This window comes from Chryseolinea lacunae (genome assembly GCF_016735595.1).
Lineage (GTDB): Bacteria > Bacteroidota > Bacteroidia > Cytophagales > Cyclobacteriaceae > Chryseolinea > Chryseolinea lacunae.
Genome location: NZ_JAERRB010000002.1, coordinates 230686 through 322898, shown reverse-complemented (window position 1 = coordinate 322898; position 92213 = coordinate 230686). Strand labels below are relative to the sequence as shown.

Annotated in this window: 68 protein-coding genes (1 of these 68 running past the window's edge); 26 read left to right on the top strand and 42 right to left on the bottom strand. The window is 52.5% G+C overall.

The features are described from left to right. Positions 1-415: 415 nt before the first annotated feature. Together JI741_RS07105 and JI741_RS07100 are read left to right on the top strand one after the other, a co-directional pair. On the top strand, positions 416-2002 hold the full coding sequence (locus JI741_RS07105; RefSeq protein WP_202008350.1) for a hypothetical protein: 1587 nt from the start codon (positions 416-418) through the stop codon (positions 2000-2002). Then, a complete protein-coding gene (locus tag JI741_RS07100; protein ID WP_202008349.1) occupies positions 1999-2466 on the top strand; it encodes a hypothetical protein in 468 nt (155 codons plus the stop codon). Before JI741_RS07105 ends, JI741_RS07100 begins: the two co-directional genes overlap by 4 nt. Positions 2467-2496: 30 nt before the next feature. Here JI741_RS07100 and JI741_RS07095 read toward each other — a convergent pair whose 3' ends face one another. The 8 genes from JI741_RS07095 to JI741_RS07060 form a co-directional block, all read right to left on the bottom strand. Next, on the bottom strand, positions 2497-3822 hold the full coding sequence (locus tag JI741_RS07095; protein ID WP_202008348.1) for an MFS transporter: 1326 nt from the start codon (positions 3820-3822) through the stop codon (positions 2497-2499). Between the two features lie 30 nt (positions 3823-3852). After that, complete coding sequence (locus tag JI741_RS07090; RefSeq protein ID WP_202008347.1) at positions 3853-4809, bottom strand: pectinesterase family protein; 957 nt, start codon at positions 4807-4809, stop codon at positions 3853-3855. Then, a complete protein-coding gene (locus JI741_RS07085) occupies positions 4806-6170 on the bottom strand; it encodes a pectate lyase family protein (RefSeq protein ID WP_236675936.1) in 1365 nt (454 codons plus the stop codon). Before JI741_RS07085 ends, JI741_RS07090 begins: the two co-directional genes overlap by 4 nt. 10 nt (positions 6171-6180) lie before the next feature. Next, on the bottom strand, positions 6181-7443 hold the full coding sequence (locus tag JI741_RS07080; protein ID WP_202008346.1) for a DUF4861 domain-containing protein: 1263 nt from the start codon (positions 7441-7443) through the stop codon (positions 6181-6183). A gap of 17 nt (positions 7444-7460) precedes the next feature. Then, complete coding sequence (locus JI741_RS07075) at positions 7461-8681, bottom strand: glycoside hydrolase family 88/105 protein (protein WP_202008345.1); 1221 nt, start codon at positions 8679-8681, stop codon at positions 7461-7463. Positions 8682-8686: 5 nt separating this feature from the next. After that, a complete protein-coding gene (locus JI741_RS07070) occupies positions 8687-11011 on the bottom strand; it encodes a glycosyl hydrolase family 28 protein (RefSeq protein ID WP_202008344.1) in 2325 nt (774 codons plus the stop codon). 77 nt (positions 11012-11088) lie between these two features. Further along, positions 11089-12750, bottom strand: coding sequence for a RagB/SusD family nutrient uptake outer membrane protein (locus JI741_RS07065; protein WP_236675935.1), 1662 nt, complete (start codon positions 12748-12750; stop codon positions 11089-11091). Positions 12751-12762: 12 nt separating this feature from the next. Beyond that, positions 12763-15735 carry a SusC/RagA family TonB-linked outer membrane protein gene (locus JI741_RS07060; RefSeq protein ID WP_202008343.1) on the bottom strand — a complete coding sequence of 991 codons (2973 nt, stop codon included), beginning with the start codon at positions 15733-15735 and terminating at the stop codon, positions 12763-12765. A gap of 528 nt (positions 15736-16263) precedes the next feature. On the opposite strand from JI741_RS07060, the gene JI741_RS07055 reads away from it, so the two are divergent. Beyond that, positions 16264-17289, top strand: coding sequence for a LacI family DNA-binding transcriptional regulator (locus JI741_RS07055; RefSeq protein WP_202008342.1), 1026 nt, complete (start codon positions 16264-16266; stop codon positions 17287-17289). A 20-nt stretch (positions 17290-17309) separates the two neighbouring features. Here JI741_RS07055 and JI741_RS07050 read toward each other — a convergent pair whose 3' ends face one another. From JI741_RS07050 to JI741_RS07010, 9 genes are all read right to left on the bottom strand, one after another. Next, positions 17310-17762 (bottom strand): GNAT family N-acetyltransferase, encoded by a 453-nt coding sequence (locus JI741_RS07050; protein WP_202008341.1) that lies wholly within the window; start codon positions 17760-17762, stop codon positions 17310-17312. 60 nt (positions 17763-17822) lie between these two features. Next, on the bottom strand, positions 17823-19025 hold the full coding sequence (locus JI741_RS07045; protein WP_202008340.1) for a winged helix-turn-helix domain-containing protein: 1203 nt from the start codon (positions 19023-19025) through the stop codon (positions 17823-17825). 86 nt (positions 19026-19111) lie between these two features. Further along, entirely contained in the window at positions 19112-20542 is a 1431-nt protein-coding gene (locus tag JI741_RS07040) for an arabinose isomerase (RefSeq protein WP_202008339.1), read from the bottom strand. A gap of 130 nt (positions 20543-20672) precedes the next feature. Then, positions 20673-21641, bottom strand: coding sequence for a helix-turn-helix transcriptional regulator (locus JI741_RS07035; protein ID WP_202008338.1), 969 nt, complete (start codon positions 21639-21641; stop codon positions 20673-20675). A 50-nt stretch (positions 21642-21691) separates the two neighbouring features. Next, positions 21692-22663, bottom strand: a complete 972-nt coding sequence (locus tag JI741_RS07030; RefSeq protein ID WP_202008337.1) for a c-type cytochrome — start codon at positions 22661-22663, stop codon at positions 21692-21694. A gap of 195 nt (positions 22664-22858) precedes the next feature. Continuing rightward, complete coding sequence (locus JI741_RS07025; RefSeq protein ID WP_202008336.1) at positions 22859-23986, bottom strand: Gfo/Idh/MocA family oxidoreductase; 1128 nt, start codon at positions 23984-23986, stop codon at positions 22859-22861. Between the two features lie 4 nt (positions 23987-23990). Then, positions 23991-24851: a sugar phosphate isomerase/epimerase family protein gene (locus tag JI741_RS07020; protein ID WP_202008335.1), complete on the bottom strand. Its 861-nt coding sequence runs from the start codon at positions 24849-24851 to the stop codon at positions 23991-23993. A gap of 9 nt (positions 24852-24860) precedes the next feature. After that, a complete protein-coding gene (locus tag JI741_RS07015; RefSeq protein ID WP_202008334.1) occupies positions 24861-26402 on the bottom strand; it encodes an MFS transporter in 1542 nt (513 codons plus the stop codon). 47 nt (positions 26403-26449) lie between these two features. Then, the gene (locus JI741_RS07010) at positions 26450-29947 is read right to left on the bottom strand and encodes a PVC-type heme-binding CxxCH protein (protein ID WP_202008333.1); all 3498 of its coding nucleotides are present in this window, start codon (positions 29945-29947) and stop codon (positions 26450-26452) included. Positions 29948-30111: 164 nt separating this feature from the next. Here JI741_RS07010 and JI741_RS07005 point away from each other — a divergent pair, with 164 nt between their 5' ends. From JI741_RS07005 to JI741_RS06970, 8 genes are all read left to right on the top strand, one after another. Further along, a complete protein-coding gene (locus JI741_RS07005) occupies positions 30112-30990 on the top strand; it encodes an AraC family transcriptional regulator (protein WP_202008332.1) in 879 nt (292 codons plus the stop codon). 67 nt (positions 30991-31057) lie between these two features. Beyond that, positions 31058-32752: a GH39 family glycosyl hydrolase gene (locus JI741_RS07000; protein ID WP_202008331.1), complete on the top strand. Its 1695-nt coding sequence runs from the start codon at positions 31058-31060 to the stop codon at positions 32750-32752. 72 nt (positions 32753-32824) lie between these two features. Further along, complete coding sequence (locus JI741_RS06995) at positions 32825-33454, top strand: Crp/Fnr family transcriptional regulator (protein ID WP_202008330.1); 630 nt, start codon at positions 32825-32827, stop codon at positions 33452-33454. A 143-nt stretch (positions 33455-33597) separates the two neighbouring features. After that, on the top strand, positions 33598-35013 hold the full coding sequence (locus JI741_RS06990) for an MBL fold metallo-hydrolase (protein WP_202008329.1): 1416 nt from the start codon (positions 33598-33600) through the stop codon (positions 35011-35013). A 7-nt stretch (positions 35014-35020) separates the two neighbouring features. After that, the gene (locus JI741_RS06985; RefSeq protein WP_202008328.1) at positions 35021-35212 is read left to right on the top strand and encodes a DUF6132 family protein; all 192 of its coding nucleotides are present in this window, start codon (positions 35021-35023) and stop codon (positions 35210-35212) included. An 86-nt stretch (positions 35213-35298) separates the two neighbouring features. Then, on the top strand, positions 35299-35511 hold the full coding sequence (locus JI741_RS06980) for a YgaP family membrane protein (protein WP_202008327.1): 213 nt from the start codon (positions 35299-35301) through the stop codon (positions 35509-35511). A 33-nt stretch (positions 35512-35544) separates the two neighbouring features. After that, on the top strand, positions 35545-35859 hold the full coding sequence (locus JI741_RS06975) for a rhodanese-like domain-containing protein (protein WP_202008326.1): 315 nt from the start codon (positions 35545-35547) through the stop codon (positions 35857-35859). A gap of 106 nt (positions 35860-35965) precedes the next feature. Further along, positions 35966-37018: an alpha/beta hydrolase gene (locus JI741_RS06970; protein WP_202008325.1), complete on the top strand. Its 1053-nt coding sequence runs from the start codon at positions 35966-35968 to the stop codon at positions 37016-37018. Positions 37019-37068: 50 nt separating this feature from the next. On the opposite strand, the gene JI741_RS06965 is transcribed toward JI741_RS06970, so the two are convergent. The 4 genes from JI741_RS06965 to JI741_RS06950 all read right to left on the bottom strand — a co-directional run bounded on the left by JI741_RS06965 (position 37069) and on the right by JI741_RS06950 (position 44819). Next, the gene (locus JI741_RS06965; RefSeq protein WP_202008324.1) at positions 37069-39450 is read right to left on the bottom strand and encodes an ABC transporter permease; all 2382 of its coding nucleotides are present in this window, start codon (positions 39448-39450) and stop codon (positions 37069-37071) included. A 120-nt stretch (positions 39451-39570) separates the two neighbouring features. Then, entirely contained in the window at positions 39571-41181 is a 1611-nt protein-coding gene (locus tag JI741_RS06960; RefSeq protein ID WP_202008323.1) for a L,D-transpeptidase family protein, read from the bottom strand. A gap of 184 nt (positions 41182-41365) precedes the next feature. After that, complete coding sequence (locus tag JI741_RS06955) at positions 41366-43246, bottom strand: cytochrome c peroxidase (RefSeq protein ID WP_202008322.1); 1881 nt, start codon at positions 43244-43246, stop codon at positions 41366-41368. Between the two features lie 79 nt (positions 43247-43325). Continuing rightward, positions 43326-44819: a PhoX family protein gene (locus JI741_RS06950; protein WP_202008321.1), complete on the bottom strand. Its 1494-nt coding sequence runs from the start codon at positions 44817-44819 to the stop codon at positions 43326-43328. Positions 44820-45185: 366 nt separating this feature from the next. Here JI741_RS06950 and JI741_RS06945 point away from each other — a divergent pair, with 366 nt between their 5' ends. The 6 genes from JI741_RS06945 to JI741_RS06920 all read left to right on the top strand — a co-directional run bounded on the left by JI741_RS06945 (position 45186) and on the right by JI741_RS06920 (position 55973). Continuing rightward, a complete protein-coding gene (locus JI741_RS06945) occupies positions 45186-51851 on the top strand; it encodes an alpha-2-macroglobulin family protein (protein ID WP_202008320.1) in 6666 nt (2221 codons plus the stop codon). Between the two features lie 73 nt (positions 51852-51924). Next, positions 51925-52536 carry a YdeI/OmpD-associated family protein gene (locus JI741_RS06940; protein ID WP_202008319.1) on the top strand — a complete coding sequence of 204 codons (612 nt, stop codon included), beginning with the start codon at positions 51925-51927 and terminating at the stop codon, positions 52534-52536. Positions 52537-52741: 205 nt separating this feature from the next. Further along, positions 52742-53332 carry a TetR/AcrR family transcriptional regulator gene (locus JI741_RS06935; protein ID WP_202008318.1) on the top strand — a complete coding sequence of 197 codons (591 nt, stop codon included), beginning with the start codon at positions 52742-52744 and terminating at the stop codon, positions 53330-53332. A gap of 51 nt (positions 53333-53383) precedes the next feature. After that, positions 53384-54250 carry an alpha/beta hydrolase gene (locus tag JI741_RS06930; RefSeq protein ID WP_202008317.1) on the top strand — a complete coding sequence of 289 codons (867 nt, stop codon included), beginning with the start codon at positions 53384-53386 and terminating at the stop codon, positions 54248-54250. A 179-nt stretch (positions 54251-54429) separates the two neighbouring features. Continuing rightward, the gene (locus JI741_RS06925) at positions 54430-54855 is read left to right on the top strand and encodes a response regulator (RefSeq protein ID WP_236675934.1); all 426 of its coding nucleotides are present in this window, start codon (positions 54430-54432) and stop codon (positions 54853-54855) included. Next, positions 54822-55973, top strand: a complete 1152-nt coding sequence (locus JI741_RS06920; protein WP_369411729.1) for an NAD(P)H-dependent flavin oxidoreductase — start codon at positions 54822-54824, stop codon at positions 55971-55973. The genes JI741_RS06925 and JI741_RS06920 overlap by 34 nt, the downstream gene beginning before the upstream one ends. A gap of 48 nt (positions 55974-56021) precedes the next feature. On the opposite strand, the gene JI741_RS06915 is transcribed toward JI741_RS06920, so the two are convergent. The 7 genes from JI741_RS06915 to JI741_RS06885 all read right to left on the bottom strand — a co-directional run bounded on the left by JI741_RS06915 (position 56022) and on the right by JI741_RS06885 (position 65804). After that, positions 56022-57380 carry an alginate export family protein gene (locus tag JI741_RS06915; RefSeq protein WP_236675933.1) on the bottom strand — a complete coding sequence of 453 codons (1359 nt, stop codon included), beginning with the start codon at positions 57378-57380 and terminating at the stop codon, positions 56022-56024. 89 nt (positions 57381-57469) lie between these two features. Next, complete coding sequence (locus tag JI741_RS06910; RefSeq protein ID WP_202008315.1) at positions 57470-59245, bottom strand: amidohydrolase; 1776 nt, start codon at positions 59243-59245, stop codon at positions 57470-57472. Between the two features lie 308 nt (positions 59246-59553). Beyond that, complete coding sequence (locus JI741_RS06905; RefSeq protein WP_202008314.1) at positions 59554-60507, bottom strand: VOC family protein; 954 nt, start codon at positions 60505-60507, stop codon at positions 59554-59556. Between the two features lie 11 nt (positions 60508-60518). Beyond that, a complete protein-coding gene (locus JI741_RS06900) occupies positions 60519-61217 on the bottom strand; it encodes a YoaK family protein (RefSeq protein ID WP_202008313.1) in 699 nt (232 codons plus the stop codon). Between the two features lie 180 nt (positions 61218-61397). After that, positions 61398-62606 (bottom strand): acetyltransferase domain-containing protein, encoded by a 1209-nt coding sequence (locus tag JI741_RS06895; protein WP_202008312.1) that lies wholly within the window; start codon positions 62604-62606, stop codon positions 61398-61400. A gap of 227 nt (positions 62607-62833) precedes the next feature. After that, positions 62834-63106, bottom strand: coding sequence for a DUF4242 domain-containing protein (locus JI741_RS06890; protein ID WP_202008311.1), 273 nt, complete (start codon positions 63104-63106; stop codon positions 62834-62836). A 94-nt stretch (positions 63107-63200) separates the two neighbouring features. Further along, positions 63201-65804, bottom strand: a complete 2604-nt coding sequence (locus tag JI741_RS06885) for a helix-turn-helix transcriptional regulator (RefSeq protein ID WP_202008310.1) — start codon at positions 65802-65804, stop codon at positions 63201-63203. Between the two features lie 125 nt (positions 65805-65929). On the opposite strand from JI741_RS06885, the gene JI741_RS06880 reads away from it, so the two are divergent. Beyond that, a complete protein-coding gene (locus JI741_RS06880) occupies positions 65930-66547 on the top strand; it encodes a DUF4242 domain-containing protein (RefSeq protein WP_202008309.1) in 618 nt (205 codons plus the stop codon). 184 nt (positions 66548-66731) lie between these two features. Here JI741_RS06880 and JI741_RS06875 read toward each other — a convergent pair whose 3' ends face one another. From JI741_RS06875 to JI741_RS06865, 3 genes are all read right to left on the bottom strand, one after another. After that, positions 66732-67499 (bottom strand): DUF4382 domain-containing protein, encoded by a 768-nt coding sequence (locus tag JI741_RS06875; protein ID WP_236675932.1) that lies wholly within the window; start codon positions 67497-67499, stop codon positions 66732-66734. Between the two features lie 158 nt (positions 67500-67657). Continuing rightward, positions 67658-67849, bottom strand: coding sequence for a quinol oxidase subunit 4 (locus JI741_RS06870; protein WP_202008308.1), 192 nt, complete (start codon positions 67847-67849; stop codon positions 67658-67660). 145 nt (positions 67850-67994) lie between these two features. After that, a complete protein-coding gene (locus JI741_RS06865; RefSeq protein WP_202008307.1) occupies positions 67995-69272 on the bottom strand; it encodes an amidohydrolase family protein in 1278 nt (425 codons plus the stop codon). A 260-nt stretch (positions 69273-69532) separates the two neighbouring features. On the opposite strand from JI741_RS06865, the gene JI741_RS06860 reads away from it, so the two are divergent. Beyond that, entirely contained in the window at positions 69533-70447 is a 915-nt protein-coding gene (locus JI741_RS06860; protein ID WP_202008306.1) for a VOC family protein, read from the top strand. Between the two features lie 101 nt (positions 70448-70548). Here the strand turns inward: JI741_RS06860 and JI741_RS06855 are convergent, their stop codons facing one another. Continuing rightward, positions 70549-72537 carry a tetratricopeptide repeat-containing sensor histidine kinase gene (locus JI741_RS06855; RefSeq protein ID WP_202008305.1) on the bottom strand — a complete coding sequence of 663 codons (1989 nt, stop codon included), beginning with the start codon at positions 72535-72537 and terminating at the stop codon, positions 70549-70551. A 200-nt stretch (positions 72538-72737) separates the two neighbouring features. Here JI741_RS06855 and JI741_RS06850 point away from each other — a divergent pair, with 200 nt between their 5' ends. Then, positions 72738-74195: a hypothetical protein gene (locus tag JI741_RS06850; RefSeq protein ID WP_202008304.1), complete on the top strand. Its 1458-nt coding sequence runs from the start codon at positions 72738-72740 to the stop codon at positions 74193-74195. A 78-nt stretch (positions 74196-74273) separates the two neighbouring features. Here JI741_RS06850 and JI741_RS06845 read toward each other — a convergent pair whose 3' ends face one another. After that, positions 74274-74840, bottom strand: a complete 567-nt coding sequence (locus JI741_RS06845) for a Crp/Fnr family transcriptional regulator (RefSeq protein WP_202008303.1) — start codon at positions 74838-74840, stop codon at positions 74274-74276. Positions 74841-74953: 113 nt separating this feature from the next. Between JI741_RS06845 and JI741_RS06840 the strand changes: the two genes are divergently transcribed. Beyond that, a complete protein-coding gene (locus JI741_RS06840) occupies positions 74954-75757 on the top strand; it encodes a type 1 glutamine amidotransferase domain-containing protein (protein WP_202008302.1) in 804 nt (267 codons plus the stop codon). Between the two features lie 267 nt (positions 75758-76024). Next, on the top strand, positions 76025-76924 hold the full coding sequence (locus JI741_RS06835) for a PfkB family carbohydrate kinase (RefSeq protein WP_202008301.1): 900 nt from the start codon (positions 76025-76027) through the stop codon (positions 76922-76924). Positions 76925-76933: 9 nt separating this feature from the next. Here JI741_RS06835 and JI741_RS06830 read toward each other — a convergent pair whose 3' ends face one another. Together JI741_RS06830 and JI741_RS06825 are read right to left on the bottom strand one after the other, a co-directional pair. Next, positions 76934-77356 (bottom strand): response regulator, encoded by a 423-nt coding sequence (locus tag JI741_RS06830; RefSeq protein ID WP_202008300.1) that lies wholly within the window; start codon positions 77354-77356, stop codon positions 76934-76936. After that, positions 77349-78839, bottom strand: a complete 1491-nt coding sequence (locus JI741_RS06825) for a sensor histidine kinase (protein WP_202008299.1) — start codon at positions 78837-78839, stop codon at positions 77349-77351. Before JI741_RS06825 ends, JI741_RS06830 begins: the two co-directional genes overlap by 8 nt. A 361-nt stretch (positions 78840-79200) precedes the next feature. On the opposite strand from JI741_RS06825, the gene JI741_RS06820 reads away from it, so the two are divergent. After that, a complete protein-coding gene (locus tag JI741_RS06820) occupies positions 79201-79665 on the top strand; it encodes a VOC family protein (RefSeq protein ID WP_202008298.1) in 465 nt (154 codons plus the stop codon). A gap of 145 nt (positions 79666-79810) precedes the next feature. Continuing rightward, positions 79811-80386 (top strand): alpha/beta fold hydrolase, encoded by a 576-nt coding sequence (locus tag JI741_RS06815; protein ID WP_202008297.1) that lies wholly within the window; start codon positions 79811-79813, stop codon positions 80384-80386. A 71-nt stretch (positions 80387-80457) separates the two neighbouring features. On the opposite strand, the gene JI741_RS06810 is transcribed toward JI741_RS06815, so the two are convergent. The 3 genes from JI741_RS06810 to JI741_RS06800 all read right to left on the bottom strand — a co-directional run bounded on the left by JI741_RS06810 (position 80458) and on the right by JI741_RS06800 (position 85994). Continuing rightward, the gene (locus JI741_RS06810; protein WP_236675931.1) at positions 80458-81705 is read right to left on the bottom strand and encodes an MFS transporter; all 1248 of its coding nucleotides are present in this window, start codon (positions 81703-81705) and stop codon (positions 80458-80460) included. A gap of 36 nt (positions 81706-81741) precedes the next feature. Continuing rightward, complete coding sequence (locus JI741_RS06805; RefSeq protein ID WP_202008296.1) at positions 81742-82761, bottom strand: bile acid:sodium symporter family protein; 1020 nt, start codon at positions 82759-82761, stop codon at positions 81742-81744. Between the two features lie 197 nt (positions 82762-82958). Continuing rightward, the gene (locus JI741_RS06800) at positions 82959-85994 is read right to left on the bottom strand and encodes a right-handed parallel beta-helix repeat-containing protein (RefSeq protein WP_202008295.1); all 3036 of its coding nucleotides are present in this window, start codon (positions 85992-85994) and stop codon (positions 82959-82961) included. Positions 85995-86424: 430 nt separating this feature from the next. On the opposite strand from JI741_RS06800, the gene JI741_RS06795 reads away from it, so the two are divergent. Together JI741_RS06795 and JI741_RS06790 are read left to right on the top strand one after the other, a co-directional pair. Beyond that, positions 86425-86664 carry a hypothetical protein gene (locus tag JI741_RS06795; RefSeq protein ID WP_202008294.1) on the top strand — a complete coding sequence of 80 codons (240 nt, stop codon included), beginning with the start codon at positions 86425-86427 and terminating at the stop codon, positions 86662-86664. A 551-nt stretch (positions 86665-87215) separates the two neighbouring features. After that, a complete protein-coding gene (locus tag JI741_RS06790; RefSeq protein WP_202008293.1) occupies positions 87216-88391 on the top strand; it encodes a glycosyltransferase family 39 protein in 1176 nt (391 codons plus the stop codon). A gap of 48 nt (positions 88392-88439) precedes the next feature. Here JI741_RS06790 and JI741_RS06785 read toward each other — a convergent pair whose 3' ends face one another. The 4 genes from JI741_RS06785 to JI741_RS06770 form a co-directional block, all read right to left on the bottom strand. Further along, positions 88440-89720 carry an acetyl-CoA C-acetyltransferase gene (locus JI741_RS06785; RefSeq protein ID WP_202008292.1) on the bottom strand — a complete coding sequence of 427 codons (1281 nt, stop codon included), beginning with the start codon at positions 89718-89720 and terminating at the stop codon, positions 88440-88442. 137 nt (positions 89721-89857) lie between these two features. Beyond that, positions 89858-90346 carry a PaaI family thioesterase gene (locus JI741_RS06780; RefSeq protein ID WP_202008291.1) on the bottom strand — a complete coding sequence of 163 codons (489 nt, stop codon included), beginning with the start codon at positions 90344-90346 and terminating at the stop codon, positions 89858-89860. Between the two features lie 42 nt (positions 90347-90388). Beyond that, positions 90389-90976 carry a TetR/AcrR family transcriptional regulator gene (locus JI741_RS06775; RefSeq protein WP_202008290.1) on the bottom strand — a complete coding sequence of 196 codons (588 nt, stop codon included), beginning with the start codon at positions 90974-90976 and terminating at the stop codon, positions 90389-90391. 64 nt (positions 90977-91040) lie between these two features. After that, positions 91041-92213, bottom strand: the 3' portion of a protein-coding gene (locus JI741_RS06770; protein WP_202008289.1) for a hypothetical protein. 84 nt of this gene lie beyond the right edge of the window; the window shows 1173 of its 1257 coding nt (coding positions 85-1257); the start codon falls outside the window, past its right edge — the gene reads right to left on this strand; it ends in the stop codon at positions 91041-91043.

The window sequence follows — 92213 nt, the reverse complement described above, 5'->3', positions numbered from 1 at the left end:
GGCCTGCAACGTTGCGTGTGTGCAGCGGGCCATTCGAAAGTTTTCCTTTTGGTCTACAAACAAAAATAAGCGATTGCCATTGTGTTCTCAACTTTGCACCGGCCGAAGTTCGGAGAAGTTTTTTTCAGAATTCGCGCCGTGAAAGAAATAGAGAGTTGCCGCGCCTCCTGTGAAATCCATGGAGCCCACTTCCGGGCGCGTGCTTGTGAGCATGTATGAAAACATAGTTTTTTCGGATCGTTTCAAAAAAGGCAATCGCCGTTGGCGTGGTGAAGAGCATTGATTTTGCTGCAGGCGGCACGTTGCGTGTTCTCAAAAGATGATGTAAGCAAATTTCGAACGCCATTTCAAACTGCAAAGCCATTGCAGTGTGGCGCCATAAGCTTGCGGGCAAGAACCTAAACCCCCAACGCTTATGGAGAAATTTGTTCGAAGCGCAGTGGCCCTCCTGCTCTTGGCCATGGCCTTCTCGTGCGAAGAGCCCTTGCAAGGTCCTCCTGCTGTTGTTGCAGACAACGGCGCCCGCTACACGCACATCAATCCAAAAAAAGACGCCAACCTGTTGTCGCTGCTCAAACTCTATGCGCCTGCACCTGTTGCCGACGGCCGCACTCAAAGCACCGTGTTCGATTCGCTCGTCTTCGACGAGGCCGTGAAAGTGACCAACCCACAACGGGGCATCAGCCGCTACACCCTGCTGCTGCCCCCAACCGACAACGGCTTCGAAAACGTGGTGCTCCGCGAAACCGACACCACCGTCTTTGCCTACCGCCTCCACTACCAACCCGACCCCGAGTGGCTCGCCCAACACCACGGCGTGTTCCACAACCAATCCTTCACCGGCATGCTCACCCTCATGGACATTGACGGCCACGAACAGATGCGCATCTTCTTTGTTGACGGCGCTGGCGTGAAAACCATCGCCACCACCCCACCCCGCACCGGCCGCGATTGCTCCGACGACGCCAAGCCCGGCATCGTGAAAAAACCAACCATCACCAACGGCCCGGGTGCCGGCGGCGGCAACACCACAGGCCCTCCCGGAAAATCGTCGCCCATCGGCACCGGTGGTGGCGGCACATCAGGCGGAGGTGGGAACGGAACTGGCGGCGGCGCGGGTGGCGGAGGTGGCGGTGGAGGTGGCACGGGTGGTGGCGGCAAAAGTGGATCGAATTGCAACTGGCACACATCCGAAACCACGGGCGGCCTCGTCATAGACTGTCCCGGCCGCGCCCTCATCTTCGTGCTCCGCGATGCCTGCGACGGCGGCGGCACATTCGACGACACCAACCCCGACAACAACGACGACGATCCCATCGGCGTGCTCCCCCCAGCCACATTGCCCCTCATGCGCATCAGGCTCGACACAAGTTTAACGAACAATAAAAAGGCCATGTGCATTTACACCGCGCTGGGTGGGCTCACCACGTTTAGAAATATTGTTAAGGATTTTAGTGGCGAAAACAGTGCATTGATATTAAACTATAAAGTCGAGGATATGGATTCTGTCTACGGCAAAACCACACCGTCCTCGAATTTTAAAACCGTGACAACAGCCATAAGCCGGAAGTTGATTAAGAACTCAAACAGCTTGCTGGTCGCGAAAACGTTTTTGCATGAGGCGATTCATGCGCAAATATTTGCAACGCTTAGTGAGATTGGTGGGTATAAAAATCTAAACAAAATGAATTTTCCGGAGTTGTTTGAGGCCTATGCTGAGGCAAAAACATCAAAACTTCCTGGACCGGGAAATTTTGCACATCACCAAGTAATGGCAAAAAAATATCTTGATTTGATTGTTGCTGGCTTGGTAGAATTTAATGCAAAATCAAACCCAAACTCCACCTTCACGCCAGATCAGTACAGGGCCTTAGCTTGGCAAGGCCTTACTAAGACATCGGTCTTTCTAAGCCTACCCGAGAACGAACAGAAAAAAAATCAAAAAGGATTTAGACGACTTGACCAACAAACTATCAAACTCAACTTGCGATTAATAAAATGAAAAAATGCAGCCAACTTTTTCTTCCATTGCTGTTTGCAGCGACATTATCGCATGCACAGCTTCAAAAAAATGACACAACGCTATGGCTCTGGTTTGATTCGCGCATCGATCATAAAGCCATCATCCCTGGTAAATACGCCAATGATCCTCCAAACCCTGATAGCGTCGTGCATTACGCAATCTCTTCTGTGCCACATCTCTATAATGGCTATCCGCTGGAATTCACATCAACAAAACCGATACCAAGCGACACAATACCCGCCGAAAGTCTGAAAGACAAAAACACGGTTACCCTCAGGCAACTCTCAGATTTCATTACACAAAACTACCCCAGAGACTACGTAGGATTCAAGGGCGCTGTCTATTTCAAAAAAATGAAGCATATCTACATTCTAGAGACAACTTCACGAAAAGACTATGTAATGGTCACAACGGTGAGGGTCAACGTGCACGAAGGGGATTGATATCATATTTATGAAAAAAACTTTAATCCATCACACCTCCACCCGCTGCATCTTCGGCACCAAAAAATGCATCACAAGCCACGCCAGCAAATAGGCTGAGCCGCAGATCATGAACATGATGTAGTAGGCCGTTTCTATTTGGTTGATGGCGCGGTAGTGCACAAACAAATCTTTTTGCACGAAGAGGGTGAACACGATGCCGCCGAGGCCGCCAAACATGCCGCCGATGCCGGTGATGGAGCCCACGGCTTTTTTGGGGAACATGTCGCTTACGGTGGTGAAGATGTTGGCGCTCCACGCCTGGTGGGCCGAGGTGGCAATGCCAATCACAATCACGGCCAGCCACATGTTGGTTTGCCCGGCAATTTGTGCAAACACTATGGGGATGACCAGGAAGGCATAGATGAGCATGGCTGTTTTGCGTGCTTTGAACACGGGCCATCCTTTGTTGATGAAGCTGAGCGGAAGCCATCCGCCCCAGATGCTGCCAAACGTGGAGATGACAAACACCACGGCCACGGGAAACGACAGGTCGGTGCCGGTGAGGCCATATTGACTGGTGAGAAAATCGGGGAGCCAGAAAAGATAGAACCACCAGATGGGGTCGGTCAGAAATTTGCCCAGCACAAACGCCCACGTCTGGCGAAAGCGCAGCAGCTTGAACCACGAAACTTTTTCGCCGGGCGATGCGGCGTTGTCTTCGGTGTCGCTGTGGATGTATTCAAATTCCTGTGGCGAAAGTTTTTTGTGTTTTGATGGCACCTGATAGACCACGAGCCACAACACCAGCCACACAAAACCAAGCGACCCCGTTATGACAAACGCCCACTGCCACCCCCACGCGGCAATGATGTAGGGCACGCTGAGGGGCGCGATGATAGCCCCCACGTTGGTGCCCGAGTTGAAGATGCCCGTGGCCAGCGCGCGTTCTCTTTTCGGAAACCACTCGGCCGTGGTTTTGATGGCGGCCGGAAAGTTTCCCGACTCGGTTGCACCCAGCGCGGCGCGGGCCACAATGAACCCCAGTGTGCTGGCGGCAAAGGCGTGGCCAATGGCGGCGAGGCTCCAGAACAGTGTGGCCAGAAAATAGCCAAGCTTTGTGCCGAGTTTGTCCATGAGCCTGCCCGCACCCAGCATGCCAAAGGCATACATGAGCTTGAAGGCAATTTCGGTGTTGGCATAGTCGCCGTCGTCCCAATGAAACTGTGCCGACAGTTCCGTTTTCATGAGGCTGATCACGGAGCGGTCGAGGTAGTTCACCGTGGTGGCGAAAAACACGAGGGCACAAATGGTCCACCGATAGTGGGGGACGGCGGTTTGCAGGCTTAGGGTGCTCGCGGTGGGTTGCTGGTTCATGGTGTGCGTGTTTTTTTGTGAAGGCCTGTGCTATTTCAGTTTCCAGTCGCCGAAGATGTTCTCCAGGGTATATTGTTTTGCGTCGTCGTCGGTGAGTTGGTGTGCCCACGCGGCGCGTGCCGTGGGGTTGGCACCGGGGCCGGTCGATTTATATTCGGCGTAGTAGGATGTTTTTTCTGCGTCGGGTTTGCTCCAGTTGTGCCAGCCTTCGGGTTTAATGTGGTTGCTGAGGGTGCAGTGGATAAAAACCGTTTTGGCAAACGGTCGCCACGGGCGGCCGAGGTAGAATGAATTGGGTTCGGCGTCGCCGGTGATTTTGCAGTTCAGAAATACAAAACCAAAACGTGCGCCTTCGGGTGTTGAGGCGGCGGTGACGTAGCCGCTTTTCTTGCAGTGGATGGTGCACGCTTCGAAGACGGCCGTTGACCATCCGAAAATAAAATCGACCGAACCTTCAATGTAGCATGTGTTGAAATAGATGCGGCTCTTTTCGCCAAAGGGATAGAGCGTGTCTTGCCATCCCAGAAAGCGACAGCGTGTAAACACCACGCGGTCGGCGTCGATGCGCACGGCCACGGCCTGGCCCACGGGGCCGGATGAATTTTCGAAGGTGATGTTTTCGGCCGTGAAGTCGTCGCCAAAAACATAGAAGCTTGTGGAGCCGGTGGTGCCCATCTCTTCGCCAAACTTGTTTTTCTTGCTGGCAAAGTCGTCGTAGGTGAGAATGGTTGTCAGAGCATCGGCGCCTGTCAGCGTCACGTTGCTTTTTGATTTTGGCAGCACCAGTTTTTCTTTGTACACACCGGGTTTCACAAAGATGGTGGTGCGGTTCTTTCTGAAATCGGGCACGGCGTTGATGGCCTCCTGCACCGTGGTGAAGTTGCCACTGCCATCGGCCGCCACCGTGAAGTCGGGCGCAGGCTGTGCCTGCAACGGCCACGCCACAACACTCCACAACAGCACGATAACAATCTTTGGGGCGTTCATGGCATACAGTTTTTCACGAGGTGGTTCAGGTATTGTTCAAGCGGTGTGTAGTGCATTTGTGTTGACAGCGCCGTGGCATCGGAAGCGTTGTGTGCATTCAAGTGTTGTGTTTGCTCCCACGCGTCGGGCAAGTGGTTGCCGTTGGCATCGGGTGGTGTTTTTGTTGACAGCAGCACGGGCCATCCGCCCACGTCGGCTTGCGAGTCGATGATGCCGTTGTTGTTTTTGCCAAACGGAAACTTTCCGCTGCGCACCGCTTCCACAATGCGGGTGTCGGCGGCGTCGCGGTGCAGGCTTGCTCCCGAAAATGTGAGCACGGCGGCAAAAGCATCTTCGGCACGTTGCGTCGCTATAGTCACGACGTGAAAAGGCTGCGTGGCCCTTACGGAGTCTGGATATTCTGTGTGCACGCCATCCCAGTTCTGCGCCGAACGGTGTGCATCGCCTTCAAACACGTTGCCGTCCACATAGAAAGAGCCGCAGGGCAAATAGGGATTCACAAACCAGTGTTTTTTTTGTGGTGTGGCCGGGCCGGGTTTGAAATAGTTGTTCACCATGTTGTAGTGTCCCTTCTCGCCGCCATACACATTGTTGTCGGCCCAGTTGCACACCACGTTGTTTCTGAAATCGACGCGCTCGTTTGGCGTGTTGGGTGTGGTGGCCGACCCGCTGAAGCGCGGCAACCGGCTGGTGTGCGACACCACCAGGTTGTGATGAAACGTGGCGCCTTCGCCACCCCAGATGCCCCCATAGCCGTGGTCGCCCTTGGCGTGCACCGAGTGATTGAGACTTTCGGAAATGATGCACCACTGCAGGGTGAAATTTTTGTTGCGATAGAACGACGCGCACTCGTCGGTGGCCCAGCTAATGGAACAGTGATCGATGATGATGTCGGCATTGCCATCGTTGCCTCCAAAGGCATCGGCTTCCAGCTTTGCCAGATCGCCCAGGCGAAAACGCATGAAGCGCACCACCACGTTGTCGGCATGAATGGTGACGGGAAAGTCTTGTATGCAAATGCCATCGCCCGGCGCCGACTGCCCTGCAATGGTCACGTTGCCGTGTTCGATGCGAAGAGGCGACTTCAGTTTGATGTTGCCCGACACGGCAAACAAAATAGTGCGCGCGCCCGATGCGGCCACGGCTTCACGAAAACTTCCTGCGCCGCTGTCGTTGAGGTTGCTCACGACATAGACTTTGCCGCCGCGACCACCGGTGGTGTGTTTGCCAAATCCTTCGGCGCCGGGAAATGCCAGCGCGGTGGTGTCGCGCGTGTTCATTTCCAAAACCAGGTGGTGTGCTTTTGCACCGGGCAGCGGCAACAACAAGAGGCTTGCGAAAAAGAGGATGGCGCAACGCATGGGCCGGGTGCTATTTCTTGTCGGCCGTCAACACCACCTTCACCGGATGTGCGAGTTCTTTGGCCACGCGGCTCACGTAGTCGAGAAATTGTTTCTCGTCGGCAATGCCACCGGGTTCGCCGATCCAGGCGGCGAGGTAGTAGTAGTCGAGTTTGCCTTGCGTCACCTTCAGTTGCGCGATGTGACTAAACTCGTCTTCGACAAATGCCGTGAGCGACAACGGTTTCACCAGCACGGCCAGGCCGAGCTCGTCCGAATTCAAACTTTGTTTGCCATAGGTGGCGAGGTAGGCCCATTGTTGTGCGCTTCCTTTGTCGGTGAACAGTTTTGCGTTGGTGTCTTTCACAATGCCCGTCACCAGTGTTTCGGCATTGTTGGTGAGCGTTAGTTGTTGGTGCGTGAGGCGTGTGCCTGCGTGGATGGAGATGCGCGACTGCACGTCGTGTTTTTTTGTGCCCACGAGCCAGCCCGAATAGTTGGTGAGGAGCGATGAATAGACGGCGCCGTTCTCGATGATGCGGCAACTCACGCTGTCGGTTTTTTCTACGCGAATGGTTTTGCCGTCAACCTGTGCGCCTATGGAACCGATGCCGAGCGACTTGCCCACTTTCATCACGTCCATGCCCCACGGTTGTGGGTTGTGGTAGGAGTCGAAGCCGTCGAGGCCCACGTTTTGCAAAACGGGTTCGGGTGTTTTTTTGCCAAACACATCGGCAGCGTTGCGTTGATCGAGATAGAAACGATAGCCCACTTTGTCTGACTCCCACCCCGGCCCTTCGTAGCGGATGAACCACGAGTGGTCTTTGTGTTCGGGCGGCACGCGCAGGTAGTCCACGTTCTGAAATGTTCCGCCTATGTATTCGCGTCCTTTCCATTCGCCACCCGTTTTGCGCGACAGTTCGGCCTGGGTTTGTTTGGCGTATGTGCGCGGGTTGCTGCCGCTGGGGTTGTAGCGCACCACGATGTTGCGCGATTCGGATGGAGCAAGCTTTTCGATCACGAAAACAATGCCGGCGTTGTCTTTATCGTGCGCGTTGTATTGACTGGGAATTTCTTTTCCGCCATCCGTCACCACAAACGCTTTTGCATTGAACTGACCCGCCACGTTGCGTATCTGTTCGGGCGAGAGCACCACGAGTGTGTTTTCGCGGGCGTCGGTTTGTGTGTTGGTGATTTTGACGCGGAAGGTTTTTGGGAAATCGGTGTCGAGCTGCTGTGCCAACAGGTTGCCGGTTGCAAACATCATCAACACCAGGAGTATCTTTTTCAACATGGCGATGCGTTGATTTTTTATTTGTGAATGATTTCCATTTCGATAGATGCCTGTATGAAAGGGCCAATGCCTTTCAGGTCGTCGGTGCGCAGCGGCTCTTTGATATAATAGTCAAAGGTGCCGTCGCGATAGGGCGTTCCTCCCAACCCTGCACCGCTGCAGGTTTTCATGAGGTGCACACGGCCTTGCGCATCGGTTTCGATAAATGTTTTCAGAATGCCGTCGTAGCCTTTCTTGGCTGCGGCGCGGAAGCTTTCGTCGAGGTAGCCCAGTCGCGCGCCTTTGGCCAGGGCATACACAATCATGCACGTGCCCGAGGCTTCGGCATAGTTTCCTTTCACGGTCTGCTTGTCGGTGACCTGAAACCACACACCGGCGGGGTCCTGATAATTTTTCAACGCCAGGGCCAGGCGCTTCAGAATGGCGATCAATTCTTTTCGTTTGGGATGTTCCTGCGGAAAATAATCCAGCACATCTACCAACGCCATGGCATACCATCCCATGGCGCGACTCCAGAATTCGGGCGACTGGCCTGTGGTGGGATTGGCCCAGCGTTGTTTTTTGCTTTCGTCCCAGCCGTGATAGAGCAACCCGGTCTTGGCATCGCGGGTGTGGTTTTCGGTCCAGATAAATTGGTTGGCAATGTCGTCGAAGTCTTTGGTGTTGCCGGTCAGTTTGGTGTATTCGGCATAGAAAGGTTCGGCCATGTAGAGGCCGTCGAGCCACATCTGGTAGGGGTAGCGGTGTTTGTGCCAGAAGCCGCCTTCTTTGGTGCGCGGTTGCCAGCGCAGTTGTTCGCGCAGTTCGCCTGCGGCTTTTTTATACTTCTCGTCTTTTGTTTCCTGGTAGAGCGAAAGCAGAACGCGGCCTGGGGTGATGTCGTCTATGTTGTAGTCCACCAGGTCGTAGGTGCGGATGGTGCCGTCGGGGTTCACAAAGATGTCGGTCATCTTTTTCATGTAGGCGAGATAACGTTTGTCGTGTGTCTGTTGCCAGAGGCGGTCAAAGCCTTTCAGCACCACGCCTTGTTCATAGTCCCACAATGCGGGGCGGCTGGATTTTGTTTCTTCGATGCGTTCTTCGGAGGCACCGTGTGTCACATACTTTTTCACCACAATCGAATCGGGATAGGTCAACATCACCGTCTCGGCCATCTTGATGGCTACAGACTGCTGTGCCTCGCATCCCAGGCCTGCAATGCCGACTAATAAAATACCAAAAGCAAATCCACGTTTCATGTTTTCTATTTTCGTTTAATGATCTTGTCCGAAAGGCCCGGACCAAGTTTGATTTCGTTTGTCGCCACCGTAGCGTTCAACAGGCGCACGTCTTTTGAGCGGCCGCCCTTCACCGACAGAAATGTTTTTCCGGGTTTGTAGTGCACATTGTCCAGCACAACGTTCTTGCTATCCTGAAGGTCGACAACAATTTCGTCATCGCAATAGAGCGTTGCGTTTTTCAGCGACACGGCATCGCCTTCGGTGCACACCAGTCCGTGTTTGCTTTCCACCACAATATCTTCCAGGGCAATGCGGGCAATGTTCATTTCGGGCAGGCCGCGCACAAAGATGGCCGTCTCCGCTCCCTTGCATGCCACCCCGCGAATGGTGATGTCGCGAAACTGCGGCGTGCCTTCGTTCACGGGTTGAAACTCGATAGACGGTTTGTCTTCGCCCGAAAACACGGCGAGCGGATCTTTTGCCATATAATACATATCAAACAAAATGGCCGCGCCGCCAATGTTGGTCATGCGGATGTTGTCGACATAAATCTTTTCCACGATGCCGCCCCGGCCGCGCGTGGTCTTGAAGCGAAGGCCCACGTCGGTGCCCAGAAAGTTGCAGTCCGACACAAAGATGTTTCGTGCGCCGCCGCTCATTTCGCTTCCCACCACAAAACCGCCATGGCCATGAAACACCGTGCAGTGTCGCACCACCACATCTTCGGTGGGCACGCCGCGCTTGCGGCCTTCTTCGTCGCGGCCCGATTTGATGCAGATGCCGTCGTCGCCCACATCGAACGTGCTGTTTTCTACCAACACATTTCGGCACGACTCAATGTCAACGCCATCGCCGTTCTGTGCATTCCAGGGATTTCGCACCGTGAGATTTCTCAACACCAGGTGTTGTGTGAGCAACGGATGCAGACACCACGCCGGTGAATTTTGAAACGTGACGCCCTCCAGCAACACACGCTTGCACCGCACAAGACTCACCATGTTGGGACGAAGAAATTCTTTGATGGCCGCAGCCTTCTCCAGGTCATAGCCTTCGGCAATCACGCCCGGGCGTTTTGCTTTTGAACCCAGCAGTGCGCGTTCGGTGGGATACCAGGTGTCTTTGTTGTCGTTCAGCACGCCGCCGCTGGCCACGCGTTGTTCCCATTCGGGTGGTGTGAGTTTGCTTTTCTTTACGGGTCTCCACACCTGGCCCGCGCCATCAAGGGTTCCGCCGCCGGTGATCGCGATGTTCACCGCGTCTTCGGCATAGATCGGCGACTGGGCGCGGATGGCCTCCACTCCCTCCCAGTTGGTTTTCAGCAGGGCATAGTCGTTGGTGTTGCTGCTGAATTGCAGCACGGCATCGGTGGCCACGTGCAGGTTCACGTGGCTGCGAAGGGTGAGCGGCCCGGTGAGCCAGAGGCCTGCCGGAATCACCACGGTGCCCCCACCCGCGCGATGGCACGAGTCGATGGCGCTCTGAATGTTTTTTGAATTGAGTGTGATGCCATCGGGTTTGGCGCCGAAGGCTGTGATGTTGAAGGTGTCTTTGCGGAACGAAACTTCGGCAATGTGCGGAAGCTCATACACATATTTTCCTACGGGCAGTGTTGTAAGATTACCGGCCAACTCCAGTTTAAGGTCGCGAATCTCTTCGGCCACGGCCTTTGCCATGAGCGCCGCGCCATAGGGTGTGAAGTGTGTGTTGTCGTCTTTGCCTTCGGCATGGCCCTTCCACACGTGCTTGTCGAGGTTCAGAAACAGTTGCTTCGAATCTTCCACGCCTTGTGCCACCAGAATGGTTTTGCTTTTTGCGTGCAAGTCTATCACGGGCACCTGCAGGCTCTTCGCCACTTCTTTCACCACGCGCGGGTAGTCGCCGTGCTGGTCTACAAAATTTCCTGAGGCATCAAACTTTCTTCGCATCACGGGTGTGATCAACACGGGCTTTGCTCCCTTGGCGCGAATTTCCTGCACATAGCGTGTCAGGTTCTTTCTGTAGTCGGTGTCGGCCGCGGCATAGCGCGACGTGTCTGATTCTTTGGAATCGTTGTGGCCAAATTGAATGAACACCCAGTCGCCGGGTTGCAGTTGTTCGGCCACGGTTTTCCAGTGGCCCAGCGTTCTGAAGCTTCGGGTGCTTCGCCCGTTCACGGCGTGGTTGCGCACCTCGAGGTTGATGTATGATTTGAAAACTGTTCCCCACCCGGTTTCGGGAGCGACCTCCGGTTTTTTGTCGGCCAGGGTTGAATCGCCCACCAGGAAAATGCGCGGCTTCGGTGCCAGGGTGGCAAACGAAAAGAGGCATAGTGTAAGAACCAGAACCAGCGTTGTTTTTGTGCGCTTCATAATCGCTTTGGGAAATTAAAAATCCCGCCCGGACCACGTGGCCCGGTGCGGGGATTTTCTGACTGAAACACTAAAAATCAATATCCAGGATTTTGCTCGATCTCGGCCTGGTTCAAATCCAACGCCCGTTGCGGAATGGGACGAAGAATTTTTTGCGCGCCACCCGATCCTGCAAAAGCATCGATGCCGTTGTTAAAATATTTGGTGCGCAGCGGTGTGTTGAAGAGTTGGTTGCGCTCCACCAGTTTGCCGGTGCGTTTCAAATCCATCCAGCGGTGATATTCGCCCACCAGCTCGCGTGCTCTTTCGTCGAGAATAAAATCGATGGTCACGTCTGCGGGATCTGTCAACACCAATGTGCCCGCCGTGCGTTCGGCGCGCTTGCGCACTTCGTTGATGCGGGCCATCGCCGTGGACGCGTCGCCTGCTTTGAGGTAGGCTTCTGCCGCGAGCAAATAGGTTTCGCCAAGGCGCGCCAGATAGATGTCGCGCGTGCTGTTGCCGTTCACGTTGGCGGTGTAGACCGACGTGGGGTCTTCAAACTTTTTCACTGTGGGTGTGGCGCGGTCGGCGCTGTTGGTGTTGGCTTCCCACGCCGCGGAATAAGGAACAAACTTCGCAGCATTGCGGCGTGCAGGGTCCACGGCCTTCCAGGTGGCTTCGTCGGTTTCCCACGACGGTGCAAAATAGATGGCGATGTTCAACGTTGCCAGCGATGCGTTTTTGTCAAAGTAGTCATAGTAGCGATCGTAGAACGTGAGCATGAACGTGTTTTCGAAACGAACATCGTTCTGATCAAACAGATCGAACAAATATTTGGTAGCGCAAAGCGTGTACTGTTTGTAGGGATATCCTTTTGCCGCGCCTTCGCCGCCCAGATACGAACCAAAGAACGCGTTCTGGTTGCTGCCGTCGCTTTGTGCGTTCAGGATGGATGCCTTGTCATACTGCACAGAGAAAAGCACTTCGGCGTTTTTGTCTTTGCCCGGCCAGAAAAGATCCTTGAAGCTGATGGACAGTGCCTGTCCGGCAATGGCCGCGTCAGCATAGGTTGCAGCTTTGCTAAAGTCGGTGCCGACGGCAAACGATGTGTAGCCGCGCGTGAGGTGAACCTTGGCAAGATAGTGTTGCACGGCGCGTTTGATGACGCGACCAAACTGCGTGTTGGTTTCGGGCACAGCCGCCAGGGCCTGTTCCATTTCGCTGATGATGAAAGCATATACTTCTTCGGGCGTGTTGCGCTGAAACTCCAGCACAGGCGCATCGAAGTTTTCCGTCACAATGGCCACGCCGCCAAATTGCTGCACGAGCAGAAAATAATAGAACGCGCGCAGAAATTGAATTTCACCTTTGCGCACCGGCAGCAAGTCGGTGGGTGCCGTGAGGTCGTTGTAATACAGCGCCGTGTTGCAGCGCTGAATGGCGCGATAGACGGACGCATAGAAGGTGGTCACGTTCACATCGGCGGGTGTCAGGTTTCTGTATTCACTCAACGACTCCGGCTGGTTGTCGCTGCGGCCCTGCACGTACATGTCGGTGCCCGCTTCAAAAACCCAGGGCAGATCATAGACTTCGCGCAAGGTAGAGTAGGTGCTGTTGACGAGACTTTCGTAGCCGTCTTTTGTTTTATAGAACGGATCGGCCTCGATGTTCGATTTGTTCTCTTCTTCAATGAAGTCGCTGCATCGCGAGAACGACGCCAGGAGCACTATGGTAAGGATTATGGATTTGATTTTCATACGCTTGATTTTTTAAAACTTCAGGTTCATACCAAACTGATAGGTGACAGACGCAATGCCGCCGTCGCTATATTCCGAATCGGCCCATTCGGGATCGAACCCTTCGTATTTGGTGAACACAAATGGATTCAACACGTTGCCATACACCCGCAGGCTGGTGATGTGCGACCGTTCGAGCAGCGCCGCGGGAATGGTGTAGCCCAGCGTGATGTTCTTGATCTTCACAAAGCTTGCATCTTTGTAGGCCGCCACACCGGCTTGTGTGCGCCAATAGGGCCCGAAGTTTTTGGGTTGTGGATATTCGTTCGATTCGCGCGTCTGTGTCACATTGTTGGGTTGCATATACCAATCCACGTTCAGCTTCTGCCGGCCGCGATCGTCCCAGTTGAGAAACTCTTCGTGAAAGGGACTGTAGACCTGCACGCCCTGCCGTGTGAAGAGCGATGCCGAGAAATCAAATCCTTTATAAGTAACCGTAGTCGACACACCGCCGGTCCAGGTGGGCATGGGTGTTCCAATCACGGTGCGGTCGCCAGCGTCGATCACGCCGTTGTCGTTGCGATCTTTCACGCGGGCCTGACCGGGAAGTTGTCCGTATTTTTTGGCCAGCTCGCGTTCGCTCTCCTGCCAGATCCCGGCAAACTCGTAGGTATAGTTCACGCGTATGGGTTGGCCGATAAACCATTTGTTGCCCACGATGTCTTCTTTTCCGTTGAGCAGTTCGGTGATTTCATTTTTGTTTTTGGTGAAGTTGAACGACGTAGACCAGGTGAGTTTGTCGGTGCGCACGTTCACGGTGTTCACCATCACTTCGATGCCGCGGTTGCGAATGGTGGCCACGTTGTCCCACACCCAGGCGTGTCCCATCTCCAGCGGAAGGTCGCGTTTGATGAGCAGGTCTTTCGACATTCTGTTGTAGAAATCTACCGACCCTGTGATGCGTGCTTCGAGCAAAGCAAAGTCGAGACCGGCGTTAAACTCGCTGGTGCGCTCCCAACCCAATTGCGAGTTGCCCAACACCGGCGCAAACCCGCCGGCATTGGTGCCCCCGAAGTCGTAGTAGGTCTGTCGGCTTGCCGTGATAGACGATGTGTAGGGATCGACCGCATTGTTGCCCGTGAGACCATAGCTGACGCGTGCGGCCAGGTGATTGATGGCGCGCACGTTTGTCAGGAATTTCTCTTCCGAAATTTTCCACGACACAGCGGCCGAGGGGAACGATGCCCACTTATAACCTTCGGCCAGCACCGACGCGCCATCCCACCGGTCTGACAGCGTGATGAAATATTTTTCTTTCCACGAATAGTTCAGGCGGATGGCATACGACCGCAGCGAATATTTTCCAAAGCCCGTGTCGGCGCGTTGGTCTGCTGTGGGCGCACTGCCCAGGTTGTTGTAGCCGGAGTTGAACGGCAGGTTGTTTGCCGACATGGTGGTGGTGTCGCCACGGAACAAGTTCATGGAATAGAGTGCCATCAAATCGAACGTGTGGTCTTTAACCGTTTTGCTCACCGACACCTGGTTGTCCCACACATACGAAAAACTTTCGGTGGTTTTGAGATCGGCCATGCCCAGCAATCCCACGCGTCCTTCGGAGTTCGGTCCGAAGTAGCGGCCTTGTTTGTTGTAGCGCATCGACGGTGCGAATGTGCTTTTCACCTTCAACCATTTGGCTGGTGAATATTGCAGGAACACATTTCCCAACACGTTGTAGGTGCGACGGTCGTTCTTTGCGTTTTCCATATCAACCAACGGGCTCACCGAGCTTGTCATGTCGATGTAGGCGCCGTCTTTGCCGGGTTGAATCAGAAGTTCGGTGGGACGATCGGTGGCATAGGGTTTCACCAGCGGTGTCATGCGGAATGCGTTCACCATGGCGTTGGGGCTTCCGCCTTCCTGGTCGGTGAGGGCCATGTTCAGATTGGCGCCAGCGCTCCACTGGTCGTTGAGCACATGGCTCACGTTGGCTTTGAAGTTATAGCGTTTGTATTTGTCGTGCACAATGTTGCCGGTTTCTTCCTGGTAGCCCACGCCCAGTGCATAACCAATCTTGTTGTCGCTCATGCCCGATGCAGAGATCCAATGGTTTTGCTGGTTGCCGGTCTGCATCAACAGTGCGGGCCAGTCGGTATAATCTTTCTGCGAGATTCTTCGGTTCAGTTCGTCTTTGTTGGCGGTGTTGTTGCCGGTGTTTGAATCGTAGGGGAGTTGGGGATTGGCCAGGAGGGCGGGTGTGATGAAGGAGTCTTGTCTGAAGTTCCACCAGGTGTCGCCATCCATAAAGTCGGGCAGGCGTGCAGCTTCTCTCACACCATAGTAGCCATCGTAGGAGATCACGGCCTTGTGTTTCACATTTGCACCTTGTCGCGTGGTCACGATCACCACACCGTAGGCACCTCTTGAGCCATAGATGGCGGTGGAAGAAGCGTCTTTCAAAATGTCGATGCGTTCAATGTCTTGTGGATTCAGGAAGTCGATGTTGTCGGTGATCACACCGTCTACAACATAGAGCGGGTTGCCGCCCTTGAGCGATTGTTGTCCGCGGATCTGCGCTTTGAAGCCAGCCCCCGGACGTCCCGAGGGATTGGAGATGTCTACGCCGGCCACCTGACCTTGTGTGCCTTCGAGTGCCGACACGGGTCCGCGTTTTGTGATTTGTTCCGGATCAACAGAAGCCACCGCGCCGGTGAGGTCTGTTTTTTTCACGGTGCCATAGCCCACTACTACAATTTCGGTAAGCTCTTTCACATCGGCCACAAGCCCAACGTCGAGTGTTGTTCTTGAACCCACCACAATTTCCTGTGGTGCATACCCAATGAAAGAGAAAATGAGTGTGGCGTCGGGACTTGCCTCGAGGGCATACTCGCCGTTTGCATCAGACGATGTTCCGCGGCCGGTGCCTTTCACCAGGATCGATACACCCGGAATGGCCGAGTTGTCTTCGGCCGAGGTCACCTTGCCACGTACGGTAACCGTTTGTGCCACGACGGGAATGTAAACACATGCGCTGACGAGGAACAACAGAAGCCATCTCTTCAGAAACAAAGACCGGAAATGATGGCGCCTTTCCGGGCGTTGGGAGCGTTGTAAATAATGCATCATAGAGAATATTGGTTAGGGGTTTAACAAAGGCAATCCCGGGGTACAACAATCGAGTGCATAGTGCAATCGATTGCATTTTAGCAGTCTTTTTTCGCTTAACCAAAAGAAATGTTGACTTTTTCTAAAAATCGCGCTAAAACACTCGCAAAGCGTGTTTTATGCCATACTTTGAATGGGTTTTTAAGCCATGGTTAGGAGATTCGATTTTGATTATTCCGGTTGGTCAGGATATCAATCGTTTGTTTTTAGTATATATTGCGCAATCGATAATCCTATGCTTTGGATAGCCCGGACCGGCATTTATTTCGTTCTCTTCATGACCTATATGGCGTTGTGCGGGCGGGAAAAGATGGAAAGCATGGCATCGTCGTTAAATAACTTGTAGCCCAGAGCGTAGCGGATTCAAATACCATGAAAACAGAAAAGACAACGATACACGACATTGCGCGTCACCTCAACATCACGGCCTCTACCGTGTCGCGCGCGTTGAAAGATCACCCGAAAATCAGCAGTGAAACAAAAAAGGCTGTTCACAAAACGGCACAGAAACTAAACTACCAGCCCAACCACATTGCCGCTGCGCTGCGCAATGGCAAAAGCAACATCATCGGCATCATTGTGCCCACGGTAGACCGGAGTTTCTTTTCGTCGGTGGTGCGGGGCATTGAAGAGATTGCCAACACGGCCAAATACAACGTGATGATCTGCCAGACCTACGACAACTTCGAAAAAGAAGTGTCGACGGTGGAAGCGTTGCTGAACGCGCGGGTGGACGGCATCATTGTGTCGCACGCCAAAGAGACCTTGAACTTCGATCACTTCCTGAAAGTGAAAGAGCGCGGCATCCCACTCATCATGTTCGACCGCTACAACGACGAGCTGGAAGTGAGCAACGTAGTGATCGACGATTTTCTGGGAGCTTATAAAGTAACAGAACACCTCATCCAGCAAGGCTGCAAACGCATCGCCCACTTCACCAACACGCGCAAGATCAGCATCTTCAAAGACCGTCTCCGCGGCTACCGCGAAGCCCTCGCCGACAACGGCCTCCCCTATGCCGACGAACTGGTTGTAGAAAGCAATCTGCAACAGGAAGATGGCAAAGCGGGCATGCAACACCTGCTCACGCTAAAAGAAATTCCCGATGGTTTGTTTTCGGCCAGTGCCATGGGCGCACTGGGCGCGATGGAAGCCTTGAAGGAAAGAAACCTCCGCATCCCCGAAGATGTAGCCATCGTGACGTTTAGTAATGAAACCTTCACGTCGGTGACTGAGCCACCACTCACCACGGTGGATCAGCACAGCATGCGCATTGGTAATGCGGCGGCAGAGATCTTCCTGGAAGAGATCAATGCAAGAGAACGGAAGTTTATTCCGCAGAAGATTGTGTTGAAGCCTGAGTTGATTATCAGAAGGTCGTCGTTGAGAAAGAAGTAGACTGACGAGAGCGATAGAACTTATCGCAGCACTTTTTCGAAACACACGCTGTTTGCCACATGCTCATACGCACCATAGTTGGGAATGATGTTGTAGCCATTCTTTTCGTATAAGCGAAGTGCTTCGGGTTGGTTCTTGCCGGTTTCCAGAATGCATTTTGCAAAGCCCAGCTCACGACACCACTTTTCTAATTCGCCCAACACACTGGACGCAATGCCTTGCCCGCGTTTGTCGAGGGGCACGAACATTCGCTTCACCTCCATAGTATCTGCAGTGTAGAGTCGGATGGCTCCGCAACCCACAGCAACGTCCTGATCATAGGCCACGACAACGTGTTTGATGTGGTCCGTTTTGTTTAGCTGTGCATAGAACACATGTTCATCGCCATCGCGAATGGCCAGCTCTTGGTCTAACGCTTTCACAAGTTTCTGAAAAGTTGCGTCGGTGGAGTCGGTTCTTTTGATGACGATCATGGTTTGCAAAAGGTCTGTTTTGATGTGAATGTTTTATGCATAGCAATCAACCGTCGCTCGCTATTTTTCCGACACGGCTTTTCGGATAGTTTTCAGAACTGCGGCGTTGTTTGATTTCTTGACGACGATCGTGTCGCACTGATTGAACTTCGCGAACGTTTCGATGGCATCGGTGATTTTTTTTACCATCGGGTTGGTGAGCTTCACCGACTCGAAGTGCAGATTGTTAATGATGAACGTCCGGGTTTTCCGATCGGCTTTCGAATCCATGCGGGCCACAAAGGTGTCGCCGCTCAAAATGGGGAGGGAGAAATATCCGTACTTGCGTTTTGGCGCGGGCACAAAACATTCCACCTGGTAGTCGAAGTCAAAAAAGTTTCGGAGGCGATGGCGGAACACGTTCAACACATCGAACGGCGAAAGAATGAAGACCTCGTTTGACACAGCGATCTTTTTGCCTTTATAGGACGACAACATATAGAGTGCCGCGCCCTGAAGACCTTCCACCTCCACTTCACACACTTCGCCCGAGGCCACAAGCTTTTCCAATTCCTTTTTCAACGCAGTCTTCACAAAGCGGGTGCTATAGGCAATCTCCTTGAAGTAGGCCACACCCAATGCCTTCAGCGAGCGCCGTATCACATGTTGTGCATAGTCTTCGTCGGTGGGCTTCGCCAGGTCAACATCGCCGGGCAGTATGTTCTCGGGAAGGTCGTATACTTTCTGAAAGTCTTTCTTGCGAATGGTCATCAGGCTTCCGTCGAGGTGCAGCCGTTCGAGGGCGAGCTTTGACGGACGCCAGTCCCACCACCCCGTGCTTTTGACGACCCGATCGTTTTCAAAATCGCGGGCCCTCAGTGGACCTTCGCGGCCAATGCGGTCGAGCACTTTTTTCATGAGGTTCACTTCGGTTTGCGAGACGGCCTTTCGTCGCGCCGAAAAGCTTTCCTTCACCGGAAGCGAGAAGCGAAAATCGTTCATGGGGATGTAGCCCGTGGCGTAGGTCCAGAATTCGAAAATTCTTCCGTCGGCCTGAAGCTGTTCAAGCCACTCGGGTTTGTAGTCGGGCACGCGCGCCACAATGGCGTGGTGATGGGCGCGCTCCACCACATAGATGGTGTCGATCTGAACAAAGCCCAGGTGCTCGATAAATTTATAGACCGCCTCCTTGCCCTTGCCAAACTGCGCCCGCTTAGACAAGCCAGCCGCGTGAAGAATAATTTTTCGAGCCTGTAATTTTGTGAGGGTATTTTTTTTCTTCATGAGAGAACTAAACGTGCGGAAGGTAAGACTGGTTCAGAGAATTTTACTTTGGGGAATACAGGCGTTGGCAACTGCGCGCATAGGCGTCAACATACTTGCGCTACTTCCATGTTCAACAGATGTCCCAGTTTGCTGATTTTTGAAAAGATGTGCCCCACGCCCACCGCACAGTGGTGGGCCGGGCCGTGAGCATTCCACTGGTTCACAAACGCGCGGGCGCCGATCGGAAATTTGTAGCGGCTGTTTGTGTTGCCAATCTGAAGAATCGGTCCCGCCACAGACTCGGCTTCGGCCACCAGCAGCATCAACCGGCCATCCGTTTTCTCCACCACCGACAGCAACGTGACCGGCCCATTCTTCACCGACATTTCTACGGAAAGACCTTTGCCAACTTTTCCATGATAGACACCAAGCGGCCGCACTTTTGTTTTGCCTTCGGCGATGGCAATGTGTCCCGGGCCATCGTGGCCCATCAACACCACATCGTCTTTAAAATCCAGGGCATAATATTCCGTGAACGAGCCGCCTGCACCAAACGTGTCCATGATCTTCATGGCTTGCGCGTTTTTAATTTCATACTCGCCCGCCACGGGAATGTGGTTTGCCGTGAGCCACGAGTTGCCAAGAATGATGGAGCTGATGGCTTCTTCGTTGTCCGGATTGCCCGTGCCTTTGTAGTAGTAGGCCATGGAACCGAGGTTGTATTTCTTCACCAATTTGTCGAGCGCAACAGAAGTGATGGCTGCTTTTTCCAGTTCTTCTTTTGTACAATCGGGTTGCACATCAAACGCCTCGGCAAACAATAACATTCTGTTCGAGGCTTCGGCCTTGCTCACTTCTTTTCGCAACGCGGCCAGCTCTTCCACTTCTATCAATTCGATGTGCCCGCCGAAATGAGCATACTGCGCAGTGAGATCAGAATAGATGTCGAGCATGCCGCTGTAGTAGTGGCCCATGCACCCCAGGCGGTTGTAGAACATTACGTTCGCCACCTTTGCTGCCTCCACCCATTCTTTGATTTCGTTCCAGCATTCAGGATCGTCGTGCAACATGCCCGTGACCTGGTGAAACTGAATGCCGGTGCGTTTGAAGACGTTGGCAATCTCCGGCACCGGGCATGCTGAACAAAACGCCAGCCACTCGCCCGTCATTTTTGTGCGGTCGGTCATGCTGTTGAAACTGGCATAGTCGATGGCAGCTTCCGGAGAGAGGTTGAGAATGATGACGGGAACTTTGGCGCGCTGCACCACCGGCAACACAGTTGATGACAAGGCATAGGTTGAGACGTATAGAAAGATTACATCGACATCTTCTTTTCTGAAAAGGCTTCCGGCTTCGAAAGCTTTGTCGGTGGTGTCGACCATGCCGGCGTTGACGATGTGTGGGTGGACTGCTGTGAGTTTGGTTTCAACAATGGTCAGGTATCCTTCCAGCCTTTCTTTCAGTCCGGAGAACTGTGGCCAGTAGGTGTCGAGGCCGATGGCGAAGAGACCGATTTTCAGATTGGGTGAAGTCATGATAACCTTTGAGATTTATACCTTCATGACTTTAAAGCTAAGCAGGGCTGAGATTAAAAACTAAGGTAGACACCTATTTCAATATCCCTTCAAACTTTTGCATTTGTCCGTCAATACCTGACGTTAAGCCTTAGCCCTTCAACACTTTGGGCGATATCCCAAACTTTTCTTTGAACGCCGTCGAGAAATGATTGGCATTCTTATACCCAACCTTCGATGCCACTTCATTAACCGTGAAGCCGCCATCTTGCAGCAACGTTTTGCTATGGTTCAAACGCTTGTCGATGAGATAGCCAAACACGGTTGTTCCAAACAGCTCGCGGAATCCTTTTTTGAGTTTGAATTCGTTCACACCAAACTCCGTGGCGAGGGCTTTGAGGGAATGGTTTTCGTTGAGGGTGTTGTCGAGGTAGTCTTTCAGGTCATGAAAGGTGGACACGTCGTTTTTCCGAAGGGCGGTGGGTGTTTCTGTCACTTTAAATCCGTGGCTCAGTTGCAGTGCCACAATCTCGAGCACCTTCGATTCCACATAGAGGTTTCTGATCGGGCCGGTTAGCGGCATATGAAAGAGCTCTGCAAAAATATTGCGCATGGCCACGCTGGCCGGCAGTTCTGCGCTGTTGAAATGGGTGCGACTCGAGAAACGATTGAGCAGGTCGTCGGCTTCGATGTTGTAGGCATGCAAGAGGTCGGCATAGTAGCGGTTGTTAAGCGCCATGTGCACCGAGTGAACCTTTGTGGGAAGGATCAGCTGATAGCGACTGTCGGGAATGTAGTTGAAATGATAGCGGGCCGGCGACAGGCGCGAACGTATTTTGTTAGTATCGAAACGCACTTCATAGCCAATTCCCGTCATGCACATGCAGATGTTGAAATTGTTATCCATGCGGGCGTCTTCAAAGTCCACCTTTAGGTTTTGGTTGAAGTCGCCCCGGATATCGCGGATCGCGTAGTTGTCTGACTTGATAATTTTCTCCCGGTACACACCCTGCACAGACTTCTGTGCCATCACAAATTCAAATTCGTTTTCGGCGGCGACGTCCACCCGTTTGGCGAACGACATCACGTCGGCGTTGGAAACTGCGTAGAGGTTGTGCATGCGGGGCTAGGGTAAAAAGGGAAGCCGGCTAGCGCCGGCATGAACCTCTTTTACGGGCCCGGGCTGAACTTGGTTACAGGATGGTTGATGGGTTTCAAGGTTTTCAGGTATTCATAGATAGCCCCCAGGTCCTGGTCGGTCATGCCGGCATACATGGTCCAGGGCATGATGGTGTTGAATTGCTGGTCTGGGTTGGGCGCCGTCTTCACACTGTCGCGGTGCATGGCAAAGCGTTGCAGGAAGGCTTCTTTTGTCCAGCTTCCAATGCCGGTGGCATCGCTGGTGATGTTGGCCGAACGCAACGTGCCGCCCGGCATGGGGAACACGCGTCCGCCCGCAAAGGCAAAGTTGTTGTCGTAGGCGCCCTTGTCGAAGGGTGTGTGGCAGTCGTAGCAGGCGCCCGCGTTCACCAGATAGCCGCCGTAGGCCACCAGGTCCGTTGTGTCGGGGCGTTTTGTGAACGCTGGCTTTTCGGGTATGGTGTGGATGATGATGTTCATGGGAAAATCGGAGTGCGACGCCGGCACTTTGTTTTCGATCGGCTCGAGTGTGCGCACATAGGCAATCACGTCTTTGATGTCCGACTCGTCCATTTTGCCATAGTGCGTGTGGGGCATCACGGGAAAGATGACACTGCCATCGCGCTTCACGCCTGTGGTGATGGCTCTGAAAAGTTCGCCATCGGTATAGTCGGCAATGCCGGCCGGGGTGATGTTGGCTGCATAATAAACGCCGGGGAAGCCCATTTTCTGATCAAACACATCGCCGCCCTTGCCCAGGGTGCCGGCGGTGACGGGGCCTGAAAACTCTTTCCAGTTCCGGGTGCTGTGACAATCCACACACACCATCACGTGAGTGGCCAGGTATTTTCCGCGGGCCACATGTTCGGCTCCTTTGTCGACGGTGATGACGGGTGCGGGGCCCACATCGGGCAACGCGGTGGTGATGTAAACAATAGCGCCGACTACTGCCAGGCAAATAATACCAAGGACAAGGCCTGTGATCTTCAGCAGTCTTTTCATAGACAATTTCATAGTGGGGTTGAGGGAATTAAGGATGATGTAGCAATTTACGAAAGTAAAATATACAGGTTTAGGCCGGATATTCGCTATCCGGAATAATTAAATGTACGCCAGCCGGAGCCACGGTATTTTACTTTCGCACGCGATAACATCAACCACACAACGGACCATCACCTCATGTCCTACACTTCCCTGCTACGAAAGTGTGAACGCCGGCAAGGGCATGATCTTGCCCCCTTGCAGGGCCGACTCATGCGCTAGAATGCCAACGCACGTGATGTTTGCCGATTGAACAGCGTTGGGATAGGGCACCGTTTTGTTCACCAACGCATCCACAAACACATGCACCAGGTGTGGATGCGAGCCGCCATGGCCTGCGCCTTGTGTGAATGATAAATGCTGGTGTTCGTCGGCATCGTAAACCCCTTTGGTGGTGAAGCGCTGAATGGGTTCGGGCAGGCGCTTTGCAAAATCAGGGCTTTCCACTTCTTCGGGTATTTCGGCTTCGGGTCGTTTAGCGGTGTGCATCACCAGCGGCTTGCCCTCGATCAACGGCCACTCTACTGATTTTTTCGAACCGTATACTTCAAAGCTCTCGCGGTATTGACGCGCCACATCAAAAAGCGAACGATAGACGTGCGCGCTCAGATCTGAGTTTCTGAATTTGATATGGGCCGTCTCCACAGCGTAAGGAGAGTTGTAATGTTTTTGCAGGTCTTCACGAATGGTGCCCGAACCAAAACACGACACATACTCGGCTTCTCCCCTCACCAATCCCAACACGGGGCCCACACAATGTGTGGCGTAGTACATCGGCGGAAGTCCCGGCCAATAGTTGGGCCAGCCGTCCATGTCTTGTTGGTGACTGGCTTTGATGAACTGGATTTTGCCCAGTTCGCCCTTGTCATATAGTTCTTTCATGAAGAGAAACTCGCGCGCATACACCACGGTCTCCATCATCATGTAGGTGAGTCCTTTTTCTTTGGTGAGCTTCACAATCTCTTCGCACTCTTCCACGGTAGTGGCCATGGGCACCGTGCAGGCCACGTGCTTGCCGGCCTTCAATGCCTTGATGGATTGAATGCCGTGATCCGGAATGGGCGTGTTGATGTGCACGGCGTCAATGGACGGATCTTTCAACAATTCGTCATAGGACGTGAATCGTTTTTCGATGGCAAATGCATCGCCGATCTCCTGGAGCTTTTGTTCGTTGCGCTGACAGATGGCGATGAGGTTTGCGTTGGGATGCTTCTGATAGATGGGAATGAATTCGGCACCAAAGCCAAGGCCTATGATGGCTACGTTGATTTTTTTGTTGCTCATGACACTATGCGTTTAATAATTTTTTCAAAAACAAAATTCCGTCCGATGCAAAGGCGTCCTGGCTTTCGGCCAGATTTTTCCAGATGCACACGGCGCCTGCCAGTTCTTTCACTTCGGGTGTGAAGCTTTCGATGGACACGACTCCCTGGTAGTTTATTTTTTCCAGGCCCGCCTTGAACGAAGCCCACGGTGTTTGACCGGTGCCGGGTGTGCCCCGGTAGTTCTCCGCCACCTGCACGTGTATCAAATTGTTGCCTGCCTTCGTGATGGCCTGTTCCAGGTTTCGTTCTTCGATGGCCATGTGAAAACCGTCGAGTAATATTTTGGCCGAGGGATGGTTTATGTCGTTCACCAAACGCACCACGTCATCGGCGGTGTTGACAAGGTCAGACTCAAACCGGTTCAAGGGTTCCAGTGCAATGGCCAGGCCTTGTTGTTGCGCGCGGACGCACACGGTCCGGAGATTTTTCACGGCGCGTTCCCATTCTATTTTGCGTTGGTCGGGAGGAACCATGCGGGCTTTGCCTACGGCCGAATACATCGGGCCCGCCAGAAACGTCGCATCCCAGGTGTTGCACAGGTCGAAGCATTGATAGATGTAGTCGAAGCAATTTTTATGCACGGCCGCATCATCGTGCGTCAGGTCGCGCGAGGGCCCAAAGGCACCACACACGATGGCCTTCAGTCCGTGGCGATCGAGCGCTTCCTTCACTTTTTTGCCGTCGATCTTTTCGGGATACTCCACGGGGATCTCTACGGCGTCGAAGCCCATGGCTTTTATTTTGGGGAACAAGGCCACAGTGTCGGTGGTGAACGGCGACGTCCACAGCCAGGTGCTCACACCAAATTTCAGATTTGTGCTCATTGTTCTTTTTTATTTTAAAGAAGGAACCGGATCGTCGGCCGACAACATCACCACGCGATAGCCGCCCTGTTGTTTGAAATACCACATGAGGGCCAGGTAGCAAAGCAACATGCCCACGGGAAAGATGGCGATGGTCTTCAACGCATCCTTCTTGGCCTGTTCTTTCACACCCAGCACAATGCCTTGCGTGGCCGCATCGGCCGTTGAAAGTTTGGCGGCATCGACGGCGCGATAGCTACCAAAAATGCTTTGCTTCGGATCGGTCACATAGGTGCTGTGGAGTGCCGTTTGGTTTGCGGTGTCATAGACACGAAGTGTGGCGTCAATGTTTTTGTCCTGGATGAAGCCGAGGATCACGGCACCGATAACGCCGGCACCGATCATCCCAACCCCGCCGGTAATGTTAAGGGTCAATGCACCTCCTTTGGGAAAACGTTCGGCCACCACGCCCAGCATGGTGGGCCAGAAAAATGTTTTGCCCAGTGCGAAGACAGTAGCCGCCACCAGCACCATGATGCCGTTGGACGAAGACAGCAGGAACAAACCCACCGCGGCCACGGCCGAACACACGGCCAGCAATCCGAGGGGCGATATCTTATGAATGAAATTTCCGGCAAACAATCGCAGCGCCGCCATGATGGCCGAGGTGTAGACCAGAATCCATCCGGCCTGCAACCCGATGGCGGTCATCTCGGGTGCCATGAGGTCTGAAATCCAGCTGTCGGTTCCCAGTTCTGTTGTGGCCAGGGGCACCATAATCAACAGCATCACGATAAATAACGGCCGCCCTATGCTTCTCACAAAAAATCCAAACACGGCCACCACACCTGCAGTCACCGCCACGTTTGTGAGCGTGGACCAGCCAAACACCACGCCCAACTGGAACACGATGAGCGCAACAATGATCAACGCCCCTCCTACACCAACTTCTTTGAGCATGTCGAGATAAGACACACCGGCCTTCACTCGTTCGTTCACCGGGAAACGCAGGGGGAACATGAGGATGCCATAGCCAATGGCCGGCAGCAACACCAGTATGATTTTGAAACGCCAGTCCGCTTCAGGCCCCATCACCAGCGCCATGATTCCACCCAACACCAGCCCTGTGGGCCAGCCGGCGTGGAGCATGTTGAGCCACTTGGTTTTTTCTTTTGGAAACAGCGTGGCCACAGCGGGGTTCACCACCGCTTCCACCGTGCCGTTGCCCAGTGCCATGATGAACGTGGCCACATAGAGCGACGTGTATCCCGTTGCAAAAAACGTGAGTGCCGCAGACGCCACGTGACACACAAAGGCAAAGATCATGGAGTTCTTATAGCCTACTTTATCAACAATCAAACTGAAGAGCACAATGCTGATGGCAAAGGGCCACAGCCCCACGCCGGCAATCTCGCCGATCTGCGTGTTGGTGAGCTTAAATTCCGCGCCCCACTGCGACAGCGTGAGGGCGCGGAGAATAAAGCCAAAAGAGGTTGTGACCAGCGCCACAAAACACGCCAGAAACAATTTAATGTCCGGACGATCTTGTCTGGTGGAATTCGGTTGCGTCATGGCATGATGGGTTTAGGATTTGTCACGCAGTGCAGAATGTTATTTTATTATTTTGATTTCACCACGTTCATCGTGCCGTTCATGATAGACCAGTGGCCCGGGAATGTGCACACGTAAGGGTATGCGCCTGCTTCTTTCGGTGCCACAAAACTCAGGCGCACCGTCTGCTGTGGATTCACCAGCTTCGTGGAGAACAGCACTTCCGGAATGGCCGGCACATAATTCAACTCGGCGCCTTTTGGATCGGCGGCCAGCTTATCGGCTGCGGCGCCCACAACTTTCATGGTGCCTTGTTTGGCGATCACCAGGTTGTGCTGCATGAAGTCGGGATTTTCAAAAATCACTTCAACCGGTTTGCCAGCTACCACCGTGAAGTCTTTGAGATCATACTTCATCTGGTTCTTGATCACTTTGATGTGAATGACGGTTGCGTCTTTGGCAATGGGGCCAAGTTCCAAGGCGGCCGTTGCAGCGTCGGTGGCATAGTGTTTCATGAACACCTCGCCGATGGCAACTTCCTGAAAAATATTTTTCTTTGCCGCGCTGTACTCCGCTTCCACGTCATACTTCCAATCGCCGGCAAGGGTGATCTTCTCTTTCCCCACCGACAAAAAGAGCTCGTCGGCTTTTCCGTAGAGACCTCCGCCGCCACCTGTGTCTTCCACTTTTATGGCCAGTGAATTTTTTCCAGCCTTGAGTTTGCCCGCAGGGATTTCGTAGACTCTGGGTTTGTTCGGGGCTTTAAAAGTCTCCGCCACCTTCACGCCATTAAGCCACACCTCATCCGAATCGTCGATCGGGCCGAGGGAGAGCGATGCTTTCTTGCCGACCATGTTGTTGGGAACATCCACGGTGGTTCGAAACCAGATGAGGCCGTCAATTTCAAGACCTGCTTTTTCGATATACTGTGGAAGTTTCATCACATTCCACGCGGCGTCGTTGAAGTCTGCCGTCTCGCGTTTCAGCACCACAACTTCCGGTGTTTTGTAGTCGGCATGTTCGCGCAGGTAGGCTTTCCGGAAACCGTCGCGATGCTTCACGGCAGCGACATACACAGCTTTCGCCAGCCAGTCGTCTTTTGTGATTGCTTCTTCCTTGCTGATGGCATACAGCAGTGTTCCGATGGAATCGGATGGCGGCAACGTGGTGGTGGAAAGTATGGCCGCCATGCGCGTGTTCGGATCGGCATCGTTCAAAATGTTCGACGACTTCACAAACGCCTCTGTCCACTTCACACCCGAAAGAATTTGTATCGCCGCCTTGCGCACACTTGCCGACGGATGTTTTAGCGCGCGTGTGACCACCGAAAATGTTTCGTCACCTTCTTTGACGACACCCAGTCCCTGCAACGTCCACAGGGCATGGAGGGCGGCGGCATTGTTTCCGTCTTCGTCGGTCGTTTGGTTTTTCACCTGATCCAGCAACACCGGCACCACGCTCTTGTCGCCACGCTCCACCAGCAGCCGTTGCGCTGTGGTTCTCCAGAACAGATTGTCGTGGCCAAGCGTTGACACAAGTTCGTTGGGTTTGGCGTTGTTCAGTTGAATAGGAGTGTAGGGTTTTGCATCGCGATACACCACACGCCACACGCGCCCGTGCGATTTGTCGCGGAGCGGATTTTCATAGGCGTTTCCTTTTCCCGTGTCGGCTGTGTAGCCGCCGCGTTCGGGTGTAGGCGTAGGGTTGTGCTGGATTATAAAGTCATACCAATCCAACACCCACACGGCGCCGTCGGGACCAACCTTGGCTTCCACCGGCGACACCCATTCGTCGGCACCGGCAAACAGGTTCCAGCCATCTTTCTCCACGAAGCCCGCACCGTCTTTTTCGATACGCGCCATGTGCACCAGGTGTCCCGTGGGTTCACACACAAAGGCAACGCGATTCCAGAATGTTTTGGGATAGGCCCGTGCTGTATAAAAATTGTGACCCGCTGCTGCCGTGAATCCACCAAACACATCCACCTGCCGAACCTTCGCGGTGATGGGATGCATGGCATAGTGGCCGTCTAGTTTCTGCCCGTTTACCAGGATGCCTTCCACACCGTTTGCCTGCTCGCTCGAGATGCCCATAAAAACACTGTGCGTGTTGTTGGCGGTCGATCCGAAGATGTCGTTGGTTTCGGTAAGGCCAAGTCCCCATGTGTTGTTGCTGGTCTTGGTCATGAATTCGAAATCCGAAACCTGTGGGGTGAAGCGATAGAAGCCTTGTGAAAACTCGAAAGCCTTGCCGGCGATGTTGCCTTTGAAACCGGAATAACCAACCGTGCCCCAGATGTGATTGTCGATGCCGTATTTGAGATTGGATGGTCCGGCATGTGTATCGAAGGTTCCCCATCCGTCGATCAGAATTTTCCGGACGTCGGCTTTGTCGTCGCCGTTGGTGTCTTGCAGAAACAGGAAGTGTGGTGCCTGCGACACAATCACACCGCCGTTTGCAAACACCAGGCTGGTGGGGATGTTGAGGTTGTCGGCAAACACCGTGAACTTGTCAGCCTTGCCGTCGCCGTCGGTGTCTTCACAGATTTTGATGCGGTCGTCACCCACACCGTCGTCGTCGCGCACGGTGTTGGGATAGTCTACGGTTTCGATCACCCAAAGCCTGCCACGCTCATCCCAGTCCATGGCAATGGGATTGATGATGTCGGGTTCCGACACAAACAGTTCGAGGTCGAATCCCGCGGGCACCTGAATAAGTTTCTTTGATTCTTCGGCCGACAAAGGTTCCTGGTATTGAGGCGCCGGATTTCTTTTCTCATAGTTCGGAATGTTGGGCACGTCTTTGTAGACCAGCGTAGGCATGGTCTTTCTGTATTCCTCCCATTGCGTTTTCACGTTGTCGCCCACGGCCCAAACGATGCCTTGTTTCACCAGTTGATGAAACCCGGGGTTGTCCCACGTACGCTCGTCATGACCATAGGCGGTGTAGAACACGCGGCCTTTGCCTTGATCCCGCACCCACGTCCACGGTTCGTGATGATCGCCTTCCACACGTTCCATCAGCGTGGTCCGGTCGGCGGTGAGTTTGGAATGAACATAGGTTTCATCCCAGGTCGAAAATTCTTTAAGGGGCTTTGTGATGAAATGCTCCTTATTAATAATAGACGCTACGAACGTTCCCGTGTCGTGTTTCAAAAACTGACCGCCCACGAGGTTTACAAATTTTTCCGAGTTGCGAAAACAAAAGCTTGCACAGTGAATGGGAATAAATCCTCTTCCCTCTTCCACAAATTCCAACAGCGCCGCTTCCTGTGTAGCCGTGATGGAGTCGTGGTTGGCATATAACACCAGTCCGTCGTAGGCCGACAAGGTTTCGGGGTTTAGGTCGGACGGTTTATCGGTATATGTGAGGTTGATGCCTTCGGGGGCAAGTGCTGCCGCCAGCAGGGGCATATACTGCGCCGAATTATGATGCTCGCTGTCGTGTCCCAGAAACAGGATCTCAATCTTTCGTGGTCCGTCGGCCCGTTGTTTTTTGTTGGGTTGCTGACAGGCAAAAAGAAAAATGGTAAGGACTGTGGTGGTTAGGGCGACAAGCGTTCTCATGATGTTGGACGGTGTTAGGAGATTAAAGGTGACTATTAAATCCCGCAATCGATTCCTGTATTTTGCCCGTTTCTGACTGTTTTTTATCATCGAAGTTTGATGAAAGGTTAATTGAATGATAAATAAGTGTCTTCATCGGCCGATAATTCCTTAAACTTGTACATATGAAGGTCGCGCTCCAGAAATCGCCCATCTCTCCAAACCAGGCATTCGAGATCAAATTTCTCAGTGATCCACATTTTGATGCGAACTGGCATTTTCATCCCGAGTATCAATTGTTCGTGGTGTTGAAGGGCACGGGCACGCGTTTCATCGGCGATCATGTTGCACCGTTTCGCGAAGGCGATGTGGTGTTCACCGGCCCCGATCTCCCGCACCTGTGGCGAAGCGATCCGGAATATTTTGAGGGCAACGCTGCGTTGGGAACGGAAGGTGTTGTCATTTATTTTCATGAAGATTTTCTCGGCAGTCAACTCCTTGAAAAAAATGAGCTGTACTGGATTCGTCAATTGTTTGGCAAAGCAAGACAAGGCATGGAGCTTGTGGGCAACGCCGGTGAGCACATAAAAAAACAGATGCTCGATTTGTTGACGGCGAAAGATTTTGAAAGCATCCTGAAACTGCTGAACATTCTGCACTTTATGGCCCACACGTCCGACTATCATTTGCTTTCGAGCGAAGGCTACACCAACTCGCTGAAAGAGTCGGACACAGAGCGGATGAACCGCGTGCATGCCTATGTGATGAAAAACTTTCGCGAGCGCATCAGTCTTGAAGAAGTGGCCGCCATTGCCAACATGACGCCATCGTCGTTCAGTCGCTATTTCAAAACACACGCCAACAAAACTTTTTCGGAGTTCCTCACCGAAATCAGAATCGGATATTCGTGCAAGCTGCTCATCGAAAAGAAACTAAACATTTCGCAGGCCTGCTACGAAAGCGGCTTTCACACGCTTTCGAATTTCAACCGCCAGTTCAAAGCGGTGACGCAACACAGTCCGCTGGAGTATAAAAATAAATATAACGAGGTGCAGCGGAACTGATTCCTGCTTCACTGCTCTATATACTAAATATAAACCAACGATACCACATTAACAGCCTCACAACGCCATGACAAAATACGCCCTGCTTCTTCCTGGTCTGCTCTGCATCGCCATCCTGTTGTGCGATGTCAACACACAAGCACAGTCCAAGGCCACTACCATTGTGAACGTAGACCTGGACAAAGAGCAAGGGCCAATGACGCCGCTGTGGGCATGGTTTGGCTACGACGAACCGAACTATACATACATGAAGGATGGGCAAAAGCTGCTTTCCGAAATTTCGGCGCTGAGTCCGGTGCCGGTGTATGTGCGGGCGCATAGTTTGCTGTGCACGGGCGACGGCACGCCAGCGCTCAAATGGGGCTCTACAAACGCTTATACCGAAGATGCAAATGGAAACCCTATCTATAACTGGGTGCTCGTCGACAGCATTTTCGACACCTATGTGAAACGCGGCATGAAGCCACTCGCGCAAATCGGTTTCATGCCCGAAGCGCTGTCGACACACCCTACACCTTATCAACACCATTGGAAACCCGGCGATCCCTATGGCGAAATCTTCACGGGCTGGGCCTATCCTCCCAAAGACTATAACAAATGGCGTGAGCTGGTTTATCAATGGGTGAAACATTGTGTGGAACGTTATGGTAAAACGGAAGTGGAAAGCTGGTACTGGGAAGTGTGGAACGAACCCAACGGCTACTGGAAAGGAACGGAGGAAGAATTTTTCAAACTCTACGACTATGCTGCCGACGGGCTGAAGCATGCGCTGGCCACGGCCAGAATAGGCGGGCCAAACATTGCCGGCACGTCCAGTGCAGGAGCACAAAAGTTTATGAACAACTTCATCCGCCATTGTCTTTATGAAACCAACTTCGCTACGGGCAAAACCGGTTCGCCGCTGGAGGCCTTGCTCTTTCATGCCAAGGGCAACCCAACCCTGCGCAACGGTGTGGTGTGGATGAACATGTCGCCACAACTGCGCGACATTGAGGCCGGCATCAAAACGGCGCTTGCCTATCCGGAAACCAAAAACCTTCCGCTCATTGTGGGCGAGTCAGATCCCGAAGGATGCGCCGCGTGTGGCATGGCCACCAATCCACAAAACGCCTATCGCAACGGCACCATGTATTCCAGTTATACAGCCGCAACATTTGCGCGCAAATATGAACTGAAAGAAAAGTATGGTGCCAACCTGGTGGGCGCCGTGTCGTGGTCGTTCGAATTTGAAAATCAACCGTGGTTCTATGGTTTCCGCGATCTGGCCACCAACGGTGTTGACAAACCTGTGCTCAATGTTTTTCGCATGTTTGGCATGATGGAAGGCGCGCACGTGTTTGCCGGCAGCAACCGCATGTATCCGCTAAAAACGGTGTTGGACTCCAGCGTGCGCAAAAGCTCCGACATCGGCGCGCTGGCATCCAAAACACAACGCCACGCCACAGTGATGGTGTGGAATTATCACGACGAAGACAAGCCCGGCAAAGCAGAACCCATCGACGTTGTGATTGTGCATGTGCCTGCAGACAAAATAAAAGTGACCGAATACAGAATTGACGACGAACACAGCAACGCTTATGAAGCGTGGAAAAAGATGGGATCGCCACAGCAACCCACACCCGAGCAGGTGGCGCAGCTTGAAAAGGCAGGGCATCTGCAAACTGTTGGCGAGCGTCGCACTATGAAACCGAAAGGCGGCAAAGTGATTGTGCCGATTTTGTTGCCGCGGCAGGGTGTGTCGTTGGTGAAGGTGGAGTGGTGAGTTCGACGACCTGGGTTTACCACGATCAACGCGACATACAATTTTTGACTACCTTCCATTCAAAAAAATTCTATGCCCTCATCGCTTGCGCAAATCTTTCCGCAGTTTGATACCGACCTTATCGCACACCTGGAGAACATCGGGCAGGTTATGGAATTTGAAGAAGGTGCTGTGTTGATGCGCACCGGTCAATATTTCAAGCACTCCATGCTCGTGCTCGACGGTCGTGTGAAGCTCTATCGCGAAGGCGACGACGGTGAAGATTATTTTCTGTATTACCTCGAGAAAGGAAACGCCTGCGCCCTCTCCATGATCTGCGCCGCCAAAAATGAAGCGAGTGCACTCAAGGCAAAAGCGGTAACTCCCGTGAAGGCACTGGTCATCCCCATCCAGCACATGGACGGGTTGATGAAGGATTTTCGGCAGTGGTATTACTTTGTGCTGGAAACCTATCGCACCCGGTTTGGGGAGTTGCTGGAGGTGATCGATCAGGTGGCGTTTCATTCCATGGACCAGAAACTGGAATTTTATCTGAAGCGACAGTTCGATGCCGTGGGTGGCAAAAGCATCACCGTGACCCACCAGGAAATTGCCGACGACCTCAACTCTTCGCGCGAAGTGATTTCGCGTTTGCTCAAAAAGCTGGAATCGCAAAAGCGCATCGCCATTTCGCGAAACGAAATCACCCGCATCAGTCTATAATTCTCTTTCCACCAGCATGGCTACCTCCTTCCATATAAAAAATAAGGAATAAAAAACGTCCGGGGTGACTTTAGTCACATTACCGGAACGCGGAAGGAGCGAAATTTGTAGTAAGAAAAGAACAGACCATACTCCATACGAATATGAAAGTCGAACAAATCTATACCGGGTGTCTGGCGCAAGGCGCCTACTACATTCGTTCCGAAAACGAAGCGGTCATCATCGACCCGTTGCGCGAAGTGGACTCGTATATTGAAAAAGCAAAAGCCGACGGTGTCACCATCAAGTATGTTCTTGAGACACACTTTCACGCCGACTTTGTGTCGGGTCATCTCGATCTGGCCGCAAAGACAGGCGCCACCATCGTCTATGGCCCCACGGCAAAGCCTGCGTTCGCGGCACATATCGCCACCGACGGCGAACTGCTGACGGTGGGACGGATCACGCTAAAAGTTTTGCACACACCGGGCCACACGCTTGAATCGACAACTTATCTTCTCAAAGACGAAAACGAAAAAGACCACGCCATCTTTAGTGGCGACACCCTTTTTCTTGGCGACGTAGGCCGACCTGATCTTGCGCAAAAAGCAGCACACATGACAAAGGAAGATCTGGCGGGTTTGCTGTATGATTCGCTGCGCTCTAAAATCATGACGCTACCAAACGATGTGATCGTCTATCCCGCGCATGGTGCGGGCTCGGCCTGTGGCAAAAACATGTCGAAGGAAACGGTGGACACGCTGGGGCATCAAAAACAAACCAACTACGCGTTGCGTGCCAACATGACGCGCGAAGAATTTATTGAAGAGGTGACCGATGGCCTGCTGCCACCGCCGGCCTACTTCCCCGAAAATGTGCGCATGAACAAAGAGGGATACGAAAGCATTGACGCTGTTTTGAACAAGGGCATGCGCGCGCTGTCGGCCGAAGCCTTTGAACTACTCGCCAACGAAACAGGCGCGCTTGTGCTGGACACCCGCGACGCGCAGGTGTTTGCAAAAGGGTTCATCCCCAACGCCATCAACATCGGCATCGACGGCAGCTTTGCGCCGTGGGTCGGTGCGCTCATACCGGGCGTGACGCATCCGCTCCTGCTCATCACCGACGATGGCCGCGAAGAAGAAGTGGTGACGCGGCTTGCACGCGTGGGCTTCGACAACACTCTTGGTGTTTTGAAAGGGGGATTGAAAGCGTGGCTCCAGGCCGGCAAAGAAATAGACACGATCGATTCGGTTACCGCGCACGAATTTGCCACGCGCATGGCCAATCAAAAAGTGTGGGTCGTCGATGTTCGAAAACCTGTGGAATACACCGCCGAGCATGTGGCCGATGCCATCAACATTCCCCTCGACAACCTTAACGAACACCTGGCCCAAATTCCCAAAGAGGACGAAGTGTACCTCCACTGCGCCGGTGGCTACCGTTCTATGATTGCCGCCTCGATTCTGAAATCGCGTGGCTGGAACAACGTCATCGACATTGCCGGCGGTTTCAAAGCCCTTGCCGAAACGTCGGTGCCCCGCATAAAGCACGAAACCCAAACCACGACCCAACCGTGACCACGCCATGAAAATGAAATGGATGCTTTGGAGCGCGGCGCTTATGCTCGGCGCCGTGGCCGGTTATTTATACTGGTATTTTGTGGGGTGCACCAGCGGCACCTGCCCCATCACGTCGTCGCCCGTGAACAGCACCGCCTATGGTGCCCTGATGGGTGGCTTGCTGATGAATGTGTTTCGTACGTCGAAGAAAGATTAATCGTTTTCTTTTTTTTCTTGCTGTGTGACTTTCGTCACAGTCAACCTGAGTTCCCCTGCTCATCTTTACATAAAAAAAACACTGATATGAAAAAGAACATGGGAACTCTCGACCGCATTCTTCGCAGCGGCATCGCCGTTGTGTTGATTTTATTCTACGCCTTCGGCATCATTCACGGAACCGTGGGCCTTGTGCTGGTGGCACTTTCGTTCATCCTCATTCTCTCCAGCCTCGTGAGCGTCTGCCCGATGTACCTTCCATTTGGCCTGAGCACGATCCGGAAAAAAGCCGGGCACTGAAAAATGCTGTCGGTTTATTAAACACATGAATTCATGATTGAAACATTGAAGAAAATTTTCGGAATAGGTCCTTCGCCTGATTTTGCCACACTGGTGAAGCAGGGCGCCATCATACTCGATGTGCGCACCAAAGGCGAATATGCCGGTGGACACATCAGGGGTTCGCTGAATATTGCCGTGGACCAACTCGCGTCCAGTCTTGATCGGCTGCCCGACAAAACCAAACCCATCATCACGTGTTGTGCGTCGGGCATGCGCAGCGGCGTGGCCAAAAGTGTGTTGACCGCGAAGGGATATTCGAATGTATTCAATGGCGGAATCTGGGATCGTTTGCAGAATAAATTATGAGTGTGGTTGCGTGAATATTTTGAGGAAAAGAAGCATGTTTACAAAAAAGGCCTTAGGTCCCTTCTATTTTTTAAACAAGTGCTTCCACCACATTCACTTTCAATTCATGTCTCCATTCGCATCCCGTCTGTTCATCGCTCTCTTTGGTTTTGGTCTGCTTGCTGTTTCGTGTTCAAAAGATGATGACAACACGCCCGCTGTTGACGACGACCTTGCCGGCCCCATTTCAAGACCCGCTTCCGGCTATGGCGCCGACGGAACACATGACGTTGCCAAACTGAGTTTTGCCAGTCCGCGCTATGCCGGAAAGACAGTCGATATTTTTTATCCAAAGGATATCACCACACCGCGGCCAGTCATTTTCTATTCGCATCCCTATGGTGGCGAGGACAGCGACTACAACATCGGTTTGTTTGAGTTTATTGCGCGCAAAGGCTACGTGGTGGTGTTCGCACCCTACCCTACCACCGGCGTGAGCATCGACGAACGTTATGCCACGCTGTGGGAAAGTTTCAAACAGGCAGTCACCGACTACCCCAACCTTATCGACACAAAAAAAGTCGGCTTCATGGGACACTCCTTTGGAGGCGGTGCTTCGTTCGGTCTGGCCTACAAAGGATTCATCGATGAAGGCTGGGGCGAAGACGGACGTTTTCTGTTTGTGATGGCACAATGGTATTCCTTTCAGATCACCGACGATCAACTTCAAAAATTTCCAGCCAACACAAAACTCATCACGCAAGTCTACGACGACGATGTGACCAACGACCACCGCATGGCCATTGACCTGTTCAAGCACATCAACATTTCGAACGCGGAGAAGGATTTTATTCTTATTCGAAAAAGCGTTTTGCCAAACTACACCTATACCGCAGAACACAACCTGCCCAACACCCGCAGCGCCTACGACGCCTATGACTACTACGGCATCTATCGCCTGCTCGACGCGATGATCGACTACAGCTTCAACAACAACGCCGCCGCCAAAACCACGGCGCTGGGCAATGGCGCCGCCGAACAAATCACAATGCCATCCTACAACGGCCAGGCCTTGTCGCCGCTGGAAGTGACCGACAACCCAACGCCCCAGTATCCTCAAACCAAATATGACTTTAAATGCATCTCGGCCACGAACGAGCGCATCGCAAACTGTCAATAAGAATGTTGCGTGATGGTGAGCTGGTGTCTGCTTAATTTAAAAGCGAGCACTCACTCTGTCCGGATACATTTCACGGGATTTGTCAACGCGGCCTTGAAGGTCTGATAACTCACGGTGAGCAACGTGACGACCAGTGCCAACAGACCTGCGCCTGCAAAAATCAACCACGACATCTCCACGCGATAGTCGTATTGTTGCAGCCATTGGTTGGCAAAGTAGTAGGCCACGGGCATGCCCAACAACACCGACAACAACACCAGCCGCACAAAATCGCCGGAGAGCATGGCCCACACGTTGAGCACCGAAGCACCCAGCACTTTGCGGATTCCAATTTCTTTGGTGCGCTGGCTCGCAGCAAACGCTGCCAGGCCAAAGATGCCGATGCAGCTGATGAAGATGGCCAGCGTTGCAAATATTCCCGCCAGCGTGCCGATGCGTTCTTCGGCCACAAACATGTGTGCATAGTCGTCGTCCAGAAATTTATATTCGAACGGGGCCGCGCCATCAAACTTTTGGATGACCGCTTCCACTTTTTTTAATGCATCGCGAACCTGTGTTTGCGGATGCAGGCGAACCGTGACATAGGTCTTGAATGCGTAGTCGATATAATAGATATGGGGTGTTTGTTTCATGTAGGGCGTCCAGCGCACCTGGTCTTTGATGACGCCGATGATCTCGCGTTCGCGGCCATATCCGAAATTCATTTTCCTGCCAATCACATTTCCCGATATCAGCTTTGCGGCCATCTCGTTGATGATGACGCCCAGTGAATCGGAAGCACGCTCACGCGAAAAGTCACGGCCTTGCACAAACTGAAAACCATTTGTGGATGGAAAATCATGACTGCAACTGTTCATGGTAATTAACGGGCGCTCGGCCGGATCTTTTCCTTCCCAGGTGATGGATGCGTTGCCGCTCATGGCGCCGGTGATGGGAAAGTCGGAGGTGGCCATGTTGTTTACCACGCCCGTTGCCAGCAGCTCGCTACGAAGCGTGTTGTAGTCAGCCTTTGTGAGCGCGTCGGTTCGCAGGGCCACGTGGAAAATGCCTTCGCGGTCAAACCCCAACGGCCGCTCCTTTGCGTGGTTGATTTGCTGCAACACCACCAGCGTGCCGATGATGAGCACAATGGATGTTGTGAACTGAAAGATGACCATGGCCTTTCGCGGCAACGCGGCAAAACGACCAGCCTTGAACGCGCCTTTCAGAACAGAGACGGGTTTGAATGACGACAGATAAAACGCAGGATAACTTCCCGCCAGCATGCTCGTGAGAAAAATGAACACCAGACATGCCGTTGCAAAACCAAAATTCTTCCACGGAAGAACCATGCTTTTTCCGGCCAGCCCATTGAACCACGGCAACGACAGCACAACGATGATCAGGGCCAGCACAAAACCAACGGCCACAATGAGCCACGATTCGCTGAGGAATTGAAGCACCAACTGTTTGCGCAGCGACCCCATCACTTTGCGCACACCCACTTCTTTGGCGCGCTTCTCGCTCTGCGCCGTGCTCAGGTTCATAAAATTGATGCACGCCAGCAGCAACACAAAAATGCCGATGGTGCCAAACATCCAGACAAAACGAATGTTGCCGCCGGTGTCCATTCCACTCACAAAACCGGCGTAGAGATGCCACCTTTCCATGGGAAGCAAAAGGCCTTCGGGTTTCAGGGACTTGCCATCGTTGGAAGCGTGGTCGTAGAGCACGTTCTTTATCTTCGGGTCCAGGGTAGCAACCGATGCATTTTGTCTAAGCAATACAAAACATTGAAACGAATAGTCTTCCCAGTTACTCATCTGTTTTCGGTTCTGCTCGCTGGCTGCTGCGCGATAGGCCATTGGCACCAGGAACTTTATGGTGGCAAATTCTGAATTTGCGGGAAAGTCTTCGAACACGCCGCTCACCATCAACGGGTCGCGGTTGTCGAACATCAGGGTTTTGCCCACGGCATTTTCGCCGAACAAGGATGCCGCCAATGTCTTTGACAACAACATGGAGCGCACATCTTTCAACCCGGCGGCGCTGCCTTCCACCATGCGAATCGAAAACATGTCGGCAAACTGCGGCTCTACAAAAAGCCCGCTCTCCGACATTTTCTTCTCGTCCAGCGCAAGAACGTGTGGCCTGGGCCAGGAGGCAATGGTCACCTCTTCAAATTCGGCATAGGCGTTCTTCAAGGCCTCTCCCATTGGCGCGGGCACATCGTTGATGGTCATGTTCTGGTCGCCAAAGGTGACACGGTGATAGACCTGTGCGAGCCGGTCGTAGTTTTTGAACGAGTGGTTAAAACTCAGCTCGTCATAAACCCACAACAGAATGAGCATGGCAACGGCCATGCCCGCGGCAAGCCCGCTGATGTTGATGATGGAATAGCCTTTGTTCCTGACGAGGTTTCGCCAGGCGATGGTGAAGTAGTTTTTGAACATAGCGTGCTGTTAATTTCTTTACAAACACATTGACAACAATCCTGCAGGTAGAACCTGTTGAAATCAGGATGAAGACAACGGCCGAAAAGTTTCAAACACCGGTTTGGCGGCGAAGGCCTTCTATTGGAGCATCATTTTGGCCAGTCGTGCATCGAGGTTGTAGACGTCGTTGCGCACATTCAATCTGCCGTCGCGCCCCACAAAGGCCGTGAGGTAGGCCAGCAGCACAGGCACGGTTTTGTCGAGTGTCACATATTTTTCCTTGCCCGCGTTCATGGCCGCATCGATTTTTGCTTCTGTCCATTCGGGGTTGTTTCGGAGCAGGTACATCGCCAGCTTTTTGGGTTCGGCCAGGCGCACGCATCCGTGACTGAAGGCACGGTTGTCTTTGCCGAATAAACTTTTGGAAGGTGTGTCGTGCAGGTAGATGCTATAGCTGTTGGGGAAAAGAAATTTCACAAGGCCCAGCGAATTTCGCGGTCCCGGTTTTTGGCGCACGGTGTTCCCCACCTTTTCCATGTTGTGTTTGGCGAGGTAGTCGGGATCGGCTTCGATGCCTGGCATCACTTCGTTTTTCAGAATGCTGGCGGGCACGTTCCAGTAGGGACTGAAGACGATGTATTTGAGGTCGCCCGAAAAAATATTGGTTTGATGGATCGCCTGACCTGCCACCACGTTCATGTCCCACACCAACGAATCGGCATGATAGACATAGAGCTTGAACGACGGGATGTTCACCACCATATAGTCTCCATCCATGCTTTGCGGCACCCAGCGGCAACGCTCCATGTTGACCACAATTTTTTGAATGATCTCTGCCACGGGCACATTCAGGTCTTTCACCATGCCCGACCCTACAATACCATCGGGCGTGGCGCCGCGACTTTCCTGAAAAATTTTCACCGCGGCTTCGAGGTCGTCGGTGAAAAGCGTCGACGTGGTGTCGCCGGCATAATCGCCCGAAGCGAACAAGCGCTTCCGGAGTTCCACAACCACCATGGATGAGTCGCCCTTGTGATACGCTTTGCGGTCGAGCGTTATCGTCTTCCAACCACCCCGCGACTCGATGTCGTTATATTTCTTCAGGTACGATTTCAACAATGCATATTGACGGTAGACAGGCTCATGTGTCACAAAGGGTTTGGATGTTGGATTGAGCAACGAATCCATGAGTGCATCGAGGTCGAGTTTTTTTCTGGGGAGAAACCACTCCAGCTTCCGGGTTTCAGATTCGTCGATGCCATGCCACACGTGACGGGCAAAACTGAAGTATTGCGATGTGAGCATCAGCTCGGCTTCGGCGTTCATTGGTTCGCGACGCAGCAATGTGTCGCGATCGTCCATGAGGGCTTGAAAGTTTTGTGTGTAGGGCAGCGTTGCTTTGATGCCGTCCTGCTGGAGATTCTGAATCCGGTTGAATAGTGCGGAGGCCTGTTCAATCACACCGTTGCGATCATACCAGGCATAGGAATAGTTACGGGCGCGATAAAATTTTTCCAAGTCAGCCCCATACGACGCAAAGCCCGGATATTTTTTAACAAACGAACGAATGGCCGAACTGTCGAAGTGAACGGCCTTCTGGTCACTGAAATTGCCCGCCACAAGCTGGGCGTCCAGCATCTTTTTCTGACGGATAGAATCGGCACCGATCTGGTCCGAAACCTGCGCAGTCTGTCTACAGCCCCAGCAACACGCAACAAAAAAAAGCAACAAGAGGGGAAAGGTCTTCATGCGGAAAAATTACACAGAAAAAGCGCATGAATGATAACGTCCACGAAGAAACCAGGTTAAAAAACGACTGCAATCGATCACAGGGCGTCGTTGTCGCGGCTGTCGGCTGAATTGGCTAGGGCATTCACCGACCTGCCCTTCACATGTTGAGGCTCCTCACTCCCACCCTTACAAAACACCAACGTCAATACACCCCACCAATTTTTCGTGCATCGGTTTTTGGGTTGTTAAAGGGTGGCAATGCCGTTGGACGCGCGGTCAGCCCGGTGGTGTCGGTGAGTGTTTGGATGAAGGCCACCAATTGTTTTTTCTCCTTTTGGGTGAGTTGAAGCCTGTCGCGGGGAAGCGTTTGATTGCCGAGGTCAATGCCAAGGCCGGCACCGCCGCCGCGATTATAGAAGTCGATCACGTCTTCGAGTGTGACATACACCCCGTTGTGCATGTAGGGTGCGGTGAGCGCGGCGTTGCGAACGGTAGACGTTTTGAAAGCATGGGCGTGAAGGTCGCGGTTATAGGTGAGCTGCTTGCCGCGATCGCCATCCACAGTGGCGTGCATCGTGTCAGCCTTTGCGGGCACACCCAACACTTCCGATTCCGTTTCGAGATACAAGGGTGGCACCGTGCCGTTGAACAAGGGCATGAAATGACAGGTGCCGCACTTGGCTTTGCCCATGAACACATTGAAGCCGTCTACCTCCTGTTGAGAAAGCATGGACCGGTCTCCGCGCAGGTATTTGTCGAAGCGTGCATTGAGGCCCGTGAGTGAACGGATGTAGCTTGCCAATGCACTTTGAATCTGTGGCTTCGTGATGCTGTCCTGCCCGAACGCATTTTTGAACAAGGTCCGATAGGCTTCACTCTCCATCAGCTTCCGCGCCGACTCTTCCATGTGGCCGTGCATCTCGAGGGGATTCACAATCACATTGTTCACCTGATCTTCGATGAAGGTGACACGCTGATCCCAGAACTGTGACTTTTGAAAACCTGCGTTGATCAAGGTTGGCGCATTGCGGGCCACATCGCCTTTGAAATTGAACGCGACACTCTTTGCTTTGCCATCGGTGAATGCCTGCCCGGGGTTGTGACACGACGCGCATGCACGCGTGTTGCTCCCCGACAAAACCGGATCAAAGAAAAGCAACCGGCCCAACGCTGCCACGGCGGGTTTCAGGTCGCGGTTGTAGGTGGGCGCGAAGTGGTCGGTGTTGAATGCGCCCGGCTCAAAGAACGTTGACTTGTCGTGGTTCAGCGCCGTTAAAAAAGTATTGTTCGCTACCGACAAAGTCTGTTGGTAGGTGTGGAGCGCTTGCGACAACCGGTTCATGTGATCCAGAATAAACGCAGCACGGTTAAAGGCGTTGAAGTCGACGGGTTTGTCCAAGTAATCATAAGCCGACTGAAACGATCCGTGCCAATGGCTTTTGAGCGAATCATTTTTCAAACGATCGTCATACATCGAAACAATGGCCTCTACTCCTTCCAGCGACGACTTTGCTTCCGGTATGGAACGAAACGCCACCGGCGAATCGAAACCCGAAATGCCCATGGCCATGATGGTGAGCATCTCGATGCGCGCGGCTTCAAAAACATTGGCGTCGCTCAGGGTGTTCGCGCGAATGGTGTTCTGCAGATTGCGCACGATGACCTGGAGCACCCTGGCTTCATGCTGCACGGCAGCAGAGTTGAGCGAGTCGGCAAAAACTTTTTCTTCAAGCACCTGGAACCCGGTGGGCGCTATAATTTTGTCATCGTATTCTTCTGTGCGCAGCAAGGCCGGACCGTTGATGCGTGCATACTCTTCCGGAAAATAAAACAACGTGAGCGATTCGATGTGTTTGAAATGATGGCGGGCTGTGTAGAAACTTGCCTGCATGGTTTCGGCCGGGCTGTGACGTCCGGCTTTCGCCACAAGGCTGTCCAGCGCGCGTTGCAACGAATCGGTTTCACCAAGCCAATAGCGGTTCACGCGGGCCAACGGGTCGCCGGCGCCTTCGCGCGAAGTGGAAGTACAGGCCACGAAAATCAAAGCCATGGCGCTCAACACAAACGTAAATCGGATCTTCATCGGTATGCTAAATAAGAAACTGCCCGGAGCATGCCGGGCAGTCAGAAAAAAAATAAGGCAACTAAAAAACCGGAAGGAATTAGCGCGGCAGGCCGTGTAGCACAACGATCTGACTACCTTCCATAAAGTTCGCCGCCAAGGTTCCGCCGTCAGGATTTTTGAATTGGGGTGACTTCCACGAGTGAACCTGCACATTCAATGTGAACGTGTTGGGAATACCCAGGATGTCGGACACATCAAGCATGGCGCCGTATTCCCATCCGCCAACGTTGGCCACACCATAGATGGCTTCGGCGTTTGCATCGCCGCGGAAATGATTGAGCTCGAATACTTTTTTCAACGCGCCCGTCTTCAGGTTGTATTGATAGAGATAAGCATCATGATCGATGCCGCTATAGCCGTTGGGATCTTCCTGTATGTAGGCGTAGTTTTCGGTCACCAGAATGTTGTCGGGGTCCTGGAAGGCACCGGCTTTTCCTGCGCGGTCGTCGCCGTTCAGCACGAGGGTGAGTTTTCCTTTCAACGGGTCGGTGCCATCAAGCGCAAGCTTGTAGGTGCGACCGTATTTGGTGCGGTCGGCATTGCCATCCTGACCGGTCACGTTGAAATATACTTCACGCCCCACACCGTCTTTGCGATAGTCGATGTCTTCTACGCGGCCAAACGAAAGGGCCTTCAGGTCTGCACCGGCAATGTTGGTTTGTTCGCCCGTCAGTGCTTTGTGGTTTTCAACTTTCACAAACTCTACGTCAACACCGTTGTTTTCTGTCAAGTCCATTTCGCGGGGGTTCTTGTCAAGCGTGCGCATCACGTACACGCTACCGTTTTCCAGGTCGCCCACGGTCGAGGTCACATACATGGCGAGTTGTCCGCCATAGGTGCCCGAGTCGTCGTCGCCAATCAGGATCACCGTTTTGCCGGTGAAGGCAGTCTTAGGAAGGGGCACTGCGTTTTCGGCAGCCCACCGGCCCAGGCCGGGCAGAAACTTTGGTGTTGTTTTCACCTGGTCGGTCACCACCACAAACGGATCGAGTCCGTGAATTTGCGCGCTGGCGTTTTCGCTACAGGTTAGAAAAAGGGGACCAAAGCCGTGCTCTTCCTGCGTGGCCAGGGTGGCCGAGCACAGGCGTGCCACACCGCCGTCTGAATTCAAAATGTATTCGCCTTTCACCGGGCGGAATGTTTTGTCGAACGTGATTCTCGACACGGCAATGTTGTCTTCGTTGTTCACCACCATCACAAAACCATCGGCTGTCTTCAACACGCCAGCACCATCGGCCGCACCACCAAAAACAAACGCCGGTGATTCGGGAAGATAGTCGGCGCTGCCGATCAGTGAATAGGTTTCAACACTTTCGAACCCTGGAAATTTTTTGAGGAAGGTTGTGGTTGTGGAGTGATTGGCCAACACAACCTGGTTGGCATCTTCGCCATTGTTGCCCTGATCACCTTTATCTCCTTTGTCGCCCTTGGAGCCTTGCGGACCAAGATCGCCTTGAGGACCTTCGCAGGCAGTCATGGCCACAGACAACGCCAGCAACACACATGCTATTCGCGTACAGAATTTTTTCATCTTTTGGGGGTTAGATATCACCAAAATTAGGGCGCACCTTTTCCCTCGTCGCTAAATGAAAATTAAACGTCCGTTACGATTTGCGGGGGATTGTTATTGTGATGTTAACGGGTTAACATGGGTTGGCCGGGATCAAAAATCGCCCCCTGCATCAAATCACCTAGTCGATGTGCGCATATGAAGGATTATGTTGGCGGTTAGAATAGGATGGGCAAAATGTTCCTATTGAGCGTTGGTTGGGGGCCAACCTGGTGGTCACAGCAAAGGCGCCGCAAAATAAGGACATCGGTTAAAAAAATCTCCAATAAGCCTTATGGAATTGCATTTATACAGGCATCTTATGCTCGTATTTCCTAACCCGTTCCTATGAGACTAACGTTTTACCGACTTCTCTTTGTCCTCCTGGCAGTTTCCACCACAGCATCCGCTCAGGTCACGTCATACGACAACCTGTGGAGTGAGATTTACCGTGCCGAACTCAAAAGTCTTACCACCTCTGCACTATTGAAAGTGGACAGCCTTTACGCGAAAGCAAAACGCGAGAACAACATGACTCAAATCCCCCTCGCGTTGCTATACCAGTCCAAGTTCACGATGATACTGAAAGAAAATTCAGAGCTGGTCATTGTTGAGCGATTTGAAAAAGAAATCAGTAACAGCAAAGCCCCGCTCCGAAACATTCTGGAATCTTTTCTGGCCGAACTATACGAGAACTATTTCAACCAGCACCTGCACCACTATGTTTACGAAAAACGATCGCGGACTGCGGAAAACGTGAACCCCGCAGATTTCAGAACCTGGGATGAGGACGGCATGCATCGCGAAATTCGCCGTCACTACCAGAATTCGCTTCGCGATGCATCTGTTCTTCAAACCACGAAGCTCGAAAAAATAGAAGGCCTGCTCTTGCCTGCCGAAGACTCAAGACTCTACCGCCCTTTTCTCTATGACCTGCTCGCACACCGCGCGTTGGAGTATTACACAAAGCGAATAATTTCAACAAATTCTGACAACACCACACATCCCGCCAATCCGTTTGCGTGGGACGATCCAGCCCACTTCAGATTGTTCGCGATCCCATCGATTGCCGATACCGACAGTCTGTCCTTGCCAGCGCTGGCGATTAAAATCTATCACAATCTCCTTAACCTTCATCGGAATGCTTTCGACACGTCGGCGCTCGTGAATCTGGAGATGGAACGTTTGGATTTTCTGAAGAATGCATCCACGAACACCGACGTTCTCTATGAGAATCACAAAAATGCTTTACAAAAACTAAAAGACGCATTCATAACGCATCCCTCATCGGCGGCTGTTGCTTTCAAGATCGCCACAATGCTGAAGGACGAAACTGACAGACCCCGAGCTTTTCAAAATCTGTATTATGAATCACTCCGTCCCAAAAAACTGGCGGCGCTGGAACTTTGCCAATGGGCCATCGATCATTTTGCAGACAGCCCTGGAGGTAAAAACTGCGCCGAACTGAAAGAACACCTACTTGCCCAGAATCTGCAACTGAAGGCAGAAACGTTTATCCCTGCCGACACGTGGTCGAAGGTTTTTGTAGAATATGCCAACGTTGACCGGGTGTCGTTCTCTGTTGTGAGAATCTCAAAAGGTACGGAGCGTTCAATCTTCCAGCAGTCCGATTCTGTAGTCCGGTCTCTACTTGCAGGCATACCACCCGAGCACCGTTGGGTTAGCACACTGACGAATCCGCAAGACCTTCTTCTTCATAGTACAGAAGTGGTGATTCCGCGACTTGGCAAAGGAACGTATATGATCGTGGCCAAGGTCTATGATGCCACGGACTCTACTCTTGAATCTGTTCTTGCCTATAAGCGTATTTGTGTTACGAACTTAGTGCTTATACATTCCACATCGGAAAATGCCAATCGCTGCCAGGTTATTGACCGGATAAACGGGAAACCGATACGTGGCGCCACGGTTCGCTACACAAGACTGAAGGATGACCAACCACTGTACACTGCACAGCAAACAACAGACAAAGATGGCTTCATCGAACTAAAGGAGCGCAACGCCGGCCGTGTCAGATTCTCATTCACTGCATCCCTTAACGGAGACACGATTGTTGCAGAGAACTCGCGCTATTACCGCTATTTTGAAGATGAGGATGAGAGCGATAAAAAGGAAGAGGACGAGGACGAGGAAGTGACCGCAAACACCCAAATGTTTAGCGACCGTGCCATTTATCGTCCGGGGCAAAAAATTTATTTCAAAGGCATACTGCTTCAGCATAAGAACCAAAAGGCGTCAGTGATATCCGGGAAACATGTCCATGTGATTCTGGAAGATCCAAACGGTGTCGAGGTGAACGCCATTCGGTTGAAAACAAATTCGTTCGGATCGTTTAGCGGATCGTTTGTTCTTCCTTTGAGCGGCCTCACGGGCGCGTACAGCCTCTATGCAGATGAAGATGCCGAATCGGACTCCACATTTTTTGAAGATCTTGATAATTTCAACTACAATTCAGTGAGATTTTCGGTCGAGGAATACAAGCGTCCCACGTTTGAAGCGAAGTTTAATCCTGTGCGTGAAACCTTTGTCCTGAATGATTCCGTACACGTCAACGGCGTGGCAAAATCCTATAGCGGATCGGCACTGAAAGGCGCCGTAGTTAACTATCGTATCATACGGACCATAGCATTTTCGTATTGGTTATCGCTTGCGCGCCGATACCTTGAAGGCATGGACGCACAGGAAATTGCCTCCGGACAAATCACTACCGACGCCAAGGGAGAGTTTACGATTCCCTTTAAAGCCACTGCCGGCGACACGATTAACAAAGAAGGACGCCCTGTGTTTAGCTATTCCATCACCGCGGATGTGATCGACATCAACGGCGAGACCCGGAGCACCGAAACGACTGTAAACGTGGGCTATCATGTGCTGGACATGTCCGTAAAGATGGACCACACACTAGACCGGCGAGTTCCCAACGTCGTTCGCGTTGTCACCAAAAATTTGAACGAACAGTTCACCCCTGCCAAGGGCACGCTGGCCCTCTATAAACTTAAAACACCATCCCAACCCCAGCGTCATCGCCCATGGTCGGCGCCGGATCTGCCGATTCTCTCTGAAGAAGCTTTCGCTTCGTTTTTTCCCTACGAGAGTTATGATGAAAAAAACCGGACGCTTGTCGAGCAAAAAGGAGAACTTCTGGCGTTGCTGAACTTCGACACCCGAATTTCGAAGGATGTGATTGTGACCATGAACAAAACATGGCCGCTTGGCGAATATGTTGTGGAGCTAAAAGCCATTGACGCCGCCGGTTTGGAAGTGGTGACCCTACACCAATTTCAATTGCACGACCCCACAAGCAAGACCGTGCCCGACCAGAAGCCCCTGGTTTTGACATTCGACAAGAAGGCTTATGCTCCCGGCGAGGTCGCACACCTGAAGATCGGTTCGGCGTGTTCGGATCTGACGGTGACTGTTTTTATCGAGAAGCTGCAAAAAATTAACCGCATCACCATAGAACACCTCGCAGGCACGACGAAAGACATTGCCATTCCAATAACGGAAAACATGGGCAGGGAATTTTCGGTTACAGCCACCACATCCTATCAAAATTCGCTGCACACGTCAACGATCCACGCGTTGGTCGCGCTGCCGTCGCCCAACATAGAGATCGAAACGATCACGTTCAAAGACAAACTTCAGCCCGGCGCCAAAGAAACCTGGAGCTTTGAAGTGAAAGGCCCGAACGGAACACAGGTGGAAGCCGAAATGCTGGCCTCTATGTATGACGCGTCACTAGATCAATTTAACGTAAACCGGTGGTATTATGATTTTCTTCCGGACTACGCGCGCGATCACCGTAGCATTGACATTGATGGCGATGAAAGTTTCGACGTCGGCGATTTTAGTGTAACCACGGATGAACGGGACTACTATTCTAAACCGGCCGAACGCTATGATGACTTTTACTGGTTCGGTTTCAACTTCACCGGCATGCAGGACCAGAGTTCCTATCTGGACCGTATCTACCCGGTAGGGATGACGTTAAACAGCCCATCCATCATATCGCTGCAACGCGGGCAGTCGACACGAAAAGGATATGTGCAGGGAACGGTTGTGGACTCGAATGGACAACCCCTGCCCGGAGTGAACGTGACAATCAGCAACACGACCACGGGCGCCATCACCGATGCAAACGGACACTATGAAGTGAAAGGCGGTCGTGGTGATGTGATCCGTTTCACCTTTGTGGGCTATGCCCCAGCCGAAACCAAACTCGGACGCAAGACGACGGTGAATGTGACGCTGAAGGAAGCCTTGCTGGCCTTATCGGAAGTGGTTGTTACCGCGCGCGGCTCCTACGAGAAAAAAGCACTAACCCAATCCATCACCATGCTCTACCGTGCCGACTCCCGCGAATTGGAATTTTTTCTTGCAGGTGAAGCGGCAGGCGTTTCGATATCCTCATTCAACTTCACCCCCGGCGATTCGCCGTTGACACGCATGCGGGGTTCCCTCTATGTCGTTGACGGCGTCATTGTCGCGGCGCGCGAAATTGAAGGAGTTGCTATCGCAGACGTTCAGCTCCTGAAGGGAGAAGCCGCCACATCGCTATATGGCGCGCGGGCAGCAAATGGTGTAGTCGTTATCGTTACCCGTGCCGGACAGCAAAAGATAGACGAAGAGATGGCCAAGGTAAATGTCCGCAAGAATTTTGACGAAACCGCCTTCTTCTTTCCACACCTCACCACCGACGAGAACGGCAAAATTCGGTTTTCATTCACCACACCAGAAGCCCTCACACGATGGAAACTTCAGTTGCTGGCACACACGCGCAACCTGACGGCCACACTCCAAACCCTCCAGGTAGTCACCCAAAAAGAACTGATGATAACACCCAACTTTCCGCGTTTTCTACGAACCGGCGACGAGGTGGTGCTTTCAACAAAAATCGTGAACCTCACCAGTCAGGCGAAATCCGGGAAAGCAATCCTGCAACTCACCGATGCCGTTACCGGAAAATTGCTCGATGGTCCGTTCGGGAATGTGGTTCGCGCGTTGCCCTTCACGGTAGCTGCAAAAAGCACAACCGAGGTTTCGTGGCGATTGCATGTGCCCGGGCAAGTAGATGCTGTGCAATATAAAATCGTGGCCAAGGCCGGAAACTTCAGCGATGGCGAACAGAACATTCTACCCGTAATTCCCAACCGCATCCTGGTTACCGAATCATTGCCCATGCATGCGCAGTCGGGCGAAACAAAACATTTCGTCCTCGACAAACTCAGAAACACAACGTCATCCACACGTCAGCAACACCGGCTCACGCTTGAGGTGACATCAAACCCTGCGTGGTATGCTGTTCAAGCGTTGCCCTACCTCATGGAATTTCCGTATGAGTGTGCCGAGCAACTTTTCGCACGCTACTATGCCAATGCGCTGGCGAGTCACATCGCCAACAGCAATCCGAAAATAAAAGCTGTGTTTGAAAAGTGGTCTTCGTCGGGAGAGTTGGTGAGTGCGTTGGAGAAAAATCCAGAACTCAAGTCAATCGTTCTGGAGGAAACGCCTTGGGTTCGCAGCGCACAGAATGAAACCGAACAGAAAAAACGACTGGGCTCGTTGTTCGATCTCCATGCCTTAGGCGCCCGGCAAAGTGGTGTGCTGGACAAACTAAAAGATATGCAGTTGGCCAGTGGAGGCTTCCCGTGGTTCAATGGTGGCACACACGCAAACCGCTACATCACGCAACACATCGTTTCCGGCCTTGGCCATCTGAAACACCTCAACGTGCTCCCGCCAACAGGAACATCACAAGAAATACTGCAGGGTGCACTACGCTATCTCGACGCCGAAATGCTCGACGACTATCGACGTTTGTTGAAACGCGCACAAGCCAACAAATCGAAGGAAGCTGTTGCCATATTCATGGATCGTCAGCAGCCAGACGCATTGGCCATTCACTATTTGTACATGCGCAGTTTCTTTCCCGAGGTGAAGATGAACGATTCGCTTCAAGTCGCCACCGCCTATTACCGCGCTCAATCGGCCACCTATTGGTCAAGAACCAGTCTGCTTCTGAAGGGCATGACCGCCCTCATTCATTTCAGACAAGGAAACAAAACGCTGTCAAATGAAATCCTGGCGGCGCTTAAAGAGAACAGCCTGTCAAGCGATGCGCTGGGTATGTATTGGAAAGAAAATACCTCAAGCTGGTATTGGTATGAGTCGCCCATCGAAACACAGGCGCTCCTGATCGAAGCGTTTAGCGAAGTGCAGGGTGATGACGCTACACTCAACAACCTGCGCGTCTGGTTGATCAATCACAAGCAGGCACACCAGTGGGCCACCACCAAAGCCACAACGGAAGCCATATACGCGATTCTGCTGCAAGGTGCCGAGTGGCTTCCGGTCGAAGATCAACTTGAAACCACTGTGGGCACAAAAAAAATACAACCGGCCGCAAAGGAGCCAGAAGCCGGCACAGGCTATTTCTCCACTTCCTGGACGGGCGATGCTGTCGTCCCCGAACTTGGCGAAGTGACGCTCACGAAAAAAGGAAACGGCACCGCCTGGGCAAATTTGCACTGGCAGTATTGGGAAGATCTCGAAAAAATCATGTGGGCAGAATCGTCTCTAAAACTTTCTAAGAAGGTGTTTGCCGTAAGCCTTGGCGACAAGGGGGAACTGTTGACCGAAGTGAAGCCAAACACACCCGTGAATGTTGGCGATCTGCTGCGCGTCAGAATCGAGCTGCACACCGATCGCGACCTGGATTTTTTGCACATGAAAGACCTTCGCGCCTCGGGTGTCGAGCCGGTGGATGTTCATTCGGCCTACAAATACCAGAGTGGCATTGACTACTATCAGTCCACGAGAGACGCTTCCACAAACTTCTTCTTCGACAATCTCCCAAAAGGGGTTTACATCTTTGAGTACGATCTTCGTGTGAACAACAGAGGAAATTTTTCCAACGGCATAACCACCATACAAAGCATGTACGCGCCGGAGTTTGGCAGTCACAGCGACGGAACACGGATGACGGTGAAGTGAGGTCGATAGAATCCTTTTCTCCAAATGCTCGTTAACGTGTATGGCCTGAAAAGGGAATTAACAAAACACAACCATGAAAGAACAACTCGACGGCACCGATTTATTCTACGCCAAAGATCAGGAGGCCTGGCGCCGGTGGCTGCATAAAAATCATGCAAAAAAGAAATCGGTGTGGCTGGTGAATTATAAACCTTCCAGCGGGAAACCTCGCATAAGCCATTCGCATGCTGTGGACGAAGCGTTGTGTTATGGGTGGATCGACAGCAAGAAGGTTATTCTGGACGAACTCAGAACGGTTCAGTTTTTCAGTCAGCGAAAACCGAAGGGAAATTGGAGCGCGGTCAATAAAAAGAAGGTGGCGGTGCTTGTGAAAGAAAATCGTATGCAGCCTGCCGGGCTGGCCGTGATCAATGTCGCAAAGAAGAATGGCGCCTGGACGGCCATGGACGATGTGGAGAAGCTCATTGTGCCCAAAGATTTGGCGGCGGCTTTGACGGCAAACCCGGAGGCGCGGGCACACTTTTCAAAATTTCCGCCATCGTCAAAAAAAATCATTCTGTATTGGGTTCACTCCGCGAAGCAGGCCGCTACGCGTGAAAAACGAATCGCTGAAACGGTGGCGCTGGCGGCAAAGAACATTCGGGCCAATCATTATGTTCAGCCAAAGAAAACGATTAAGTCCTAGACGGTGGAGAACCACATTGTGAATGCGCTCAAAATTCTCCGCGCACGTCTTCTCGAACGCGACGAAACTTCAAAGAATTTCTGGGCCGTCACCGTGGATTGAAACGACAATAGCATTGGGCAAATCGATCCAATTCAAAATTTTCACCCAAAATATCCCCCACACGCCACCTTGCCTTTAAGATACCAATTGGTATCTTTGCAAAATGCGCGATCCGGAAGCAACACGTGACAAAATCCTGAAAAAATCAGGGATACTCTTTAACACCAAGGGCTACAAGGCCACGTCCATCAGCGAGATCACCGACGCCACGGGGTTCACCAAAGGGGCCATTTACCGGCATTTCAAAAGCAAGGAAGAGTTGGAAAAGGAGTCGCTGTTTCAGCTCTCCACCATCATGATGGAAGAACTTCGCCGCCGCATCAAGGAAGAACTCACGGCAACCGACAAACTTCTGGCCGTGCTTCGCTATTTTGAATCCTACATCAGCAAACCCGTAGTGAAAGGCGGTTGCCCGCTCATGAATGCCGCCATCGAGGCCGACGACGCCCATCCCGTGCTGCGCAAAACGGCGCTGAAGATCCTCGACATTCTTCACCAGTCGCTGGTGACCATTCTCGACAATGGCATCCGCTACAAACAACTGAAACCCGACCTCGACAAAGACCACTTTGCCACGGTGGTGATCGCCTCCCTGGAAGGCGCCATCATGATGAGCAAACTGCGAAACAACAACGTAGACATCCGGCGCGTCATGAAGCATCTTGAAAATCAATTGAACGACCTGAGACTCTAAAAAAAAATTTACTCCACTAGATACCAATTGGTATCTTAAAACACCTTGCGTATGAAAACCCTCCTCACCAAAACCCTCGGACTCTATCTGAACTTTCTGGCCTGGATTCATCCCCGCACCGCGGGACGCCAGGGCTTCCTGCTGTTTTGCAGACCTTTCCGCACACCCATCACCGGAAAACAGCAAACGTTTTTCGACACGGCGCAACGTTCCACCATCACCAGCGAAGGCACGGCCATTCAGGTCTACCGCTGGGGACACGGCGAAAAGAAAGTGGTGTTTTTTCACGGCTGGCAGAGCCACACATTCCGCTGGAAGCCCTATGTGGAAGCGTTTCCCAAAGATGTATACACAGTCTATTCTATTGACGCACCTGGTCATGGTCTTTCAAAAGGCAACTTTCTTTCCGTGCCGGTCTACAGCACGCTGATTCAGAATTTTATTCAGCAAATTGGCGGCGCGCATGCTGTGGTGGGACATTCGCTGGGAAGCTTTTCATTGCTCTACACCTTCTTCATCAACCCGCGTCTGCAGGCAGATCAGGTTGTGCTGATGGCGCCGCCGGGCGAAGCCACCGACTTCATGCATTTCTTTCGCGACACGCTAAAGCTTTCAGACCGGGCCATGCGTCACATCACCCAATATTTTGAAGACGCCTACCAGGTTCCGCCATCCTTCTTCTCCACACAGAAATTTGCGGCCTCGCTGCAACGCGACGGGCTCATCATCCACGATCAGGAAGATGCCGAAGCGCCCTATCACTATTCACAAAAGATCAACGAAGCCTGGAAGGGATCAACACTCCTGTCTACGCAGGGTTTTGGTCACAACCTCCGCTCATTGTCAGTGGTGGAAGCAGTGTTCCGTTTTGTGCATGAATCTGCGGTTGAAGAGAAGCAAAGCCAGGTGATGTTGTGATGGCGATGTGATCCAGACTTAGGCTGGTCCGTAGGTAGCACAGGCCGCACGTGAACCGGGGCAATTGAAAACCCGTTCGCTGCCCGTAATCGCGCCCGTCTCTTGTCACCTAAAAGATGCTTCGAAAACGCTTTCGCCTGCGCCGTCGTCTTTGTAAGTTTAGGGAAATGCTAAACACTATGATAACGAATCGGGGGCCGGTGGTTGTGATTGACGATGACAGGGATGATCAGGAGCTGTTTCTGGAGGTATTGACTCACTTTGGGCTGAAAGATTTTATCCGTCAGTTCGAGGACTGTCCCAGTGCACTCCACTATCTGGAAACCACGCCGGAACGTCCGTTCCTTATTCTTTGCGACATCAACCTGCCCGGCATGAACGGCCTGGAGTTCAGAAAGCGTCTCAACAAAAATGATTTTCTGCGCATGAAAAGCATACCGTTTGTTTTTCTTTCCACGGCTGCCGTACAGGCGCAGGTGCAGGAAGCATACGAACTCACCGTGCAGGGATTCTTTATTAAACAAAATTCCATGGCTGCCATGCAGGATGTTTTCAAGCGGCTGCTGGACTATTGGAAAGACTGCGTGCATCCGAACTCATTTTAGGCAACGGCCCTGCGTTGTCTAACCCAACCCTGCAACCCGTTCAACCCAACCGGTCTTCTATGACGTGGACAAACGACTTTACGAAACAACTTGGCATCGAATTTCCCATCGTGCAGGCGCCGATGCTGGGCGTGACTTCGCCACAGATGGTGGCCCAACTGAGCAATGCCGGCGCGTTGGGATCGCTTCCCGTGGGTGGGCTTTCGCCAGACAAAACACTGGCCCTGATCCGCCAAACCAAAACGCTCACCCGCAAGCCGTTTGCCGTGAACTTGTTTGCCAACACACTTCCAACGCCAAGAGCCGCTCAAGCGTCCCAGATGCGTGAGTTCTTGACGACTCTCGCACGCAACCACAACCTGGCTGCCCCAACCGCCGACGCGCTTGACACACCTATGTATTCGTATGCCGATCAGCTCGACATTCTCGTCAGTGAAAAAATTTCCGTGATCAGTTTCACCTTCGGCATACCGGACGACGCGAGTTTAAAAACATTGAAGTCGACTGGCGCTGTGCTGATCGGCACCGCCACCAGTTTTCGCGAAGCCGCCGTGCTCCAGGAGAAAGGTGTCGACATGATCACGGCCCAGGGAATTGAAGCCGGTGGTCACCGCGGAAGTTTCCTCGACGACGAGCCTTTGCCGCAGGTGGGATTGATTTCACTGGTGTCTGAAATTGTGCATCGCCTGCCACGACCGGTGCTGGCGGCCGGTGGCATCCACGATGGCAAAACCATTCGCGCCGCGTTGATGCTGGGCGCGCAGGCTGTACAGATCGGAACCGCCTTCATTGCCTGTACGGAAAGCATTGCCATACCTTCCTATAAGTCGGCAGTGATGAACGCAACCGGCACCGACACCGCGCTGACCCGCGCCTTCACCGGGCGATGGGCCCGCGGCATACGCAACGCGTTTATGAACGAAGTCGAAAACTCGGGCATCGCCCCGCTCCCCTATCCGCTGCAAGCAAGTCTTAACGCAGCACTCCGCGCCTCAGCCCAACAACGCGACGATAAAGAATTCACCAACCTGTGGGCCGGACAATCGACCGTGAACGTGCAGGCAAAACCTGCTGTGGAAATTTTGCAACAGCTCATTCAAGAAGCGGAAGCGGTTTGACCGCTGTAGCATTTTTATCCGGCCATCCCAAGCCTGCACATTGCGGCATCAGAATTTATACTGCACGGTGACCCCTCCAAAGTGAATATCTTTGCCTGTACCCACGTCTTTCAAAAAGTGTCCCGCGTTGAAAAACGTATATTCTCCTTTCAACGTCAACGCACCTGAAGGTGCATACTGAATTTCGGTGGTGATTTGCTGACCGATGAGACGTGCCGATGAGTGCCGGCCGGAGTAGATCAATTCCATGTTGGGTGCATAGATGCCATCGTCGGGGCTTTGTCGCCAGAAGCGATCATAGTCCGTAGTCAACGTTAGTTGTTTGTAGGTGATGGCCAACGAAGGGTGAATGTCGACGAGGTTGGCGGGGCCGATCAGCGCGGCAAGTCCAAAGTAGGCGCCGCGCGGGAACAAGGGGTTGAATGTTTGCAGGCGCGCATCGCCGTTTGTTTTGTCGCCACTGATGAGTTCCGATTTTAAACCAAGCTCGGGTTGCAGAAACGCATCGTTCCATTTATAGCCCATGTTAACGGACGCGGTCCAGGCACGAATGGTTTTGCCTTGCAGGTCGCCAAACTGAAAGAGCCCTTCCCCATCATAGCGCCAACCGCGCTGCTGACCCGACACGCGTGTGCCTATGGAATGACGTGTTTCCTTTCCCTGTCCATCGTCGAACCGAGCGGTTAGTTTTTGCAAACCCAGATAATACACTTCAACATTTTGCAGCACGGAGAACTTCGCCAGTGCAACGTAGATGCCCCAAAGTTTCGCCTTGCCCGAGGGATCGTCGTCAAATATATTCTTCCGTGCATACACATAGTCACCATAAAGCACATCCAGCTTCCGGCGCCGCGCCGCGACAACAACTTTCACAGCATCAAACGCCTGACGGTTGTTGGGCAACTCACGCACCGAGATGAGCCGCTGCGATCCATACGACATCTCTTGTCTGCCCGCCCGAACAATGAACGATGCCGTTGATATTTTTCCCGTATAGTCCGCAAAGGCCTGATGCACATCCAGCGGGTTTTCATCCACAGGCGACGTGTCGGGTTTTCCGTTTGCGCCGCTGGCTTGTAGTTGGATGAATGCGCGGAAATTTTTCGTGAGGTGAACATCGGCATGCGCGAGAAAGCGTGTCAGCGAATAGCCATCGGCATCGTCGGGTTCATCACCCCAGGCGCCGTTAGCAATCATGAAATACTGATAACGAACTTCACCGCCAAAAGAAAGGTATCCGCCGTACATATTCAGCGGAGTGTATTTCAATCTTTTATAGGCGCTTTGGGTCGTGTCGTCTTTCAACGCTGTGTAATCTTCATCGTAGCGCATTGATTTGAATTGCGCCTGCACAACCATTGACATCGTCAGCAAAAGACATAGCAGGCCCGGTTGCTTTCTTCTCATCAGAATTTTAAAACGTGAGACAGATCCAAACACTAAACATGCTCCGAAAAGCACTGGTGATAGTGGTGTAGCGAAGAACCGTTTTCATACTATTTCTGATACCCGCCATAATACTTCACCGGACTCCACGCGGGCACCACCGGAAGTTTGGCCGGCGCCAGCTTTTCAAACTCGGCACTGCCCCATACAATTTTTCCATCCACCACTGTCAACAGCGAAGTGATGGTCTTCACGTCTTCGTCGCTCACGGCGAAATAGTCCTTATCCAGCACAATAACGTCCGCCAGATAGCCGGTCTTAATTTTTCCTTTCGTGCCGCCCTCGCGAATGAGGTTGTAGCCGCCGGTGGTGTAGAGCTTCAGCGCGGCAGTTCTGTCCAACACGTTTTCAGGAGCCATGACCTGCACACCGCCAAGTGTCTTACCGGTAGTGGCCCAATAGAGCGACATCCACGGGTTGTAGGATGCCACACGCGTTCCGTCGGTTCCTAACCCAACCGGTATGCCGAGTGCAAGCATCTTTTTGATGGGCGGCGCCGACAAGGCCGCGGCTTTTCCATAGCGATGAATAAAGCTCTCGCCCTGATAGGCCATGCGATGTTGAACGGCAACGCCACCCCCCAACGCTTTGATGCGCGCCAGGTTTTCGTCGCTCACCGTTTCGGCATGATCGAAAAACCACAGCAATCCATTGAGCGGGGTTTCCTTGTTCACAGCCTCGATGATGGCGAGGTCGCGGCTGATGCTTTCGTTATAGGTGGCGTGCAAGCGGAATGGCCAACGGTTTTTCACCAGCAGCGCAAGCACAGCTTTCAGATTGGTTTCCAGCGACGCCGGCAGTTCGGGCCGGGGAAAAAGAAAGTTTTCAAAGTCGGCAGCATCCATCACTAAATTTTCGCCGCCCCCCTCTACACGATAGTCAACTTCGTTGATGGTGTTTGATATGGGATGTTGGACATCTACCAGGCTGATCCACTTTGTGAAATCGTTTAGCTCCGTTCCTTTTTTTTGTGCGAAGAGGAAATACGGAAGCCGCACTGTGATTTTTCCGGCGCGGTTCAACGAATCGGTGATCGCGTAGTCGTCGGGAAAATTCTGAAAGCCACCGCCGGCATCCATCACGGCCGTGACCCCCAGGCGATTCAGTTCGGTCATGTATTGAAGCGTGGAGTTTATTTTTTCTGCTGGCGTCAGTTCGGGAAGTTTCGCCAGGGTGGAGTACAGAATGAAGGCATTGGGCTCGGCCACCAGCAGGCCGGTAGGAACACCGTTGCTATCCTTCTCAATAAGACCTCCGGGTGGATTTGGCGTTTCGCCGGTGATGTTCAGTTTTTGAATTCCCGCCTTGTTCAGCCAGGCTTTGCCATAGAGATAGAGAATGAACGTGGGCACATTGCCGGTGGCTTCGTTTATTTCGTCCAGTGTTGCCAGACGTTTTTCCTCAAACTGATATTCGTTCCAGCCGCCCACCACACGCACCCATTGGCCTTCGGGTGTGCGCGCTGCTTGCTCGCGAAGCATGGCCAGCGCCTTCTTCAGCGACGACACGCCATCCCAACGCAGCTCGGTGTTGTAGAACCGCCCGCCGCGAATCACGTGCAGGTGACTGTCGAACAAGCCGGGCACCACGGTTTTGCCATGCGCATCGATCACGTTGGTTTTTGCCCCTTTCCATTTCTGAATTTCCTTGTTGTTGCCGACCGCCACAATTCTGTTTTTCGAAATGGCAAGGGCTTCTGCGTGAGGAGCCGCGTCGTCGAGTGTTGTCACGTTGGCGTTCAGCAGAATGATGTCTGCCTTTTGTTGTGCGACAACGTCTTCAAAAGAAAGGGCCAGCGCAATTGCCAGCAAGGCTTGTAGTTTCATTTATGTTTTGATTTTAGTATTCGCAAACCATACGCTACAAACCTATCGCATGGCATCACATCCAACAATGGCGAAACAACACACCATCATGGTTAAGTCAACACATTCGGTGTTTCTTGTAAGGAAGATTGGGGAGACACTTCGAAATTGAAATTGCGTTTGGTTACAAAACCATTTGAGGCTTTGTATGAATACCAGAAAAAGCTGTATTAATCACAACTGATGGAAGATCTTACAAGAATCAATATCCCAAAAGGCCAGATAAAAATATGATGCCCCTGAAGCGACCCGTGTTCGGCATTCCGGCATCAGGGATATTTTTTAAGTTGAAGGTCCACGCGGGGCACACGGCTTTCAATGTTGGTGCGGTCCTTCTCAAACCATGGAGGCAACTTCAAGGCTTCACCCAGGTGATCTTTGTCTTCATCTTTTGTGAAGCCCTGATCGGCGGTAGCCACCTCGAACAACACACCACCGGGTTCGCGGAAATAGATCGACTGAAAATACTGACGGTCCAGCACCGGTGTGGGGTTCAGCATGCGATTCACCACTTTCTCCCGAACCGCCAGCTGGCTTTTTGCATCGGCTGTGCTGAAGGCGATGTGATGCACCGTGCCACTTCCTCCGCGACCCTTCAGACTATCGGGCGAGCAGAGAATGTCGATGAAGTTGCCGGCCTTGTTTTGTGCAGCGAAACGGAATCGATTGCCACGTTCTGCGATCAGCACGTGGTCTAACTGTTCGGTGAGCAACGAGGCTGTGCGCTCAAATCCCTCTTCCCAGATTTCAACATTGTAAAAGCCGCGAATGGAATGTTCGAGGGGAATGCTGCCATAGGTAAAGCCCGTGCGCAGATCGCCTTCGTTAAACACTAGCTCAAGCCCCAGGCCATCGGGATCTTCGAGATACACAACCACTTCGTTTTGAAAGCGTTCTTGTGGATCTTTGAACGCGATGCCGTATTTTTTCAGGCGCTCTGTCCAATAGCCAAGCGAACCATAGGGTACCGAAAACGTGGTGGTGTTCAGGAAGCCCGTGCCATGCCGGCCTTTGATCAATCCGCTATAGGGAAAAAATGTGATGATGGTGCCGGGATGTCCCAGCTCGTCGCCATAGTAGAAGTGATAGACCTCGGGGGCGTCGAAGTTTACCGTCTTCTTCACCAGCCGGATACCCAATATGCCCGTATAAAATTCGATGTTGCGTTGTGCGTCCGAAGCCAGTGCCGTGACGTGGTGAATGCCTGTAATCAGTTTGTCCATCTTGACGAGAGTTAAGTAGTTTTTATTTCCATTTCGTCCGGCTTCAGAACCATGACGACCAACAGCAACATGGCAGGTAGCAGGCAGGAAAGCAATCCGATTTTCGACACCACCAGTGCCGCGCAAATTGCGCCCGCCAGAAATCCCAACAAGGCCACGCCAAATTTACGCACGCTTTCTACCGGCGCCACGCCTTCGCGCAGTTTTGTTTTCACGAGCAGCCACGGCACCATGTCCATGGAGAATTGAGCCATGTTGCCGGTCATCACCGTGGTAGGAACATAACGTGGCAAGTGTGTTTTCATATAGGTGTTCTGCACGCTCATGGCCAGCACGCCCACCGTGCCGGTCAACAGAATTGGCAACGTTTCCAGCACGCGGTGACTTGCGCCTTCAAAGAAAAACCCCATACCTGAAATTGCAACGATGAGTAAAGTCTGAACCAGGAGCAAAGGCCTTAGCGACGACTTCACGGTTTTGCTCATCAGCGCGTCCATTGAAAATGTGATGACCACGCCTACGATAAAGATCGGCAGCATGAGAAATCGTGTCCACACTTCGGCTTTCTTCTCGGCGATGAGCAGTGCACCTGCAAGCACCAGGTTGCCCGTGATGTGAGCCGTGAAAATTCCGGACAGCACGATGAAGCCCGCCGTGTCGACAAAACCGGAAACGAAGCTGAGCAGAAAAGAAACGACTCTGGGTTTCATCAAGAAAAAGTCTCCGCCTTTTTTTGACGGAGACTATAAGGTAAGGCATTTCGCGAGGCTGAGAAATATGAAGAATGAAAAAAGTTGTTTTGTACGACAAAATCAGGATTTCATCCAACACCCGTTTTCAAGATGACATACGCCCGGGTGCTTGATGTTGTCGTTGTCAACAAATTCCTTTCAAACATATTTCAGCCAACGAACCTCGGGGCGACTGGCTTTGTATGCCGCATACTTCGTGCAAAGCCAATACAGAATGGGAACATCAATGGCCCACACCAGATACAGCAAGGGCAAACCCCAGCGCTCGGTTTCAGGAATATTCACAAAGGGCGCCGTGGCATACCAATCCTGGTGAATCGTTCCGCTGAGCAGAAGGTTCACTACAAATGCGGAGAGGTGTATGAGCAGGATGTGCAGCAGATAAAAAAACATCGGCACGCGTCCTACAATCTTCAGGGCATTCGCAAGCGCGCCCGACGCACGTTCTGCCCACGGCATGAGCGCGATGAGTGGCCCGAGTGTCATGAGCAGGTAGAGTTGTGACGGTGGATACTTTTGCTGGCCCAGCAACCTGAACAAAAATGGTGTTGCATCATCGGTCGCGGGACGCATCAAAACATCCAATGTGCCGGCGATCAGAAAAAGAACAATGGCGCCGATGCCCACGCGCAGACAAACTTTACGAAATGCTGCCGGATCTTTTTGCAACAACTTGCCAAAACCAAAGCCCGCCATCATCACGCCAATCCATGGAATGACTACATAAAAAACGCTGAAGCCAAACGGCTTGGCCATGCCTGCCGTGTTCGACAGCTTGCCCGCGCCCGCCACGCCGTCGGGAGAAGCCGGATAAAAAAATCCCCACACCTTGTCCACCGACTCCTGCATTGACTCCGGAAACAACTGCGGCACAAAGTGAAACGCCTGCTGCGCAAAGATGATGACAAGCCCGGCCAGGCCGAGTGCCGTGGGCGACAACCGTATGAGCGGCGCCATCAGCACCATGCACCACCCCAACATCCAGATGACCCCGGTGAACGTGAAGACGCCGTAATCGAAATTGAACATCCAGAAAAAGCGAATAACGGTGAGCTCCAGCGCCACCAGCAACAGGCCGCGCGTCAGCAAAAACGTTGACACCTCGTTTTTACTTCCCGTCTTTTTCAAATACAAAAAAGCGCTGGTGCCTGCAAAGAACACAAAAGCGGGCGCGCAATAGTGCGTGATCCAGCGCGTAAAAAAAACACCCGCCGTCGGGCCACCTGCGGGTATGCCCGAATAGACCCGCACATGGTCTATGGCCATGATGATCATGACGGCACCCCGCAAGAGGTCTACCGATTGAATGCGAAAAAATCCGGCGTTGGTTTTCAGAGAGGGTTCCATGATTTTGCGTTTGTGTTTTGGATGGGCTCCTTATTTAAAAATACAATTATTCTACGGTGTGTCATATGCCCCAGGCTGTTTCCGGAAGGGAACGATGCAACAACCGGTGGTGCCAATCAAACGTGCTTGCCGCTGTCTATAGCAGAAATTTTTTTGAACACGGTGCTACCGGCGTTGTCACAAAGTTTCAATCGTGCAACGTCCCCTTCCCGAAAGCCAGGCGCATGTCAGGCGGCGGTGGTAGGGTCCATAATGCTACGCACTTCGGTGACGTTGTCGGCGGGGAATCCACCTCTACGCGCGTGCTCCAAAACCGACTCGCGGTCGGGAGCGATGTGAACGCAATACAGTTTGTTGTCGGTAACGAATGTTTGAATCCAGTGGTAGGACACGTCCAGGTTGTCTACTACCTCGCACGATTTGCGGGCGATGGCTTTCAGTTCGGCGGGGGTGAGTTTGCCGGCTCCCGGCAGGTCACGTTCGATGATGAATTTTTTCATACAGGATAAAATTGTGTTTTATTGTCCTGCAAAATTCAGCGCCTGGCCGTGCTCCGTCGCCAGAGGAATCCCCTATTTATTGACCATCCCTTCCCTATTTTAAGATGCCAAGCTTGCGGGCTTCCACCACCGCTTTGGCGCGCGAGTTCACTTCCAGCTTCGACAGGATGGCCGAAATGTGATGGTCGACGGTTTTGGGTGAGATAAACAATCGGTCGGCGATCTCTTTGTTGGGCGAGCCCTTCTCCAAAAGGTTCAGGATCTCTACCTGACGGCCCGTGAGCAACGCGGGATTGCTTCGGGTGCTTTCGCGCGGGCCGCGGGGGATGTTGCGCAAGCCTTGTTCCTTCAGCTTTGTCTTCAGTTTGTCGCGGGTGGCGGTGGCGCCCAGTTCATCCAGCAGTTGCAGTCCTTCGCGTTGGTGTTTTTCGTCGCCTTCCATCAGTGCAAGGGCTTGTTCATAGACACATCCGGATTGTTTCCATTCGTCGGCGGCTTCTTTCCAAAGGCCTTCCACTTCGAGGCGGAGTGGGCCTTTGAACGTCACGTCTTTATTTTCAGGAAGGGGCACGCCGCTTTTCCGCAACCAGTATATCCAGGAGGAGTAGTGCCACGATTTATTTTTCTGAGCAAAGAACGAGTCTTCGACTTTTTTAACATCGTTGAGCGGCAATGCGTCGCCGCTGATCCAGCACAGCTCCAGAATGGCCGACAACACCGGCACCACGCGTTGTGCTTCGTCCGTAAGCCAGGCGATGCGTTTCCCGTTTTCCAGCAGCACACGCGCTTCATCGAACGCGCCCTGCCGGATCTTCAACCGCGCGCGGGTCACGAGGGCACCGATCTGTACGATGGGTGGATGGAATGGGTTGCTCAGTAAAGACGAGGTTAACGCATCAGACTCGGCCCAGTCGCCGGTGTCGAGCAGCATCTTCACACGCTCGCTTTGCATGTAGTCGATCCACGATTTCAAATCGCGGGCTTCGCAATATTTAATGCCTTCATCAAACACCTGCGCTGCCTTCTTATGTTGACGCGACAACACAAACGTGTAGGACAAATTGGTGTAGGCCCGGGCCGCGTGTTCATGAAAGCCGTGTTGCAAAGCCAGCGCGAGGCTCTCCGACAATTTGGCTTCGCCCTCGGCTTCGGCATCGAACTTCATCAGCACACACCCCACGTTGTTGAGGGCATGCGACAAAACTTCGGGATCGTTCATGCGCGTGGCCAGCGCGATGGCTTTGTTGCCCCACAGCAACGTTTCCTCCGGATCGTCGGCGAGCATGCTCAGCTGGGCCATGTTGCTATAGGCCAGGGCGCGTTCGCGTGTAGGATAGCCGTTATCAAGAACCTCTATGGCTTCGCGCGCCAGTTTCACAGATTGTGCGCGGTTGCCGGCAAACCACCACAGGCGCGATAGAAAACGAAGGGTGTCGCCCACCTTCAGAATCACCTTGCGTTCTCGCCAAAGTTCAAGCACCCGCTCCTGCGAAGCCACGGCGGCGGTCATTTGACCGGTGAGGTAACATTCGTAGGCATGGTTCTCGTAGAGCTCCACCAGTTGTGGCGACTGCGCATCGGTGTGTTCGATGGCAGCGAGATATAACGTTGAGGCTTCGAGGTGCGCGCCCAGCACCGCGGCTTCTTTGGCGGCCTGCGGCGCAATGCGGGCCACAGCTTCGGAGTCGTCGGCAAAGCGCGCGTGATGCACAACCTGCGACAGGTTGTTGAACTCCACCGGGCAATCCAGCATCAGCTTCAGCATGCGGCGGTGAAGACTTCGACGGCGATAGGGCGACATCGATTCTTCAATGGCCAGGCGATAAAGCTCATGCTTAAACGACAGGTAGTTTCCTTTATTAACCAGCACACCCGATTGGATACATTCGTCAATGCCGTTTGGAAATTCCTCTTCCACCAACGCAGCCTTGTTAAATTCAACACGCGAAGGCATGATGGATAAAAATTCCCATAACGCACGGGTGGTTTCGTCTTTCGAAAAAAACACCGTGAGTATGGAATCTTTCACGCGCTCCGGAATGCCGGGGCTATAGCTGGCCAGAACCTCCGTTACATAAAACGGGTTGCCGCCCGTGAGCGCATATACATCGTGGCCGGAAGCATACCCTTTTGCCAACGCCAGTTGGTCGACCGCTTCGCGCGAGAGGCGTTGCACCAACTGCTTGGTGAATGTTGGGGCAGGCAGCTCGCCAAAAAATTTTTTAAGGGCAAGACGATTGCTGGCTTCATCGTCGCGCAGCGTGAGCACAAAGAGGCACCTGAATTTAGTGATGCGGCGGGCGAGAAATTTAATAAAGTCCAGCGTGGCTTCGTCGGCCCAATGGATGTCTTCCATCACCAGCACTACGGGCGTGGTGGCCGCCGTGAGCTCCTGCACAAACGCCGTGAAGATGAGCGCGCGGTCCTTTTCATTTCGAAGCAAATCCAGAAAGTGTTGTCCAATCTGCACGCCCATGTCGTAGAGCGGCCCGAGGGGACGTGGCGTGAACAACGAATCGCACGCTCCGGAATAGACCACAACCTGTCCGGAAAGGCTTTGCAGAAAATGATTCACAAGCGACGTCTTTCCCACACCGGCTTCGCCCGCCAGAAACACCGTGTGGCCTTCGCCTTTTGTTACGGTGTTGTAGCGATCGGCCAATATATCGAGATACGCTGTGCGCTCCACTAATTCCATACGCAAGAGAGGGTTTTCAAAAAAGCAAAATAGGGAATCCGAAATTCTAAAACAGGGAAAATCACTGACCAAAGACTCCACCGGCCGATCTTCCTTTGCACTAGTTAATAACTAAATCTCAAAAAATGAAAAACACAACCCTCGTTTTCCTCTCCCTGATTTCCGTGTTGACAGCATGCGACACGAAAGTGAATGAACCCGACACCACCCAGGATCGCCGCCTCTACATTGACGTGCACGATCTCGAACCCGGCAAAGTGACCTTGCAAGATGTGGCCGGTGCGCATCAAAAAGATCTGGCTACGCAAGGCAAATACGGCGTGAGCTTCCTCAAGTATTGGGTCGACGAAGCCAAAGGCAAAGTTTATTGCCTCTCCGAATCGCCCAGCGACTCGGCCATCTATCGCACACACCAGGAAGCGCACGGTCTCGTGCCCGACCTCATTGCCGCAGTGAGCGATGGCGAAGAAGCCCCGCTGCATCCACAAACACCGCTCTACTTCGACGTGCACTACCTCGGCGCTGGCAACGTGACGGCTAAGGCCGTCGCCGATGCGCACGTGAAAGATCTGGCTGTGCAGGAGAAATACAAAACCAGCTTCATCAACTATTGGGTAGATGAAAAACGTGGCATCGTGATGTGCCTGGCCGAAGCACCCGACTCGGCAGCCATGGTGGCCACGCATAAAGAAGCACACGGTCTGATTCCCCAGGAAGTGCACAGCGTGCAGCAAGGGAATTAATAAATAGATTCAAGAACTGTCTCTCTAGCTCGGGACTGCGTCAGGCGGATGCAGTCCCTGCTTTTTTTGTAAGGGTTCTCCTTGGATGAAAACCATGTGTCTTTGCTGACGGAATTTTTAAGTACAAAAAAAGTCTCCGGTTAGTGCGGAGACTTTAGGTTTTCAGAAAGAAAATTGTTGTTCCCTACGGTACACTGATTGTGCCTGCATCCGTTACGGTGCCAAGCGTTACGCTCACACCGATTTTTTCGGTCGGTGCATAGCCGGTCTTCGGACTTACTTTCACGGTGTAGGTTCCCGGGTCCAACGCGCGCAACAGGAATCGTCCGGAGGCGTCGGTGTAGGCGGTGGCCAGCGTGTCGCCGGTGGTGCTCACGGCAAACACAGCCGGTGCAGCATCCAGGGGCAACACAATGCCTTTGATCGCACCACTGGTAGCTTCACTCAGTGCACGGATCACGGGCTTCAGGTTGAAGCCCCCGTTCCCTTTTGCCACAATGGAACGCGCAGCATCAAAGTCAAGCGTGATGGCATAGGTGATTCCGGGTTTGAGGTCGGCGTTCACCTTCAATTTTAATCCCGACGTTTGCGCACTGGGTGTTTTCAGAAATGTGACCACGCCGTTTGTTTTCACACTGTTGTTGTCACCGAGGATAAGCCGAATCTGTGATACGTGACCGGCGGGTAGTTCTGTTGCGCCAAGCAATGTGTCGAGACCATTGGTGAGCTCCAGCACATTATAGATGCCTGGATTGATTGACAATGTTCTCCATCCCGATTCCAAATCACCTTCGTCACTATGTATCTCAATCGAACGGACATCGATGTTCACTTCTTCATAGTCACCCGGTGCATCGGTTAGCCGGATCTCAAGTTTGGCATTGGCCGTGTCGTCGCTGCTACAGGCAAAAAGCCACAGCGACAGTGTTATGATACTTAGAAAAGTTTTCATGAGACTTAGCGTTAGTTGTTGGTTAATGAAATTCCGTCCTGGAAAGTGACCTGGGCTGGGCCGTTATCGCAGGAGACTCAATGTCATGTTCCTAAAACCACAGAACGGACCAGTGTGTTCTGGCATTCAAAGTGCCAGCAGGCATTTCGTCGTATATGCTATTTCTTCTTTTTTTGTTGACCGGGTGCATATGGCTTGGCCGACTGGCTGCCGGTTGCTTTTTTCACCTGCCCGGGAGGCGCTTTCTTTTGCGATGCCGGTTTTTGCGAAACGGGGCCAACAACTGCGGTGGAGCAGGCTGTAGCAAAAATGAGAAGGGCAATGCAGGCAATGTTTCGAATACTTCGCATGTATGTGGTTATGTTCTAGCTCATAAAGCACATAGATTGAGGTTTACCCCCAAAGGCGGAACATACAATTCTACGATTTTCCCGGTCAACGGTTCTTTTGAACCGTAAAGGAAATCATGCTATCGAAAATGAATAAATGCTATTCTTAACGCTTCACGTCCACCCCACCAATAATCACCTGATTGATCTTCCGCATGTTCCGAATGTCGTCCAGTGGATTGGCGTCCACAATCACAAAATCTGCCCAATGCCCTTTCGACAGTGTGCCCAGATTTTTCAGGCCCAGCGATTCGGCTGCGTTCTTTGTGGCCGACACAATGATCTGCATGGGTGTGAGACCGGCGTCGGCCATCATCTCCATTTCCAGGTGTTCGAAGTAGCCGATGAAACGCGTTGGCACGCCACTGTCGGTGCCAAACACGATGGGCACACCCTGGTCGCAAAGGGTTTTGAGATTGGCTTTGGCCACAGGCAATTGCTGCCGGTAGGTGATCGCGCCTTTGCTTGTCTTCACTTGCTGCTGGCGGGCAGGGTCAAGCAGGGGACGGATAATGGCGGTGTCGTAGGCGCGTGTAAAAAACGGATCTTTAAAAAATGCGGCGGTGTCGCCATATACATAGGTGGAAAGTTCGCGGGTCAAGGTTGGACAATAGCACACGTTTTTGCTTTTGATCAGCGAAACAAACGCATCGTCCACAGGTTGGTCGCGCACGCTGTGGGCCAGCATGTCGGTGCCGGCGTCAATCAGCTTGCGTGCGTCGTCGAGATAGTAGAGGTGCGTGGCTACTTTATAACCAAGCTCATGCGCGCGGGCGATGGCGGCGCGATAAATTTCTTCCGGCATCTTGGGCGATGTGCCCAGGTTGTCGTCTACACGGATCTTTATGATGTCGACGCCCAGGTGGCGGTTGCTGTCCACCACGGCGCGGGCATCGGCGGGTGTGTTGCCGTGAATGATGTCACCGGCAATGAACAGGCGTGCATGTTGTGTGGTGGCGGTGTCGTTCGCGGCGCGAAGCGGTTCGGCTTCGGCTTTGTCTCCGCCCAGGCTCACCACGGTGGTGATGCCATAGTGAGCATACAACTTCAGGTTGTCAATAATGTTTTCGCTGGAATAGTGTCCGCCTTCAATACCTTTTGCATCGCCCACATGACCGTGGCCGTTGATGAAACCGGGCACGATTGTTTTGCCAGTCACATCGTGCACGATGGCGTGCTCCGGAATCGCCACATTTTCTTTTGTGCCCACGGCCACCACATGGCCTTCACGCACAAGCAGCACACCGTTTTCAACAGGTGCCGCGCCGCTGCCATCGATGATGGTGGCGCCGGTGTAGGCCGTAAACGATTCGCCTTCGGGGCCGCGACTTTTGCAGGCGAGGGCAAGCACAAAAAGAAGGGGGAGAATTTTCTGGATGTTCATTCCTGAAAATAAACACTTTCCCACCGACAGGGTTAAAATATTAGTGATCCGGTTGTGGCAAATGATCTGCGGTTAAACTGCCGCGCGCACAAATTGCGTAACTTCATCGTACCTGACGCATCCACCCCCCGAAGTTGACGCTATAACACACGAAGGTCATCGCGGGCATCCCGTATTTTTGAAGTGCGCTGCGGGCTTCGCAGAGATGTGACGATGTCGCCGGGGCGCTTAAAAAAATTCGCTTACCAAAATTCAATGTCATGACAAACACAAAAAAACGTTTCGCCAGCGGTCTGTGGTTTGATTCACAGGCCGAAGAAGCTGCACGATTCTATACCACCCTGTTCCCACAGTCGGGCATAGGCGTCATCACACGCTACGGCAAGGAGGGATACGAAATTCACAAACAACCCGAAGGCAAAGTGATGACCGTCACGTTCACGCTCAGCGGACATGAGTTCATGGCCACCAATGGCGGCCCACTGTTCAAATTCAATCCATCCATCTCCTACTATGTGGTAGCCGAAACCGAGGCGGAAGTAAACACGCTGTGGGAAGCTTTATCCAAAGACGGCCAGGTGCTGATGCCGTTGAACAAATACGATTGGAGCGAGAAGTATGGCTGGACCAGCGATCGCTACGGACTGTCGTGGCAAATCACGCTGGGCAAAGTAAGCGAGGTAGGACAGAAGATCACACCGCTGTATATGTTTGTGCAAAACGCGTTTGGTCGCGCCGAAGAAGCGATCAGGTTCTACACATCTATTTTCAAAAATTCGTCCATCGACGCGTTGCATAAATATCCGGCCGGACCCAACATGCCCGAAGGCAAAGTGATGCACGCGCGTTTCAAACTCGGAGGCGAAACGTTCATGGCCATGGATGGCGCAGGCAATCACGCCTTCTCATTCAACGAAGCTATCTCTACGATTGTGAACTGCGCCACACAGGATGAGATTGATTATTACTGGAACAAACTCACGGCCGACGGTGGCCAGGAAAGCCATTGCGGCTGGTTGAAAGACAAGTTTGGTGTGTGGTGGGAAGTGGTGCCCGTGCAATTGGGCGACATGCTCACCAACCCCGACAAGAACAAAACCGAACGCGTGGTAGAAGCTTTTCTAAAAATGAAGAAATTCAACATCGCCACCTTGGAAGAGGCGTTTGCCGGCTAAGCAATCGATTAGGCATTAGAAGTCGTTATGGATCTGAGCCTGCAGACCATAACGATTTTTTTTTGCGATCAAAAATAACTCGATAAAGACCACCGGTTGTCTCACACGTCCAGTTCAATGTGCACCGACGTTCCTTCGCCGGGGCGGGAGTTCACATCCCAGGTGCCTTTCAGGAATTTGATGCGGTGGCGGATGTTGGCCCATCCCATGCCTTCCGACGTCTTCAGCGTGTCGTTGTCGAACCCGATGCCGTTGTCTTCCACCGTGACGGTGACGCGACGGCCCACCTTGCTCACCTGCACCAGGGCGGTGGTGGCCGATGCGTGTTTCATGGTGTTGTGAATGAGCTCCTGCACCACGCGATAGAGTGTGATGGACGTGGTCTGGTCCAACACAGCACCTTCCATGCCGATGGACTGATAGGTCACTTTCAGGGCACCACTTTGGTCGATGTCGTTGCAGAAATCCAGCAGGGCAGTGTCCAGCCCAAACCGGATGAGGGCTTCGGGCATCATGTTGTGGGCCACGCGCCGCATTTCTTTGATGGAGCTGTCCAGCATGTCGATGCTGCGCTCGAAGGCCTGTTGATTTTCAGGCGTCATGATCAGGTTTCCTTTCATGGTATTCAATGCATATTTAATTCCACTCAACATACCGCCCAGGCCATCGTGCAGATCCTGCGCCAAACGCGTGCGCTCACGTTCTTCACCTTTCAGCACGGCTTCGGTGGCCATCAGTTGTTTTTCGGTTTCCAGTTCGTTGATGCGCTGCTGCTGAAGACGCTGACGTTGTTTATAGCCCCGGAAGGTGAGAAAGAAAATCGCCGCCAGCGTAACGGCACCCCCCACCAGCACATAGTTGATGATATTCTTCTTTTGAATGGTGAGCTGTTGCAGTTCTTTGTCGGTGGTGAGCTGTTTGATCTGCAAGTCACGTTTTTCGGCTTCGTATTTTTTCTCCAGGTCAGAGGCGTAGCGTTTGTTCTGTTCGCTGGAAAGCGAATCCTGAAAACCCCGGTATTCCAGATACGACTCGTAGGCTTTTTTATACTGCCCCGACTCGGCATAGTTCCGCGACAGATAATCGTGCGCGACCGTCCATTGATCGGGCTCTTCGTTTTCTTTGAGCGTGGCCAGCAGTGCCTGGAGCTTCTGCTCGGCTTCCCCATACTTTTTTCGCAACGACAGAATGCGCGCCAACTGCAGTTCCGTTTGCACAATGTTGAACCGGCTGTTGTATTGATGCCCCAGCACATTGCCCTCGCGAAAGTGAGCCTCAGCCTTGTCGAGGTGCGACGTGAGGGAGTCCTGTCCGAAAAGATTCATATACATGAGCCCACCCACCAGGTGATAGCTTACCATCACAGCAAAATCGTCTACGGGCACGTAGCTCATCGCACACGAATCAAGATAAAGTTTGGCCTGCTTGTAGTCGTTCATCTGATTCAAGGCATACATCACAAACACATACGACTTAAAAAGATCGTCCTTGCGTTTGAGCTTGCGTGCAATGATCAATGCCTTCTTTGTGTAGGCATACATGGTTTCATATTCGGCAATGTCCTTATAGTACATCGCTATGTTCAGGTAGGCATTCAGCACACTTCGTTGGTGGTCCGCCTTTTCAAAAATGGCGACGGCTTTCATCATGTATTCAATAAACTTCTTGAAATCGCCCTGATAGCGGTAAGCAGTGCCAAGGGTGTGTATTACCTGCCCGCGGCGAAATTCTGTGTCAGGATCCTTTGAGCGATCCAGAAAATATAACGCGCTGTCGAGCACAGCAATGACTCTTTTATAGTCTCCCCGCGCCGACAGGGGAAATGACATGTTGAGGTAGATGCGCCCCGTCTCCAGCATCAACCCGGCGCGCCGGCCCACCGTCGCGGCCGCGCGGTAGGACTTCATGCTTTCGGCCGTGTCAAGACCTTCATACTGCACACCCATGCGCATGAGCGTGAGTGCACGGTCTTTGTCCGAAAGATTCTGACGCAAAGCCTGGCGTAGACTGTCGAGGGCGTGTTGCTGGCCCGATGCCGACGTGGCAACACACAGCAAGGCAAGCGTGGCATAAAGGAATAGCGCTTTCATTCAATAGTCGATTGGTCCACGGAGGAAGTACACAAAGTAATGCACCGCGCACGACAGTGGTCCTCCTGTTTTTCCATGATTTTATCAGGCAAACCAAAATCTCCTGTTTTTACAGGATAGCAATGTCCCACGCGCGGCGGGATATTTACATCGATAATACCACTTGTTGGTGAAGTTATTCTAACACAACTACAAAAATTATGAAAACGCTCCCTCCTTTTCGTGTCGTGGTGTTGCTTGCCCTGGTCATGCCGTTGCTTTGGCTGTCGTGCCGCGACAACGACAACCCTTCACCCCAAAGCAGCGAACCGGTCGTTACCGAACCGGGAACTCCCCTTGGCGACAAAGTGAGTGGCTCCATCGGCACCACCGGTGGCACCTTGCAATCGGCCGATGGAAAACTGAAGATCACCATTCCCGCCGGTGCCTTGTCGGCCAACACCACGGTGTCTGTTCAACCCATCAGCAACACTGCACCGCTTGGGTTGGGCCATGGATACAGGCTTGAGCCCGAAGGCACCACCTTTGCAAAACCTGTCACGCTCACCTTCACGTACACAGACGATGTTCTGAATGGCAACCTCTCGGACTTCCTCTGGATTGTGACGCAAGGTACCGACGGTGGCTGGAACGCCGCGTTGAAAAGTGTTGTCGACGATGCTGCGCACACCGTGACCGTTGAAGCACCACACTTCAGCGACTGGGCGCTGGGCACTTTTGTGGGATTGTCGCTCACGCCAACATCGTCAACCTTGCTTGTGGGCAAAAGCCTTGCACTGAGCATCACCGGCTTCTCGGCCGACAAAGCCGATGAAGAAGATGAACTGGTGCCCCTGTCCGTGATCAATAGCGACCTCGACGCCCTGACACCGCTCACCCCAATCCCGCCGCTGGAGTCGCGATTGCAGGAGTTTAAAATCAAAAGCTGGACACTCAACGGCACCACAGCGCCCGTTTCCAACAGCAACGGATCACTGACGGCAGAGGGCAAAAATGCTACCTACACAGCGCCGAACAAAAAACCATCTGTCAATCCTGTGGCCGTGTCGGTGCAACTGCAAGGCAGCAACAAGGAAGGCAAGTCTGTTGCTTACATGCTCAACTCCAACATCAGCATCGTGAGCTCCGACTACTACCTGCTGGTGACCATCGACGGTGTGGCCTATGAATATTATCAATATGGCTTCAACGGCACCATACCTCCCGACCCGGAGAATTTCTCCATCGCCAACTGCGGTCGTGACGACGGCGAACTCACCCTCGGGGGCGGCAGCTACACCCAAAGCGGACAACACATCACGAACGCCTTCGCGCTCACCATCGCGCATCCCAAAGAAGGCGACATCAGCCTGGGCTGCATCCACAACGACGATGACAACAACGACGATGACGACGTTGAATTTATTCCCGGCGAACAAATGTTGTCATACACCCTCAGTTATGTGCAGCGCGAGAAAATAAAAGATGCTTGTGACATCACATACAAATGCGCGTCGTTCGAGGTGACGATAGGAGAATATAGCGGGGCCGCCATGAGCGATGTGACGGGAATATTTTCAGGAACGCTCTACGAAGATCTGTTAACAAACGCCAACGACTGCAAGTCGCCCAAAGAGCACAACGTGCGGGGCGAGTTCAGGCTGGTGGTCGTGAACTAAAGCGAATTGCTATTTGGATTATTGAACTATGTTTAGGTTGGTTTGCAGGTTGTCTTTGTCGGGCAGCCTGCTTTTTTTTCAGCTGTTTCCAAACCGGCTCAGCGTTTCGCGCGACACCCCGAGGTAGGATGCAATGAGCGCTTTGGGCACGCGTTGAAAGAGCGCGGGGTAATGTTCGAGCAAGTGCGCGTGGCGCGTCTGCGCGTTGTCGTTCATGAGCGACAACACCCGCTGTTGCAGGGCGATGTAGCCCGACATGGTTTTCACGCGGAAGAAATGCTCCATCTTATGAACCTTGTCGCAAAGTTTTTTCTTGTTGCCAAACGAAAGGCTCAGCAGATCGGATTCCTCCAGACAGTCGATATTGAACGTGGCGCGCGCCTGATTCACAAACGCCTGATAGTCGGATATCCACCAGTCTTCCAGGGCAAACTGAATGATATGTTCCTTGCCGTCGGCATTGGCGAAGAATGACTTCAACAAGCCTTTCACCACAAAATATTCATGATCCACAAACTCACCTTGCTGCACAGCATATTGGTGACGCTTCAGCTTTTTGTGCACGAAGTGTTCCATCACAATATCAAATTCATCGTCGGTCAGGCTGACAATTTTTTCGATGTGGGCGCGAAACATTTCCCTCATGGGGCTTTGCTGGTTTGAGAGAACGGAAGATGTGATCTGCATCACACAAAAGTAGTGATCTACATCATTATGGGCCGGGATGATGCGCGCTAATTTTGACAAAAATTATGCAAATGAAGCACACATCAATTCTGGCATCTGCCCTGCTGCTGGCCCTGGCCTGGTTGGGACATACACAATCAACCTCCAACACAATGTCATCAAAAGTGAAAACCTCCACAAAAGTATTGTTTGTTGTCACCTCCGCCAGCGAGGTGAAAACCAACGGAAAAAAAACCGGCCTCTGGCTGGAAGAATTCACCACACCCTACTACGCCCTGACCGATGAAGGCTTCGAGGTGGTTATCGCATCGCCTGCCGGTGGAAAAGCACCCATCGATCCGAAGAGCACCGCACCGGCCTACGTGACACCGTCGGTGACACGCTTCTTCGACGACCGCTCCGCGCAAGATCAACTTGACCACACGCGCACCCTAAGTGATGTTCGCGCTGAAGACTACGCCGCCATTTTCTATCCCGGTGGTCACGGCCCCATGTGGGATCTTCCGGACAATGCGTTGTCCATTCGTTTGCTCGAAACATTCCATCGCGCAGGCAAACCCGTAGCGCTGGTATGCCATGCACCGGCCGCATTAAAAAATGTGAAGGCACAAAACGGCGAACCGCTCGTGAAAGGAAAACAAGTGACGGGCTATACCAACAGCGAAGAACGCGCCGGCCAATCGACCGATGTTGTGCCGTTCCTGCTGGAAGACATGCTGAAAGAAAAAGGTGCACACTATGTTCACGCCGACGACTGGCAACCTTTTGTGGTGACCGACGGCACGCTGATCACCGGTCAGAATCCGGCGTCTGCCCATGCCGTTGCAAGCAAGCTCTCAGAAATTCTGAAGACCGTTTCCACGGCAAAGAAGTAGAACTTAGCACCGTTCGCCACGTGGTGTCAAACGAGCGTTTTTATCAATCCTGATGTGGGGCTGGCTACGCCCCCTGCGTCATCGGATATTATGACCAGAGGCTGTCCCGAAAAGGGGCAGCCTCTTGCTTTTCACACGTATGCAAATGGCGCTCTCTGGCCCTGGAAAGCCATTTTGGGGCTTTTTCTGAAAAAACTTTCCCTGACCCATTCTTTGATTACTTTTGCGTTTTGTTTCCGGACTCACGTCCTGTATTTATACTCATTTATGTTCGATATCTGCTGCATCGGGCACATCACGCTGGACAAGGTGGTGACGCCACAAAAAGAAGTGCACATGGCGGGGGGCACCTCGTTCTATTTTTCAAACGCCATTCGCAACATGGACGTGCGCTACACCCTGGTGACCGCGCTCGGCACCGGCGAGATGCGCTTTGTCGCCGACCTGCGTGCCAAAGGAATTGACGTGCATGCCCTGCCCAGCGCACACACCGTATACTTCGAAAACATCTACGGCAACAACATCGACCATCGCACCCAGAACGTGCTTCAAATTGCCGATCCTTTCACCGTAGAACAGCTGGCCGGCATACAGGCAGAAATCTATCACCTTGGTCCGCTGCTGGCACACGACATGCCCGCAGAACTGATTCAGCAACTGGCGTCGCGCGGCAAAGTGTCGCTTGATGTGCAGGGATTTTTGCGCAAGGTGGAAAACAAAAAAGTGATCGCCATCGACTGGGCCGAGAAGCGCAAGGCGTTGCCCTATGTGCACATCATCAAAGCCAACGAACACGAGATGGAAGCGCTCACCCTTCAGAAAGATCCGCGCAAAGGCGCGCGCATTCTGCACGAGTGGGGTGTGAATGAAGTCATCATCACCCTGGGAAGTCACGGGTCTATCATTCTTCACGAAGGAAAATTCTACGACATCCCCGCGTTTGTTCCGCAGGCCGTTGTGGATGCCACCGGTTGCGGCGACACCTATATGGCGGGCTATCTTTGCAAACGCATTCGCGGCGCAGGCTTTCAGGAAGCCGGCGAATTTGGTGCGGCCATGGCCAGCATCAAGCTCGAATCGTCAGGACCGTTCACCGGTTCCGAAGCGGCCATCGCAGCCCTCATTCAAAACGGAAAAAAAACACTATCGATTCCAGACGCGGTGTAGCTGCCGCATTCACTTTCCCATATTCATCAGGTCAATCATCAAATTGAACGCATCGGTCGATGTGGGACTTTGAAGTTTCAGCGGCTTGGTGATGAACCCCGTCACGCCAAGTTTGCGGGCAGCGGCCTTGTCTTCGTGTTCTTCGGAGGTGGTGAGCATGAAAATTCTGATGTCTTTAAAAACCGGGTGACTTTTGATTCGCGTGGCCAGTTCAAAGCCGTTCAGCTTGGGCATGTTCAGATCCAGCAGTATGATATCCGGCGGCCCCGTGAAAATGCTGCTCTCGGTTTCCTCCATCATCTCCCACGCTTCTTCGCCGTTGTTGGCAATTTTCAGGCGATGAAGAATTTGTTTTTTCTCCAGCGTGCGCATCACGTCGATCTGATCCAACCGATCGTCCTCTACCAGAAGTATATTGATTATTCTATTCATGTGTCTCGTCTTTAGGCCAATAAAAAGAGAACGTGGCGCCCCGGCCCGTTTCTGACTCCAGGTGAATGGTGAGTTTTCGGTCGTCCAGAATTTTTTTCACGATAGACAACCCCACGCCGGTGCTCTCCACAAAATCGCGGGGATGAAGCGTTTGAAAAATCCGGAATATTTTCTGATGATACTTCGGGTCAATGCCGGGACCATTGTCTTCCACAAAAAACTGGTAATATTTGCCGGCATCTTTAAAATAGACTTTCACAAAACCGTTCTCCGTCTTGTCGTGATATTTATAGGCGTTCACCATCAGGTTTGTAAAAATCTGCACCAGCGGAATACGTTCCGTGAACAGCATCGGAAATCCGGTTTGCACGGTGAGCGTGATGCCGGAACGGGACGGAAGATATTCGCGAACTTCCAGCAGCAGTTCATTCACATCTACCACTTCTTTGATTCGCTCCGCTTTTCCGATGTGGGCATATTGCAAAATGCCTTTCAGCATATCTTCCGCCCGGGCCACACGGCCCTTTATCAACGCAAGATAATCCACCACGCCCTTGGGCAACGCGGCAAGATGATCTTCCTCGATCCAGTTAATCACGTTGTCGATGCCCCGCAAAGGTGCTTTCAAGTCGTGTGAAACAATGTGCGCGAACTGATCGAGCTCGTCGCGTTGGCGTTGCAGCAGGGTGATGTTTGTGTCCAGTATTCGCGCCATGCGATTCAACGCGCGGGCCAGTTGACTCAGTTCACTTTTTCCACGATCGTGAATGTGCACCTCATAGTTTCCACCGGCAATGGCGTTGGCCATGATCACCATGTTGATCATCTTCGACGAAATGCTATAGGCAATAAACACGGCAATGCCCGTGCCCACCACAATGGAAATGATGGTGAGCGAAATCGTGACCACTTTGGTGTTGTGCACCGATGCCTTCAGCTTCTCGCGTTCTGATTCACGCAACCGGTATTCGAAATTTATGAACTGCGAAAACTTGCGTTGCAAACTGGCCTGCACATCTTTCTCCAGGCCGTCCACAAGTTTCACACGATAAAACTTGTCGAACGCCCGCTTGGTGCTGTCGGACAACAGCGTGTTTTTTCGCGCCTCCAGCAGGGGCACGGCGAAGTTCTGTATCCAATACGTGTGCAACTGGCGGATGTCGCGCAACAGGTCTTGTTGCTGCGCCTGCTCCGGAACCAGGATGGCCAGTTCTTTCAGGATGTCTTCATTCTCCTGCATGGCCGAGTCATACGACTGAATAAAGAAGCCTTCGGTGGTGAGCAGGTAGCCGCGAAGACCGCTGACCATGTTGAGAAAATTGCGCTGAAACCGGTTACTGTGGCGAACCACCACAGACGACCGCTCAAAAACCTCGGTGTTCTCGTTGGTGAGATCGGCCAGTGCATAATTTAAATAGGTGGTGATGGAGAACAGCAGCAGAATGATGAAAAAGCTAAACAGAATGATGTTGGAAATTTTCATGACCGTCTGTTAATGTTTGGAGCTTCACACGGCAACCTGCGGCGTGCACCCGGCCTGCCAATAACCATCCTGAACCGGAAGGCACACACCGGGAAAAGATTTGAAGTTCGCCTTATCGGCAGGGAATGACAACCCTGATTATAGGATAGGAACATAGCGGGTATTACCGAGCGATTTTGGATGTTCAAAGGCCACGTGTTCCGCGCGCGCGATGCCACCACTTGCACCCCTGCATCCCCGCTCCGCCCATTGTTGCTGAAATAGTTCTCAAATCATTTGCGGGCGTGGAATTTACGCGATAGTATTGTTAAGCCTGCGCCGTGTGTATGCAAGGCCGGAACACCAAAACACTATGATCTCTATGAAGACGCTCCTATTCATTCTCGGTATCGGTTTCACGCTCTCGTTTGCGGCCAACGCCCAGGACACAAAAAAGGATACGGTGATGCTCAACCACATCGCCATGTATGTGCACGACCTGAAAAAGAGCACCACATTCTATGAAACCATTCTTCGATTCAAAAAAGCCGACGAGCCCTTCAAAGACGGCAAACATACCTGGTTCGACCTGTCGCCCACGAGCCGCCTCCACCTCATTGAAGGCGCACCCAACGACATCAAGCGCGACAAAAACGATCACATGTGCTTCAGCGTCCCTTCCGTGGACGACTTCATTAAACGCCTCGAAAAAAACAACGTGTTCTTCAACAACTGGAAAGGCGAACCCAAAACATTCACGCTGCGCGTTGACGGCGTAAAACAAATCTACTTCCAGGATCCGGATGGACATTGGATCGAAATCAACGACGACGGTTTCAAAAAGTAAGTTACTGTGAGTGATGACCACACGTCGCCACAAATCGAACTGTCGCAATCAACCCCCTTTATTTTCGGAATCTCCCCCGGTCAGTGGCAACGCACGGGGGTAAATTTGTTGTGAGCAAACGGCCGCACACAGGGGCACAAATCCGATGAAAAAACAAGTACTCTTCATTCATTGCGGGGGCACGCAGGGACCCAACACCGGCAGCCGCGACCTGGTGGCGTATTTACAAGATGCGCTAGGCAGTGGCTACGACGTTCGCTATCCACAAATGCCCGACCCCGATCATCCACACTACGCCACATGGAAAAATGTTGTAGCCTGTGAACTCCGCAGTCTGCAAGACGACGCACTGCTGGTAGGCCACTCGCTGGGAGGCTCGGTGTTGCTGAAATTTCTCTCTGAAGAAAACATCACCAAACCCATTGCCGGTCTGTTCATCATTGCCGCACCATTTTTTGGGCAGGACGAATGGGACGTAGAAGAATACGAACTGCAACACAACTTCTTCCTGCACCTGCAACACGCCGCACCCGTTTTTCTATATCACAGCAACGACGACGAAGTGGTGCCCGTGAAACACCTCACCTTCTATGCCGACCTGCTTCCGCACGCATCCGTTCACGAACTCAGCTACGGCGGTCACCTCTTCGGCAACGGCTTGCAGGAACTTGTGTTCGACATCAAACAACTGAATGCACTCGCGCCCTACGAGTCTCTGTAAAAGATCGTTTAAAAAACAGCAACGTTCTCCACGATCATCGTAGAAAAAAGTCTGCCAACAAAAGGAATCGCTTATTGAATAAGCTTTGCGCGCGAAGCCAGCATAGCCGTGCAGAAACCCAATGCAGCAATCACGGCAAACGAATAGCGCAGGCTGGCCTCTTCAGCGATAAACCCGATCAACGGTGGGCCTATCAGGAAACCAAAAAAGCTGATGGTCGACACCGCCGCCAGCGCCATGCTCGGCGACAGCGTAGGCGACTTGCCCGCAGCACTATACACCAGCGGCACCACCGACGACACACCAAAGCCCACCAACAGAAAGCCTGCGGTGACCGGCACGATGTAGGGAAAAATTACAGACACCATCAGACCCGTCGCGATGAGTACGCCACTCATCTGCAACATTTTCTTGCGCCCGATCTTATTGGCCAACCAATCTCCGGCAAAACGGCCGCCGGCCATAGTGCTCATGAAGGCCACATAACCCACGGTGGTGAGCGTCTTGGGTGCGTTCACCACTTTCTGAAAGTATACGCCGCTCCAGTCAAACATCGCCCCTTCGCAGGCCATGCCGCAAAATCCGATAAGACCTAACGTGAGCAACGCACTGTCGGGCCGGGCAAAAAAAGGTTGGTCGCCACTGCTGATTTTTCCGCGCAGCGTATAGGGATAGGCCACCGCGATCAACGCAAAACAAAACACCGCGATGCCTACAAAATGAAACGACGGCGCTACATCTTTCGACACCAGCAATGTGCCCACGGCTGCGCCCGAAAATCCCGCGAGGCTCCACGCACCGTGAAAGGAAGCCATGATTGATTTTTTATAGATGTTCTCCACACCAATGGCCTGCGTGTTCACCGCGATGTTCACAAGGTTGCCCACCAGTCCAAAACAAAAAAGCGCCGCCACCAGTTGCCAGGTTGCTTGCATGAACCCCACAGCCACCAGCGTGAGCACATAACAAAGCGCACCGATCAGCAACATCTTTTTGCTGCCAAACTTTGTCACCATCCATCCCGACACGGGCAGACTGGCAATGGAGCCGGCAGGCAATGCAAACAACACGCTACCTAAACCAGCGTCGCTAAGGCCCATCAGGTTTTTGATGTCGGGTATGCGGCTGGCCCATGACGCGAAACACAACCCTTGGGTGAAGAAGAAGGTGCCCACACCAAGCCGCACATAGCCTTTAACGGAGATGGCGCGCCGGATGTTCCAGATACGCATCTTGGCTGCCGGCATCACCGGCAGATCTACCGTGCCGGGAAGCGATTGCTTCGACACCGGCCGTTCTTGTTCAGGCTTGGAGGTCATTCTTCTTTTTTATGGTAAAGATTACGAATCTGCATTTTATTTTTCCGCGGTTGTCACCGGCGCAACATCGCGCGCCATGCGCTGCGCAATAAGACTCACAAAAATAAGCTGTAGCGCGTGATACATCATGATGGGCAACAGCAGAATCCCGGCCGTGGCCGCTTGCTGAAACAACACCTTCGACATCACCGTGCCATGCACAATCGATTTCTTCGATCCACAGAACAACAACGTGATGCGCTCCTCGCGCCCCAGGCCCGCCACCTTTGCCACAAACGACAAACAAAAATACGCCACAAAGAAAAGCGCTGCCAGGCAAACACCCATCAACAGCAGTTGCACCACACTCAACTGATCGAACACGTGTCCTGCAAACGAATGGCAAAACGAAGTGTACACAATGGCAAGGATCACTGACTGATCGAAATACCGCAGCTGCTTCTTATACTTCAACGCAAAGTCACCACCATAGCCATGCAGCAGAATGCCCACCAGCACCGGGGCCAGCACCTGCAGCGCAAGTTTCAGAATGATGTCGGTGGTGTCGAGACCACTCACATCGGCCGTCAGAAACAATGCCATCCACAGCGGTGTGATGAACACACCTGCCAAGCTCGAAACACTCGCGTTGAAAATGGCTGCCGGAATATTGCCCCTTGCCATCGACACCATCACCACCGAAGACGAAACCGTTGACGGCAATGCAGCAAGATAAAACGTGCCGAGCCACAACAGTCCGGCATCGCTAGACACAAACGGTTTCGCTGCCAGCACCAGCAACGGAAACAACACAAACGTTCCCGCCTGCACCAACAGATGCAGCCGCCAGTTCGACAACCCGTCGCGAAGCGCACGCGGACTCAGCCGCAGGCCATAGAAAAAAAACACCAGCGACAATCCATAGTTGGCCAACTCTCCCAACGACACCGGCTTCTCCATCAGTCCCGGCTGTGGCCAAACATAGGCCAATAAAATCAGCGAAAGCAGCGTGATAATAAATCCATCAAGACCAACCTTCTGTAACGTAGACTTCAGAGAAAATGAAATTCGGCTCATACGAAAACGATCGCGGATAAACTTATCGACCTGTGATCGCCAAAGGTAGTGAAGGGGCTTGTAATATCCTGAATACGGTGTGATGAATGGCAGCCACACCACGGCCTGAAAAAAGAAATCGCTTCAGGCCAAAGACCCGAAGCGATAACTTCTGAAACTTTCTGCGCTTCACCGTCAAGGCAAAGCAACCGAATGTTCTATTGGATAACAGCCGTTTTACCGGTGTCTATCTTCCGTCCGTTTTGCAACACGTGATAGATATAGAGATTGCCGGGAGTAAAGATCTGTGCATACATTTCTTCATTCCACTTGCCTTGATACACACGATTGCCATCGCCATCGAAGATCACCACCGCATATTCGTAGCCGGCAGGATACTGTTGGTTCAGGAAAACAAAATTATCAGTAGCGGCAACACCTTCTTCTACCGGTGCGCTTTCCGCTTCGGTAAACGTGTTGGTTTCAGGAGCAGTTTCCGTAGCCATGCGCACCGCCACACCCGTAGCTCTTGCTTGTGTGAGGTCAATCACAACCAACCAGCCGATGTAACCAAAGTTCATGGCACTGCCCGAAACTTTGCGCGCCGAAAGACCAATCTCGCCTTGTGCGTTCGGCTTGATGTTGGTGTATTCCACCTGTGTTGATGCGTTGTTAGTCACCATCAGGGTTTTGATGTTGGTGCCGTTCACACGATACTCAAACGTGCCATACTGATCGGCTGTGCCGTTGCCCGAAGCACGCGATGCACCCATTTGCAAAGTATATTCGTGTGTGGGATCAAGCTTCGAAACTTTCAGGTTGTCGCCTTGCACCACACCGTTCACCGTTGCACCATATGCTGCGTTGTAGCAGAACCAGTTGGTCGACACCACCTTCGAAGGTTGCACCGTGCCGTTGGTAACACCACCGTTATACGAAGTCGTCAGCGAACCATAGTTCACCGGGCTCCACTGCGTAGTCGACACACTGCTCACCATGATGCCGCTGGCCGGATCGGTTGCCGAAATAACGCTGGCGTGAGGTGCGCCCACAAGATCCACCCAGCCGCTCACGTTGGCTGCTGTAGGAGTGAAGTTAAAGCGACCCGTAACGTTGTTGCTCACCGTCACCGTCACATCATCGCTGGCGGTTGCACCACCGTTGTCAGTCACCGTAAGTCTGAAGGAATAGGTTCCGGTAGAAAGTCCGGTCACACTCGCCGTTTGTGCGCTGGCGTTGGTAAGGGTTGCTGTGCCACCCGACACTTTTGTCCAGGCATACGACGTGATGGTTCCGTCAACATCGGCTGCTGTTCCGGCAAGTGGCGTCGTGTTGGCCGGAGCTGTAAGGGCCACATCGGCACCCGCGCTCGCCGTAGGAAGAACGTTGGGAATAGCCGCCGTTACCGTCACATCATCACTCACGGCTGCACCGCTGTTGTCGGTAGCCGTCAAACGAAACACATAGGTTCCGGTCACCAGGCCGGTCAGGTTCACCGTGGCCGTGTTGGCATTGGTCAACGTGGCCGCACCGCCCGACACTTTCGTCCAGGCATACGAAGCAATAGAGCCATCGGCATCCGTTGCTGTGCCGCTCAACACTACTGAACTTGTGGTGATCGATTTGTCTGCACCTGCATTCACTACCGGCACCACGTTGGCAAGCACGGTCAGTGTCATGTCATCAGATGCTGTAGCGCCGCCATTGTCGGTCACCGTGAGACGGAACACATACGTGCCCGCTACGAGGTTGCTCAGACTAAGCGTGGCCGTGTTGCCGTTGGTCATTGTTGCTGCACCACCCGACACTTTTGTCCAGGCATACGATGCAATGGAGCCGTCGGCGTCTGTTGCTGTTCCGGTGATGGTTCCCGACGAGGGGGGCACACCAAAAGTTTTGTCTGCACCGGCGCTCACCGTAGGAGGATTGTTGGCGGTTACCGTAACCGTCACATCATCGGAAGCCGTGGCTCCGGCATTGTCGGTCACCGTGAATCGGAACACATACGTTCCGGCGACCAGACCACTCAAGGTCACAGTAGCGGTAGTGGCGTTGGTCATTGTGGCCGTGCCACCCGAAACTTTTGTCCAGGCATATGCACTGATCGTTCCATCAGGATCGGAAGCTGTTCCGGTGATCGCGATGGTAGAAGGAGGCGATGTCAGCGACTTGTCGGCACCGGCGTTGGCCACGGGTGCCACATTGCCGGTCGACTTAAATTCGTAAGCACCGATGTCGAACGTGGCACTGCGTGCGTTGTCGTCCTTGTCTACCGTCACACCATAGCTCTTCATGTCTGTGCCAGCGTCAATGGCAGGAGAACCCGCCAGCAAGTGATAGTCCATGGCGGCAGCATCAGCAAACTTCACGTTGCCAATCACATTCGTCTTTAAGTTATTAGAGTCAACCGTACGCGCCTGCGCAGTAGGGCTGTTGTATTTCACATAAGCATAGGTGCTTTGATTCGTCACAAAGATGTTGTTGACGATGCGCGATGTGGGAGGTCCTTCGCTGTACATGATCACGGCCATGTCTTTGCAATTCACCAGCGTGTTGTTCGCGATCAAAAATCCGGTCGGAGCATAGGCGCCGGCGTAGTCGATCATCGAGAAGCCACCCAGCAAACCGTTTCGGGCGATGTTGTTGTAATACATTCCACCTCCACCCGAATCCCAGAAGCAATAACCGTTTCCGGTATCGATAATGTTGTCGTATACTTTTGCACCTGTGGTTCCACCGCCAGCCTGGAAGCCGTTGGTGTGTCCGTAATTATTGAGTGAGCCATAGTTGGTCACGGTGTTGTGGTGCACCACGCAGCCCGAAACGGCCGACCCAATCTGGATACCGTCGTTTCCAATGTTTTGCAGTGTATTATTATAGACTTGCACGTTCACCACATCGTGTTCTTTCACGGTGAGGCTTGTGCCGTTGCAGGTTTTGCCTACACCGCTGTCGTAGTGTGAATTACCAATGTAAAATCCTTCGCATCCGGTATTGGTCAGTAAATTGTCGTGAAAAATGGTATTCTTCATGGTAAAGTTGCCTCTCCATGTATTGGATTCACAGGTGGGATCGGTTTTGGCCACAATACCCACACAGCCTGTGTGGTGGACGTTCAGGTGGTCCACCTCAAAGTCCGTGCTCAGCGCCTGAAAGTTGATACCCATTTGGGCACCTGTGATCTCAATGCCGTATTTCACGGCCGGATTTCCCGATCCTGTCACCTTCACAAACGTGCAATTGTCCATCTGCATGGCATTGCCATACGACGATGGTGCACTGATAATTACGGAACTGTTGCAGATGTTCGTAATTGTAACCGGTTTATCAACCGTACCGTGGATATTCTTTAATAATATCCCCGTTCTTGTACCGCCAGCGAAACAAATTTTGTCGCCCGGCTTCACGCCCTTCGCATCCCCATCAAACTGCCATTCTGTGGCCGACGTAGAAATAATGAAGTTACAGTCACACTGGGCCATCACTGCCACCGGAACGGTGAACAGCAGAACCCCCAACAAGCCTAAAATTCTTCTTCTCATCATACATTATTTAATGACACAAATGTATAATGGATCGTACATAGCGTATCAAAATTTGGACGTTTGGTAATAGTTTATAATCACGCTTGTAACTTAAATCGTTTTTTCGGTAAATTAGAGTGGCTTTAAACTTTACCTCAGTATGCCTAAAATGTTACAAGAATTGCAGGTCATCATTCGAAAAGAACCTGCCCGCCGCGTGAAGGAATACATGGAAATCCGTCACGACGCCAAAGTATTAATCGATGCTTCCGGCGAAAAATTAGAGAACATAGCGAACGCACTTTGTATCACCCGCCAGAGCCTTTACCGGAAAAAGGAAGGCGAAGCATTGTGGAAACCTGAAGAGCTTTTGCAGCTGTTTGAGTACCTCGGAATTTAATGATGTACCTTTTTTTTGTTGCCTAAATTTTTTCAGCGTCCTTACTCAACATCGTGTATCAACACCGTGATATTTTCATTTTTTTGATGTGCATGTGCGCGAAAACTTTTTCTCAACACATCAACAGTCGGGCTACGCAACAATTCATTCCACACTTTTTAAGCTTTTATTAAGCTCATGAATTGAGCGAGATACGAACGTGATGCCCTGTTTATTATTGTCACTGCATCATCACGAAAAGTGAATTTCTCCTCTGAAAAGCCAGCGTAAAACACACGCTGGCTTTTGCTTTCACGCATTGACACACAAGCCACACGTTGCTCATCAACATCACACACATCAACCAACACATCGTTTCACGATCAACGAATGATGTGTCACGAATTTAAACTTCGCCTCATGTTCATTCACATACACATCGTGTCGTTCAACGGGATGCTATGGGTCATGAGGTTTTCATTTGTAATATTTGTGCTTTCTTCGCGGCATACTTTCGTTTCATCCCGAAGCGTCTATCGCAATCATCTTTCAGAAATAATGTATTTTTGAATATGCCGCGCATCGCAGTAAAATCTTCTGCATTTCTTCCCACTCTATTTATACTCTGGCTTGGCATTCACGTGATCCTGTTCGTTCACTATGGTTTTCGCGACCTCGTAGACTCCGGACGCTATCAAACAAAAGCCGCATTTCTCGCCTCACAAGGGAATTGGCAAGAGCAGGGCGATCTCTTTTATAGTGTATACATCGGCCTGACCGCACTATTTGGGAAGTTTTTCAACTCATCCCTACCTATCCTCATTTTTCAAAGCCTCTTGTCGGGTCTCGCCGTGGTCTCTATATATAGAGCAGCCACCAAAACATTCAACGATGACCTTGCCGGTTTCCTGGCCGGAGTCATTTTCCTGCTGTGGATCGATAACCTGCAATGGAACCTGGTGGTCATGACCGAATCATTGGCCTGTAGCCTGATGTGTTTCACCGTGTATGCATGGGTTCATTTTGAAAAACGGGCAAAGGACTATCTGTTGCTGGCCCTGTTGGTAGCACTCAACGTGTTGACAAGACCCACCGGCATGCTGGCACTCGCCGGCACAATCGTTTTCATAGCCTCCCAGCAAAATAATGAGCGTCGTCGTGTCCCGATCATTATTCAAAGTGCGGGCATTCTGATATTGGTTGGCATTTCGCTCGCAGGAGCCAATGCGATTTTCTCGCTATGGGATTTCACCGAACAGCTCTCGCGCGGCAACATCGTCACCTACATGGACACGCTGCAAGGCACACCGCTCTATGTCCAAAGCCTGCACGTGAATCCCTCCACCATCGTGCCTCCACCCCAGGGCGAAGGTTCCCTTCTGAAATTGCTCATCTTCATCACGAGCAATCCCGCCTACATCCTTCAAGCGGGCGTGTGGAAAATAATGTATCTGCTCGTGGCCGTCAGGCCATACTATTCCTGGATACACAACGGCGTCACACTCTGTTGGATGATGATGGTCTACGGACTGTTTGTTCGCGGCGTGAAGTGCAGCGGAAATGTGGCGGTGAAGCGCGGCGTGTATACGGTGATCATCGTAAACATCGCGCTCATCTTCATCACCACCATTGACTGGGACAACCGATTCTATGTGCCTATGGAACCCGGCATTGTATTATTCGCCGGAGGCGGCGCCGCAACCCTATATCGTCGTTGGAAAAACAAAATGGAAACGCCGGCATACTGATGTGCTACTTTCCAACGATCAATGTCTTCTTGTCGTCCCTCGTTTGGTCTACCGCTCCATAATCATCGTGATGCCCTGCCCGCCCGCTGCACACACAGAAATAAATCCGCGACCACTTCCCTTCTCGTTCAACAACTTGGCCATGGTGGCAATGATTCGTCCACCGGTAGCCGCAAAAGGATGCGCAGCGGCAAGACTGCTTCCCTTCACGTTCAGCTTGCTGCGATCGATGCTACCCAGGGCTTTGTCAAAACCAAAGGTCTTCATCAACGCATCGCTCTCCCATATTTTCAATGTGGCCAGCACCTGGGCCGCAAACGCTTCGTGTATTTCGTAGAAATCAAAATCCTGCAACGTGAGTCCAGCCTTCTTCAGCATACGCGTTGACGCATAGATGGGCGCCAGCAACAGGTTGTGTTGATTTTGCACATACTCAATGGCGGCCAGTTCGGCAAACGTGATGTAGGCCAGTATGGGCAACCCTTTTTCTTTTGCCCATGCTTCGCTGGCCAACAACACACACGACGCACCGTCGGTGAGTGGCGTGGAGTTGCCAGCGGTGAGCGTGCCGTTCACTTTGTCGAAGGCGGGTTTCAACTTGGCAAGCTTCTCCAGGCTGGTGTCTTTCCGAACGTTGTTGTCGCGGTCGAGGCCGAGATAGGGTGAAAGCATGTCTTTGAAAAATCCTTCGTCATAGGCTTTCACCGTTTTTTGATGACTCTGCAACGCAAGCGCGTCCTGGTCTTCGCGCGCAATGCCGTAGTGCTTCGCCGTGATTTCGGTGTGTCCGCCCATAGCCAGGCCGGTGCGTGGCTCCACGTTGAGCGGCGCCACCGGAGCGAGATCCTTGAATCGTATTTTCGAAAAGGCCTTGAGCTTCGCACCCGTGGTCTTGGCACGACGCGCCTCCAGCAAAATCTTGCGCAAATTTTCGCCGAGCAGCAGCGGCACGTTGCTGGTGGAGTCAACCCCGCCTGCAATGCCCACATCAATCTGACCCAGTGCGATTTTGTTGGCGATGTAAAGCGCTGCCTCAATGCCCGTGTCGCAGGCTTGCTGCAGGTCGCACGCCGGTGTGCCCGGATCAAGCGATGTGCTCATCAGACTTTCGCGCATCAGATTAAAGTCGCCGCTGTGTTTGATCACCGCGCCGCCGGCCACCTCACCCAACAATTGTCCCTGCAGGCGATAGCGGTCTATCAATCCGTTCAACGTCGCCACCATCATATCCTGGTTGCTAGCGGTGGCATAGGCCGTGTTTTGGCGTGCAAACGGAATGCGGTTGTAGCCTACCACGGCCACCTTTCTTCTTTCATTCGGAATATTCATGTCGGTTGCGTGTGAGACGCCGGTTATTTTTTGCGATGGAAGTATGTTTCAGATTTAAGGAACCAATATAGAAAGAAGCGCACATTCGCGAGGCACCCCCGGCGTTGTGAATTTCAATGTTCCTGTTGTTCCGTTCATCATTTCGGCTGCAGAATCAAACACGTGCTCACCGCGTGGGCATAGAGCATGCCATTGTCGTCTATCAATTGCGCTTCGGTTAACGCCGTGCGGCCGCCTGAAAAAATCACTTTGCCTGTGCCACGAAGCCGACCCGTTTTTATGGTGACGGCCTTCAGAAAATTTACTTTCAATTCCAGCGTGGTATAGCCCGTGCCAGCGGGCAACTGGGTGTGGAGCGAACAGCCCATGGCAGAATCCAATATCGCGGTGATCACGCCGCCGTGCACGCTGCCGATGGGGTTGTAGTGAAACTCTTGTGGCATAAATGAAAACACAGCCACGCCCGGCGTCATCGACTCCACCGAAAAATCAAGGGTGTGCAGAAGCGGCGGCAGCGGAATTTCTCCGTTGTTCATGGCTTGCAGATAGTCCAGGCCACTCTTCTGCTTGGCTTTGGTTGCACCTTCGGCAGGATCCTGCCAGTGTATTGTTTTACTTCTTTCCATGGCTATGATTATACCGATCGGTATGCTTATAAATAAAAAAAATCAGACAAGGCCCCGGATCATTTTCTCCACCGACTGCATCACCGCTTTGCGAAAACTGCTCTTGCCCGTCACTTTCGCTATCATAATGCCGCCTTCAATAAGCGCGATGATGGCCACAGCGGTCTGTTCAGCATCTATCTGGGCACGAAGCTCCTTCATCTTCACACCTTTTTCAATAAGCCCCACAAGCGCATTTTTCCACGACAGGATGGCCGCGTTGGCGCGCTTGCGCAGTTCCGGATGGGTGTCGTCGGCTTCGGTTGAGGTGTTGAGTATGGGGCAACCGCCCAGGGGAAACGGAAACTTCTCGAAGTTGTCGTAAACGTTCACATACACCAGCAGCTGATCGAGCACCGTGGTGCATTTGCTCATCTCGCTCTTCACCACATTCTGAACCTTCTGAAGGTTATAGTCAAACGCAGCCAGCGCCACGTCGTCTTTGCTGGTGAAGTTTCCATAGATGCTGCCCTTGGTGAGCCCCGTGGCTTCCGACAAGTCATTTATGGACGTGCCGGCATAACCCTTTGTGTTAAACACCGGCGCTGTTTTTTCGATGATGAAGGCTTTTGTTCGTGCGGCTTTCGACATGGTGATGAAAGAGTTTGGCAAGATACGAAAACTATACCGTACGGTATAATTACAAAACAACTTTTCAGCCGATTGGTTCCCCCCAGTGCACAACAAGGTCGTGTGGCGGCTTTTTACGCTTCAGATACCAAAGTCCTGCGGTGAGCGCACCGCATAGCAGAACACTATACACCTGAAACCAGATACGCCATCCCGCCTGAGCGCCGTCGGAAACGCTACACCCGGCATGACTCCAGGCCATGAAGGCGTCGGCAATGGGAAGCAGACCAAGCAGGTGGTCTTTCTTCTCGCCGGCCGTCCATCCCAGTCCAAATCCTTCAAGACCATTGCGCAGTGCAAAGCTGATGTCGTGTTCGCCGTAGTGATCCAACGTTCGCATGCCTACAATGGTGGCCGCCGGGCCTATTTGCAAAACGAGCGGACCGGAATCCACATCGCCAATGCCAAACGTGCCCTTGGCATATTCGCGAACACCGGGCAACCCAAAACGCGTGTCCACAAAATGTCCCTTGAACAGTGCAAATTGTTCACGGGCAAACGTCTCATCCAACTCCGTCAGAAAAATCAGCATAAGACTTTGTGAAGAGCCTCTCGCTTCATCGGTAGTTTTTCCGGAAAACGGATGGGCTGCATGCGCAATGAGGCCGCGCCCATCAAGGTGCTTCCTTACACGCGTCAACCAGTGTTGAATGACTTCGCGATATTCGGGCGCAAAGATTTTATCGTGCCGGGCCAGCGACGCTACACAAACCATAGCATCGGCGGGCCACGCGGCCTGGTGATAGCTCTCGGGAAATATGGCAGTTTCCAGTGCAACGGCAATCGCTTTGCAGCGCTGATTAAAAGTATCTACGTCGTCTGCTTCACGGTCGCCCGGATTTTCGAGTTGTAGTTTTCGCGCCAGGAGATAGTTGCTCCACCCGTTATAAAACGCGCCGTATGGCAACTTCAGATCTTCATTGAATGTGCTTCTGGCGTGGGGCGAGTTGACCAATTGATATGCCGTGTTTATTTCGCGCTGTGCTTCCTTGAAAAGCTCAGGGTCATGCTTTAGCGATGCCGCGAAATCTGCCCATCCCAATCCATACAGCGCCGTGAAAAACACGTAGCCCTCAGGATACACGGTTTGCATCTTGTCGGCCGCGCCATCCTGCAAAGCTTCGCGCACGCCTCTCAGCTCGTGCAGCACATCGAGGTTCACAGTGTCGCCTTTCGCGATTCGGTATTGGGGACTGTC

Bases quoted from the DNA above. Each gene is read 5' to 3' on its own strand.
- JI741_RS06790 (WP_202008293.1), top strand. From the start codon at position 87,216: ATGCCGCGCATCGCAGTAAAATCTTCTGCATTTCTTCCCACTCTATTT.
- JI741_RS07100 (WP_202008349.1), top strand. From the start codon at position 1,999: ATGAAAAAATGCAGCCAACTTTTTCTTCCATTGCTGTTTGCAGCGACA.
- JI741_RS06825 (WP_202008299.1), bottom strand. From the start codon at position 78,839: ATGAAAATTTCCAACATCATTCTGTTTAGCTTTTTCATCATTCTGCTG.
- JI741_RS06885 (WP_202008310.1), bottom strand. From the start codon at position 65,804: ATGGAATTAGTGGAGCGCACAGCGTATCTCGATATATTGGCCGATCGC.
- JI741_RS06900 (WP_202008313.1), bottom strand. From the start codon at position 61,217: ATGAAACCCAGAGTCGTTTCTTTTCTGCTCAGCTTCGTTTCCGGTTTT.
- JI741_RS06780 (WP_202008291.1), bottom strand. From the start codon at position 90,346: ATGGAAAGAAGTAAAACAATACACTGGCAGGATCCTGCCGAAGGTGCA.
- JI741_RS06965 (WP_202008324.1), bottom strand. From the start codon at position 39,450: ATGTTCAAAAACTACTTCACCATCGCCTGGCGAAACCTCGTCAGGAAC.
- JI741_RS07090 (WP_202008347.1), bottom strand. From the start codon at position 4,809: ATGAACGCCCCAAAGATTGTTATCGTGCTGTTGTGGAGTGTTGTGGCG.
- JI741_RS06980 (WP_202008327.1), top strand. From the start codon at position 35,299: ATGAAAAAGAACATGGGAACTCTCGACCGCATTCTTCGCAGCGGCATC.
- JI741_RS07095 (WP_202008348.1), bottom strand. From the start codon at position 3,822: ATGAACCAGCAACCCACCGCGAGCACCCTAAGCCTGCAAACCGCCGTC.
- JI741_RS06865 (WP_202008307.1), bottom strand. From the start codon at position 69,272: ATGAACATCCAGAAAATTCTCCCCCTTCTTTTTGTGCTTGCCCTCGCC.
- JI741_RS06870 (WP_202008308.1), bottom strand. From the start codon at position 67,849: ATGCGAAGTATTCGAAACATTGCCTGCATTGCCCTTCTCATTTTTGCT.
- JI741_RS06835 (WP_202008301.1), top strand. From the start codon at position 76,025: ATGTTCGATATCTGCTGCATCGGGCACATCACGCTGGACAAGGTGGTG.
- JI741_RS07070 (WP_202008344.1), bottom strand. From the start codon at position 11,011: ATGAAGCGCACAAAAACAACGCTGGTTCTGGTTCTTACACTATGCCTC.
- JI741_RS07045 (WP_202008340.1), bottom strand. From the start codon at position 19,025: ATGAAGAAAAAAAATACCCTCACAAAATTACAGGCTCGAAAAATTATT.
- JI741_RS07030 (WP_202008337.1), bottom strand. From the start codon at position 22,663: ATGAAAAGACTGCTGAAGATCACAGGCCTTGTCCTTGGTATTATTTGC.
- JI741_RS06925 (WP_236675934.1), top strand. From the start codon at position 54,430: ATGATAACGAATCGGGGGCCGGTGGTTGTGATTGACGATGACAGGGAT.
- JI741_RS06990 (WP_202008329.1), top strand. From the start codon at position 33,598: ATGAAAGTCGAACAAATCTATACCGGGTGTCTGGCGCAAGGCGCCTAC.
- JI741_RS06830 (WP_202008300.1), bottom strand. From the start codon at position 77,356: ATGAATAGAATAATCAATATACTTCTGGTAGAGGACGATCGGTTGGAT.
- JI741_RS06955 (WP_202008322.1), bottom strand. From the start codon at position 43,246: ATGAAGATCCGATTTACGTTTGTGTTGAGCGCCATGGCTTTGATTTTC.
- JI741_RS06815 (WP_202008297.1), top strand. From the start codon at position 79,811: ATGAAAAAACAAGTACTCTTCATTCATTGCGGGGGCACGCAGGGACCC.
- JI741_RS06970 (WP_202008325.1), top strand. From the start codon at position 35,966: ATGTCTCCATTCGCATCCCGTCTGTTCATCGCTCTCTTTGGTTTTGGT.
- JI741_RS07085 (WP_236675936.1), bottom strand. From the start codon at position 6,170: ATGCGTTGCGCCATCCTCTTTTTCGCAAGCCTCTTGTTGTTGCCGCTG.
- JI741_RS06985 (WP_202008328.1), top strand. From the start codon at position 35,021: ATGAAAATGAAATGGATGCTTTGGAGCGCGGCGCTTATGCTCGGCGCC.
- JI741_RS06875 (WP_236675932.1), bottom strand. From the start codon at position 67,499: ATGAAAACTTTTCTAAGTATCATAACACTGTCGCTGTGGCTTTTTGCC.
- JI741_RS06905 (WP_202008314.1), bottom strand. From the start codon at position 60,507: ATGGACAAACTGATTACAGGCATTCACCACGTCACGGCACTGGCTTCG.
- JI741_RS07020 (WP_202008335.1), bottom strand. From the start codon at position 24,851: ATGAGCACAAATCTGAAATTTGGTGTGAGCACCTGGCTGTGGACGTCG.
- JI741_RS06785 (WP_202008292.1), bottom strand. From the start codon at position 89,720: ATGAATATTCCGAATGAAAGAAGAAAGGTGGCCGTGGTAGGCTACAAC.
- JI741_RS06890 (WP_202008311.1), bottom strand. From the start codon at position 63,106: ATGAAAAAATTCATCATCGAACGTGACCTGCCGGGAGCCGGCAAACTC.
- JI741_RS06935 (WP_202008318.1), top strand. From the start codon at position 52,742: ATGCGCGATCCGGAAGCAACACGTGACAAAATCCTGAAAAAATCAGGG.
- JI741_RS07025 (WP_202008336.1), bottom strand. From the start codon at position 23,986: ATGAGCAACAAAAAAATCAACGTAGCCATCATAGGCCTTGGCTTTGGT.
- JI741_RS06960 (WP_202008323.1), bottom strand. From the start codon at position 41,181: ATGAAGACCTTTCCCCTCTTGTTGCTTTTTTTTGTTGCGTGTTGCTGG.
- JI741_RS06915 (WP_236675933.1), bottom strand. From the start codon at position 57,380: ATGAGAAGAAAGCAACCGGGCCTGCTATGTCTTTTGCTGACGATGTCA.
- JI741_RS06910 (WP_202008315.1), bottom strand. From the start codon at position 59,245: ATGAAACTACAAGCCTTGCTGGCAATTGCGCTGGCCCTTTCTTTTGAA.
- JI741_RS07010 (WP_202008333.1), bottom strand. From the start codon at position 29,947: ATGAGAACGCTTGTCGCCCTAACCACCACAGTCCTTACCATTTTTCTT.
- JI741_RS07015 (WP_202008334.1), bottom strand. From the start codon at position 26,402: ATGACGCAACCGAATTCCACCAGACAAGATCGTCCGGACATTAAATTG.
- JI741_RS07035 (WP_202008338.1), bottom strand. From the start codon at position 21,641: ATGCACAACCTCTACGCAGTTTCCAACGCCGACGTGATGTCGTTCGCC.
- JI741_RS06800 (WP_202008295.1), bottom strand. From the start codon at position 85,994: ATGCAGATGGACAATTGCACGTTTGTGAAGGTGACAGGATCGGGAAAT.
- JI741_RS06975 (WP_202008326.1), top strand. From the start codon at position 35,545: ATGATTGAAACATTGAAGAAAATTTTCGGAATAGGTCCTTCGCCTGAT.
- JI741_RS07065 (WP_236675935.1), bottom strand. From the start codon at position 12,750: ATGAAAATCAAATCCATAATCCTTACCATAGTGCTCCTGGCGTCGTTC.
- JI741_RS06950 (WP_202008321.1), bottom strand. From the start codon at position 44,819: ATGAAAAAATTCTGTACGCGAATAGCATGTGTGTTGCTGGCGTTGTCT.
- JI741_RS06860 (WP_202008306.1), top strand. From the start codon at position 69,533: ATGACAAACACAAAAAAACGTTTCGCCAGCGGTCTGTGGTTTGATTCA.
- JI741_RS06820 (WP_202008298.1), top strand. From the start codon at position 79,201: ATGAAGACGCTCCTATTCATTCTCGGTATCGGTTTCACGCTCTCGTTT.
- JI741_RS06805 (WP_202008296.1), bottom strand. From the start codon at position 82,761: ATGAGCCGAATTTCATTTTCTCTGAAGTCTACGTTACAGAAGGTTGGT.
- JI741_RS07005 (WP_202008332.1), top strand. From the start codon at position 30,112: ATGAAGGTCGCGCTCCAGAAATCGCCCATCTCTCCAAACCAGGCATTC.
- JI741_RS06995 (WP_202008330.1), top strand. From the start codon at position 32,825: ATGCCCTCATCGCTTGCGCAAATCTTTCCGCAGTTTGATACCGACCTT.
- JI741_RS06855 (WP_202008305.1), bottom strand. From the start codon at position 72,537: ATGAAAGCGCTATTCCTTTATGCCACGCTTGCCTTGCTGTGTGTTGCC.
- JI741_RS06810 (WP_236675931.1), bottom strand. From the start codon at position 81,705: ATGACCTCCAAGCCTGAACAAGAACGGCCGGTGTCGAAGCAATCGCTT.
- JI741_RS06940 (WP_202008319.1), top strand. From the start codon at position 51,925: ATGAAAGAACAACTCGACGGCACCGATTTATTCTACGCCAAAGATCAG.
- JI741_RS06845 (WP_202008303.1), bottom strand. From the start codon at position 74,840: ATGAGGGAAATGTTTCGCGCCCACATCGAAAAAATTGTCAGCCTGACC.
- JI741_RS07105 (WP_202008350.1), top strand. From the start codon at position 416: ATGGAGAAATTTGTTCGAAGCGCAGTGGCCCTCCTGCTCTTGGCCATG.
- JI741_RS06850 (WP_202008304.1), top strand. From the start codon at position 72,738: ATGAAAACGCTCCCTCCTTTTCGTGTCGTGGTGTTGCTTGCCCTGGTC.
- JI741_RS07055 (WP_202008342.1), top strand. From the start codon at position 16,264: ATGAAAACAGAAAAGACAACGATACACGACATTGCGCGTCACCTCAAC.
- JI741_RS06880 (WP_202008309.1), top strand. From the start codon at position 65,930: ATGAAAAACACAACCCTCGTTTTCCTCTCCCTGATTTCCGTGTTGACA.
- JI741_RS07050 (WP_202008341.1), bottom strand. From the start codon at position 17,762: ATGATCGTCATCAAAAGAACCGACTCCACCGACGCAACTTTTCAGAAA.
- JI741_RS06895 (WP_202008312.1), bottom strand. From the start codon at position 62,606: ATGGAACCCTCTCTGAAAACCAACGCCGGATTTTTTCGCATTCAATCG.
- JI741_RS07075 (WP_202008345.1), bottom strand. From the start codon at position 8,681: ATGAAACGTGGATTTGCTTTTGGTATTTTATTAGTCGGCATTGCAGGC.
- JI741_RS06795 (WP_202008294.1), top strand. From the start codon at position 86,425: ATGCCTAAAATGTTACAAGAATTGCAGGTCATCATTCGAAAAGAACCT.
- JI741_RS06930 (WP_202008317.1), top strand. From the start codon at position 53,384: ATGAAAACCCTCCTCACCAAAACCCTCGGACTCTATCTGAACTTTCTG.
- JI741_RS07080 (WP_202008346.1), bottom strand. From the start codon at position 7,443: ATGTTGAAAAAGATACTCCTGGTGTTGATGATGTTTGCAACCGGCAAC.
- JI741_RS07000 (WP_202008331.1), top strand. From the start codon at position 31,058: ATGACAAAATACGCCCTGCTTCTTCCTGGTCTGCTCTGCATCGCCATC.
- JI741_RS06840 (WP_202008302.1), top strand. From the start codon at position 74,954: ATGAAGCACACATCAATTCTGGCATCTGCCCTGCTGCTGGCCCTGGCC.
- JI741_RS06775 (WP_202008290.1), bottom strand. From the start codon at position 90,976: ATGTCGAAAGCCGCACGAACAAAAGCCTTCATCATCGAAAAAACAGCG.
- JI741_RS07040 (WP_202008339.1), bottom strand. From the start codon at position 20,542: ATGACTTCACCCAATCTGAAAATCGGTCTCTTCGCCATCGGCCTCGAC.
- JI741_RS06945 (WP_202008320.1), top strand. From the start codon at position 45,186: ATGAGACTAACGTTTTACCGACTTCTCTTTGTCCTCCTGGCAGTTTCC.